Here is a 113,156-nt window from a genome sequence, read left to right on the forward strand (position 1 = left end):
CCCGCGCGGCACGCACCAGGTCACCGTCCGGCTGTACGCGGACGACGGCACGGTGTGGGCCGTCGACGACGACCCCGTCGAGAGCACGGCCGACATCACGGCGTCGGAGGCGGAGGCGACCCCGACACCGGCGCCGGCGTCGACCGCCTCCGCCGCCGCACTGAGCAAGCCAGCCACCCGCTTCCGTACAGGGGGCCGAGGTTCACCGGATCGAGGCGGAAAGGCATCATGAAGACCGTGCCCCACCCAGAAACGCTTCGCCGGGCGCCTGTGCAGCGGCGCAGCGCCGAACGGCTCACCAGGATCCTGGACGCCTGCGCCGACCTCCTCGACGAGGTCGGTTACGACGACCTGAGCACTCGGGCCGTCGCCCAGCGCGCCGGCGTCCCCATCGGCTCGGTCTACCGGTTCTTCGGCAACAAACGCCAGATGGCCGACGCCCTGGCCCAGCGCAACCTGGAGCGCTACGCCGCCCGTGTCACCGAGCGCCTCAAGGAGGCCGGCGACGGGGGCTGGCGTGCGGCGATGGACGCCGTGCTCGACGAGTACATCGCCATGAAGCGCACCGCACCCGGCTTCTCCCTCGTCGACTTCGGCAACCAGATCCCCGTCGGCACCCGCGGCGAGCCCAACCACCGCGTCGCCGACGCCCTCACCGACCTGCTCGCCGGCTACCTCGGCCGCGAACCCGACGAGGACCTCCGTCGTACCTTCCTCATCGCCGTCGAGACCGCCGACACCCTGGTCCACCTCGCGTTCCGGGTGGCCCCGGAGGGCGACGAACGGATCATCGAGGAGGCGCGCGCGATGCTGCGGGCGTATCTGGCGCGGGTGCTGGACTGACGGCTCTGCCTGGGTGCCGTGCCGATGGCTCTGCCTGGGTGCCGTGCTGACGGCTCTGCCGGGGCGCCGCGCTGATGGCTCTGCCTGGGTGCCGTGCCGATGGCCCTGCCCGGGTGCCGCGCTGATGGCTCTGCCTGGGTGCCGTGCTGACGGCCCTGCCCGCGCGCCGCGCTGACGGCCCTGTCCGGGCGCCGCACTCACGGCCCTGTCGGGTGCGGGACCGATGCCCCGGCGGGCTGACGCGGCTGCCGGACCGAGGCGCCCGGCCGTCCGGCGGGCCGACGGCACGCGAATTTCCGACCTCACCCCGGCGAGGACTCCCCTCCGTGCATACCGGTCGGTATGCTCGGTCTCACCCGCGCGCCACCGCCGTCGCCACCTCGGGAGGACCCGTGTCCCGCACCGCACTGCGCATCTGCCCCCTCTGTGAGGCCACCTGCGGCCTGACGCTCACCATCGAGGGGACCGCGGTCACCGGTGCCCGCGGTGACCGTGACGACGTGTTCAGCCAGGGGTTCATCTGCCCCAAGGGCGCCTCCTTCGGGGCCGTCGACGGTGACCCCGACCGGCTGCGCACCCCACTCGTCCGCAAGGACGGCGAACTGCGCGAGGCCACCTGGGAGGAGGCCTTCGACGCGGTCGCCGCCGGCGTCCGGGCGGTCGTCGAGCGGTACGGGCCCAACTCGGTGGGTGTCGTGCTCGGCAACCCCAACGTGCACACGGTGGCGGGCGCGCTCTACCCGCCGGTCCTGCTCGCCGGCCTGCGCACCCGCAGCATCTTCACCGCCTCCACGGTCGACCAGATGCCCAAGCACGTCTCCAGCGGCCTGCTCTACGGCGACGCCCTGGCGATCCCCGTACCGGATCTGGACCACACCGACCATCTGCTGCTCATCGGCGCCAACCCCCTCGAGTCCAACGGCAGCCTGTGCACCGCCCCCGACTTCCCGGGCAAGCTCAAGGCGCTGAAGGCCCGCGGCGGCACCCTCACCGTCATCGACCCGCGCCGCACCCGCACCGCCAAGCTCGCCGACCGGCACATCGCGATCCGGCCCGGCACCGACGCGCTGCTCCTCGCGGCCATGGCGTCCGTCCTCTTCGAGGAAGGGCTCGTGACTCCCGGTGAGCTGGCACCGCACCTCCAAGGGCTCGACGAACTCCCGGACGCCGTACGGGGCTTCAGTCCCGAAGCCGTGGCGGACGCCTGTGACGTGGACGCCGGCACCATCCGCGCCCTCGCCCGCGAACTGGCCGCCGCCCCCACCGCCGCCGTCTACGGCCGCATCGGCAGCTGCACCGTGCCGCACGGCACCCTGGCCAGCTGGCTCGTCGACGTCCTCAACATCCTCACCGGCAACCTCGACCGCCCCGGCGGCGCTCTCTTCCCGCAGGCGGCCACCGACAAGACGCCGCGCCCCGCCGGGCCCGGCCACGGCTTCGCGCTCGGGCGCTGGAAGTCGCGGGTGAGCGGGCATCCCGAGGCCAAGGGCGAGTTGCCGCTGTCCGCGCTCGCCGAGGAGATCGACACCGCCACCGAGGAGGGCGAGCCGATCCGGGCGCTCATCGCGGTCGCCGCCAACCCGGTCCTGTCGTCCCCCGACGGCGACCGCCTCGACAAGGCCCTCGACTCGCTCGACTTCATGGTCAGCGTCGATCCGTACCTCAACGAGACCTCGCGCCACGCCCACGTCGTGCTGCCGCCGCCCCCGCCCTCGCAGAGCCCGCACCACGACTTCGCCTTCAACACCCTCGCCGTGCGCAACCAGGTCCGCTACACCCGCCCCGCCGTCCCGCTGGAACCGGGCCGGATGGCCGAGTCCGAGATCCTGGCCCGGCTGATCCTGGCGGCCACCGGCATGCACGGCGCCGACCCGGCCGCGGTCGACGCGCTGGTCATCGACCAGACCCTCGGCAAGGCGGTCAAGGAGCCGCACTCACCGGTCCACGGCCGCGATCCGAAGGAACTCGCCGCGCAACTCACCGGTGTGAACGGGCCCGAGCGGCGCCTCGACCTGATGCTGCGCCTCGGCCCGTACGGCGACGGCTTCGGCGTACGACCGGACGGGCTCAGCCTGGAGAAACTGCTCGCGCATCCGCACGGCATCGACCTCGGGCCGCTGAAGTCCCGGCTGCCGCAGCCGCTGAAGACCGTGAGCGGCAAGGTGGAGCTGCTGCCGCGGCCCATCGCCGACGACCTGCCCCGCCTGCGGGCGGCCCTGCGCGAGCGCACCGACGGGCTCGTCCTGGTCGGCCGCCGACATCTGCGCTCCAACAACAGCTGGATGCACAACGTGCCCGCCCTCACCGGCGGCACCAACCGCTGCACCCTGCACATCCACCCCGAGGACGCCGAGCGGCTGGGACTGCGGGACGGTGCGCCCGTGCGCGTGAAGGGTGCCGGCGGGGAAGTGGTCACGGAGGCCGAGGTCACCGACGCGGTCCGCCCCGGTGTCGTCAGCCTGCCGCACGGCTGGGGCCACAACCGCCCCGGCACCCGTCTGAACCATGCGCTGAAGGACCCCGGCGTCAACGTCAACCAGCTCCTCGACGGCAGCCTGCTCGACCCGCTCTCGGGCAACGCGGTCCTCAACGGCGTACCCGTGCTGCTTGTCCCGGGGACGACCCCCGGACCCCCAGCAGAAAGGCAGTCGACGGGGTGACCGGCGCGGACATCGGCGAAGCAGACCTGAGTAAAACAGGCCACCGTGGCAGCGCTGTGAGCAGTGCAAAGCTGTGACCAGCAGTTTTGCGCTTATTGCTCGCATGTCAACGTCTTGTTAACGCCGCTCGACGGGACCTAACGTCAACGCACCGCCGGCCCTGGTGGGTCGTTCAAGGGCGAACGTTAGGTATCCACTCATGCTGACCATCCTTGGCTTCGCCATGATCGCGACCTTCCTGGTCCTGATCATGATGAAGAAGATGTCGCCGATCGCGGCGCTCGTGCTGATTCCGGCACTGTTCTGCGTCTTCGTCGGAAAGGGCGCCAAGCTCGGTGACTACGTCCTCGACGGCGTCACCGACCTCGCCCCCACCGCGGCGATGCTCATGTTCGCGATCGTCTACTTCGGTGTGATGATCGATGTCGGCCTCTTCGACCCGATCGTTCGGGGAATCCTGAAGTTCTGCAAGGCCGACCCGATGCGGATCGTGGTCGGCACGGCGATCCTCGCCGCGATCGTCTCGCTCGACGGCGACGGCTCGACCACCTTCATGATCACCGTCTCGGCGATGTACCCGCTGTACAAGCGCCTGAAGATGAGCCTGGTCGTGATGACCGGTGTCGCCGCGATGGCCAACGGCGTGATGAACACGCTTCCGTGGGGCGGCCCGACCGCCCGCGCCGCCACCGCGCTCAAGCTGGACGCCAGCGACATCTTCGTCCCGATGATCCCGGCGCTCGCCGTCGGTCTCGTGGCCGTCTTCGTCCTCTCGTACTTCCTCGGCCTGCGCGAGCGCAAGCGCCTGGGTGTGCTCACGCTGGACCAGGTCCTGGTCGAGGAGAAGGCCGAGGAGAAGGAGGCCGAGACAGTTCTCGTCGGCGCCGGTTCCGGTTCCGGTGTTTCCGGCACCGGCAAAGCCACCGGCGGCGCCGGCAAGGCCACCGGCGGCGCCGGTTCCGGCACGGACGCCGAGGGTGACGACGAGGACGGCGACGCGGAGCGCTTCCAGGTCCTCGACCCGAACCGGCCCACGCTGCGTCCCAAGCTGTACTGGTTCAACGCGCTGCTCACGGGCGCCCTGCTCACCGCCATGATCATGGAGTGGCTGCCGATCCCGGTGCTGTTCCTGCTCGGCGCCGCGCTCGTCCTGACGGTCAACTTCCCGCACATCCCCGACCAGAAGGCCCGTCTCGCCGCCCACGCCGACAACGTCCTCAACGTCTCCGGCATGGTCTTCGCCGCCGCGGTCTTCACCGGCGTCCTCCAGGGCACCGGCATGGTGGACCACATGGCCAGGTGGATGGTGGACGTGATCCCGGAGGGCATGGGCCCGCACATGGCCCTGGTCACCGGCGTCCTGAGCCTCCCGCTCACCTACTTCATGTCGAACGACGGCTTCTACTTCGGCGTCCTGCCGGTCCTCGCCGAGGCCGGCGCGGCGCACGGCGTCACCCCGCTGGAGATGGCCCGCGCCTCCCTGGTCGGCCAGCCGCTGCACATGTCGAGCCCGCTCGTCCCGGCCGTGTACGTCCTGGTCGGCATGGCCAAGGTGGAGTTCGGCGACCACACCAAGTTCGTGGTGAAGTGGGCGGCGCTCACCTGCCTCGTCATCCTCGCGGCGGGAATCCTCTTCGGAATCATCTGACCCCGCGAGCCGGCACCTTCAAGTCTGGGAGGAACACGATCATGGCGCCCGGTGGGAACCGCGGCTGGCTGCTCCGCCTCGTCATCGCCTTCAGCTTCGCGCAGGGGGCGGTGTCGATGGCCCGGCCCGCCGTCTCCTACCGGGCCCTCGCGCTGGGCGCCGACGAGCGGGCAATCGGCGTGATCGCGGGGGTGTACGCCCTGCTCCCGCTGTTCGTCGCCGTCCCGCTGGGCCGCCGCACCGACCACGGCCGCTGTGCGCCGCTGCTGCCCGTCGGCGTGGTCCTGATATCCGGCGGCTGCGCCATGAGCGGCCTCGCGGACTCCCTGTGGGCGATGGCGATCTGGAGCGGGGTCATGGGCCTCGGTCACCTCTGCTTCGTCATCGGCGCCCAGTCGCTCGTGGCCCGCCAGTCCGCCCCGCACGAACAGGACCGCAACTTCGGCCACTTCACGATCGGCGCCTCGCTCGGCCAGCTGGTCGGCCCGATCGCCGCGGGCGCGCTGATCGGCGGCCGGGACATGGCGGGGACCAGCGCTCTCGCCCTGCTGGCGGCGGGCGCGGGCGGCGCGGTCGCGCTGACCTCGCTGTGGCGCATAGAGAGCCGTACGACGGCCAAGTCCGGCAAGGACACGGGCGAGCGCGTCCCTGTCCGGCGCATCCTGCGCGCCAGGGGTGTGCCCGCCGGCATCTTCATCAGCCTCGCCGTGCTGTCCGCGACCGACATCCTCACCGCCTATCTCCCGGTGGTCGGCGAGCACCGGGGCGTCGCCCCGTCCGTGATCGGCCTCCTGCTCAGCCTGCGCGCCGCGGCCACCATCGCCTGCCGCCTGGTTCTGACCCCCCTGCTGCGGCTCCTCGGCCGGACCTTGCTGCTGACCGTGACCTGCCTGCTGGCTGCCCTGCTGTGCGCCGGGATCGCGCTGCCGGTGCCGGTGTGGGCACTCGCCCTGATCCTGGCGGTGCTCGGCTTCTGCCTCGGCGTGGGGCAGCCGCTGTCCATGACGACGGTCGTCCAGGCGGCCCCCGACGGCGCCCGCTCCACGGCCCTCGCCCTGCGCCTGACCGGCAACCGCCTCGGGCAGGTCGCCGCGCCCGCGTCGGCGGGCCTGATCGCGGGCCTCGCGGGCGTGGCGGCGCCGTTCGTGATGCTGGGGGCTCTGTTGCTGCTGTCGGCGGGAGTCGCGCTGCGGGCACCGGCGAGGCCGGCGGAGGAGTCGGGGGAGGAGGGTGAGGCGGACGACGGCGGTGAGCGGGACAGACCCAGACCGGCGTTGCGGCGAAAGAGTGGTATCTGACGGGTCGTAGGGCGATGCTCCCCCGATTCGTCGCGCGCATGTGAAAGAGAGTCAGGCAAAGCGCGATTTGTACGACAATCGTCTGACTCGGAGGACTCGCATGCCCACCACGTCTCTTCCACGCCGCGCCGGACTGCGTATCGCCGCCGTCACGGCGCTCACTGCCGCGCTCACACCGCTCTCCGGGGTGCCGACGGCGGGCGCACAGGAGAATGCCACCATCAAGATCCACACGGCGCCGTGGGACGGGGTCGCGCGCACGCCGTACGGAGACGCGATCGACGAGCCGCGGGTCTGCCGGTTCTACCTCGACGCCGTCAACTTCGAAGAGGTGACGACCGCCACCTACCGCATCGCTGCCGAACCCCCGGCCGGCGGAGCTGCCGGGCTCACCGGGACCATCAACCTCGCGAACGGCGCCGGCCACTCCGCGGACCTGACGCTGCCCGACGGGCAGTACCGGCTCTACTGGACGTACCCGGGAGCCACGGCCCCCGAGCGGGAGAAGAGCTTCACTGTCGACTGCCGGTCCTCGATGTCGACGCCCTCGCCCGGCCCGCAGGGCGGTCCGCCCGCCGGGGGTGGCGGCATCGCTCGCGACGAAGCGTTCACCACGGTCGCCGGCGCCGGCGTCGTCGGCCTGGCCGCGGTGGGCGGGGTGATGTGGTTCCGGCTCCGTCGTCGTACGCATGGCGCGTAGGAGGCGACGCAGGCCCTGGTACCGGCGGCGCGCCTACCGTCTGACGAGGACGGCCGTACTGGCCGCCGCGCTGGTGGTGGTCGGCGTCCGGTGCGACCACGAGCGGCCCGGAGTGGATACGGCCGCTCCGGGCTCCCCCGAGGCCTCCGAGGTCCAGTCCGCCGGCACCGGATCAGGTGCCGGCGGGGCGGGCGCCGACTCCCGCCCCGGCCCCACCGACCCGGGCGCCGCCGCGCGCGAGGCGTCGCCCCGGCAGCCCACTCCCTCCGGAACTGAGGCCCCGACCGAAAGCGCGGCCGGCAGTCCCTCCCCGCCACCCCCGAGCCCCGCCGACAAGGAGAAGGCGGCCAAGCGCCCGGCCGCGCCCCGCCCCCTGCCCCGCTCCCGTGCGACCCGCCTCGTCATCCCCTACATCGGCGTCGACGCCACCCTCATCGACCTGCGTCTCGACAGCGAGCGGCGACTGCCCGCACCTCCCGAGGACGAGCCCGAGGTGGCCGGCTGGTACGCCGACGGGCCGTCACCCGGCGAGCAGGGCACCGCCATTGCCGTCGGCCATCTCGACACCAACACCGGCCCCGCCGTCTTCGGCGGACTCGGCGAGCTGAAGCGCGGCAAACGCGTCGAGGTCCGGCGAGCCGACGGGCGGACCGCCGTCTACAAGGTGGACGCCATCAAGTCGTACGAGAAGGACAAGTTCCCCAACCGGGAGGTGTACGGCGTCCGGAGCCGCCCGGAGCTGCGGCTGATCACCTGCGGCGGCAATTACGACCGCCGGACCGGCTATTCGGGCAACGTAGTGGTCTTCGCCCATCTCGCCGCGACCCGTGAGCCGCGGGCGGTGGCCGACAAGCGCTGAATCTGGGCGTCCGCTTTCTCATTTGCCGGACCGCGACGCCCGATTCCGCCCAGTCCCTTCCCCCAGCCGCACACATTCCGTTAACTTCCGTGACTCATACGCCCCGTACGACCCGCACGAGGCGTTCGACCGCGGAGCAAATGAGCCCCCGGGGGCAGCCGTCATGACACGCGCCATATCCCTGCACCACGTGAGCAAGTCGTACACGCGAGGCGTCCGGGTCGTGGACCGGCTCTCGCTGGACATCGAGCCCGGTGAATTCCTCGTCCTCCTCGGGCCCTCCGGCTGCGGCAAGTCCACCGTGCTGCGGATGATCGCCGGGCTGGAGGAGATCGACGACGGCGAGCTGCTGCTGGACGGCGAGTGGTCCAACGACCTGCTGCCCGCCGGCCGGCACATGGCGATGGTCTTCCAGAACTTCGCCCTCTACCCGAGCATGACCGGCCGCGACAACATCGGATTCCCGCTGCGCATCGAGTCGCCCGGCGAGGATCCCCGCGCACGTGTCGATGCCACCGCACGCATGCTGGGCATCGAGGACCTCCTCGAGCGCTTCCCCGCCCAGCTCTCCGGCGGCGAACGCCAGCGCGTCGCCATGGGCAGGGCCATCGCCCGCCACCCCACCGCCTTTCTGATGGACGAGCCGCTGTCCAACCTCGACGCCAAGCTGCGCAATCACCTGCGCGCCGAAATCTCCGCCCTCACCCGGAAGTTGGGCGTCACCACGGTGTACGTCACCCACGACCAGGCGGAGGCGATGTCGCTCGGCGACCGGGTGGCCGTCCTGCGCGGTGGGGTCCTGCAGCAGGTCGGCACCCCGCGTTCGGTGTACGCCCTGCCGCGCAATGTCTTCGTCGCCGCTTTCATCGGCACCCCGCGCATCAACCTGCTGCGCGGCCTCGTACGGGCCCCGCTGGACGGCGCGATGACCATCAGCCTCGGCAAGCAGTACCTCCGGCTGCCCGAACCCCTCTCCCTGGACCACCAGTTGCTCCGTGTCCAGCAGGGCCGCGAGGTGATCGTGGGCCTGCGCTCGGAGGCGGTGCGGATCGCCTCGCCCGCCACCGCCCGCCCCGGCGAGGTGCACATCACCGGCCTGGTCGAGCACGTGGAGTTCCAGGGCCATGAGGTCCTCGTGCACTTCAACACCGGCTCCCAGCCGGCCGTCGTACCGGACCTGGAGGCGCCGCGTCCCGTCGCGCCGGTCCGGCGCCGCCGCCGTGACGCCGGCACAGTGCTGGAGCGGCTCCGCAGCCGTGCGGGCGCGTTGCGTGCCGGGCCGGTGGTGACACTGGAGCATCCGGCCGACGCCACCCCCGACCTGGCGCCGCCCGAGGGCCGTCTCCCCGGCGACCTCATCGTGCGCACCACGCCCGACATCGACCTGCGGCACGGCATGCAGGTCCCGCTCCTCGTCGACATCGCCCACCTGTTCGTGTTCGACCAGCACGGCGACCGCATCTGCCCGGCCCCGGCGCGACTGCCGGATTTGGACGAATGAGACGCCGCGGGCATAGGTAGTCATGGGTGCATGAACGTGCAATTCACCCGAACCAGGACCGCCTTGGCGGTGTCCGGTCTGCTGCTGGCCGTCGGCGCGCCCACCGCGTACGCCACCCTCGACGGCGGAAACGCCGCGGCGCCGTCGCGGGGAGCGCCGTATGTCGAGACGCAACTCTTCTTCGGCACCGCGCGCCCTGACGGGGGCCCGGCCGTCACCGACCGGCAGTTCATGGCGTTCGTCGACCGGGAGGTCACGCCGGACTTCCCGGACGGCCTGACCGTGCAGAGCGGGCACGGGCAGTGGCGGGACGCGGGCGGCGCGATCGAGAAGGAGCGGTCGTACGAACTGATCCTGCTGTATCCGGTGGACCGGGCGACCGTGAACGACGGGAAGATCGAGGAGATCCGCCGGGCCTACGCGAAACAGTTCGGCCAGGAGGCCGTGGCTAGGGTGGACGACAGGGCCAGGGCGGACTTCTGAAGCCGGGGGATGCCTGGCGCCCATAAACTATCGCCGCTAGTTTATGAGTCGCACGACGACACGCCCAGCCCGGGAGGACGCACCATGAAGGCGCACGACGGCATGTACATCGACGGCGAGTGGCGCCCTGCCACGGGCCCGGACACCATCGACGTCGTGAACCCGGCCGACGAGCAGGTCATCGGCCGGGTGCCAGCCGGAACGGCCGCCGACGTCGACACCGCCGTACGGGCCGCCCGTGCCGCCCTCCCGGCCTGGGCCGCCACTGCGCCCGCGGAACGGGCCGCCCGGCTGACCGCTCTCCGGGACGCCCTGGAGGCCCGCAAGGACGAGATCGCCGAGACGGTCACCGCGGAGCTCGGCTCGCCTCTGAAGCTCTCGCAGTCAGTGCACGCGGGCCTGCCGATCGCGGTCGCGGGCGGCTACGCCGAGCTCGCGGCGACGTACGCCTTCGAGGAGAAGGTCGGCAACTCCACCGTCCACCACGAGCCCATCGGCGTGGTCGGTGCGATCACGCCCTGGAACTACCCGCTCCACCAGATCGTCGCCAAGGTCGCCCCGGCGCTGGCCGCCGGCTGCACGGTCGTGCTGAAGCCCGCCGAGGACACCCCGCTGGTCGCCCAGCTCTTCGCCGAGGCGGTGCACGAGGCCGGCGTCCCCGCGGGCGTCTTCAACCTGGTCACCGGCCTCGGTCCGGTCGCGGGCCAGGCGCTCGCCGAGCACCCGGGCGTCGACCTGGTCTCCTTCACCGGCTCCACGGCCGTCGGCCGGCAGATCGCCGCGGTCGCCGGCGCGGCGATCAAGAAGGTCGCCCTGGAGCTCGGCGGCAAGTCCGCCAACGTCATCCTGCCGAGCGCCGACCTGGCCAAGGCGGTCAACGTCGGCGTCGCCAACGTCATGTCCAACTCCGGGCAGACGTGCAGCGCCTGGACGCGGATGCTGGTGCACCGGGACCAGTACGACGAGGCCGTCGAGCTGGCCACGGCCGCCGCCGCGAAGTACGGCGAGCGGATCGGCCCGGTGGTGAACGCCAAGCAGCAGGAGCGGGTGCGCGGCTACATCGAGAAGGGTGTGGCGGAGGGTGCGCGGCTGGTTGCCGGAGGCCCCGAATCCCCGCGTGAACAGGGCTACTTCGTCTCCCCGACCGTCTTCGCCGACGTGACCCCGCAGATGACGATCGCCCAGGAGGAGATCTTCGGCCCGGTCCTGTCCGTCCTTCGCTACGAGGACGAGGAGGACGCCCTGCGCATCGCCAACGGCACGGTCTACGGCCTGGCCGGGGCGGTCTGGGCGGGCGACGAGGCCGAGGCGGTCGCCTTCGCCCGCCGTATGGACACCGGGCAGGTCGACATCAACGGCGGCCGCTTCAACCCCCTCGCCCCCTTCGGCGGCTACAAGCAGTCCGGCGTCGGCCGCGAGCTCGGCTCGCACGGCCTCGCCGAGTACCTTCAGACCAAGTCCCTGCAGTTCTGAGGAGCGTTCACGTGGTACGCGCAGCCGTCCTGCCCGAAGTGGGCGCCCCGCTCGAGATCACGGACATCGAGCTTCCCGAGCCCGGCCCCGGCCAGGTCCGCGTCCGTCTCGCCGCCGCCGGGGTGTGCCACTCCGACCTCTCCCTGTCCAACGGCACCATGCGGGTGCCGGTCCCCGCCGTCCTCGGCCACGAGGGCGCCGGCACGGTCGTCGCCGTCGGCGAGGGCGTCACCCATGTCGCGCCCGGCGCCGAGGTCGTCCTCAACTGGGCTCCGTCCTGCGGCAGTTGCCACGCCTGCTCGCTCGGCGAGGTCTGGCTGTGCGCCAACGCCCTCAACGGCGCCGCCGACGTGTACGCCCGCACCGCGGACGGCACCGACCTCCACCCCGGTCTGAACGTCGCCGCGTTCGCGCAGGAGACGGTCGTCTCGGCGGGCTGCGTCCTGCCGCTCCCGGCCGGCATCCCCCTCACCGACGCCGCCCTCCTCGGCTGCGCGGTCCTCACCGGCTACGGCGCCGTCCACCACTCGGCGCGGGTCCAGCCCGGCGAGACGGTGGCGGTGTACGGAGTCGGGGGAGTGGGGCTTGCGGCACTGCAGGCGGCCCGCATCGCGGGTGCCGGGCGCATCGTCGCGGTCGACGTCTCCCCGGCGAAGGAGGAACTGGCGCGCGCGGCCGGAGCCACCGACTACGTGGTCGCCTCCGAGAACACCGCCCGCGAGATCCGGGGGCTGACGGACAAGCAGGGCGTGGACGTGGCCGTCGAGTGCGTGGGCCGCGCGGCCACGATCCGCACGGCCTGGGACTCCACCCGCCGCGGCGGCCGCACCACGGTCGTCGGCATCGGCGGCAAGGACCAGCAGGTCACCTTCAACGCCCTGGAGATCTTCCACTGGGGCCGCACCCTGTCCGGCTGCGTCTACGGCAACTCCGACCCGGCGCGGGACGTGCCGGTGCTCGCCGAGCACGTGCGCGCGGGCCGCCTGGACCTGGGCGCGCTCGTCACGGAACGGATCGGCCTGGAAGGCATCCCGGCGGCCTTCGAGAACATGCTCGCGGGGAAGGGCGGCAGGGCACTGGTGATGTTCTAGCCCTGCTTTCCGCACGCCCCGGTCTTCGTGCGAGGCCGGGGCCGCAGGCGTGCCCGGAGGCCGCTCTGTGTGCCATGTGCAGGTAAAAACTCCTGCTGTACGACCGTTGACGTACATACCGTCCGGTCAGTACGTTCCCCGGAACCTGAGCCACCCCCCGTTCCGTCCCCAGCACCCATCGGAGTGTGCACGCATGGACACGGCACCTTCCGCCCAGCCGCTCACCCCTACCGCGCCCGCCGTCGGCAACCGCCGCCGCGTCGCCACCGCTGCCGCTCTCGCGTCAGCCGTGGAGTGGTACGACTACTTCGTCTTCGGCATCGCCGCCGCTCTCGTTCTCGGCGATCTGTACTTCCCGGCCGGCAACGCCACCGCCGGAGTGCTCGCGTCCTTCGCGACCTTCGCCGTCGGCTTCCTGGCCCGGCCCATCGGCGGCATCGTCGCGGGCCAGCTGGGCGACAAGCGCGGCCGCAAGCCGATGCTGGTCCTCGCGCTCACCCTGATGGGCCTCGCCACCACCGGCATCGGCCTGCTCCCCACCTACGACACGATCGGCGTCGCCGCCCCGATCCTGCTGGTCCTCTTCCGCGTGCTGCAGGGCATCGCCGTCGGCGCCCAGTGGGGCGGCGCGATGCTGATGGCCACCGAGTACGCCCCCGAGGGCAAGCGCGGCATCTACGGCAGCTTCGTCCAGCTCGGCGTCCCCATCGGCGTCGTGACCGCCAACACGGTGTTCCTGCTGGCCGGAGCGTTCACCACCGACGCGGAGTTCGCGGCCTGGGCCTGGCGGGTGCCGTTCCTCGTCGGCCTGTTCGTCCTCGTGCTCGCCTGGTACATCCACACGCGCGTCGAGGAGACCCCCGAATTCCGGGACGCGGAGAAGAAGCTGGCCGAGAAGGAGAAGGGCGAGCAGTCCTCTCCGTTGCGTACGATCCTGCGCGACCACCTCGGTACGGTGCTCCTCGCCGGAGGCTCCTTCGCCGTGAACACGGCGACCTTCTACATCATCATCACCGGCGTGCTCGACTACACGACCCGCGAACTCGGTATGAAGAAGAGCGCCGTCCTCACCGTCTCGCTCTGCATCAGCCTCACCCAGCTGGTGCTGATCCCGGCCGCCGCCGCGCTCTCCGACAAGTTCGGCCGCATCCGTATCTACGCGATCGGCGCGGCCGGTATCGCGCTGTGGGCCATACCGCTGTTCCTGCTGATCGACACCGGCTCACTGCTGTGGCTGGCCGTCGGCACGTTCGTCGCCAGCTGTTTCCTCAGCATCATGTACGGCCCCCAGGCGGCCCTGTTCGCCGAGCTGTTCACGCCCGAGATGCGCTACACGGGCGCCTCCCTCGGCTACCAGATCGCAGCCGTGCTCGGCGGCGGGCTCGCGCCCTTCATCATGGTGCTGCTGCTGGAGGCCACGGGCACCTCGATGGCGGTCTCGGGTTACATCATCTTCCTCTCGGTGATCGCTTTGGTGTCCATCAAGGTCCTTGCGGACAGGGCGCGTTCACGCTGACTCCCGGGTCTGCTCGGGTCGCGGCGATGCTGCCACGACCCGAGCGGCCCGCTTGCGGGACCGGGACACCGCGACACCCGCCAGGCACAGCACCCCGCCCGCCAGCGTGAGCAGACCCGGCACCTCGCCCAGCGTCAGCCAGGACATCAGCACGACCAGCGCGGGCACGGCGTACGTGGTCGCGCCCATGCGGCTGGCGGTCGTACGGGCCAGGGCGTACGCCCATGTCGTGAAGGCGAGCGCCAGCGAGAAGACGCCCAGGTACACCATGTTGAGCGTCGCCGACAGGGAGGCATCGGCCGCGTCGGCGACGAGCTGCCCGCTGAAGGGCAGGCACAGGACCGCGCCGACCAGGCACCCGAACGTCGTCACCTGGAGCGCGCTCGCATGGCCGAGCGCCGGCTTCTGCGCCACGGCTCCGCCCGCGTACCCGAGCGCGGCGAGCAGGCACAGCACCACGCCGAGCACCGAGGAACCGCCTCCGCCCGACATCGACAGCCCCACGGTCACCGCACCGGCGAACGACACCGCCATCCCGGCCAGCAGCCGCGGCGGCATGGGATCACCGAGCAGCCGCGCGCCGAGCAGGGCGATCAGGATGGGCCCCACATTCACGACGAGAGCGGCCGTACCGGCGTCCACCTGCTGCTCGCCCCAGTTCAGGGCGACGCTGTAGAAGCCGAACCAGAGCAGCCCCGATATCGCGATCCCGGGCCAGGCCGCCCGAGGGGGCAGCCCCTCGCGCCGGACGAGACAGACGACCCCGAGCACCAGGGCACCGACGAGCAGCCGCCCCAGCGCCAGCGCGCCCGGCGAGTACTCCTCACCCGCGCTGCGGATGGAGACGAAGGCCGAGGCCCACAGCACGACGGTCACGGTGGCCGCACCGGCAGCGAGGAGCTCGGGACGGCGGACGGGGCGGGCGGAGGAGGTGCTCATCATGCTCCCGAGGCTAGGAGGAAGGGAGGGCGAGGGCTCGCGGATTTCGGACGTGGCGATGGGGGGCGGGGGCGGCGTGGGGGCGGCGCCCGGCAATCCGGCGTCCGCTCAACCCACCAAGGGGCGCGGGGAACTGCGCGACCAGCCCCCACGCGCCCGCACCCGGCACACGACGCAGCACACCACCCCGCGGCGCCCGCCTCACCGCAACGCCCCCGCATCCACACCGAGCAGCTCCCCCAACGCCCGCTCACCCGACGGAGTCACCTTCACGGCCCGCTCCGACCCGATCCGCACACACCACCCCACCTCCAGCGCGTGCCGGCACAGAGCGGCGCCGGCGACCCCGGCCAGATGAGGGCGGCGTTCGGTCCAGTCGAGGCAGGCGCGGGCCAGCGGGCGGCGGCCGGTGCGCTCGAGGCGGATGCCGGCCGAGTCGAACCAGCCGAGGCCGGCGTCGGTCAGCGCGAACCCGGTGTCCTGCCGCAGCAGCCCGCGCGAGGTCAGCGCGTCGGTGACGGCGATGCCGAGCCGCCCCGCGAGATGGTCGTAGCAGGTGCGGCCGCGGGCCATGGCCGAGCCCGCGCTGGACTCCCGCAGGTTCCGGGGCCGACGGTCCGTCCCCGGTCCGACCTGCGCGGCCAGGTCCTCCACCAGCTGGGCGACCCGCGCGTCGGCCAGCCGCACGTACCGGTGCCGCCCCTGCCGTTCCTCGGCCAGCAGTCCGCCCGCGACGAGCTTGCCCAGATGCTCGCTCAGTGTCGACGCGGCGACCCCGGCGTGCCGGGCCAGCTCACCGGCGGTCCACGCCCGCCCGTCGAGCAGCGCCAGCAGACAGGCTGCCCGCGTCTCGTCGGCGATGAGTCCGGCGAGGCGGGCCAGCTGCGGTGCCTGGGGGTCCCTGGTGGTCATGGGTCCCAGCATGCGACATGGACACTTCGGCGGGCACCGAAGTATGAGCAGGGGTGCCTATGTGGCCCGTCCGACCTGCTCGTACTGCCGCGCGAGGCCGTCCAGCAGCGCGGTCAGGCCGGTGTCGAAGGCGCGCTCGTCGATCTTCTCCTGCAGCTCGGCGAGGAGATGGGCCTGCCCGAGGTGGGGGTAGTCGGCGGGGTCGTAGGCGCTCGCGTCGTCCACGAAACCCCCGGCGAACGAGCCGAGCGCCGAGCCCATGATGAAGTACCGCATCAGCGCACCGATGGACGTGGCCTGCGCCGGAGGCCAGCCCGCGTCGACCATCGCGCCGTAGACGGCGTCGGCGAGCCGCAGCGCGGCCGGGCGGCGTCCGGGGCCGCGGGCGAGGACCGGGACGATGTTCGGGTGGTCGCGCAGGGCGGCCCGGTAGGAGACGGCCCAGTCGTGCAGCGCGGTGCGCCAGTCCCGGCCGTCCTCGAACATCGACAGATCGACCAGTGCGCTGACCGAGTCGGCGACCGCCTCGAGGATCTCGTCCTTCGTACGGAAGTGGTTGTAGAGCGACGGCCCGCTGACGCCCAGCTCGGCCGCGAGCCGACGCGTGGAGACGGCCGCGAGGCCCTCCGCGTCCACGAGTTCGCGAGCCGTCGCGACGATCCGGTCGTAGCTGAGGAGGGGCTTGCGCGGTCGGGCCATGGCGCACATAGTAGGGCTGCCAGACAGAAACTAGCAGTGCTAATTTAAATGTACGGCTTTCAATGTACGGCCGTCGAAGTCCGTTCTCTGTGGGGTGACTCGGCATGAATCTGGAGCTCAGCGACGAGCAGACCGCCGTCCGGCAACTCGCCCGCGACTTCGTGGACCGCGAAATCGCCCCGCACGTCATCGCGTGGGACCGGGCCGAGGAGGTGGACCGCGCAGTCGTCAAGAAGCTCGGCGAGGTCGGCTTCCTGGGCCTGACGATCGACGAGGAGTACGGCGGCTCGGGCGGCGACCACCTGGCGTACTGCCTGGTCACGGAGGAACTGGGCCGGGGCGACTCCTCGGTGCGCGGGATCGTGTCGGTCTCCCTCGGCCTGGTCGCCAAGACCATCGCCGCATGGGGGAGCGAGGAGCACAAGCGCCGCTGGCTGCCCGGGCTCACCTCCGGTGAGCAGGTCGGCTGCTTCGGTCTCACCGAGCCGGGTACCGGCTCCGACGCCGGCAACCTCGCGACGCGGGCGGTCCGCGACGGCGACGACTACGTCATCAACGGCACCAAGATGTTCATCACGAACGGTACTTGGGCCGACGTCGTCCTGCTCTTCGCACGCTCCACGGACGCACCCGGCCACAAGGGCGTCTCCGCCTTCCTGGTCCCCACCGACACGCCCGGCCTGACCCGCCGCACCATCCACGGCAAGCTCGGCCTGCGCGGTCAGGCCACCGCCGAGCTGGTCCTCGAGGACGTACGGGTGCCCGCGGCGGCCATGCTGGGGGAGGAGGGCAAGGGCTTCTCGGTCGCGATGTCGGCGCTGGCCAAGGGGCGGATGTCGGTCGCGGCGGGGTGCGTGGGCATAGCCCAGGCCGCCCTGGACGCGGCGGTCCGGTACGCCGGGGAGCGCGAGCAGTTCGGCAAGTCCATCGCCCAGCACCAACTGGTCCAGGAGCTGATCAGCGACATCGCCGTCGACGTGGACGCGGCGCGGCTGCTGACCTGGCGGGTCGCCGACCTTGTCGACCGCGGGCTGCCCTTCGCCGTCGAGTCCTCCAAGGCCAAGCTGTTCGCGTCGGAGGCCGCCGTCCGCGCCGCCAACAACGCCCTCCAGGTCTTCGGCGGCTACGGCTACGTCGACGAGTACCCGGCGGGCAAGCTGCTGCGCGACGCCCGCGTGATGACCCTGTACGAGGGCACGAGTCAGATCCAGAAGCTGGTCATCGGGCGGGCGCTGACCGGGGTTTCGGCGTTCTGAGTACGCGGCTGAGTAGTTCAGCGGATGTGGCGCGGCGCGCGTTCGCCGACCCTTGGCCCATGAGTGACACACCGGTCAAGCAGCAGAGTACGGCCGCCTTCTACGGTCAGGCCGTCGCGTCCTTCGCGGTCGCCATGGCCGCCACCGGCATCGGCATCTACCAGCTGAGCGCCGACGCCTGGGTGCGTGGATTCCTCGCGATCGCGGTTCTGTACCTGGTGACCTCGGCGTTCACGCTCGCCAAGGTCATCCGGGACCGTCAGGAGGCCGGGCAGATCGTCAGCAGGGTCGACCAGGCCCGGCTGGAGAAGCTGCTCGCCGATCACGACCCCTTCGAGAAGATCTGAGCCACGATTGCGGGACCGGCTGGTGTCCGGCTCGGTGCGGCTCGGGTCCGGCTCGTTCAGGCCCCTCACGGCCGACTCGCTAAGCGCTCGCTCAGTATCGGCGGTATGGTGGTGGCTCTGTCAGCGAGAGGGGCGAGTGAGCGATGAGTACGGCGGAGGACACGGCCGACGGCGAGACGTCGGCGTGGGGTGAGGTCACGCCCGACGCGGCCCGGCGGCTGCTGATCGCCGCCGTGGAGGCCTTCGCCGAGCGCGGCTACCACGCCACCACGACCCGTGACATCGCGAGCCGTGCCGGCATGAGCCCGGCCGCGCTCTACATCCACTACAAGACCAAGGAAGAGCTGCTCCACCGCATCAGCAGGATCGGCCACGAGAAGGCGCTGGAGATCCTGCAGACGGCGGCCCGCCGGGATGGCACGCCGAACGAGCGGCTCGCCGACGCGGTCAGCTCCTTCGTCCGCTGGCACGCCGGGGGACGTACGACCGCGCGGGTCGTGCAGTACGAGCTGGACTCGCTCGGCCCGGACGCCCGCGACGAGATCCTCGCGCTGCGCCGGCAGTGCGACGCCGAGGTCCGCGGGATCATCGAGGACGGCGTGGCCGCCGGTGCCTTCGACGTGCTGGACGTGAAGGGCACGACCCTCGCCGTCCTCTCGCTGTGCATCGACGTGGCCCGCTGGTTCAACGTCGACGGCCCGTGGACGCCCGACGAGGTCGGCGCGCTGTACGCCGACCTCGTGCTGCGGATGGTGGGCGCGAAGTAGCCCGCGCTCAGCTGTGCGCGCGGCTCAGAAGTAGTAGCGGGAGACGGACTCGGCGACGCACACCGGCTTGTCCCCGCCCTCGCGCTCCACGGTGAACGCGACGGTCACCTGGACACCGCCGGTGACGTCGTCGACGCCGGTGATGGTGGCGGTGGCGCGCAGCCGGGAGCCGACCGGCACCGGGGCGGGGAAGCGGACCTTGTTCGTCCCGTAGTTGACGCCCATCTTCACGCCCTCGACCGCGATGAGCTGAGGTCCGAAAAGCGGGAGCAGGGACAGGGTGAGGTACCCGTGGGCGATGGTGGTCCCGAAGGGCCCCGCGGCGGCCTTCTCCGGATCGACATGGATCCACTGGTGGTCGCCGGTCGCCTCCGCGAACAGGTCGATCCGCTTCTGGTCGACCTCAGCCCAGTCGGTGTAGCCCAGCTGCTCACCCACTGCCGCCTTCAGGTCGTCGGCGCCCGTGAAGATCCTCGGCTCTGCCATGTCCCGGCCTCTCGTCGCGTGTCTCAAGTCCATGCCTAAGCAACTGCTTAGCATGCTAGCCCGTGAAGCCCCTGTCAACGGACCGGGGCCGTGCCGCGGTAGGTAGGTTTGAGGCGTGCCCCAGATCCCCGAGAAGATCCACGAGCTCACGGTCGGCCAGCTCGCCGCCCGTAGCGGCGCCGCCGTCTCCGCCCTGCACTTCTACGAGTCCAAGGGCTTGATCAGCAGCCGCCGCACCTCCGGCAACCAGCGCCGCTACACCCGTGACACCCTCCGCCGGGTCGCCTTCGTCCGCGCCGCCCAACGCGTGGGCATCCCCCTGGCCACGATCCGCGACGCCCTCGCCGAACTCCCCGAGGAACGCACCCCCACCCACGAGGACTGGGCACGCCTGTCGGAGGCCTGGCGCTCGGAACTGGACGAACGCATCAAGCAACTGAACCGCCTCCGCGACCACTTGACCGACTGCATCGGCTGCGGCTGCCTCTCCCTGGACACCTGCATCCTCTCCAACCCGAACGACGCCTTCGGCGAACGGCGGGCAGGGTCGCGCCTGATGGTGGAGCAGGGCGGAGGCCGGGGGAACGGGAGGAACGGGGGGTCGTCCGGAAGGTAGGGGCAGGGGGCAGGGGCGGATTCGGCGGTAGGCGGCCGGGGCCGCTGACGCCCGGCGACTGCCGAAGGGAGCGGCATCCCGCCGGTGCGGGTCAGTGGCCCGGCCCGGGCTCAGCCCAACGCCGGGCACCCGCAAACCGGCGGAGCCCGAATCACTCGTACTCGGTCCCACCCTTTCGCGTCAGATACGCCGGGCTGACCGCCTTCGCGATGGCCCGCCCGCCGGTCACCGCGCTGCACCGCTCGGCAACCGGACGTATCACCACGCCCTCCCGCAGATGCAGCTCCCGCCCGGAGACGGTCTCCCGGCCGCTGGCGACCTCCAGCACCCGCTCGATGTCGAACGGACCCTCGAACAGTCGTGGCACCAAGGGCAGTTCGCCCTTCAGTACTTCGGCCGCGTCCAGCCACCGCACCCGGCCGTCGATCTCCGCGGACACGTCGAACACGGCGTATCCCAAGGTCTCGCGACGGCCGTCGGCGCCGTACGTCAGGTCCTGCACCCCCGCGCCGTACACCTCACCGAAGACACCCACCCGCCGCGCGCCCAACCGCTCGGCCACGCGCGCCGCCACCTCGGCGACGCCGTGCGCCCGTACCGCTCGCCAGTACAGGTTCCGAGGGTCCTCCTTCAGCGCCAGCGACTTCGACCCGAAGCCCTTGGAGGACACGTACACCCGCTCCTCGTCGGCGACATACGTCAGCAGGCACGCCGTACCGTGCAGTTTCTCGGTCAGCGCGACCGGCTCACCCGGTTCGAAGATGTCCGGATACCGCTGGATGTTCTCGATGTCGACCCACGGCAGCAGATCCGGCGCCGGCTCCACTTCGCCGGACATCGTGGGCGGGATGGGCGGTACCCACTTGGTGATCCCGAGCCGCTCGGCGAAGTCGACACCCTCCGCAGCCGCCCGCGCCAGGTCGACGCCGGCCAGCGCCCTCGGCCGGCACACGATCCCCTGCGACAGCTCACCGCGCAGCCGCACCGCCTTGACCCGGTCGGCCTTGCTCCCCGCCAGCCGCCCGGTCAGCCCCAGCTCCTCGATCAGCCCGGCCGGCAGCACGGACTGCTCCGGGATGTACACGGCGGCATCACCCGTGCGGTACGCGCCCTTGGCGACGACGGCACGGTACAGACCCACCTGGGCCAGCTCCAGCGCATCGGCGTTGGGATGTTCGTGGACGGTCAGCACTTCGGCGGTGACGCGCAGCGTCGACATGAGGGGCTCCTCGGTGTTCCTCAGATGTGTTTCATCACTCCCGACTGTCCGGACGGGAAAGGGATGGAGCGATCGGATTACCGCCTGCTATCGTCGCGATCTTCGGCCGGCGGCCCGCTGCCGCGCACGGAGTCCTGACGGGACGACTCCCCATGTCCTCACACCCTGTCTCCCTCGATGCCGCCCTCGCCGACATCGACACGGTCTTCAACGGTTTCGCCAGCCCCGGTGAGACCGGCTGTGAGCGGTGCTTTCGTCCGGAGGAGACGGCGTATCTGCGCACGCCGTACACACGCGTGCCCGCGGAGCTGGTCGGCAGGTTCTTCTTCAAGGTCCCCGATCACTTCGAGGACCACGCGGCCGTGATGCGCCGTCTCCTGCCGCAGGCCGCGCATGCGACGGCCGAGGGCACTCTGGACGGCATCGGCCGGGGAAACCCCGGGCTGAGCCGGGTCGACTGGCGCGCCTGGCCCGCCCAGCAGGCCGCTGCCGTCGAGGCGTTCGTGCACGCCTGGTGGCAGCACGTCCTCACAACGCCCGAGCCGCCGTACCCCGTCCACGACGTGTTCGAGACGTGCGCCATGATCCTCGGAGCCATGGCTCCGCTGCTCGACGAGTGGGACGTGCACCCCATCGCCGACGCCCACCTCGTGCGCTGCGCCGACACCTGGCTGTACGACCTGATCACCGACCACTCACCGTTCCACTGGTGGTACCACGACGACGCCGAGCCCGTCATCGCCGAGATCCAGTCCTGGCTTGCCCGCAACGCCCCCTCCCGCCTCCGCGCCGCGAACGAGCCCGACCTCGCGACCCGCGCCGAACTCCTCGCCCTGCCCTACGACGAGCGCTGGGCCCACCCGTACTGGACCAGCCCCTCGGCCACCAACTGAGCGTTGGAAGCCGCCCGTTCCCCGTCCGGCAGGACGAGCGTGTCCTCCAGGCCGATGCGCGTCGCCAGCCCCAGCCGCCCCGCCAGCCGGAGCACCGGCCACGCCCCACCGTCCTCCCCGTGCAGCAGCACCGGGCGCTCGAACGCGGGGCCCAGGTCGGTCAGCAGTGCACGCGCAGTCTCCTCGGCCGTATCGACGGACGTGTCCGTCACCTCCGCCAGCACCCGCAGCACCCTGGGCCCCAGCGGCGAAGCCGCGAACCGGGCCGCCCCGTCCGTGCCGGACCAGATGCCGGCCTCGACGCCCACGCCTCGCTCGATCAGCACCGCGGCGATCTCCTCGGCGCCCTCCTCATGCCAGTTGACCGAGGCGTGGTCCGGCAGCACCGTCCAGCTGCGTACGCGCTTCAGCCGGGCCTCGGGGTCCGGTTCCGCCCACGCACCTGTGGTCACCCCGACCGGCACCCGCACCCGGGCCCGTATCGCCTCCAGCGTCGGCGCGAGCACGCGAGGCGACAGACTGTCCTGTCCGCAGGGGGTCTTGGGGTGGACATGGATGTCCGTGGCCCCGGCCGCAACGGCATGGGTCGCGGCATCGGCCAACGCCTCCGGCGAGAGCGGCACCACCGCACCGTCGCCAGCCCGTCGGGACCCGTTCAGACACACCTGGATCATGTCTCGATGGTGCCAGGCACCACCGGCAATAGGGGGTGCGGCATCCCCGGCGCACCCCCGTCGTACTAGGCGGACACCAGCAGCCGCCGCTCGCGCCGCGACGCCGCCAGCGCTTCGGCCGTGAGAACCGGACGCGGCACCACGATTCCGCAGTCCGTGCAGACCGGGCCCGACGACGGTTCATGGGCCAGGTCGTACTGCCAGATCAGTCGCTCCCCGCCGCACACCGGGCACTCGCAGCCCGGATCACGCTCCAGCGCGGAGATCAGTCGGCGCAGCACCTCGGCCAGCGGTTCACCGGGGTGGACCCGGGGGTTGTCGCACCAGGCGACTCCGAAACCGCCCCAGGTCAGCCGGTGCCAGTCGTCCACGCTGCCCGGCCTGCGCAGTCCGTCGTGCTTTTCCTTCCGGCGTCGCTCGGCGAACTCGACCTCGTAGGCCAGCCAGACCGAACGCGCTTCCTCCAGCTCGTCCAACGCGGCCACGAGCCGCGCCGGATCGGGGGACCGGTCCTCCGGACCGAACCCTGCCCGGGAGCACAAGTGGTCCCAGGTCGCCCTGTGCCCGTAAGGGGCGAACCGCTCAAGGCACTTACGCAGCGAGTAGCGCCGAAGCGCCAGATCGCACCGCGGGTCGCGCACCTGTCTCGCCAGACTCCGGAAACCGGCCATCGCCCTGCACCTCCGTCACACCTGCACCTGTACTTCGGTCACTTCGGCGTCGTCGCACGGACTTCGTGCGACGTTGACGAATAGACGTATCGACAAGCGATTCGGCTCCATCCCCGCTCCATCCGATTTCCGACGGCCTCCATGACGCTCCCTCGTGTGGCCTCCATCGCGCTTCCTGGTGACTCCCGAACGTGACGCATGTTCATCTTCAATCCCGGGGATACCGCCGGTAACATCCCGGCTCACCCTCGTCGGTAGGAGCGGCCATGCCACGGCGTACCCCACGCAACGCCCTAGTCGGACTGAGAACTCCCGGCAGATTCCACGGGTTCCTGAAGACCGCATCCGTATGCGCTCTGATCGCCGGTCTTTTATCGCCACTTTCCCCGGCGGTCGCCGCGCCCGAGGCGGCGGCCGAGGCGACGGCGGTTGCCGACCACTGCGGGAACCAGTGTTCCGACATCCTGCCGCCGGGCCAGAACGGCAACGCGACCCTCGCCCAGATCCTGCTCAACCAGGCCTTCGGCACGATGCCCGAACACGCCTCCGACCAGCTGGGTCCCTATGCCGGCCTGGCCAAGGGCCATTCCGGCCTCACCAATGCGACGATCAACAACTTCTTCAACGACGCCTCGTTCGGCGTCCCCTCCGACCAAGTCGCCTCCACCGTGAATCCCGCCGGGCGCGGCGACGTGACGATCGTCCGTGACAAGAAGACGGGTGTGCCGCACATCACCGGTACCACCAGATACGGCACGGAGTTCGGCGCCGGCTATGCGGCCGCCCAGGACAGGCTGTGGCTGATGGACGTCTTCCGGCACGTCGGACGCGGGCAGCTGACCTCCTTCGCGGGCGGCGCGCCCTCCAACCAGGGTCTGGAGCAGCAGTTCTGGCGGCACGCGCCGTACACCGAGGCCGATCTCCAGGCGCAGATCGACAGCGCCGTCGCCTCGAACGGCGAACGCGGGCAGCTGGCCCTCGCCGACGCCAAGGCCTACCTCGACGGCATCAACGCCTACATCGACGCCTCCGACAGCGGCCGGTACTTCCCCGGCGAGTACGTCCTGACCGGTCACAAGGACTCCGTCACCAACGCCGGCACGATCGAGCACTTCAAGCTGACCGACATGGTCGCGCTCGGCTCCGTCATCGGTGCCCTCTTCGGCTCCGGGGGCGGCGGCGAGGTCAACAACGCGATCTCCCTGCTGGCCGCCCAGGAGAAGTACGGCGTGGCCGACGGCACCGAGCTCTGGGAGTCGTTCCGCGAGCGCAACGACCCCGAGGCCGTCGTCACCGTCCACGACAAGAGCTTCCCGTACGCCACCAAGCCCGAGACCCCACAGGGCGAGGCCCTGCCCGACGCCGGCTCGGTCGCGGAGGAACAGCTCGTGTACGACCGTACCGGCAGCGCGGCCGGCTCCGCCGCGACCGGCGCTTCCGCCACGGCCGCCGAGACCGCCATGACCTCGGCGAAGCGGGGCATGTCCAACGCCCTCGTGGTGAGCGGCGAGCACACCGCGAGCGGCCACCCGGTCGCCGTCTTCGGACCTCAGACCGGCTACTTCGCACCCCAGCTCCTCCTGCTCCAGGAGATCCAGGGCCCCGGCATCAGCGCCCGCGGCGCCTCCTTCGCGGGCCTGAGCATGTACGTCGAGCTCGGCCGCGGTCAGGACTACTCGTGGAGCGCCACGACCTCCGGCCAGGACATCATCGACACCTACGCCGTCGAGCTGTGCCAGGACGACCACCACTACCTGTACCGCGGCACCTGCACGGCGATGGAGAAGATCGAGCAGAAGAACGCCTGGAAGCCGACGACCGCCGACAGCACCCCCGCGGGCTCGTACACGATGCGGGTCTGGCGGACGAAGTACGGTCCCGTCACGCACCGCGCGACCGTCGGCGGCAAGAAGGTCGCCTACACCACACTTCGCTCGTCCTACCTGCACGAGGCCGACTCGATCATCGGCTTCCAGATGCTGAACGACCCCGGCTACGTCAAGGGCCCGGAGGACTTCCAGAAGGCGGTGCAGCACATCAACTACACCTTCAACTGGTTCTACGCCGACTCCGAGCACACCGCCTACTACAACAGCGGCGACAACCCGGTGCGGGCGACCGGCGTCGACGCGGAGTTCCCGGTGTGGGCGCAGCCCGCGTACGAGTGGCGCAACTGGGACCCGGCCGCGAACACGGCGCAGTACACCCCGCCCTCGGCACACCCCAACTCCATCGACCAGGACTACTACGTCTCCTGGAACAACAAGCAGGCCAAGGACTACACCACCGCACCCTGGGGCGACGGCTCGGTCCACCGCGGCAACCTGCTTCAGGACCGGGTGCGGGGGCTCGTCGACGCGGGCGGTGTGACCCGGGCCGCGCTGGTGAAGGCGATGGCCGACGCGGGCCTTGCCGACCTGCGGGCCGAGGACGTACTCCCGGACCTGCTCAAGGTCGTCACCGGTTCCCCGGTGACCGACCCGACGGCCGCGGCGGCGGTGAGCAAGCTGCAGACCTGGCTGGCGGCGGGCGGCAAGCGCACCGAGACGTCGGCCGGTTCGAAGAAGTACGCCGACACCGACGCGATCCGCATCCTGGACGCATGGTGGCCGCTGCTGGTGAAGGCCCAGTTCGAACCGGGCCTCGGCAGCGAGCTGTATGCCGCGATGACGAACAACCTGCCCGTCGACGAGTCCCCGTCGTCCGCCCACGGTCCGACCGGCGCGCACGCCGGAAGCTCCTTCCAGTACGGCTGGTGGTCCTACGTCGACAAGGACCTGCGCGCCGTGCTCGGTGAGTCGGTGCAGGGCCCGCTCGATCGCAAGTACTGCGGGGCCGGCAGCCTCAGCGCCTGCCGTGACCTCCTGATCGGCACCCTGAAGGAGGCGGCCGGCAAGACCGCGGCCCAGGTCTACCCCGGCGACGACCAGTGCGCGGCGGGCGACCAGTGGTGTGCCGACTCGATCGTCCAGCGCACCCTGGGCGGCATCAAGCACGGCAGGATCAGCTGGCAGAACCGGCCGACGTATCAGCAGGTGGTGGAGTTCACTTCACACCGGTGACGGGAAGGTGGCGGCGGGTCACTTGATGCGGCCCGCCGCCAGCACCACCTGCGCCAGCTCCCGGTGCACGATGTCGCTGTGCGCCCCCGCCGGCGGCCCGCCGCGCCTGACGACCGCCGCCGCGTCGATGTTCACGCACCCCGAGGCGGGCAGCTTCGCCTGCAGCGCGTCGGCCAGCCCGAACGACCGTGTCCCCGGCACCGCCTGCACTCCGCCGTGGCCCATCGCACCCCACTTGGCGCCCAGCATCCGGCCGACGCCGAGCGCCGCGACCCCTCGTGCGTCGCCCGCCATGCGGGAGGCCAGCGGATACATCGTCGACAGGGCCGAGTCGTGCCGCGAGTGGCAGCACACCAGCGGTCCGTCGATACGGTTGTGCTGGCCCTCCAGCACTCCGCCCGCGCGCGCGTCGTGCGGCAGCCGGGACGCGAACGCGTAGTGCGAGAAGGCGCCTTGGAGCAGCGTCACCGACTTCACCGTGCGCACGCCCTTCGGCAGCCCGCGCAGCGCGAACGACACCAGCCGCGCTCCGAAACTGTGCCCGACCAGATGCACCCGCACCTGCGGCGCCCGCGCCGCCAGCTGCCCCACGACCCGGCCGAGCCCACGCTCACCGACCGTCCCGGCGCGCCGCTTCATGGCGTAGTACGTGGCCTGCCGCAGCAGCTCGTGCGCACCATCCCAGGGGTTCGGCAGCGAGAAGGAGGCCGCACCGCCGGGCGTTCCGTCCGGCGCGCCTTCCGGAGTTCTGTCCGGCGCCTCGAGATGCGCCAGCGCCTGCGCGAACTCCTCGCACACCGCCGCCACCGACCCCGAGAGCATGTCCGGCGAGTTCTGCGGCACGCCCTCCGCCAGCGTGTCCGCCGCGAACAGCACCTGCGGCCCCGGCGGAACGACGTCCACCAGCATCCGCACCAGCCGCCCGAACTCCTCCAACTCGGCCTCCTCGCGCGGCTGCTGGTCCAGCAGCCGCGCGATCTGGTCGATCACGGTCGCCCGGCCGGGAAAGGTCTCCAGCAGCGCGTGCCGTGTGTCCTTGTCCAGCGCCGGCCGCGGCGCGAGCTCGGCCGCCACCGCACGCGGGAAGTCCGGGATCGGCTCGTCCGAGAACCTCATCGAAGGCCAGACCACACCCACGTACCCGATCTTCGCTGCGGGGGCGAGCTGCGGGATCGGTGCGAAGAAGCGGTCGTAGAGCCGGGTCGCCGTCGAGCGGTCGTTGTTCCAGCCGTGTGCGAAGACGATCAGATCACGGACGTCCTGCCGCGCCACCCCGGCCAGCAGCCGGTCCCGCTTCCCGGAGTCCGGATCACCGTCCGCGTCGAAGGTCAGCTCCCAGTAAGGAGTCACGCTCACTGCCGGTTTTGCCATGACGGGCCCCTCGTCCCCCGAAGTGGTGCGATACGGGCGCATCGTCCTGCTACCGGGCGGGATTGGCCATACGTCGTCACTCATCCGTGTAACTCCGCCGCGGGGCGCTCACTTGTACAGGAGGTACTCCCGCCGTACTCGCCGGAACGCAGTCAGCTCCCCCTGCCAGCCCGCCACCACCTCGTCGGCGCTCGCGCCCGCGTCGATCATCGTGCGGACCTGTGTGGAGCCGGTGAGCTTGTCGATCCAGTTGTCCGGACGCCAGCTGAAGCCGCCCCAGGCCTGCTTGGCGGTCACCAGCAGCGCGATGCCGGTGCGCACGGGGTCGAACGCGGCGCGGTCGTGCACGTGGATCTGTACGCCTCCGACGGTCTTGCCCTGGAACTTGGAGAACGTGGGCGCGAAGTAGGCCTCTCTGAAGCGCACGCCAGGGAGCCGGAGTTCGTTCGCGGCCGCCGCCCAGCGGCCGTCGATGCCCTCCGCGCCCAGCAGTTCGAAGGGGCGGGTGGTGCCGCGGCCCTCCGAGAGGTTCGTGCCCTCGAAGAGACACGTGCCCGAGTAGACGAGGGCGGTGTCCGGCGTCGGCATGTTCGGGCTCGGCGGCACCCACGGCAGGCCCCAGGCGTCGTAGAACTCCGACCGCTTCCAGCCCGTCATCCGTACGGTCTCCAGCGGCACCGGGGTGGTGAGGAACTCCCCGTTGAACAGCCGCGCCAGCTCGGCGACCGTCATGCCGTGCGCCTGGGAGATGGGGCGGCGGCCCACGAAGGTGGCGAACTCCATGTGCAGGACGGGGCCTTGGGCCGCCCGCCCGGTCACCGGGTTCGGCCGGTCCAGTACGACGAAGCGCTTGCCGGCCAGCTGGGCCGCCTCCATGCAGTCGTAGAGCGTCCAGATGTAGGTGTAGAAGCGGGCGCCCGCGTCCTGGATGTCGAAGACCACCGTGTCCACGCCGGACGCGGTGAAGATGTCGGCGAGGGGCCGGCCGCTCTTCAGATACGTGTCGTAGACCGGGAGGCCGGTCGCCGGGTCGTCGTAGCGGCCCTCGGAGCCGCCTGCCTGGGCGGTGCCGCGAAAGCCGTGCTCGGGGCCGAAGACGGCCGTCAGGTTCACCCTTTCGTCGGCGTGCATCACGTCTACGATGTGGCGGACGTCGCGGGTCACGCCGGTGGGGTTCGTGACGATTCCGACCTTCTGGCCCTTCAGGACCGAGTAACCGTCGGCTGTGAGCCGCTCGAATCCGGTTCGCAAGGGGCTGTGGCGCTCGGCCGCGGCCGCTGCCGAAGGTAGGGATGCTGCTGCCGTTGTCGCTGCGAGGAGTGCTCGTCTGGATAGGCGCATGGGGGCAAGGTATGCGCTCCGGCATGTTGTGGGGAGAGTGCGGGTTGTTTGTGGCTGGTCGCGCCCACGCGCGGAGCCGCTCATCGATGCAGCCCCGCGCCCCAGAGGGTGTGGCGGTGCCCCTTTCTTGGAACATACCGACCGGTTAGTCTGACCGTCATAGCAGAGCCGCAGCCGAAGGAGACCGATGGTGGAAGCCGTTCAGGGTGCCGGAGTCGTCGTTACCGGGGCTGGGGGTGGCATCGGGGCTGCGCTGGCCCGGCGCTTCGCCGCCGAGGGGGCTCGTGTCGTCGTCAACGATCTGGATGCGGGGAAGGCCGAGGCGGTCGCCGACGAGATCGGTGGCATCGCGGTAGCCGGTGACGCGTCCGCCGTCGTCGCCGATGCCCGGGACGCGCTCGGCGGCGCGGTCGACGTCTACTGCGCCAACGCCGGGGTCGCCTTCGGAGGTGACGACCCCGGACAGCCGCTCGACGAGAAGGCCTGGTCGACGTCCTGGGACGTCAACGTGATGGCCCACGTGCGCGCCGCCAACGCACTGCTCCCCGCCTGGCTGGAGCGCGGCAGCGGACGCTTCGTCTCCACCGTGTCCGCGGCCGGACTGCTCACCATGATCGGCGCCGCGCCCTACGCCGTCACCAAGCACGGGGCCTACGCCTTCGCCGAGTACCTGTCGCTGACGTACCGCCACCGCGGCGTCAAGGTGCACGCCATCTGCCCGCAGGGCGTGCGCACCGACATGCTGGACGCCACCGGCAGCGCGGGGGACCTGGTGCTCAGGCCCACCGCCATCGCGCCCGACGATGTGGCGGACGCCCTGTTCAAGGGCATGGCGGAGGACCGGTTCCTGATCCTGCCGCACCCCGAGGTCGCCGGGTACTACCAGGCGCGGGCCGCCGAGCCGGACCGCTGGCTGAGCAACATGAACCACCTCCAGCAGAAGTGGGAGGAGGCCCGATGACCGACTCCCTGTACGCGGCCAAGCCCTGGGTGGCCCTGCTCTCCGACGTCCAGCGCGCCCCGATAGCGCCGGCCGACTCGCTCGTGCACGCCCTGCGCCGGGCCGTCGCCGAGACCCCGGAACGTGTCTTCCTCGCCTACTTCGACGGCCGCCTGACCTACCGCGAGGTCGACGAGCTCAGCGACTCCGTTGCCGGGCACCTCGCCGCCCGTGGCCTGGAGCGCGGCGACCGGGTGGCGATCCTGTTGCAGAACTCCCCGCACTTCGTGATCGCCCTGCTCGGCGCCTGGAAGGCGGGGGCGGTCGTGGTGCCGGTCAACCCCATGTACAAGTCGGGGGAGGTCGGGCATGTCCTGCGGGACGGGGAAGTGGCCGCGCTGATCTGCTCGGACCGGGCCTGGGAGTCGTACCTGCGGCAGACGGCGGCCGACTCGCCGGTGCGGATCGTGCTCACCGCCTGTGAGCTGGACTTCCAGACACGGGGCGACGCGCGCGTGCTGACCTTCGAACGACTGCCGCAGGCAGGGGACGCCGACGACCTGACGGCCGTCGCCCGCGCCGGGCACAAGGCGCCGCAGGGGCGAGACCTCGGGCCGTCCGACATCGCGCTGATCAGCTACACCTCGGGGACGAGCGGGGCCCCCAAGGGCGCCACCAACACGCACGGCAACGTCATGTACAACGCCGAGCGGCAGCGGACGGGACTCGGCCTGCCGGACGCGCCCGTGTACTACGCGCTGGCGCCGCTGTTCCACATCACCGGCATGGTCTGCCAGCTCGGCGCGAGCCTCAACAGCGCGGGCACGCTCGTGCTGACGTACCGCTTCGACGCGGGCGTCGTGCTGGAGGCGTTCGCCGAGCACCGGCCGCACTACACGGTCGGCCCGTCGACGGCCTTCATGGCGCTGGCCGCCCACCCGGCCGTCACCCGCGAGCACTTCTCCTCCTTCGTGAACATCTCGTCGGGCGGCGCCCCCGTGCCGCCCGCCCTGGTGGAGAAGTTCCGGGCCGGGTTCGGTCCGTACATCCGCAACGGCTACGGCCTCACCGAGTGCACCGCCCCGTGCGCCTCCGTCCCGCCCGGCCTGGAGGCCCCCGTCGACCCGGCCTCGGGGACGCTGGCCGTCGGCCTGCCGGGCCCGGAGACGGTCGTTCGGATCGTCGACGAGCAGGGCCAGGAGGTGCCGTTCGGCGAGCAGGGCGAGATCGTGGTGCGCGGGCCACAGGTCGTGCCCGGCTACTGGCGGCGCCCCGACGCCACCGCCGAGACCTTCCCCGACGGCGAACTGCGCACCGGCGACATCGGCTTCATGGACGCCGAGGGCTGGCTGTACGTCGTCGACCGCAAGAAGGACATGATCAACGCGTCCGGCTTCAAGGTGTGGCCGCGCGAGGTCGAGGACGTGCTCTACACCCACCCGGCGGTGCGCGAGGCGGCCGTCGTGGGGGTGCCCGACGGGTACCGCGGGGAGACTGTAAAGGCGTACATCAGCCTCCGTCCGGGTGCGGAAACGGACCCCGACACACTCGCCGCCTACTGCAAGGAGAGACTGGCCGCCTACAAATATCCGCGGCAGGTGGAGATCCTGCCCGACTTGCCCAAGACGGCAAGTGGGAAGATCCTCCGTCGGGAACTTCGTTCCCGGGCGAACGACGGCTAGACGCAAGCAGGAAAATCTCGGAAGGGCAGGTGGCGGCACAGTGGCCAGGACGACGGACGGTGACGGTACGCCCGTCCCGCAGCGGCTGCTCGCCGCCGCCACCCGGCTCTTCGCGGAGCAGGGCTACGACCGCACCTCGGTGCAGGAGATCGTCGAGGCGGCCGGCGTCACCAAGGGGGCGCTGTACCACTACTTCGGTTCCAAGGACGACCTCCTGCACGAGGTGTACGCGCGCGTGCTGCGCGTTCAGCAGGAGCGGCTGGATGCCTTCGCGGGGGCCGACGAGCCCATCGAGAAGCGGCTGCGGAGGGCGGCGGCGGACGTCGTGGTGACGACCATCGAGAACCTCGACGACGCGATGATCTTCTTCCGGTCGATGCATCATCTGAGCCCGGAGAAGAACAAGCAGGTGCGCGCCGAGCGGCGGCTCTACCACGAGCGCTTCCGTGCGCTCGTCGAGGAGGGTCAGGAGGCGGGCGTCTTCTCCACTGCGACTCCGGCGGACCTCGTCGTGGACTACCACTTCGGCTCCGTCCACCATCTGTCGACGTGGTACCGCCCCGACGGCCCGATGAGCCCCCAGGAGGTCGCGGACCACTTGGCGGACCTGCTGCTGCGGGCACTTCGGCCCTGAACGGGCCTCGCAGCACAACGCCGGAGGGGCTGGATTCCAGCCCCTCCGGCGTTTGAGACTCCCTACGGAGTCAGACGTACTTCTTCAACTCCCGGCGAGCCAGCGACCGCTGATGCACCTCGTCCGGCCCGTCGGCGATCATCAGGGTCCGCGCGCCGGCGTACAGCTCCGCCAGCGGGAAGTCCTGGCTGACACCAGCCGCACCGTGCAACTGGATCGCCCGGTCGAGGATGTCGACGACCGCCCGCGGGGTGGCGATCTTGATGGACTGGATCTCCGTGTGGGCACCCCTGTTGCCGACGGTGTCCATCAGCCAGGCGGTCTTCAGGACCAGCAGACGCAGCTGCTCGACCGTCACCCGCGCGTCGGCGATCCAGTTGTGGACCACGCCCTGCTGGGCCAGCGCCTTGCCGAAGGCGTCACGGGACACCGCCCGTCGGCACATCAGCTCGATCGCCCGCTCGGCCATGCCGATCAGCCGCATGCAGTGGTGGATACGGCCCGGACCGAGCCGCGCCTGGGCGATGGCGAAGCCGCCGCCCTCCTCGCCGATGAGGTTGGACACCGGCACGCGCGCGTGGTCGAAGACCACCTCGGCGTGGCCGCCGTGGGAGTGGTCCTCGTAGCCGAAGACCTGCATGGCGCGCTTGATCGTGACGCCCGGGGTGTCACTGGGGACCAGGACCATGGACTGCTGACGGCGGATGTCCTCGCCTTCCGGGTCCGTCTTGCCCATCACGATGAGGATCTTGCAGTCCGGGTTCATCGCCCCGGAGATGTACCACTTGCGGCCCGTGATGACGTACTCGTCACCGTCCCGCTCTATGAGCGTGGTGATGTTCGTGGCGTCCGAGGAGGCCACATCGGGTTCGGTCATCGCGAACGCCGAGCGGATCTCACCGGCCAGCAGCGGCTCCAGCCACTGCTTCTTCTGCTGCTCGTCGCCGAACTGGGACAGCACCTCCATGTTCCCGGTGTCGGGCGCCGCGCAGTTCGTGGCTGTCGGTGCCAGGTGCGGGGAGCGGCCGGTGATTTCGGCGAGCGGGGCGTACTGGAGGTTGGTGAGCCCGGCCCCGTACTCCTGATCCGGCAGGAAGAGGTTCCACAGGCCCTGCCTGCGAGCCTCGGCCTTGAGCTCCTCCACCACGGCAGGTGTGTCCCACGGGGAGGCCAGCTCGGCCCGCTGCTCCTCGGCCACCGCCTCGGCGGGATAGACGTACTCGTCCATGAAGGCGAGCAGCTTGGCGCGCAGCTCCTCGGTGCGTGCGTCGAACGCGAAGTCCATATCCCGTCAGCCTTCCTGGATGCCGTCTTGAAGAGTGGTCAGGCCGTGCTCGATGAAGACCGGAACCAGGTCGCCGATGCGGTCGAAGCCGCGGCCGACCGTCTGGCCCAGCGTGTAGCGGTAGTGGATGCCCTCCAGGATCACGGCGAGCTTGAACCAGGCGAACGCCGTGTACCAGGAGACCGCGGAGACGTCGCGCCCCGAGCGCGCGGCGTACCGCTCGATCAGTTCGGCCGGCGTCGGATGGCCGGGCGCCTCGGCGGTCGTGGAGACCGGGGAGTCCGCCATGCCCAGCGGCATGCTGTACATCACCAGCAGGCCGAGGTCGGTGAGCGGGTCGCCGAGCGTCGACATCTCCCAGTCGAGGATCGCCTTGATCTTGTCGTCGTCACCGATGAGGACGTTGTCCAGCCGGTAGTCGCCGTGGACCACCGTCGCCGTGGGAGAGGCCGGCAGCCGGCGGCCGAGCGTCGCATGCAGCTCGTCGATGCCGGCCAGCTCGCGGTTGCGGGAGGCGTCCAACTGCTTGCCCCAGCGGCGCAGTTGGCGGTCCAGGAAGCCCTCGGGCCGGCCGAAGTCCTCAAGACCCACCGACGCCGGCTCCACCGCGTGCAGCTCGACGAGGGTGTCCACCAGCGACAGCACCGCGCCCCGGGTGCGCTCCGCGCCGAGCGGGGCGAGCTGGTCGGCGGTGCGGTACGGGGTGCCCTCGACGAACTCCATGACGTAGAACGGCGATCCGAGCACCTCCTCGTCCTCGCACAGCAGCACCGGCCGCGGCACCGGCACGTCCGTGGGGTACAGCGCGCTGATGACCCGGTGCTCGCGCTTCATGTCGTGCGCCGTGGCGAGGACGTGGCCGAGCGGCGGCCGTCGTACGACCCACCGCGAGGTGCCGTCGGAGACCGCGTACGTGAGGTTCGACCGTCCGCCCTCGATCAGCCGGCCGGTCAGCGGACCGTGCGCCAGACCGGGCCGCTCGCGCTCGAGCAGGCCGCGCAGCCGTTCGAGATCGAGTCCGGGTGGATGGTCGGGGCTCATACGGGGCTCCTAAGGCAGGTTAACGGGACCTGACTCATGATGCCGACCAGTCGGTATGTCGTCCAGTGGGGGAGCCGAACGTGATCGGGGCCACGATAGGCCGACAGCTCCCCGCGCGGTGCGTCGGGGAGCTGTCGGGAGTGCGTTCTCGGCCAGTGCGGGGCGGGTCGGACACAGCCGCCCGTGGGCTCAGTGGTCGTCCCAGTGACCCGCGTGGGCGGCGTGCCGGTGGCCGTCGTGCAGGTAGTCGACGTGGTCGCCGTGCAGGACGCTCTCGTGCCCGCAGTCGGCGCCGTGCTGATGGGCGTGGCCCTCGTGCGCGACATGCCCGTCCGTCTCGCACTCGTCCCAGTGGCCGCTGTGCTCGCGGTGCAGGTGACCGTCGTGCGCGTAGTCGGTGTGGTCGCCGTGCGGCACCGCGGTGTGCCCGCAGTCCGGACCGTGGGAGTGCGTGTGGGAGGGGTGTTCCACGTGCATGGTGGTCATGGTGCTCACCTTCGAAGGTGCGGGTTGGTGACGTCGGACAGGCTGCCACGCGAACGGCTCATATCGGGTTATTCGGGCTTGCGTGGCGCCCTCCCACCCCGGAGGGTCGAACCCATGAAGGGCATCAGCTACACACGCTACGGCGGGGCCGACGAGCTCGCATACGGGGATGTGCGCGATCCGCGCGTCGGCCCCGACTCCGTGCTGGTGAAGGTGCGGGCGGCCGCGGTCAACCCGGTCGACTGGAAATGCCGCGAGGGCTACATGGACCGGATGCTCGAGCCGGTCTTCCCGGTCGTCCCCGGCTGGGACGTCTCCGGTGTCGTCGTCCAGCCGGGTGTCTCCGTCACGGAGTTCGGCGTCGGCGACGAGGTCATCGGCTACGTACGCGAGGACGTCCTCTCGCGCGGCACCTTCGCCGAGTACGTCGCCGCGCCCGTGCGCACCCTCGCGCGCAAGCCGCGGAACCTCACCTGGGAGGAGGCGGCCGGTCTGCCGCTGGTGGGGCTGACGGCGTTCCAGGTGCTGACCAAGGTCCTCCAGGTCAAGCGCGACGAGACGGTCCTCGTGCACGCGGCGGCCGGCGGTGTCGGCTCGATCGCCGTCCAGCTCGCCCGCCATCTGGGCGCCCGGGTGATCGGTACGGCGAGCGCGCACAACCACGACTTCGTACGCGGTCTCGGCGGTGAGCCGGTCGAGTACGGCGACGGCCTGACCGAGCGGGTGCGGGGGCTTGCGCCCGAGGGCGTGGACGCGGCGTTCGACACGGTCGGCGGTGACGCGCTGAAGGCCTCGGCCAACCTGCTGGCCCCCGAGGGCCGCCTGGTGTCGATCGCGGACCCGGACGTCTTCGACTACGGGGGTCGCTACTACTTCGTCCGCCCCGACGCGGCGGACCTGCTGCGGCTGTGCGAGCTGGCGGAGGAGGGGGTGGTGTCCGTGCACGTCTCGCAGACGTTCCCGCTGGAGCGGGCGGCGGACGCGCACCGGCTCAACCAGGAGGGCCGTACCCGGGGCAAGATCGTGGTGACGGTGGACTGGGAGACGGAGGAGGAGCCGGTGGCGCCGGAGGGGCTCTGGCAGGGGGCGGAGTGAGCGGGCCGTAGCCGAAGGCGGGGTCTCAGAGGACCAGGGCGGCGCCGCACAGGGCCAGGGCCACGGTGAACAGGACCATGCCCGTGGCGTGCCGCGGGGCGAGGGCCGCCGGTTCGACGGACGAGGCGAGGACGCTGATACGGCGGTGGGCGAGCGCCAGGAAGCCCAGCCACAGCCCGATGCACAGGGCGCAGACGACGAGGCCGACCACGGAGACGCCGCCGTGCAGCGCGGTCTTCACGGCGAGTACGGCGGCCACGGTGCCGGACAGTGTCGTACGGCGCCACGCGAGGCGCGTCCGCTCGGGCTGCAGTCCCGGATCCCTGACGGGCTCGGCGACCGCCCCCGGGTTCACCCTTCCCACCCCACGAGCACGACGACGACCATCGCGATGGCCACGACCGCGACCACCAGGCTCAGCACCGCCGGGAACCGCGACACCGGCAGGTCCTCGCCCCGCCGCATCGCCCGCTCGCAGCGCACCCAGTGATTGACGGCGCGCAACGAACACAGCACGCCGGCCGCGAGCAGCGCGAGCGCCAGCCCGACGCGCCAGCCCCAGCGCAGATCCGGCAGGAACTGGTCCACCGCGAAGCCACCGCCGACGAGCGCGAGCGCGGTACGCAGCCAGGCCAGAAAGGTGCGCTCGTTGGCCAGCGAGAACCGGTAGTCGGGCGTCCCGCCCTCCTGCCGGATCTCCTGCGGCGCGAACCACAGCCGGACGTTCCGTACGAACTCGATCACATGCACGACCCTATCCGGGCGACGGTCAGGGGTGCTGTCCGTGCCACGGGCCGTCCCCGGGCGGATCAGCAGGCCGCCGCCCGGTAGGCCCTGAGCCGCTCGTACGCCGCCAGCCCGTCCGGTACCCACGCCCACTCCGCCAGCCGTCGCTCCACCTCGGCATCCGGCAGGAAGTCGTGCCAGGCGACCTCCTCCACCTGCGGACTCACCGGCAGCTCGCAGCGCACCTCGTACACCGCCGACCACCAGGTCTGCCCGGCGCCGTCGTCGTAGAGGAACTTGAAGAGGTACGTGGGGCGGGGGAGGCCGCTCACGCCGAGTTCCTCCTCGGCCTCGCGCAGGGCGGCGTCGTCGTACGACTCGCCCGCGCCCACCACGCCGCCTACGAACATGTCGTACCGCGAGGGAAAGACCAGCTTCGTGGGCGTGCGGCGATGCACGAACAGGCGGCCCTGCGAGTCCCGGGCCTCGATGAAGACGCAGCGATGGCGCAGCCGCTTGGCGTAGGCCTCGCCGCGGCGGGACCGTCCGACGACCCGGTCGTGCTCGTCGACGATGTCGAGGATCTCATCAGCAGCGCTCATGGCGCCATCCAAGCAGGACGGCCGCTCGGGCGGTCAGTGTGCCGGGAGCGTCGCCGCGGCAGTGTGCTGTGGTTGTTTCCGCTCGGGCGGTCAGTGTGCCGGGAGCGTCGCCGCGGCAGTGTGCTGTGGTTGTTCCTGCTCGGGCGGTCAGGGTGCCGGGGGCGCCGCCACGGCCATCCGTCGTGGCTGTTCCCGGTCGCGCGGTCAGCGTGCCGGGACCGCCGCCACCGCAACCTGCCGCGGCTGCTTCACGCCGCTCGGCATCGCCGAATGCGTGCCGAGCATGATGATGCCCACCACGATCGCGGCGAGCCCCGCCGCCTCCCACGCCAGCGCGCCCGTGTCGGCGCGCAGCCGGTCGCCGAGGAAGCCGACGCCGCAGAGGATGCCGGCCAGCGGCTGGGCCGCGGTCAGGGCCGGCAGGGACATGCGCAGGGACGCCGTCTCGAAGGCGCTCTGGACGAGGATCAGCCCGGTGAGGCCGAGCGCCACGACGGCGTACGGCTGCCAGCTGGTCAGGATCTCCGCCATGCCGCCCTCGGCGAACCGCTGCCCGGTCACGCGTGTGAGGGCGTCCTGCACGCCGTACAGCAGACCGGCCGCCGTGGCCAGCAGCGCAGGGCCCGCGTTGAGCCGCGAGCGCTTGGCGTACGCCGTGAGCAGTAGGGCCGCCCCCACCATGACGCCGATGATCAGCCACTGCCTGAAGTCACCACTGGGCGCCGTCCCGCCGTGTGGCTGTCCGGCGATGATGAAGGCCGTCACACCGCCCGCGAGCAGTGCGAGTCCCGTCCAGCCCTGGCGGCCCAGCGGCTGCTTGGTCTGGCGGCGGGAGAGCGCTAGCGCGAAGAGCAGATTCGTCGCCAGCAGCGGTTCCACGAGGGAGATCTCGCCCTGGCCCAGCGCCATCGCGCCGAGCGCCATGCCGACCACCATCAGCCCGATGCCGCCCAGCCAGCGGGGCACCTTCATCAGGTCGAGGAGGATCCGGGGGGAGAGGAAGTCACTCAGCGGCGCCTTCTGGGCCGCGTTCTGCTGCAGTACGAAGCCGAAGCCCAGGCAGCAGGCGGCACTCACGGCGAGTATCAGGATCAGAAGCGACACGCTGCGTACCTCGATCATCCTGCCGGGGTAGGGGACGGGGTGCGTAAGGGCCGACTGTAGCGGCCCAGGCCCGGCATGCGCGTCCTGCCATCGTGCGGTGCCTGGTCCTGCTACGCCATGACGTACGCCACACACTCTGAACAATTCCGACATTTAAGGCAAGCTGCATGGGTGTTGAACGCATCAAGTGCCTCACCAGTCACAGCAGTTGACGCGTGTAACGCCCCGGCGGCCCTTGACGCGAACCATTGGCTGCGGGTTTGCTGTGCGTGATCGCCCGATGACAGGCCACATTCTTCCGTCCCCGACAGAACCCAGAACGGTGTCCCCACCCCCGCCACCCCTCGGCCGCGGCCGCAAGCGCGCATCCCACACCTTCGACGCGGCCCTGGACGACGCCGAGCTCGCCGCCGCCCGCACCGCGCTCGCCCAAGGCAGATGGCAGACGGCCCGCGCGCTGCTCGCCCGGACCGGCGACGACTGGGACCGCAGAGGGCACCGCGTCACCGTCCTCGCCCAGGAGCCGTACTGCGCCCCCTGGACCCGTGACTGGCTGCTCGCCGAGCCCGACTCCGCCGACGCCGCCGTCCTGCTCGCCCTCGCCCAGGTCCAGCGCGCTCTGCGCGGCAAGGAGAAGCCGGTCCGCGCCCGCGAGTCCTGCCACTCCGCCGCCACGCTCGCGCCCGCCGACCCCACCCCCTGGCTCGGCCTGCTCATGCTGGAGAGCGCCCTCGGTGCCGAGGAGGCGGTGCGGCAGCTGTTCGCGGAGGTCGGCGCCCGGTACGCGGACCACCACCACGCCCATCACCTGATGGTCGCCCGGCTCGCCGAACGCCACACCGGTGCCGGTCCCGACCCGCTGCACGAGGTCTACGACTTCGCCAACGCGGCCGCCGAGCGGGCCCCCGCCGACTCCCCGCTCGCCGTCCTCCCGGTCATCGCCCACGCCGAGCGCTACCGCGTCCTCGCAGGTGCGGGGCGCGAGCAGCCCGACGCGGCCACCTCCGGGCACTGGGCCGGCCGCCGGGCCCGGCAGGTGATGCGGGCCGCCTTCGACTGGTGGCTGGAGTGGGAGCAGGAGGGGCACCCGCGCCGTCTGGTCGACCTGAACTACCTCGCCCACGCCAAGGTCTGCGAAGGCCGCGGCGCCGAGGCCGCCGCCTTGTTCCACCGCATCGGCGAGCACGCCACCCCGTCGCCGTGGTCGTACCCGGACCGCGAGCCGTATCCCGCCTTCCGAGCCGCACGTGACACCGCGCTCGGCACGGCGTAACGCCCCCAACCGCAGTCGACCCAAGGACGGTCCCCGATGACCACGGGCAGTTCCAGCACGAGCAGAGCCACCGCCGGCGGTGGCGGAATCAGTACGTTCAAGGGGCAGGACCGGGCCCTGCGCGCCGACCGGCTGGGCACGACGGGCCTGCTGTTGTCCGTGCTCGCCGCGACGGCACCCCTCATGGTGGTAGCGGGTGTCATGCCCACGACCTTCGGGGTGATGGGCGTCGTCGGGCAGCCGCTGCTCTTCGTGGTCCTCGGCCTCGTCCTCGCGCTCTTCAGCGTCGGATACGCCGAGATGAGCCGGCACGTCCACAACGCCGGCGCCTTCTACGCCTATATCTCCCGCGGCCTCGGCGGCACCGCGGGCGCCGGCGCCGCGATGGTCGCTCTCGTCGCCTACAACGCCCTCCAGGTCGGCATCTACGGCATCTTCGGCTTCGAGGTCTCCGGGCTGTTCGCCACCTACCTGGACACGGAGGTCGCCTGGTGGATACCGGCGCTGGCGGCCGTCCTCCTGGTGGGCGGGCTCGGCTGGCTGAAGATCGACCTCAACGCGCGCGTGCTCGGCGTCCTGCTGATCATCGAGGTCGTCCTCGTGGTCGTCTTCGACGTCGCCGCGATCGCCGACCCCGGCAAGGAGGGCCTGTCGCTGCACGCCTTCAACCCGGACACCCTCACCGGCGCCGGCATCGGCACCGCCCTGTGCTTCTGCGTCGCCGCCTTCCTCGGCTTCGAGCAGGCGCCCGTCTACGCCGAGGAGACCAGCCGCCCGCACGTCCTCGTGCCCCGCGTGATGTTCCTCGCCATCGGCGGCATCGCCGTCTTCTACACGATCAGCTGCTGGGCGTACACAGTCGCCGCCGGGCCCTCCGCCATCGTCGGCACCGCGCAGGAGCAGAGCGCCGGGACGCTCTTCTTCCTCACCGAGGACCTCCTGGGCCCCGGCTTCACCGACGTCCTGCACGTGCTGTTCGTGACCGGCATGTTCGCGGCGATGCTCAGCTTCCACAACGTAGTGGCCCGCTACGCCTTCGCCATGGGCCGCGAGGGCCTGCTGCCGTCCGCCTTCGGCCGCACCAGCGGCGCGAGCGGCGCCCCCGGCACGGGTTCGCTGCTGCAGACCGTGATCTCCCTCGTGGTCGTCGCCGCTTTCGCGCTCACCGACGACAAGCCGACCGGCGACCCGACCGCACCGGTGCTGCACCTGTTCACCTGGATGGGCAACCTCGGCGCGCTGGGCGTCGCCGCGCTGATGGCCGCCGCGTCGGTCTCCGTCATCGCCTTCTTCGTGCGCCGCGGCGCCGTCGCTGCCCAGTTCTGGCGGCTGGCCGCCTCCGGGCTCTCCGTCGTCGGGCTGCTGTTCATCGTCGTCTACACCGTCAAGGACTTCGACGTCCTGATCGGCGCGGGCCCGGACTCGGCCCTGAACTGGGCGTTGCCCGCCGTCATCGTCCTCGCGCTGGCCGTGGGTGTGCTCCAGGGCCTGCTCCTGCGCTCCCGCGCGCCCGAGCGGCACGCCCGCATCGGGCTCGGCAACGAGGCGTTCCAGCTGGAGAAGGCGGCGGGGGAGACGCCGTAGCCGCAGTCTGCGCGCGAGCGCCGCGTAAGAAGTGCTTACGGAACCCTGACGAGCACCCGCGATCCCTGGTCCGGCCGGGGTCGCGGGTGTTCGAATGAGTACGTGAACCCCGAACAGCCCGAGAACGAGGGCGGAGAACAGGACGAAGAGCACAGCGGGCAGAGGGGCAAGCCGATCGGCCGCCGCGTCCTGCTCGGCACCCTCGGCCTGGGCGCTCTCGGCGTGGTCACCGCGCCCGCCCTGCAGCGCGGGATGGAGTCCTTCCTCGCGAGCGCCTCCGACAAGGACCCCACCGGCCTGACCGACCTGCTGCCCAACGGCGGCGGCTTCCGCTACTACTCGGTGACCTCTTCCGTCCCCCGCAAGAACGCCACCACCTACCGCCTCACCGTCGACGGCCTGGTCGACCACCCCATGACCTACACGCTGGCCGACCTGCGCGCCCTGCCGCAGACCCGGCTGGTGCGCGACGTCCAGTGCGTCACCGGCTGGCGGGTTCCCGACACCCCCTTCGAGGGCGTGCGCCTGTCCCGGCTCCTCGACGCCGCGGGAGTGCGCAAGGGGGCCGGCGCGGTGCGCTTCACCTGCTTCGACGGCGCCTACAGCGAGAGCCTCACCCTCGACCAGGCCCGCCGCGCCGACGTCATGGTGGCCCTGCGCATGCAGGACAAAAACCTGAACCACGCCCACGGCGGTCCGGTCCGCCTCTATGTGGCGCCCATGTACTTCTACAAGTCCGCCAAGTGGCTCTCCGGCATCACCGTCACCGAGGACGTGAAACCGGGCTACTGGGAGGAACGGGGCTACGACGTCGACGCCTGGGTCGGCCGCTCGAACGGACGCGACGATGAGCCTACGACTTGACGCCCCCGGCCGGTCCACGGGCGTGCGGCGCTTCGGCCCTGCCACCCGCTGGGTGCACCGCACGACGGCCGCGCTGATGGGCGTGTGCGTGGTGACGGCGGCCTGTCTGTACATCCCGCAGCTCGCCGAACTCGTCGGCCGCCGCGAGCTGGTGGTCCGTATCCACGAGTGGGCCGGCCTCGCCCTGCCCGTGCCGGTACTGGCAGGCCTCGCCTCCCGCTACTTCCGCGCCGACCTCGGCTTCCTCAACCGCTTCGGCCCGCACGACCGCGTCTGGCTGCGCGCCGCCCTGCACCGCGACAAGCGGCCGGCGTCCCGTCCGGCGGGCAAGTTCAACGCCGGGCAGAAGATCTACGCCGCGTGGATCGCCGGCGCCACGCTGGTGATGGTCGGCACCGGCCTCATCATGTGGTTCACCCACCTCACTCCCCTCGAGTGGCGCACCAGCGCGACCTTCGTCCACGACTGGCTGGCCCTCACCATCGGCATCGTCCTCGCCGGCCACATCGGCATGGCCCTGGGCGACCCGGAGGCCCGCCGGGGCATGCGGACGGGCTCGGTCAGCCGGGAGTGGGCGGAGCGAGAGCACTCACGGTGGCGGCCATGACGGGCTGCACCGCGACAGGCTGACGCACCTCGGGGGTCGCGAGAGCCGCGATCGGCCGGCTGCCTATGCGCCAGCACCGGCAGACGCGGCGGCGCCGGGCGATGACGTCGGTTGGCCTGGGTCCGGCACCTCGGCGCCGAGCGGGAACAGCCGTTCGCCGGGGTCTGGCATGTCTGCGGTGTGCGGGGACAGTCGTCCGTCGGGGTTGGGGAGCTTGGCGCCGGGTGCTGACGTCGGTTGGTCGGGGTACGGCACTTCGGCGTCTAGCGGGGACCGTCGTTGGCCCGGGTTGGGCAGGTCCGCGGGGGGTGGTGCCCCGGATCGGTCAGCGTCCGGCAGGTCTGCGCCGGGCGGTGGCTCCGATTCGCCGGGGTGCGGCACTTCGGCGTCGAGCGGGGACAGCCGTTGGCCGGGGTTGGGCAGGTCCGCGCCTGGCGGTGCCCCGGATCCGTCAGCGTCCGGCAGGTCTGCGCCGGGCGGTGGCCCCGATTCGCCGGGGTGCGGCACTTCGGCGTCGGGCGGGGACAGTCGTTGGCTGGGGTTGGGCAGGTTCGCGCGGGGCGGTGGCCCGGATCGGTCAGCGTCCGGCACTTCGGCGTCGGGCGGGGACAGTCGTTGGTCGGGGTTGGGCAGGTCCGTGCCTGGCGGTGGCCCGGATCGGTCAGCGTCCGGCAGGTCCCCGCCGGGCGGTGACCCCGATCCGCCGAGATCCCGCACCTCCGCGCCGAGCGAGGACAGCCGTCCGCCGAGATTCGGTGCCGCCGCCCCGGTCGGCGTCCCCGGTTCATCGGGCGCCGGTGTGCCCGGCTGCTCCACCGTGTCCGGGCCGGTGACCGTGAAGGCGGCCGGCAGCCGGACCTCGGTGCCCGCGTGCTGGACCGTGACCTCGGCCGGGCCCGGCTCCAGGGCCGGTACGGCGACGGACAGCACCAGACGGTCACCCGACTCGGACTTCAGGACGGGCACACCCGGGACCACCAGACCGCCGACGCTCACGCTCGCGTCCCGCAACAGCTCGGCATGGTCGAAGTAGGTGCCGGTCAGCTCGATGCCGATCGTGTCGCCGGGCCGTGCCTCGCCGTCGCCGCCCGTGTCGACGCCGGCGATCCGGTAGCCGCACGCCGGCGTGCCGACCGGTGTGGCCGCGAGCCGGACGGTGCCGCCCGGGTGCCGCCGGTGGAAGTCGAGCAGCCCGCCGAGGACGGCGTACGCGGCGCGCCCCTTGCAGGTGTCGACGCGCCCGGCGAGTTCGGCATGGGCCCCGGCCGCCGCGTCCCAGTCGCCACCCCGGCCCTGCACGGCCAGACAGGCCGCGGACAGCCCGCGCAGCAGCTGCCACTCCGCGTCCGCCGACCCCTGCGGGATCCTCCCGAGGGCGGACTCACAGTGCTCCGGCGCGCGGAGCAGGTCGTAAATGCTCGCCGGATCCGGCGTGTTGTCCGAGTCGGGCGAACTCGGGCCGGGCGGGAGCCATGGCGGCGCCTGGAGGACCACGGCGCCCCTGCCGCTCGGAGACGAGGTCGGCGAAGGGGTGGGACTCGCGCTCACCACCCCGCCCGGCACCCCGCCGGGGACGGCTGTCGGCCCGGACGCCTTCTCGCCCGCCCGGCCGTTGGGCGACTGCTGGGCCACCGGAGCGGAGCGATCCGCCGGTTCCGTCGGCCCTCGGCCGCCCTGGGACGGTCCGGCGGTCACGATGGTGCCCCCGCCGCCCCTGCCGTCCGAAGTGCCGCCCCCGTCACTCGTGAAGGCCGCGGCGGCCACCGCCACCGCCCCGACCACGAGCAGCCCCGAGATACGCATCCCGAGGGAAACCGCCATGACGCCCCCCGATGTTCACGCCCCCGACGGCTGCGGCAGCCTTCAGAGGTCACCTCATCATCGGGCCGAAAACGCTCTCGGGGAAGTCGCTTCATGTGATCGTCAGGGCGAGTTCAGGTATCCGCGAGCCGTGGTCCCGGAAACGGAAGCCCGGCCGGGGCCATCGGCCGCTCAAGCCGCTCAAGCCGCTCAAGCCGCTCAAGTCGTTCAAGTGGTTCAAGCCGCTCAGGCCGCCCAAGCCGCTCGGTCCGCACGGTCCCGTTCAGTCCCCGAAGTCCAACAGCACCTTGCACGAGCTGCTCCGGTCCGCCGCGAGCCTGAACGCCGCCTCGGCCTCCCGCACCGGCACCACCGCGCTGACCAGCCCGTCGAACGCCACCTCGGCCGCGAGCAGTTCCAGCGCCCCGTCGAACTCCGTGTCGAAGCGGAACGCGCCCCGAAGCTCGATCTCCCGGCTCACGACGAGGTTCCCCGCGAACGGACTGCGTCCCGCCGGCAGCATCCCCAGCTGCACCACGACGCCACCGCGCCGCACCAGCCGCAGACAGGTGTCCAGCCCCGCGGCAACCCCCGACGCCTCGATCGCCACGTCCACCTCGGAGGGCCACCCGGCCCCGTACGGATCATCCGCCCGTACGAGGGTGTCGGCGCCGGCGATCCGCGCGTACTCAAGTGCCGTCGGCAGCAGGTCCGTCGCCGTGACCCGCCCCGCCCCGGCCGCCTTCGCCGCCGCGACCACCAGACAGCCGATGGGCCCGGCACCGGTCACGAGGACATGCCTCCCCGCCAGGTCACCGGCCCGCCGCACCGCGTGCAGCGCGACGGACAGCGGCTCGGCGAGCGCCGCACGCCGCAGGCCGAGGCCGACCGGGAGCGGCCTCAACTGGTCGGCCGGTACGACCACTTGTGCGGCGAACCCGCCCTGCACGTGCGGAAAGCGCGCCGCGCTGCCCAGGTAGCGGGTGTCCCGGCAGACGTTGCGCCGCCCGTCCGCGCACTCCGGGCAGACCTGGCAGGGCGTGGCCGGGTGCACGGCGACGGCCGTACCGGCAGCCGGACCCGAGGGGGTCGGGGAGCCGTACGACACGACCGTCCCGACCACCTCGTGCCCGAGCACCATCGGCTCCCTGAGCCGGAAGTCCCCGACTCCGCCGTGGAGCCAGTAATGCAGGTCGGAGCCGCAGACCCCGCCGTAGCGCACGGCCACCAGCGCCTGTCCGGGCCCGGGGACCGGCACCGGCAGCTCCTCGACCCGCAGATCGCCCTGACCGTGGATCACACAACCGAGCATCCCGGAGGCCTCCTTCACAGCACGCTCGTCATGCCGCCGTCGACGTACAGCACCTGTCCGCCGACGAAGTCCGCGGCCGGTGAGGCGAGGAACAGCACCCCGCCCACCAGGTCCTCGGTACGGCCCCAGCGTCCGGCCGGGGTCCGCCGCCGTACCCACGCGCTGAACTCCTCGTCCGCGACGAGGGGCTCGGTCAGCTCGGTCTCGATGTAGCCGGGACCGAGGCCGTTGACCTGGACGCCGTAGGGGCCCCAGTCGGCGCACATGCCCTTGGTGAGCATCTTCAGGGCGCCCTTGGTGGCGGCGTACGGCGCGATGCCGGGGCGGACCACCTCGCTCTGCAGCGAGCAGATGTTGATGATCTTTCCGTGGCCGCGCTCCGTCATCCGCCGGGCTGCCTCCCGGCCCACCAGGAACGCGCTGGTGAGGTTGGTGTCCAGGATGCGGTGCCAGTCCGTGTCCGTGAACTCCAGCAGGGGCGCGCGCAGTTGCATGCCCGCGTTGTTGACCAGGATGTCCAGCGGGCCGACCCGCTCCTCGACGTCCGCGATCCCGGCGGCCACGGACGCGCCGTCGGTCACGTCGAACGCGGCCGTGTGGATCCGGTCGCCGGGCGGGCCGGCGGCCAGTTCGGCGGCCGCCTCGCTGAGGCGTGCTCCGTTGCGTCCGTTGAGGACCACCGTGCAGCCGGCCTCCGCGAGCCCGCGGGCGAGCGCGAGGCCGATGCCCCGGCTGGAGCCCGTGACCAGGGCGGTGCGGCCGCTGATGTCGAAGAGCGGGTGGCTCATGCCCGTACCCCTAGATGATCAGTGAGAGCAGCAGGACCAGTCCGCCGGCGACCACCGAGATGATCGTCTCCATGACGGACCAGGTCTTGATGGTCTGGCCGACGTTCAGGCCGAAGTACTCCTTGACCATCCAGAACCCGGCGTCGTTGACATGGCTGAAGAACAGCGAGCCGGCGCCGATGGCCAGGACGAGCAGGGCCGTGTGGGTCGTCGACATGTCGGCCGCGAGCGGGGCGACCAGACCGGCCGCCGAGACCGTGGCCACCGTCGCCGAGCCCGTCGCCAGCCGTATCGCCACCGCGATCAGCCAGGCCAGCAACAGCGCGGGGATCGACCAGTCCTTGGAGATGTCCAGGACCATCTGGCCCACGCCGGTGTCGATCAGCGTCTGCTTGAAGCCGCCGCCGGCGCCCACGATCAGCAGGATGCCCGCGATCGGCGCGAGGCTCTTCTCGACGAGCGGCGACACCCGCTCCTTGCCGAACCCGGCGGGCTTGAGCAGGGTGAAGATGCCCACGAGCACGGAGGCGAGGAGCGCGATCATCGGGGAGCCGACGACGTCGAACACCCGCTGGACGGTGTTCTCGGGGTCGTCGATCACGATGTCGACCAGCGCCTTGGAGAGCATCAGGACGACGGGCAGGAGGATGGTGGCCAGCGTGGCCCCGAAGCCGGGCCGCTTCTCGAGGTCCTCGGAGACCCGCTGGGGGATCATCCGGTCAGGTGCCGGGACGTCGACCCAGCGGGCCGCGTACCGCGAGAACAGCGGGCCGGCGATGATCACGGTCGGGATGGCGACCAGGACGCCGAGCGCCAGCGTCACACCCAGGTTGGCGCCGACCGCGTCGATCGCGACCAGTGGGCCGGGGTGCGGCGGAACCAGGCCGTGCATCACGGAGAGACCGGCGAGGGCCGGGATGCCGATGCGCATCAGCGAGTAGTTGCCGCGCTTGGCGACCATCAGCACGACCGGGATCAGCAGGACGACGCCGACCTCGAAGAACAGCGGCAGGCCGATCACCGAGGCGATCAGCACCATCGCCCACGGCATCGAACGGCCCTTTGCCCTGGCGAGGATGGTGTCGACGATCTGGTCGGCGCCGCCTGAGTCGGCGAGCATCTTGCCGAGGATCGCACCGAGGGCGATCAGCACGCCCACGCCGGCGACGGTGGTGCCGAGCCCGGCGGAGAAGCTGGTGATGACCTTGTCGAGCGGCGCGCCGGCGATCGCGCCGAGCACCAGTGACCCGAGGGTCAGCGACAGGAAGGCGTGGAGCTTGAACTGGGTGATGAGCAGCACGATGACGGCGATGCCCGCCAGGACGGCGATGCCCAGCTGAGCGTGGCCGGCCGAGGTGATGGGCTCGACGGTGTCCGCTGCCAGCATCTCGACGCTGAGTCTGGTCACGGGGTTCCCTTACAGGTACGGGGGCTTGGGGAAGGGGGAGAAGCGTTACGCGGTCGGCTCGGGAAGCGCCGTCAGGGCCGAGGCAGCCCGTCCGGTGATCTCCTCGGGGCTGCCCGACACGTCCACGACGACTCCCGCCTCGTCCTCCTGGAGCGGCTGGAGCGTGGCGAACTGGGAGTCGAGCAGTGCCGTGGGCATGAAGTGCCCCTGCCGGTGCGACATCCGGTCCTCGATGAGGGTGCGGTCGCCCGCCAGGTGCACGAAGACCAGGTCCGGTGCGGCGGCCCGCAGCCGGTCCCGGTACGACCGCTTCAGCGCCGAGCAGCTGACCACCCCGCCGAGCCCCGCCCGCTCGTGCGCCCAGGTGCCGATGGCGTCGAGCCACGGCCACCTGTCGTCGTCGTCGAGCGGGGTGCCGGCCGACATCTTGGCGATGTTGGCCGGCGGGTGGAAGTCGTCGCCCTCGGCATAGGGGACGCCGAGCCGGGCCGCGAGCAGGGGACCGATGGTGGTCTTCCCGGTGCCCGCAACGCCCATGACCACGACGACATGGGGGGTACTCATCGCTGCCTCACTGTCTGCTGTCCTCGTCGACACGTGATGTCGACGCAACTGAAACTCATTAGGTACGACGAATTCAAGAGTGTGTGACATATAAGTCTGACTTTTTGATCGCGTGACTTGCCCCGTACGCTGAGTGCATGAGCACAACGGGCCGGGGGCTGCACGGCCGAGTACTGGAAACCCTCGGCCCCGCGATCACCGCGGGCGAGTACCCGCCGGGCAGTGTTCTGCGCACGGACGAACTGGCGCAGCGCTTCGACGTGTCCCGCTCGGTGATGCGCGAGGCGGTCCGCGTCCTGGAGTCCATGTACCTGGTGGAGTCCCGCCGCCGCGTGGGCGTGACGGTCCGTCCGAAGTCCGAGTGGAACGTCTACGACCCCCAGGTCATCCGCTGGCGCCTGGCCGGCGCCGACCGCCCCCAGCAGCTGCGCTCCCTCACGGTCCTGCGCTCGGCCGTCGAACCGGTGGCGGCAGGACTGGCCGCCAAGTACGCCACAGCCGACCAGTGCGCCGAACTCACCGAGTGCGCCCTCGGCATGGTCGCCCACTCACGCGGCCACCAGCTGGAGGGCTATCTCGTCCACGACGTCGCCTTCCACCGCGTCATCCTCAACGCCTCCGGCAACGAGATGTTCGCCCGCCTCGGCGACGTCGTGGCCGAGGTCCTCGCCGGCCGCACCCACCACGAGGTCATGTTCGAGGACCCCGACCCGTCCGCGGTCACCCTGCACGTCCAGGTCGCGGAGGCGGTCCGCGCCGGCGACGCGGTCCGGGCGGAACACCTGACCCGTGAGATCACCATGGGCGCCCTCCAGGAGCTGGACATCCTGGCCCCGTAGGCGCCCTGCCGACAGGGCTCAGCTCAGGAACTCCCCGTCGACGTACACCCACGCCCCGTCGACCCGCTCGAACCGGCTCCGCTCATGCAGCGACCCACCCCGGTACGACGCCCGGAAGGTCACCGTCCCCGTGGCGTGGAACGCCGAACCGTCCGCCGTCTGAAGGATCTCCAGCCCGGTCCACCGCATCCCCGGATCCAGGTCCAGCCGCGCGGGCCGCGTCCGCGGATGCCAGGTCCGCACCAGATACGCCGTATCTGCCTTGACGAACGCGCTGTACCGCGACCGCATGAGCGCCTCGGCAGTCGGCGCGGCAGCCGCACCGGAGTGGAAGCGGCCGCAGCAGTCGTCGTACGCCTTGGGCAGCCCGCAGGGGCAGGAACGCGAGGTCATGCCCGCCATTGTGCTAGCCCGCCGCCCGCGCCTCGGCCCCGGGCAACGGCGGCAGCGCAGCCCCGTGCACCCACGCCTCGAACAACTCCTCCACCGGCTCGGTCGCGAACCGGGCCACGTACGAGGTGAAGGCCTGGGTCGTCACCGTGCCGTGGCGGTGCAGCTGGCCCCAGCCGCGCAGCATGCGGAAGAAGGCGATGTCCCCGAGCGCGCAGCGCACGGCGTGCAGGGCCAGCCCGCCGCGCTCGTACAGCCGGTCGTCGAACATCGACTTGCGCCCCGGATCCGCCAGCCGCAGATCCTGCGGCATCGACGACAGCAACCGGTGTGCGGCGGCGGCGAGTTGCTGCGCCGTACGCCCGCCCGACCGCTCCGACCAGAGCCACTCCGCGTACTTCGCGAACCCCTCGTTCAGCCAGATGTGCCGCCAGTCGGCGATGGACACGCTGTTGCCGAACCACTGGTGCGCCAGCTCGTGCGCCACCAGCCGTTCCGACCCCCTGGCCCCGTCCACGTGGTTGGCGCCGAACAGCGACAACCCCTGGGCCTCGACGGGCACATCGAGTTCCTCCTCGGTCACTACGACCGCGTACTCGTCGAAGGGGTACGGCCCGAACAGCTCCTGGAACAGTTCCATCATCTGCGGCTGGCGCGCGAAGTCGCGCGAGAACTCCGGCAGCAGATGCGCCGGGATGTGCCCGTGCTGCGGAATCCCGCCCAGCCCCGGGTCGCCCAGCAGCACCGTCTGGTACTTGCCGATCGACAGCCCGACCAGATAGCTGGACGTCGGCGCCGACTGCTCGTACACCCAGGTGGTCGTGGACGCCTTCGTCGTACGGGTCAGCAGCCGCCCGCCCGCGACCACCGCGTACGCCGACGGCGTGGTGATCGAGATCTGGTACGACGCCTTGTCGGCGGGCCGGTCGTTGCACGGGTACCAGGACGGCGCCCCGATCGGCTGGCTCGCCACCAGCGCCCCGTCCTCCAGCTCCTCCCAACCGAGGCCGCCCCAGGGGCTGTTCACCGGCTTGGGGTTGCCCGACCAGTGCACCTCGACCGTGAAGGCCGCCCCGGCCCGGATCGGCTTGGCGGGGCGGACGCGCAGCCGCCCCCCGCGGTGGGAGTAGTGCGGCTGTCGTCCGTCGACCCGGACCCGGCCGATCTTGAAGTCGGCCAGGTTCAGCACGAACTCGGTCAGCGGCGCCCGTCCCGCTATGGCGTTGATCCGGGCCGCCCCGGAGAGCCGGTTCGGCCCCGGGCGGTAGTCCAGCGCCAACTCGTACCGGTGCACCCGGTACCGGGGATCGCCGTGCTCCGGGAAGTACGGGTCCGCGCCTGCCGTCTGCTGAACTGCCACTGCTGTCTGTGCTCCCTGCGCCGTACTGCTGCCACTCCGTGCCGGCCCACCGCCCACTGGCCCCGAGTGGGCCGAGCTCAGGGACGCCATGCTTCGATCGGATTACCGAGCCAACGGGTGTCGTCGGGGACGGACTCCGCCGCCATGACGAGCGACGCGGGACCCAGTGTCGTACGGGCCCCGATCGCGCTGCCCGGAAGGACGATCCCGCCAGGACCCAGCGTCGCGCCCTCACGGAGGACCACAGTATCCGTCCGCAAGATCCGGTCGTGGAAGAGGTGTGTCTGGAGCACACAGCCCCGGTTCACGGTGGCGGCGTCCTCAAGGGTCACCAGATCGGTCTCCGGCAGCCAGTAGCTGTCCACCCACACGCCCTTGCCGATGCGCGCGCCGAGCCCGCGCAGCCAGGCCGTCATCACGGGCGTACCCGGCACCGAACCCGCCAGCCACGGCACCGCGAGCACCTCGACGAACGTGTCCGCCAGCTCGTTGCGCCACACGAAGGCGGACCACAGCGGATGCTCCCCGCTGCGGTGCCGGCCCACCAGCAGCCACTTGGCCAGCACGGACACGAGCCCGGCCACGGCACCCGCCCCGAGCAGCACCAGCCCCGCCAGCAGCGGCGCCCAGACGCCCAGCGCACACAGCGCGGCGATCGTCAGCACCGCCAGCCCCGCCGAGCAGAACACCGGCACGATCCGGCACAGCTCCACCAGCCCACGCGCCCACAGCAGCCGGGCCGGGGGATCGTACGTCAGGCTCTGGTCGCTGTCGGCCGCACTGCGCGGCAGCTTCACCGGCGGCAGCCCCAGATACGACGTGCCCTTCTTCGCCTTCTTCGGCGTCGCCGACAGCACGCCGACCAGGCCGCCCTCCGGCACGGTCCGCCCGGGCGCCGTCATCCCCGAATTCCCGAGGAAGGCCCGCCGCCCGATCTCCGCCCGCCCGATCCGCATCCAGCCGCCACCGAGCTCGTACGGCGCGGTCAGCGTGTCGTCGGCCAGGAACGCGCCCTCGCCGACCGTGGTCAGACTGGGCAGCGCCAGGACCGTCGACACCTCCGCACCCCGCCCGATCCGCATCCCGAGCAGCCGCAGCCACACCGGCGTGACCAGCCCGGCGTACAGCGGGAAGAGGGTCTCGCGCGAGCGGTCCATCAGCTGCGTGACCGTCCAGGCCTGCCAGCCGATCCGGCTGTGCGTGGGATGCGTTCCCTCACGCAGACCGAGGCTCAGCAGCCGCACGCCGATCAGGATCAGCACGGCGTACGCCAGCCCGAAGGCCAGCGTCGCCGGTACGAGGGCCAGCGCGGCGCCCGTCAGGGGCGCGTCCGGCGTGAAGAACACCCGGCCCACCAGGAACGCCGCCACGCCCGCCAGAACGGGCAGCGCGCTGAGCGCGAAGCCGGTGATGCCGTACATGACACGCCAGTACGTCCCGCGCCGCGGCCGTTCCTTCGGCCAGTTGCGCTTGGCCTTGCCCAGCTTGACCGCCGGGGCGCCCGCCCACCGCTGACCGGTGGGAATCTGCCCGGTGACCGCGGAACCCGGCGCCACCTCGGCCCGCTTGCCGACCCGGGCGCCGGGGAAGAGCATGCTGCGCGTGCCGACGACGGCATGCGCGCCCACCTTGACCGTGCCGACCTCCAGCCGGTCCCCGTCCAGCCAGTACCCGGACAGATCCACCTCGGACTCGACGGCCGCGCCGCGCCCGAGCTTGAGCAGCCCGGTGACCGGCGGCAGCGAGTGCAGGTCGACGTCCGGCCCGACCTTGGCGCCCAGCGCCCGGGCGTACCGCTCCAGCCAGGCCCCGGTCAGCGAGGTCGCCCCGCTGAACTCGGCCAGCCGCTCGGCCGCCCACAACCGCAGATGCAGGCTGCCACCGCGCGCGTACCGTCCGGGCTTCACGCCTCTGAGCAGCAGCCGCGCACCCCCGGCGGCCAGCGCGAGCCGCCCCGGCGGGCTGTACAGCACGGCCGCGCCGGCGGCGACGAGCCACCAGGGGGCCGTCGGCAGCCACCCGTAGGCGGGCAGCAGATTCCCGAGCGCGGCCAGCGCGACCGTCCAGCGCAGGCCGAGCAGCGTGAACAGCGGAACGAGAAGGAGGAGCTGGATCACCTGCGCGCGCCGCGGCACCGGGGCGATCGTGCGGCGGGCCCCGTCGTCCTGCGCGGACTTCTCCAGGTGCCGCGCCAGCTTCCGCAGCACCGGCTGCTGGTAGATGTCCAGCACGGCCGCGCTCGGATAGCGGGTCCGCAGCCGCGTCGTCAGCTGCGCGGCGGCCAGACTGCTGCCGCCGATCGCGAAGAAGTCGTCAAGGGCGCGGGACACGGGGATGCCGAGCACCTCGGCCCACTGCTCGGCGAGCCAGGCCTCGGTGCCGTAGAGCTGCTCCGCCGGACCGCCGGTCTCCAGGCCCTCGAGCGGCCAGGGCAGCGCGTTGCGGTCCACCTTGCCCGAGGTACGGGTCGGCAACTCCTCGACCGGCGCCAGCAGCGGCACGAGCGCGGCGGGCAGCGCGGCGCGCAGCTTCTCGACGGCGACGGCGTGATCCCAGCCGTCCTGCGTGACGACGTACCCGACCAGCAGCTGATTGCCGCTTCGAGCGGTCCGCACGGCGGCGGCCGCACCGGCCACACCGGGCAGCGCCTGCAATGCGGCATCCACCTCACCGAGCTCGATCCGCCGACCGCCGAGCTTGATCTGCTCGTCGGCCCGCCCGAGGAAGACCAGCCCCTCCGGCTCCGCCTTCACGAGGTCACCGCTGCGGTACGCCCGCTCCCAGCCCAGCGACTCGAGCGGCGCGTACTTCTCCGCGTCCTTCTCGGCGTCGAGATACCGGGCCAGCCCGACCCCGCCGATCACCAGCTGCCCGCTGCCGCCCATCGGCACGGGCTCACCGGCCTCGTCGACGACGGCCAGCTCCCAGCCGTCCAGCGGCAGCCCGATCCGGATCGGCTCCTCGCCGCTCATCAGCGACGCACAGGCGACCACGGTCGCCTCCGTCGGGCCGTACGTGTTCCAGACCTCGCGCCCCTCGGTCACCAGCCGCTGCGTCAGCTCGGGCGGACAGGCCTCGCCACCGAAGATCAGCAGGCGTACGTCGTTGAGAGTCTCGGGCTCCCAGAGCGCGGCGAGCGTGGGCACGGTCGACACGACCGTGATCTCCTGCTCGACCAGCCAGGGCCCGAGATCGGCACCGCTCCTGACCTGTGCCCGCGGCACCGGCACCAGACAGGCGCCGTACCGCCACGCCAGCCACATCTCCTCGCAGGACGCGTCGAACGCGACCGACAGCCCCGCCATGACCCGGTCCCCGGGCCCGATCGGCTCCTCGGTGAGGAACAGCGCGGCCTCGGCGTCCACGAACGCGGCGGCACTGCGGTGCGAGACGGCGACGCCCTTGGGCTTCCCGGTGGACCCGGAGGTGAAGATGATCCACGCGTCGTGCTCGACGCCGGGACGAGCGGCGGGGGACTCGGACGTGCCGTGCACGGTGATCTCGCGCCCGGCGCCGACGACGGCCGCTACATCCGCCTCCCCGAACACGAGCTCCGCCCGCTCGTCCGGGTCCTCGGCGTCGACGGGGACGTAGGCGGCACCGGCCGCGAGCACGGCGAGGATCGCCACGTACAGGTCATTGGTGCCGGACGGCACCCGCACGCCGACCCGGTCGCCGAGCCCGACCCCGGCCGCGCCGAGCCCGCGGCGCAGCCGGTCCACCTCGACGGCCAGCGCGCGGTAGGTCAGGCTGGTCGTGCCGTCGTCCAGCGCCGGCTCGTCCGGGTACGACCGCACGGACGCCTCGAAGATGTCGACGAGCGTGCGCGGGGAGGCCGCCGGGCCTGAGGAGAAACGTGCCGTGTCGCCGAACCGCTGGTGGATCTCTGCGCCGAGCTCTTCGTCGAGCAGGCCGAGAGCATTGCTCTCCTGTATGGCTGCCATCCGGTCCTCGCGTCTCGATCCCGGAAGCCTCCGGGGCGCTGGCGGGCCCGCAGGTCTGCCTGGGGTTGTCCGGCGCCAGCTCCGTAACAAGCCGGAAATTTTAGTACGAAGCTAGGTTCGGGCCCTTCGATACGCCACTTGGAGCAGCCGTTCGGGGCGGCGCGGGCACGAGGAAGCGGGCGCTGACCTGGTGATCTTCGTGGAACGAGACTTCCCCCACACAACGAGTGAGGGCCGTGACCCCGTGGTCACGGCCCTCAGTGTTTCGCGTGTCCGAGGGGGGACTTGAACCCCCACGCCCGATAAAGGGCACTAGCACCTCAAGCTAGCGCGTCTGCCATTCCGCCACCCGGACAAGGTGTCTGTCGCGCGGGTTTCCCTCGCGGCGACAGAGAAAACATTACCAGGCTTCGAGGGGTGCCCGATCACCCCCCGTCGCGGCGTGAACGGTGTGTGACGGGCCGCGGCCGGTCTTGGGCGGGGGCGGTGGGAGAGGGAGGATGAGGGGGAACCACCAGCAGCGACAGCGCGGGAGGAAGCAGCGTGAGCGAGTCGGACACGGCCAGGGGCGTCACCGGCGAGGACGAGGTCGTGGACCTCTGCCGCGAGCTGATCCAGATCGACACCAGCAACTACGGCGACCACTCGGGTCCCGGTGAGCGCAAGGCGGCGGAGTACGTCGCCGAGAAGCTCGCCGAGGTGGGCCTCGAGCCGAAGATCTTCGAGTCGCACCCGGGACGCGCCTCCACCGTGGCACGGATCGCGGGGGAGGACCCCTCCCGGCCCGCGCTGCTCATCCACGGCCACACCGACGTCGTACCGGCCAATGCGGACGACTGGACGCACCACCCCTTCTCGGGCGAGGTCGCGGACGGGTGCGTCTGGGGGCGCGGGGCCGTCGACATGAAGGACATGGACGCGATGACGCTGGCGGTCGTACGCGACCGGCTGCGCAGTGGCCGCAGGCCGCCGCGGGACATCGTGCTCGCGTTCCTCGCCGACGAGGAGGCCGGCGGCAAGTTCGGCGCCCGGTTCCTCGTCGACAAGCACCCGGACCTCTTCGAGGGCGTCACCGAGGCGATCAGTGAGGTGGGCGGGTTCTCGTTCACCGTGAGCGAGGAGCGGCGGCTCTACCTGATCCAGACGGCCGAGAAGGGCATGCACTGGATGAAGCTGACCGTGGCCGGCACGGCGGGGCACGGGTCGATGATCCACCGGGACAACGCGATCACCGAGCTGTCGGAGGCGGTGGCCCGGCTGGGGCGGCACAAGTTCCCGGTGCGGGTCACCAAGACCACCCGGGCCTTCCTCGACGAACTCGGCGACGCCCTCGGCACCGAGCTCGACCCGGAGAACATGGAGGGCACCCTCGCCAAGCTCGGCGGCATCGCCAAGCTGATCGGCGCGACCCTCAGCAACACGGCCAACCCGACGCAGCTCGGCGCCGGCTACAAGGTCAACGTCATCCCGGGCGAGGCCACCGCGCACGTCGACGGCCGCTTCCTGCCGGGGTTCGAGGAGGAGTTCCTCGCCGACCTCGACAAGATCCTCGGACCGAACGTGCGGCGCGAGGACGTGCACGCCGACAAGGCCGTGGAGACCGGCTTCGACGGGGCGCTCGTGGCCGCGATGCAGTCCGCGCTGGTGGCCGAGGACCCGGCGGCGAAGGCGATCCCCTACATGCTCTCCGGCGGGACGGACGCCAAGTCCTTCGACGACCTGGGCATCCGCGGCTTCGGCTTCGCACCGCTGAAGCTGCCGCCGGAGCTGGACTTCGCGGGCATGTTCCACGGCGTCGACGAGCGGGTGCCGGTGGACGGCCTGCAATTCGGGGTCAGGGTGCTCGACAGGTTCATCGATGCGTCCTGAATTCGCCCGCTGAAAGCACACTTCAGAATTCGACCAGACGTACTGGCTGTGACCGGGGAGGGTGAAGACGCTCATCAGGTCGTAGCCCTATTAGTTCCTCCTCGTTACAGGTGATGCGATCAGCTACTTGTGATCGCATTGCCAACAAGGAGGAATAATGATCAAGAAGGTCGTCGCCGCTGCGGCTGCCACTGGTGGGCTGGTTCTCGCGGGCGCGGGCCTCGCCGTCGCCGACTCCGGTGCCCAGGGTGCTGCCGTGCACTCCCCGGGTGTCCTGTCGGGCAACGTCGTTCAGGCTCCGATTCACGTCCCCGTGAACGTCTGCGGCAACACGATCTCGGTGATCGGGCTGCTGAACCCCGCCTTCGGCAACACCTGCATCAACAAGTGACGTTGTGCCTCGCCCCGTGAAAGGGGCTGAGCCCGTCGGCCCCGGAGCGCGTGCCATGCGCTCCGGGGCCGACCGGCCTTTTCTACAGCGCCGGTCCATTTCCGGCGTCGTATTTCCGGAACAAGGTCGAAGGCAGGTAACAAGCGAATGCGACAGGTCACCCGCAAGGGCCTGATGACCGTGGCGGCCGCGACCGGCATCGTCGCCGCCGCGGGCGGCGCCGCCCACGCGACCGGCTCGGGTGCGCACGGCTCCAGCGTGAACTCGCCCGGCGTGCTGTCGGGCAACACGGTGCAGGCGCCGGTGCACGTGCCGGTCAACGTCTGCGGCAACACCGTCGATGTCGTCGGGGTGCTCAACCCGGCGAGCGGCAACAGCTGTGGCAACCAGGGCGGCGGTTCGTCCGGCGGCCACGGCGGCTCGGGGGCGTCGGCCGGCGGACACGCCACCGACTCGCCCGGCGTCGGCTCCGGCAACCACGTCCAGGCGCCGATCCATGTGCCGGTCAACGTGTGCGGCAACACCGTCGACATCATCGGCATCGGCAACTCCGCCGAGGACAACGACTGCGCCAACAACGGCGGCGGGAGTCACACCCCGCCGGGCGGCGGCCACGAGAACCCGCCCGGGGCGCCGGAACAGCCGGGCAACCCGGGCAATCCGGGCAACCCCGGAAACCCTGGCAACCCTGAGCAGCCGGGCAACCCTGGGAACCCCGGCAACCCGGGGAACCCCGGCAACCCCGGCAACCCCGGCAACCCCGAGCAGCCTGGGAACCCCGGTAACCCCGGCGAGCCGGGCAACCCCGGTTCCCCGAGCACGCCGCCCGGTACGGGCGGCCTGACTCCGGGCGGCTCCTCCCAGGGCAACCACCCGGGCGCCCACTTCGTCACCCAGCCCCGGGGCGACGCCGAGCTCGCCCAGACCGGCGTCGACCTGCCGATGGGCCTCGCCCTGCCGGTCGGTGCGGGGGCGCTGCTCGCGGGCGCGGTGCTGTACCGCAAGGCGCGGCCCTCGGCGTAGGGCGTAATCGCCCGGCACGCAACGGAGCGGGCCCCGCCTCGGCGGGGCCCGCTCCGTGTGTTTCTCTTCTGCTGTCCTGCGTCCGTCCTGCGGTCCCCGTCTCGCTGTGTGACCTCTCAGCTCACCATGTGGCCCGCACCTGGCGGATGATCCGGCGCCGCAGCCGCACCCTGCGGCTGCCGTCGCGCAGCAGGCTCAGGCGGTCCAACTCCCAGTGTCCGTACTCGGCATGGTCCGTCAGCAGGCGTGTGGCGTCCTTGCGGGAGACCCCGCGCGGTACGTACACGTCGACAAATTCGTATTCCGGCATCGCATCTATTGTGCGGGCTGGGGCCCGGTACGGATAGCGTCTGCACTATGTCTGATGCTGTGCAGCCCACCGCTGCCGAGGTACGCGCCGCCGCCGAGGCGGTCAAGACCGCGCTCGACCGCCACCTGGCCGCGGTCGAACGTCGGTCGGGTGAGGACGACCCGGCCGTCTACGAGGCGTTCAACCAGCTGGCCGCAGCCGCCGAGGTCTACGACGAGCTGCTCTACGACCGCTACGACGAGGTCACGCCCTTCGAGATCCCCGGTACGGAGGACGCGCTGCCGCCGTACACGGGACCCGAGGAACCGAACGCTGTGAGCGTGCTGATCCGCCGTGACTACATCGTGGCGGAGCCGCAGCGACTGCTGGCGCATGCCGAGCGGATCGAGGCGGCGGACTACGACGACGGGTCGGACGCGGATGCCTCCGGCACGGTGCACGGCGCGTTGGGCATCCTGTTCGGCGAGTTCGAGCCGGACGAGATCGGCTCACGGCACAAGGAATTCGGCCTGGAGGAGGGCGACTCCACGCTCTGGGTGACCGCGTCGGACGAGCAGCCCGAGCCAGGGGAATGGCTGGAGGCGCCCTTCGAGGGGGTCGATCCGCAGCGGGTGGTCTGCCGCTTCGACGTCAGCACGGTGTTCGACGAGGACCTGGACGACCTCGACGAGGCGGAGGACGGTGACGAGGACGCCGAGGACGGCGACGACGACAGCGACGACGACCTCGAGGACGAGCTCGACCGGGATCTGGACGAGGAAGATGATCTGGAGCCACTGGACGCGGATCGCTGACGCGGGTCGCTGAAGTAGCTCGCGGAGGCGACTGCCGACGCGGGCGCGGTTGTTCGACGACGACGGCGGCGGCGGTCACGGTATTCATCCGTGACCGCCGCCGCCGTCGTGTGCGCCCGCCCCGCGCCTGCGGGTCGCCTGCGGTCAGGTCAGCCCGCCGCCGGCACCTGGGTGCTGAGCAGGAGAGGGAGGCGGGTCGTGCGCGGCTTCGCCGGGACCTCGGCGACGGCTCGCGGCAGGGCCTGCTCCACGCCGTGGACCACGGAGAGGTGACGGTCGGCTCGGCTGAAGGCCGTGTAGACCCAGGGGCGGCTGAGGGCCTGGGCCGCGTCGCCGGGCAGGACCACGACCACGGCAGGCCAGCGGGCGCCCGCCGCCTGGTGTGCGGTCAGGGCCCAGCCGTGCCGTACGGACTGCTCCACCCGTTCCTTCGGTACGACGACGGCCTCGCCCTCGCAGGCCAGATGCAGTCCCTCGGCGTCGGCCTTCACCACCTGACCCGGCACCGTACGCCCCGGAGCGTGGGAGTAGGCCACGCGGTCACCGGGGTCGAAGCCACCGAAGCGGCCGGGGCCGGGGTTGAGCCGCTCCTTGAGGGCGGCGTTGAGCGCGCGCGTGCCGGCCGCGCCGCCGTGGCCCGGCGTGATCACCCGGGTCTCCTCGGCGGGGACGCCGAACGCGCGCGGCACCGAGTCCGCGACGAGCTGCACGGTGCGGTGCACGGCCTCGCCCGCGTCGCGCACCGGCACGATCACGACCTCCTTGCCGGGGGCCTCGACCTGGTTGAGCTCGCCGATGCCGATCCCGGACACCAACTCGCCCAGCGGGCCGGGATCCGGCTGCCGCGAGGCGATCTGCGGACAACTGCGCGCCGCCAGCAGGTCGGCGAACACCCGCCCGGGCCCCGCCGACCACAGCACCGCCGGATCTCCGGCCAGCACCAGCCGGGCCCCGTCCGGCAACGACTCCGTGAGCAGGGCGGCCGTCTCGACATCCACCTGCGGTGCGTCCAGCACGACGAGCAGATCGAGGTCGAACGCACCGTCAGCGTCCCGGCCGGGCCCTTCGGCACCGGAGAGCAGACCGGCCACGGTGGCGACGCCGGGTGCGCCGGTCCCGCTCAGCCGCGCGGCGAAGCGACTCCGTCCGATCGGGCTGTGGGCGGCCGCCCAGGCCCGCAGCCCGAGCTTCCGCGCCGCGTGCAGCAGCGCCGCCGGTTCGGCCAGGGACGCCTCCCCGCCGGTGTGGAGGACCAGGCCATGGGTCGCCACCGCGCGGACCAGGTCGGCGGCCGAGCCCGCGTCGGCCGCGGCCCGCTCCCAGTCCTCGGCCGAACCGTCCTGCTTCGGCGCCGAGTTGATCAGACGCGCGAGTCCGTCGGCGAGGCTCTCCTCCGCGAGGGCGTACCGCTCCAGGCCGACGAGGACACGGACCGGCCGCTCCTCGCCCCCCTCTTCCTCCTCGGCCGCGTCGTCCCGCCGCGCGGGCGTGCCGGGCGCGTCCAGGGCGTCCTGGAAGGCCAGGGCCTCGCCTTCGGCCAGGGTGTTCTGCACGGCCGCGTCGGCGTCGGGCACGCCCCGCTGGTTCAGCGCGGCGATGAGCGTCGCCAGCTCCAGGGCCGTGTGCCCGGCCAGGGCCGCCTGTTCCAGCAGCCAGACGGTGACCGCACGGCCGCGCCGCTCGTCGTCGGGTCCGCACTCCGCGCCGAGCAGCGCACGCGCGAACCCGTCGGCCTGCTCCGGCCGTACACCGTCGATCCGCAGCAACTGCCAGGGGTCCGACCGCAGTTGGTCACCCGCACCCTCGCCGAGGACCGCGGCGGCCTGCGGGGCGAGGCTCTCCGGAGCGCCGCCGTCGGCCAGCACTTGCCGCACCGACTCGACGGCCTCCGGCGCCGGAGCCGCAGCCGCGTCGGCCGCCACGGGCCGCGGCGGGCGTACCGGCTGAGGGGCGGGGCGGCGCGGCGGCTCCGGCTCGCTGAAGACGGTGGCCGGCGGCTTCGCACCGCTCTCCACGGCCCGTACGGCGGCCAGCAGATCGGCGGCCTTCCCGCTGAGCTTGGCCCCGCTCTCCAAGGGCTCCTGCCGCTCGGCCTTGCGCCGCTCGATCCGCTCCCGCTCGATCCGCTGAGCGGCAATCTCGGCCTCGGCCTCCGACAGTTGCGCACCCTCGCCCCCGTCGCCGTCCTTGGCTGCGGAGTCCTGGACGGCAGCTTCCCCCTCGCCGCCGTCCGCCCCGACGGCCGGGCCCACGCCCACGTCTGCGCCTTCGCCTTCCGAGGCCTGGCGGTCCCCGGACGCCGCTTCGCCCCCGGCAGGCCGCTCCTCGGCACCTCCGGCGCTCGCCCCCGGCGTGGCCTCCGTCGGCCCCGGCTCGGTGTTCCCCGTGGTCTCGGGCGGCTCCGTGCTCACAGCGTGCTCCAGTCGTGATCGGGATAGCGGTGCACGGGCGCCGACACATCGTCGAGCGCCCGGCAGATCTCGTCAGGAAGACTAAGGGCCTCCACTGACAATGCCGCCGTGAGCTGCTGCGCGTTGCGAGGGCCGATGACGGGCGCGGCCACCCCGGGCCGGTCGCGGACCCAGGCGAGGGCGACCTGCAGCGGGGTCACGGCCAGCCCGTCGGCGGCCGTCTGCACGGCGTCCACGATGCGGCTCGCCGTGTCGTCGAGGTACGGCTCGACGAAGGGCGCCAGATGCTCCGAGGCGCCGCGTGAGTCGGGCGGCGTGGAGGTGCGGTACTTGCCGGTCAGCACGCCCCGGCCGAGTGGGGAGGAGGGGAGCATGCCGATGCCCAGGTCCAGCGCGGCCGGCAACACCTCGCGCTCCACGCCCCGCTGGAGCAGGGAGTACTCCAGCTGGGTGCTCGCCAGTCGGGTGCGTATGCCCGGCGCCGCGAGCTGCCATGTCCCCGCCTTGGCGAGCTGCCAGCCGCAGAAGTTGGAGACACCGGCATAGCGGGCGCGCCCGCTGCTGACGGCCAGGTCGAGGGCCTGGAGGGTCTCCTCCAGCGGCGTGTACGGGTCGAAGGCGTGGATGTGCCAGACGTCGACGTACTCCGTGCCGAGCCGGGCCAGTGAGGCGTCCAGCGCGCAGAGCAGATGGCCGCGCGAGCCGTCGAAGCGGCGGTCCGGGTCGGGAACGCTGCCCGCCTTCGTCGAGATCACCAGGTCCCGGCGCGGGACGAGCCCTTCCATGAGCCGGCCGAGCAGGTATTCGGCCTCCCCGTCGCCGTACACGTCGGCCGTGTCGACGAGGGTGCCGCCCGCCTCCCAGAAGGTTTTCAAGAGGTCGGCCGCATCGTGCTCGTCGGTGTCCCGGCCCCAGGTGAGGGTGCCGAGCCCGATCCGGGACACGCGCAGGCCGGTGCGGCCGAGATGCCTCTGCTCCATGAACGCCGAGATTACTGGCCAGAACCTGCCATGTGGGGGGCCTGTGGATAACCAGTTTTCCGGACGGTGACCGGGGAAACCGACCGCCGTGCCGCCGCCTGCGGGGCGACGCCCGCCACACCGGCCTCCCCGCGGGACGTGCCCCGCGCTATGGTCGGGCCCACAAAAGACGTTACTGATCGGTAAGGGGATCGGCCATGCAGCTCGGGATCAACCTCGGCTACTGGGGTGCCGGAATGGACGCGGACAACCTCGCCGTCGCGCAGGAGGCCGACCGGCTGGGGTACGCCGTGTGCTGGGCCGCCGAGGCGTACGGCTCGGACGCGGCCACCGTGCTGAGCTGGGTCGCCGCCCAGACCGAGCGCATCGACGTCGGCTCCGCCATCTTCCAGATCCCGGCCCGCCAGCCGGCGATGACGGCCATGACGGCCGCGACCCTGGACTCGCTCTCCGGCGGCCGCTTCCGCCTCGGCCTCGGCGTCTCCGGACCGCAGGTCTCCGAGGGCTGGTACGGCGTCAAGTTCGACAAGCCGCTGGCACGCACGCGTGAGTACGTCGAGATCGTCCGCAAGGCCATGACGCGCGAACGCCTCTCGTACGAAGGTCAGCACTGGACGCTGCCGCTCCCCGGCGGCCCCGGCAAGCCGATCAAGCTGACCGTGCACCCCCAGCGCGAGCACATCCCGCTGTACATCGCCGCCATCGGCCCGAAGAACCTCGAGCAGACCGGTGAGATCGCCGACGGCGCCCTGCTGATCTTCCCCTCCGCCGAACACCTGGAGGACACGACGATCAAGTACCTGCGCGCCGGGCGCGAGAAGGCCGGCAAGACCCTCGACGGGTTCGACGTCTGCCCGACCCTGCCGCTCGCCGTGGGCGACGACAAGGACGTGGCCACGCTGGCCGACACCTTCCGCCCCTACACCGCGCTGTACGTCGGCGGAATGGGCAGCCCCAAGCAGAACTTCTACAACCAGCTCGCCCAGCGCATGGGGTACGAGAAGGAAGCCGCCGAGATCCAGACCAAGTACCTCTCCGGCGACAAGCAGGGCGCCGCGGCCGCCGTACCGCACGACCTGATCGACAAGACCACGCTGCTCGGCTCCGTCGACCGCATCGCGGACCGGATGAAGGCCTATGCGGCGGCCGGGGTCACGACCCTGTCGCTGGCTCCCGCGGGCTTCACGCTCGACGAGCGGCTCGCCTCGCTCCGCGCCGGCACCGAGGCCCTGGAGCGCGCCGGGCTCGCGTGACGCCCGGCGTCACCGGCAGACCGCAGGACCTGCCAAGTTTCAGCGGCCGTGGTGGGGGCTCGGGGGTCTTCCCCGCCACGGCCGTCATGCAGAACAACGCGCGCGTGTCCACGCGGTTACGCCCGCGTCGTGACCCCGATCGTCATTCTTTTGGCGGAGTTGTCCGACACAGCTGTTGCAGCACCTCTCTTACCGCATTTGACTCGTTCTTTGCGGAATCCTGCGGCGTCCTGCAGAGAGGTGCCCCACGATGCTTTCGGCCAAGAGTCTGTTCCAGGAGATCATCGACAACGACGAGTCCTTCCGCCTGTTCTGCTCCATCGCGGCCAGCGGCGAGACCCAGGGCGGCTGGGAGAACGCGCGGATCGCCGCGCTCGTCCCGGAGAGCCAGCGCCCGCTCGCACCCAAGATCACCCGGCACGGGGCGGACGAGGACAAGCACGGGCGGATCTTCAACGCCCTGATGAAGAAGCGCGGCCTCGAACCCGTCCCCGTCCCGCCCGAGACCGACTACACGATGCTGCTGGAGCAGCACGGCATCGGTCTCGCCCACGAGAAGCTCAAGTCCGAGCAACCGCTCACGGTCGAGGACATCATCGTCTACCTGTCCCACAGCCGGGTCACCGAGCAGCGGGCCGCCGACCAGATGGTGATGCTCAGAAAGTACTTCGCTGACCACCCGGACGTCGGCAAGGCCGTGCGGATGATCTCCAACGACGAGGACAACCACCTCGCGTACACCCATGAGGAACTGCTGCGCTTCGCGGCAGCAGGGCGCGGCAGGCTGATCCAGCGGACGCTGCGCGAGTGCGCGCTCGCCGAGATCCGGGTCTACCGGGACGTCAGCCTCGCGGTCATGGACCACATGGGGCGCATCCTCGGCTGGTCCCGCCCCAAGGCGGCCGTGCTCGGCGCGGGCATCCACGCCATGTACGTCTGGGAGCGGCTCGCGGGCTGGCGGCGCATGGTGTCCCTGAAGATGCCGGAACGACGCGACGCCCTCGGCGGACCCGCCACGTCCGCGCCCGAGTTCGCCTGACGGCATCCGGTCCCTACAGCCAGCCCCGGCGTTTGAACAGCCGGTACAGCAGCACCTCGAGGGCGGCCATGCACGCGATCAGCGCCGGATACGACCACAGCCAGGTCAGCTCCGGCATATGCTCGAAGTTCATGCCGTAGATCCCCGCGATCATCGTGGGGACCGCGGCCATGGCCGCCCACGCGGAGATCTTCCGCATGTCGTCGTTCTGCCGGACGCTGGTCTGCGCGAGGTGCGCCGACAGGACGTCGGAGACGAGGCGGTCGAGGCCCTCGACCGCCTCGTTCACGCGCGTGAGGTGGTCGCTGACGTCGCGGAAGAAGGGCTGCGCCTTGTCGTGCACGAAGGGCACGGGCGAGCTGAGCAGACCCGTGTCGGCGAGCCGTTCCAGGGGCTGTGCGAGCGGGCCGGTGGCCCTGCGGAACTCCAGGACCTGCCGCTTGAAGGCGTAGATCCGGGACGCCGTGTGCCGTGAGCCGCCGCGGGCCGGCGAGAACACCTCCGCCTCCAGTTCGTCCAGGTCCGTGCCCAACTCGTCCGCCACGTCGACGTAGTGGTCGACCACGGCGTCGGCGATCGTGTACAGCACCGCCGTGGGACCGTGCCGGAGCATCTCAGGCTCGTGCTCCAGACGGCTTCGTACCGCCGCCAGCGGGGCCTCCTCACCGTGCCGGACGGTCACCACGAACGAGTCGCCGATGAAGACCATCACCTCGCCAGAGGTGACGACGTCGCTGTCCGGGTCGTACCCGACCGGCTTGAGGACCATGAACAGCGAGTCGTCGTACACCTCCAGCTTGGGACGCTGATGAGCGTTCAGCGCATCGTCCACGGCCAGCGGATGCAGCCCGAACTCCTCGGTGACCTTGTCGAACTCCTTCTCCGTGGGTTCGTACAGGCCGATCCAGACGAACGCGTCGTCCTGGGGGCGGCACAGATCCAGGGCGTCGGAGATGTCCCCCGGCCCCTGTATCCGGCGCCCGTCCCGGTAGATGGCGCAGTCGACGATCACGGAGCGTATTCTCCCGCCCTCCGGCCCCGAACGCACCCCGTCGTGCGCCTACCCTGGGCGGCATGCCCACGCTGATCCTGGTCCGGCACGGACGTTCCACCGCCAACACCGAGGGACTGCTCGCCGGGTGGACGCCCGGCGTCGCCCTCGACGAGCGCGGGGCCGAGCAGGCCGCCGCACTGCCCGCACGGCTCGCCGCGTTGCCGCTGTCCGAGGTCGTCACGAGCCCGCTGCAGCGCTGTGAGGAGACGATGCGGCCGCTCCTCGAAGCCCGGCCCGGGCTTACCGCGCACACCGACGAGCGGATCGGGGAGTGCCACTACGGCGACTGGTCCGGCCGCAAGCTCGCCGAGCTCAAGGACGAGCCGCTGATGGAGGTCGTCCAGGCGCACCCGTCGGCGGCCGCGTTCCCCGGCGGCGAGTCGATGCGGGCGATGCAGACCCGGGCCGCCGAGGCCGTACGCGAGTGGAACGCGCGCGTGGAGCGCGATCACGGTGCCGACGCCGTGTATCTGATGTGCTCGCACGGCGACATCATCAAGTCCCTCGTCGCGGACGCACTCGGTCTTCATCTCGACCTCTTCCAGAGGATTTCCGTAGAACCGTGTTCCATCACCGCGATCCGCTACACACGCCTGAGGCCGTTTCTCGTACGCCTCGGGGACACAGGCGATTTCGCCTCCCTCGCCCCGCGCGAGGAGCCGCCGGCCGGTGACGCGACGGTCGGGGGCGGCGCGGGCGCACCGTGATCGTCCGGCGCAGTAGGGTGAAGCGGTCGAAGCAGCCCCGCACTCACGATTTCGCCGCCCCACGATTCGCCGCACTCACGATTCCAATGGAGACAGGACGTGTCCCGTCAGGTGTTCCTCTACGACCCCCCGGACCGCTTCGTGGCCGGTACGGTCGGACTGCCCGGGCGCCGTACGTTCTTCCTCCAGGCCACCGCAGGCTCCCGGGTGACCAGCGTGGCCCTGGAGAAGACCCAGGTCGCCGCCCTCGCCGAGCGCATGGACGAGCTGCTCGACGAGGTCGTACGGCGTAGTGGCGGCAGCGCCTCAGTCCCCGCCATGGCGCCCTCCGAGATCGCCGACACCGAGCCGCTGGGCACTCCCATCGAGGAGGAGTTCCGCGTCGGCACCATGGCCCTCGCCTGGGACGGCGAGGAGCAGCGGATGATCGTCGAGGCGCAGGCCCTCGTGGAGCTCGACGCCGACTCCGAGGAGGACCTCGCCGAGGCCGAGGAGCGGCTGCTTCAGGACGAGGAGAACGGGCCCCCGATGCTGCGGGTCCGGCTCACCGGCGCGCAGGCGCGAGCCTTCGCCAAGCGTGCCCTGGACGTCGTCAACGCGGGGCGGCCGCCGTGTCCCCTGTGCAGCCTCCCGCTCGACCCGGAAGGACACGTATGTCCGCGCCAGAACGGATACCGCCGCGGAGCGTGACCTCGGTGGAGCTGCTCACCGAGGGTGAGCTGACCGTCCGCGGCCGCATTCGCGAGGCGTCCAACGCCGCGCTGTTCTGCACGGTCGCGTACGACGGGCACGAGGCGTCCTGCATCTACAAGCCGGTCGCCGGTGAGCAGCCGCTGTGGGACTTCCCCGACGGGACGCTCGCGCAGCGCGAGGTCGCGGCGTACGAGATCTCCGAGGCGACCGGCTGGGGGCTCGTGCCGCCCACGGTGCTGCGGGACGGGCTGTACGGCGAGGGCATGGTCCAGCTGTGGATCGAGGTGGCGCCCGGGTCGGAGCTGCTGGCCCTGGTCGACGGCGAGGAGCCCGAGCCCGGCTGGAAGGCCATCGGCTTCGCCGAGGTCGGCGAGGGGAAGACCGCGCTGCTGGTGCACGCCGACGACGAGCGGTTGCGGCGCCTGGCTGTCCTGGATGCCGTGATCAACAACGCCGACCGCAAGGGCGGGCATCTGCTGCCCACCGAGGGCTCCCGGCTGTACGGCATCGACCACGGCGTCACGTTCAACGTCGACAACAAGCTGCGGACCCTGCTGTGGGGCTGGGCGGGGGAGCCGCTGACCGGGGAGGCCGTCAAGGTGCTCGGCTCCCTGCGCAAGGGGCTGGAGGCGGGCGGCGAGCTTGCCGTACGCCTCACCGGGCTGATCACGGCCGCCGAGGTGGAAGCCACACGCGCGCGGGTCGAGGCGCTGCTGACGTCCGGGAAGCATCCGGAGCCGAGCGGACAGTGGCCGGCCATTCCCTGGCCGCCCGTGTAGGAGCACACTCTCCGTATCGCGCGCAGCACAGCGGCCGGTATCGCGCAAGAACGCCTCACCGGCCATCCGGCCTGGTCCGGTTCGTGTACGGAACATCCGTCCGGTTAGGCTCATGACATGTATGCCTGGCCCGCTTCTGAGGTCCCCGCCCTGCCCGGTCAGGGCCGCGACCTGAGGATCCACGACACCGCGACCGGGGGCCTGGTCAGCCTCGACCCCGGTCCCGTCGCCCGTATCTACGTCTGCGGCATCACGCCGTACGACGCCACTCACCTGGGGCACGCGGCGACCTACAACGCGTTCGACCTCGTGCAGCGCGTGTGGCTCGACACCAAGCGGCAGGTTCACTACGTCCAGAACGTCACCGACATCGACGATCCGCTCCTGGAGCGGGCCGAGCGTGACGACATCGACTGGGCCGCCCTCGCCGAGAAGGAGACGGCCCTCTTCCGCGAGGACATGACCGCCCTGCGCATGCTGCCCCCGCAGCACTACATCGGCGCGGTCGAGGCGATACCCGGCATCGTGCCGCTCGTGGAGCGCCTGCGGGACGCGGGTGCCGCGTACGAACTTGACGGCGACATCTACTTCTCCGTCGAGTCCGACCCGAACTTCGGCAAGGTGTCGGGCCTCGACGCCGCCGCCATGAGGCTGCTGTCCGCCGAGCGCGGCGGCGACCCGGAGCGGCCGGGCAAGAAGAACCCGCTCGACCCGATGCTGTGGATGGCCGCCCGCCCGGGCGAGCCCAACTGGGACGGCGGTTCGCTCGGACGCGGCCGGCCCGGCTGGCACATCGAGTGCGTCGCCATCGCCCTCGACCACCTCGGCATGGGCTTCGACGTCCAGGGCGGCGGCTCCGACCTCGCCTTCCCGCACCACGAGATGGGCGCCTCGCACGCCCAGGTGCTCACCGGCGAGTTCCCCATGGCCAAGGCCTACGTCCACGCCGGCATGGTCGCGCTGCACGGCGAGAAGATGTCGAAGTCCAAGGGCAATCTCGTCTTCGTCTCCCAGCTGCGCCGCGACGGCGTCGATCCCGCCGCCATCCGGCTCGCCCTCCTCGCCCACCACTACCGGGCCGACTGGGAGTGGACCGACCGGGTGCTGGAGGACGCCGTGGCCCGTCTCGGCCGCTGGCGTGCCGCCGTGTCCCGGCCCGACGGACCGCCCGCCGAGGCGCTCGTCGAGGAGATCCGCGAGGCCCTGGCCAACGACCTGGACGCCCCGGCCGCGCTCGCCGCGGTCGACCGCTGGGCCGCCGCACAGGAGGGGAGCGGCGGCACGGACCCGGGCGCCCCCGGCGTCGTATCGCGGGCTGTGGACGCGCTGTTGGGCGTAGCTCTCTAGGCGCCCCCGACCACCCCGGACACGACAGGGGCGCTTCCTCCCCACGGGTGGAAGCGCCCCGACGCGTTTGTTCAGGTGCTCGTCAGAGTCGCTGGATGCGGACGCTGCGCAGCACGCTCGGCGACTGGGTGTCCCAGATGCCGATCACCTGGTGCCCGAACGCGAAGGCCTGCTGGACCTGCTGGTGGATCTGCGGGTTCGGGTTGTTCAGGACCCGGAACTGGTTGTTGATGCGCAGGAAGATCTGATGCGGCTGCCCTTGCAGCGGGTGGACGATGTCGATGAAGCCGTTCGCCACGCCGGAGGCCAGTGCCTGCGCCTGGACCTGCTGGACGACCTGCTGCACCGCCGCCAGCGCGACCTGCTGCAACTGCTGCTGCATCTGCTGCTCGGCCTGCTGCGCCTGCTGGTCCTGCTGGTTCTGCTGCGGGTTCTGCTGCTGGCCGGCGAACTGCTGCTGGCCCAGCTGCTGCTGGGGCTGCTGTTGGCCGAACTGCTGCCCGAGCTGCTGGAGCAGCTGCTGGTAGGGCTGCTGCTGGCCGAGCTGCTGGAGCTGCTCCAGCGAACCGCTCATGCCCATGCCGTACGGCTGCTGCTGGCCGTAGCCCTGCTGCTGCCCGGACGGCTGCTGCTGGTACGGCGACGTGCTCGGGAACTGCTGGCCCTGCTGTTGTCCCATGTGACTCATCTGCGGGGTGGTGCTCATTCGGGTGTCACCTTCCCTTGATGTGATGGGCTGCGTCAGCCGGTGATCACCAGGCCGACGATCTCCTCGTCCGAGAACCACACTCGGACATCGGGCCGTCCCCCCGCGAAGGCGGTGTGGACCGCCTGGCGGATCTCCGGGGACGGGTGGTTGAGGTTGCGCCACTCGCCGGCCACGAACAGCCGGAGCCGGGGCGGAAGTTCACGCGGATACGGCAGCAGCTCGTCCCAGTACCGCTCGGCCCGGCCGGAGCCGACCGCCTGCGGCACCAGATGGGTGACGGCCGCCTTGATGTCGGGCCGGTTGCCGATCCGCTGGGAGGCGGGCCGGCCCGGGGCGTCCTGCTGCGGGGAACCCGTCGCCCGCAGTACGGCACATGCGCGCTCGGGGGACATCGGCGGCTGGCCCGCCGCCTTGAGCATGCCCTGGAGCGCGGCCAGCGCGCCGACCACCACCGGGGAGGCGGACGACGTCCCCGAGAACGTGTCGGTGTACCAGGCGATCTCCTCGGGCCCGCCCTGCAGATCGCCGGGCCTGTCCCAGGAGCCGCCGGTCGTCGTCACCTCGCGGCCCCAGCCCTGCGCGTCCACCCGGGCGCCGTAGTTGGAGAACGCCAGCCGTGAGCGGTCGGGTCCGTGGTCGCGGCCGTGGGTGCCGGGCGGCGGGGCGCCCGCGCCGACCAGCACGGACCCGGAGGACGGGTTGGAGGGGTTGAAGGGGTTGCGCCACGACTCGGGGAAGCCGTCCGGGCGGCGCTCGTAGACGGCGTCGTCGAGCGACTCGGCGCCGTTGCCCGCGGCGGCGACCACGAGGACGCCCTTGGCGGTGGCGTGGCGGACGGCGGCGAAGTCGTCCGGCCACCATTCGAGAGCGACGTAGCCGCGCTGGTCGTCGCGTTCGGCGTACTCGAACCGGGGCCCCGGGCGGTGCAGTTCGATCAGCACGATGTCGCCGGGGCTCAGCCGGTCGGCCGCCGCCTGGATCGCGGCCGCCGTGCCGAGGCCCTGGAAGGACGCGGCCGCGGTCACCGTGTCCGGCACGATGCCGGTCACGCCGTGCTCGCCCCGGTCGCCGCCGATCACGCCGATCACGGCGGTGCCGTGGTTGCGCCAGGCGAGGTCGGTCAGCGGGGTGCCGACGACGACGCCGGCCAGTTTGGCGGCCAGGTCCTCGTGGCCGAGCTGCCAGGAGCCCTCCACGTCGATCACGGTCACGCCCTGACCGGTGCCGCCGGGCCGCTGCCAGGCCCAGTGCGCGTCGACGCCCTCGGGCGCGGGCCGCAGATATCCCTGTCGGCCGCTGTAGTCGGGCGTGAGGGGCGTGCCCTCCTTCAGCCGCCCGCCGTCCTCCCCGATCCGCCCGAAGGAGGCGGGCACCGCACCCGGCTTCACGTACGCCGTGTCGATCCCCGGCAGCGCGGCGATACGGGCCCGCAGTTCCTCGGCGCGGCTCTCCCCGCCGCGCACCCGGTAGAACAGCGCGAGGTCGGGCACGTCCTGCGCGCCGGTGGCCTGCTGGAGGCGTTCCTCGCTGCCGAACAGGGGCTCCAGTGACAGCTGTTCGTCGGTGAGGAACATGTTGAGAGCCGAGACGTCGGCGCCCGCCGCGGACCGCACGCCCTCGGCCCGGGCACGCAGCCGGGCCTCCGGTCGGGCGACGACGATCAGTTCCTGCTCGGCTCCTCGATAGGTGAATCCCGCTCCGTCGGGCCCCGGCCCGGACGCTCCCGGGCCCTGAGCCGGCTGTGCCTGGTCGGTCATCGTCTGCCGCTCCCTTCGGTCCTGCGGGTGGCAAGTGCGGGTGGTGCGGCGCGCCTTCGGGGGACAACCAAGCACTCGCGGACCGTTCCGTCCAGACCGCTTTCGCCAACTCGGTTTGGAAACAAGTTGAATTGGGCAACGTGTGCAATCCGGCTGGAAACAGATGTCACGCGGAAATCGGGTCAGATGTGTCCAGTCGCTGTCGAGAGGCTGTCCACGGCTGCGGGGGCGGCCGGCTTGTGGTGGGGTGGAGGAGTCAGTTGACCGTTGGACCAGCCGACGGCCGGTCCTGTCCGCGGAAGGACGCACCGTGGCCCCCGAGCACCGCTCCTTCGCACCTCATCCCACCCGCCGCGCACTCCTGACGGCCGGCGCCGCCACCGCCGGTGCCGTACTCGTCGCGGCCGCCGGCACTCCCGCCACGGCGGCCGGAAATCCACCCCGGCCCACCGTGATCCACCTCCCGAACGGCTTCCGCCCGGAGGGCATCACCATCGGCGGCGGACCGTACGCCTACCTCGGCTCCCTCGGCGACGGCTCGATCTACCGCGCCGACCTGCGCACCGGCGAGGGTTCCGTCATCTCGGCCGGGCCGGGCACGCCCTCCGTCGGGCTCAAACTCGATCACCGGGGGCGCCTGTTCGTCGCCGGACGCGGCCAGGGCGCCCGCGTCGTGGACGTCCGCAGCGGCAGGATCCTCGCCTCGTACGTCCTGACCACGGCGACCCCGACCTTCGCCAACGACGTGTTCCTGACCGCGCGCACGGCCTGGTTCACCGACTCCTACCAACCCGCGCTCTACGCCCTGCCGCTCGGGCGGCGCGGCGAACTGCCGGACGCGGACGAGGTCGTGACGCTCACCCTGAGCGGCGCCTGGAGCCAGGTCCCCGGCGAGGTCGTCAACGCCAACGGCATCACCGGCACCCCCGACGGATCCGCCCTGCTGGTGGTGCAGTCCGGGGTCGGCGGCCTGCACCGCGTGAACTCGCGCACGGGCGTCACCGAGCTGGTGGACCTCGGCGACGCGGCCCCGCTGACCAACGGCGACGGGCTGTTGCTGACCGGGCGGACGCTGTACGTCGTCCAGAACCGGCAGAACGCCATCGACGTGTTCACTCTCGCCGCCGACGGCCGCAGCGGCGTCTTCCAGCGCCGGATCACCGACCCGCTGTTCGACGTACCGACCACGGCGGCCGCGTACCAGGGCCGCCTCTACCTGCCCAACGCGCGCTTCACCACGACGCCGGCACCGGAGACGACGTACGACGTGATCTCCGTGCCGGTGTGAGCTCCGTGCCGGCGTGATCTCCGTGCCGGTGTGAACTCCGGGACGGCGCAAACCCCGGGACGGCGTGAGCTCCGGGACGGCGCGAACCCCGAACGGCCTGACGAGTTCCGTCCCGTCCCCGTGAGGCGAGCGAGGGCGGTGCGCCCGGCGCACCGCCCTCGTCCTCACTCCTCCGACGACTCGTCGTCGTCCGTGCCGCTCGGCCTCGGCGGCTTGGGCGGCTTCGTCCGGCCGCCCGGGTTGTCCTTCAGGAACGGGCCGGCCTCCCCGCCGTCCGCCGTGGCGTGCCCGCCCGCCGACGGGTCCCGTCTGCGCAGATACCGCTCGAACTCGCGGGCGATCGCCTCGCCCGACGCCTCCGGCAGCTCCGCCGTGTCCCGGGCCTCCTCCAGCGACTGCACGTACTCCGCGACCTCGCTGTCCTCGGCGGCCAGCTGGTCCACGCCGACCTGCCAGGCGCGCGCGTCCTCGGGCAGCTCGCCCAGCGGGATGCGTACGTCGATCAGGTCCTCGAGCCGGTTGAGCAGGGCCAGCGTCGCCTTCGGGTTGGGCGGCTGCGAGACGTAGTGCGGTACGGCGGCCCACAGCGACACGGCCGGTACGCCCGCGTGGGTGCACGCTTCCTGGAGGACGCCGACGATGCCCGTCGGGCCCTCGTACTTGGTCTCCTCCAGATCCATGCGGCGGGCCAGGTCCGAGTCGGACGTGGTCCCGCTGATCGGGACCGGACGCGTGTGCGGGGTGTCGCCGAGCAGGGCGCCCAGGATGACCACCAGCTCCACGCCCAGCTCGTGCGCGAAGCCGAGGAGCTCGTTGCAGAACGAGCGCCAGCGCATGGATGGCTCGATACCTCGGACTAGGACGAGATCACGCGGCTTCTCACCGCTGATGCGGACCACCGACAACCTTGTCGTGGGCCACGTGATCTTGCGCACTCCGTCGTCCATCCACACCGTGGGGCGGTTCACCTGGAAGTCGTAGTAGTCCTCGGCGTCCAGCGCCGCGAACACTTCGCCCTTCCACTCCCTGTCCAGATGCGCGACCGCGGTGGAGGCGGCGTCGCCGGCATCGTTCCAGCCCTCGAACGCGGCCACCATGACCGGGTCGATCAGCTCGGGAACCCCCTCGAGCTCGATCACCCAGTGCCTCCTTCCGACGTGCCCTCGCCTGACTACCCAACCTTACGGCGTGCGACGCGGGCGCCCGCAGCCCCCTTGCATGGGGTGGTGAACGGATCACTGCCCCGTTCACCACCCCGGAACACCCCGCAGTCATCCGAGCTGTGTCCGGCCGACGGGCGCGGTTGACGGATTCCGTCACCCACTCGTGTGGCATCGGCCGAAGCCGCCCCCTGACGTGGCCGACCTGCGGAACTCTTCGCCGGTTGAGCGGAGTTGCCTCAAGGGCACGTCTGCGGAGCGCCGGGATCGTGGGCAACCTGGGGGCGCTGCTGGTCGCCCGTGCGTGTCGAGGACCTGGCGGCCGGGGGCGCGGCGCTGCTGCCGCGCTGGGCCGTGACGGGTCCCCGCGGCCGTCGCCGCACTGCGGCAGTGGGAGGCGGAGGTGCCGGCACGGCGGCCGGCGGCCCGCACCCGCCGCTGGTGTCCTGGCGGGGCGCCTGTACCGGCCGGGGGTCGGGATGACGGAAGGGCCGACGGGCAGGGAAGGGGTGGATCGGCGCGGTCTTCGACGGCCGGCGTGTCCCCGATCGGCGGCTGCTGGTTCTGGGGCGCACCCTTCGGCGTCGCCCCCGACGGCCGGCTCTCGTGCCCCCGCCCCGCGTCACAGAGTGGACCGCAGCCACTGCTCCACGCTCGCGATGTGCACCGTCGCCCACGACCGGGCCGCCTCCGCGTCGCGGTCCCGCAACGCCTCCAGGATCGCCCGGTGTTCGTGCAGGGTCCGGCTGACCGCGTCCTCCTGGGTGAGCCCACGCCAGATGCGCGCTCGCGTGGTGGGCCCGGACAGGCCGTCCAGCAGCGAGCAGAGCACCGAGTTCCCCGAGCTCTGCACGATGCCCCGGTGGAATTCCAGGTCGCAGGCGACCAGCTCCTCCACGGACGGGTCGTTGCCGAGCTTGTCCAACTGGTTCGTCAGCGCGTTCAGTTGCTGTTCGCTGATCCTCGACGCCGCCATCGCCGTGGCCGCCGGTTCCAGGATGCGGCGCACGGCGAGGAACTCCAGCACCGTGTCGTCGCGGTGGAAGTCGACGACGAAGCTCAGCGCCTCCAGCAGCAGTTGCGGGTCCAGGCTCGTGACGTACGTGCCGTCGCCCTGCCGTACGTCCAGGATCCGGATCAGCGACAGGGCGCGCACGGCCTCCCGCAGGGAGTTGCGGGACAGTCCGAGTTCGGCAGCCAGTTCGCTCTCCTTGGGGAGCCGGTCGCCGGGGCGGAGCGCGCCGGAGACGATCATGCCCTTGATCTTCTCGATCGCCTCGTCGGTGACTGCCATGACCGGCCTCCCTGCCGTTCAGGATGCCGTGCAAGACATCCGATGTCTGACGCCATTATGCGGGGTCGATCGAGTGGGCGACCTATACTCCGGACTCATGGCCGACGCAGCGAGCTCACCGGATCCCGACCTGGTCAGCGCCCTGCGGGCGTTGTCGAATCCGGTACGCCTGCAGTTGCTGCTGTGGCTGCGTGAGCCCGAGCGGCACTTCCCCATGGACCGGGCCATCGCGGATCCCGGCGAGGTCGGGGTGTGCGTGAGCCACATCCAGGCCAAGGCCGGGCTGGCGCAGTCGACGGTGTCGGCGTATCTGGCGGAGCTGCAGCGTGCGGGGCTGGTGCGGGCGACGCGGGTGGGGAAGTGGACCCACTACCGGCGCGACGAGGACCGCATCGCCGGGCTGGTCGCCCAACTCGGACAGACCCTCTAGCAGTTGGCGTGTCTCGCGTCGGGAATGGCGTGTCTGTTGCGCCTCATATCGAGAATCTGCGATATTCCGATCCATGATGAACCTGGGAACGTTCGGCATCTACACCTTCGACTTCGAGCACCAGTCGGCCACAGAGGTACGCGACTCGGCCCAGGAGCTGGAGGAACGGGGCTGGCGGGCGTTGTGGGTCCCCGAAGTCGGCGGCCGCGAGGCCCTCACCCACGCCGGCTTCCTGCTCGCCGGCACCGAGCGGTTGCACGTGGTCAACGGCATCGCCCAGATCTGGTCCCGCGAGGCCCGGGCGACGTACGGCGCGAGCGCCCTGCTGGCCGACGCCTACCCGGACCGGCATGTGCTCGGCCTGGGCTTCGGCGGGCTCAAGAGGCCGGGCGTCAAACCGCTGGCGGCGATGGCCGAGTACCTCGACGAACTTGATGCCCTCGCCGAGGAGTCACCCGTCCCGGCGCCACGGATCCCGGTACGGCGCGTCCTGGCCGCGTACGGCCCCAAGATGCTCGCCCTGGCCCGGGACCGCTCCCTCGGCGCGCACACCTACCACGTCAACACCGCCCACACCGCAGCCGCGAGGGAGATCCTGGGTCCGGACGGCTTTCTCGGCGTCGAGCACCCGGTACTCCTCGAGCCTGACCCCGCCCGGGCGCGCGCGACGGCACGTGAGCATCTGCGGCCGTATCTCAGCACCCCGTACAACCTCGCCAAGTTCCGCAGGCTGGGCTACTCGGACGAGGAGATCGAGCACGGCGGCAGCGACCGCCTCGTGGACGACCTGGTGTTCTGGGGAGACGTGGACACGGTGGCCGGCAAGCTCCGGGCCCATGTCGCGGCGGGGGCCGATCATGTCGCCGTCCAGGTGATCGGCATCGAGCCGGGCGCATCCGCGTCGGCGCACTGGAGGCGGCTCGGCGGGGCGCTGCTTCCCTGAGAGGCGAAAGGTTCCTTGGGGCGAAAGGTTCCCTGGGGAGGGCGAAGGTTCTTTGGGGGCGAAAGGTTCGCTGGGGGGGGGAGAGGTTCCCAGGGGGGCGAAGGGTTCCTTGGGGGCGAGAGGTTCCCTTTGAGGGGCGAAGCGTCCCCGAGAGACGGAAGGGGCGGCTCCGTCGGCGTGGAGCCGCCCCCTCCGGTGGTGGCCGGCCCCGGTGCGGAAGGGGCCGCCCTCGTGCGGTCCGGCCTGGTCAGGGGAGTGGCCGGACCTGGCGCCGTGGGAGGCTCATCCGGCGAAACCCTCCCGCGGCGCGTGCGAGGTCACTTCTTGTCGAGCAGGTCCTGGACCTTCGCCCGGACGTCGTCCGTCGCCAGACCCCGGATCGTCAGCGTCGTACGGCGGCGCAGCACGTCGTCCTGCGTCTCGGCCCACTCGTTGTCCCGGGCGTAGACGACCTGGGCCCAGATCTCCGGGGCGTCCGGGTGGACGCGCTCGCCCAGCTCCGGGTTCTCGTTGGCGATGCGGGCGATGTCGAAGGCCAGCGAGCCGTAGTGGGTGGCCAGGTGCCTGGCGGTGTCGGCCGCCATGCGCGGACCCGGCGCCGGGCGGTCGGTGAGCAGACGGTGGGCGACCGCGCGCGGGTTGGCGATGCCCGGCAGCGGCAGCTTCTTCGGCAGCGAGGCGATCGGCTCGAAGTCGTCGCCCAGCGGGTGGCCCGGCAGCGCCTCCAGCTTCTTCATGATCGTGCGGCCGATGTGCCGGAAGGTGGTCCACTTGCCGCCCGCGACGGAGAGCATGCCGCCCCGGCCCTCGGTCACGACCGTCTCGCGCTTGGCCTTTGCCGTGTCACCGGGACCGCCCGGCAGCACGCGCAGACCCGCGAAGGAGTAGGTGATGAGGTCGCGGTCCAGCTGCTGGTCCCGGATGGAGAACGCGGCCTCGTCCAGGATCTGGGCTATGTCCTTCTCGGTGACCGCGACGTCCGCCGGGTCGCCCTCGAACTCCTCGTCCGTGGTGCCCAGCAGGAGCATGTCCTCCCAGGGCAGGGCGAAGGTGATGCGGTACTTGTCGATCGGGGTGGCGAGCGCCGCCTTCCAGGGCGCGGTCCGCTTCAGGACCAGATGCGCGCCCTTCGACAGGCGGATCGACGGCGCGGCATCGGGGTCCTCCATCTTGCGCAGGTGGTCGACCCACGGGCCGGTCGCGTTGAGCACGAGGCGGGCGTTGACGCCGAACTCGTCACCGGTCGTGCGGTCCTTCAGGTCCGCGCCGGTCACCCGGCCCTTGGTGAAGCGCAGGCCGGTGACCTCGGCGTGGTTGAGCACGACCGCGCCCGCCTCGACGGCCCCGCGGACCGTCATCAGCGCCATGCGCGCGTCGTTCATCTGGTCGTCGCCGTACACGGCCACGGCCTTGAGGTTGTCGGTGCGCAGCTCGGGCACGTCCTGCGCCGCCTTGGCGGGGGAGAGGAGGTGTCCGACGCCGTCACCGAAGGCGGAGAGCGCGGAGTAGGCGAACACGCCCGCCCCGAGCTTCGCGGCGCCGTGCGGCCCGCCCTTGTACACGGGGAGGTAGAACGTGAGCGGGTTCGCCAGGTGGGGGGCCACCTGGCGGGAGACCGCACGGCGCTCGAAGTGGTTCTCCGCCACCAGCTTCACCGCGCCGGTCTGCAGGTAGCGCAGACCGCCGTGGAGCAGCTTGGAGGAGGCGGAGGAGGTGGCGCCGGCGAAGTCGCCGGCGTCGACCAGAGCCACCCTGAGGCCGGACTGCGCGGCGTGCCAGGCGGTGGAGATGCCCAGGATGCCGCCGCCGATCACGAGAAGGTCGTACGACGCCTTGGCGAGCTGTTCCCGGGTCTCGGCGCGGCTCGGGTTGGAGCCGGAGGCCGGGTGCGTACCGAGGGCAGGCACGGACTGCAGGGTGGTCTGACTGGTCATTTCGGGTTCTTACTCCTCATCAGAGTTCGAGAGCTGCGGTCAGTTCTCGTCGTCCTCATCGAGCCAGCCCATGGTCCGCTCGACGGCCTTGAGCCAGTTCTTGTACTCACGGTCGCGGGTCTCCGCGTCCATGCGGGGGGTCCACTCGGCGGCCCGGCGCCAGTTGGCACGCAGGTCGTCGGTGCTGTTCCAGAAGCCGACGGCGAGACCGGCGGCGTAGGCGGCGCCGAGGCAGGTGGTCTCGGCGACCATCGGGCGCACCACGGGTGCGTCCAGGACGTCGGAGAGCGTCTGCATCAGCAGGTTGTTGGCGGTCATGCCACCGTCGACCTTGAGGGCCACCAGCTCGTCGCCGGAGTCCTTGACCATGGCGTCGGCGATCTCCCGGGTCTGCCAGGCCGTGGCCTCCAGGACGGCACGCGCCAGGTGCGCCTTGGTGACGTACCGGGTCAGGCCGGCGATCACACCGCGGGCGTCGGAGCGCCAGTGCGGGGCGAACAGGCCGGAGAAGGCCGGCACGAAGTAGGCGCCGCCGTTGTCCTCGACCGACAGCGCGAGCGTCTCGATCTCGGCAGCGGTGGAGATCAGGCCCATCTGGTCGCGCATCCACTGCACCAGGGAGCCGGTGACGGCGATCGAGCCCTCCAGGGCGTAGACCGTCGGCTGGTCGCCGATCTTGTAGCCGACCGTGGTCAGCAGGCCCGCGTAGGAGTTGATGATCTTCTCACCGGTGTTCATCACCATGAAGGTGCCGGTGCCGTACGTCGACTTGACCTCGCCCTCGGAGAAACAGGTCTGGCCGAACAGGGCCGCCTGCTGGTCGCCGAGCGCGGAGGCGACCGGGATGCCGCCGAGCAGGTCGCCCAGCTTGCCGCCGGTGATCTCGCCGTAGACCTCGGCGGAGGAGCGGATCTCGGGGAGGATCTGGGTCGGCACGCCGATCGACTCGGCGATCTTCTCGTCCCACGCCATGGTGTGGAGGTTCATCAGCATGGTGCGGGAGGCGTTGGTGACGTCGGTGACGTGCTTGCCGCCGTTGGCACCGCCGGTCAGGTTCCAGATGACCCAGGTGTCCATGGTGCCGAAGAGGATGTCGCCGGCTTCGGCGCGCTCCTTGAGGCCCTCGACGTTGTCCAGCAGCCAGCGGGCCTTGGGACCGGCGAAGTAGGAAGCGAGGGGGAGGCCGGTCTCGCGGCGGAAGCGGTCCTGGCCGACGTTGCGGCCGAGCTCCCGGCACAGGGCGTCGGTGCGGGTGTCCTGCCAGACGATGGCGTTGTGGACGGGCTCACCGGTGTTCTTGTCCCACAGCACGGTGGTCTCGCGCTGGTTGGTGATACCGATGGCCTTGATGTCGTCGCGGGTGATGCCGGCCTTCTGGATGGCCCCAGCGACGACCTCCTGGACGTTGGTCCAGATCTCGTTGGCGTTGTGCTCGACCCAGCCCGGCTTCGGGAAGATCTGCTCGTGCTCCTTCTGGTCGACGGAGACGATCCGGCCGTCGCGGTCGAAGACGATGCAGCGGGACGAGGTGGTGCCCTGGTCGATGGCGGCGATGAAGGGCCCGGCGGTGTGGGCGTCGGTCACTGTCTGCTCCTGGAAGTTCCGTGGTTATGGGGCTTTACGTACGGCGCGTGCTGAGAGTTTCGGTGCTTCTCACTCGAACGGGTGAAGCTCGTACTCCTAAGCAAAAGCGACGTTGTAGATGCCTGCCGCGATGGCGCCGCCGATCAGCGGACCGACCACCGGGATCCAGGCGTAGCCCCAGTCGGAACCGCCCTTGTTGGGCAGGGGCAGCAGGGCGTGGACGATACGCGGACCGAGGTCACGGGCCGGGTTGATCGCGTAGCCGGTCGGGCCGCCGAGCGACAGACCGATCGAGACGACCACGAGCGCGGTGATCAGGGCGCCCAGCGTGCCGAGGCCCTTGCCGCTGTCGTTCAGGCCCTGTGTGAGGACCGCGAGCACCAGCACGACCGTGCCGATGATCTCCGTGAGGAGGTTCTGCACCGCGTTCCGGATCTCGGGACCGGTGGAGAAGATGCCCAGGACCGGGCCGGCGCCCTTCTCCTGGGCCTCGACGGCCTTGGCCGTCGTGGCCTGCGCACCCGGACCGCCGACGATCTCCTTGTCGGTGAGGTGGGCGTGGAACTGGCCGTAGTAGGCGACCCACACCAGAGCCGCACCGATCATGGCACCGAGCAGCTGTCCGGCGAAGTACGCCGGAACGTTGCTCCAGTCGCTGTCCTTGATCGCGAGCGCGACGGTCACGGCCGGGTTCAGGTGGGCGCCGGACAGGGGCGCCGAGGTGTACACCGCCGTGAGTACTGCGAAGCCCCACCCGAAGGTGATGGCGAGCCAGCCGGCGTTGCGGGCCTTGGAGGCCTTCAGCGTCACAGCGGCGCAGACGCCGCCGCCGAGCAGGATGAGTATGGCGGTACCGATGGTCTCGCCGATGAAGATGTCGGAGCTGGACACCCGCGACTCCTTTGTCCTTCGTCCAGGGGAAGCCGAACCTCCGGGTCCCTCCGGTGGTTCGCGTCGCCCTCGGGTGAGAGCGGCGCCGGCCCTTGGCGTTGTCACACTCTAGCGCGTATTGCCGGTAGGTGTTCGACAATGCCGACCGATGGACGGGAGCTTGCCCCGGCGTCACACATGCGTCAAGAGTCACGTCGTCGAATGTGCGATCGTTGTTGCTTGTGTTGATTTGTCGACACCGGTGACGGCAGTGCGGGGGAACGGCGAAGCGCCGGAACGTCCTACGACGTTCCGGTGTCCGTTTCTCGCCCCGTCCGGCTTCTCAGAACCGCCCGGCGCCCAGGTCCCGTGACACCGCGCGGGCGCAGTCGCGCACCGCCGCCACCAGCTCGGGGCGCAGCTCGCCGTCCCGGCACAGCCGCTCCACGGCACCGGTGATGCCGACCGAGCCGACCGGCATCCGGCGCCGGTCGTGGATGCAGGCGGCGACGGAGGCGACGCCCTCCCAGGTCTCCTCGACGTCGGCCGCGTAGCCACGCGCGCGTGTCACGTCGAGGATGTGCTCGAAGGCGTCCAGCTCGCACACGGTGCGGTCGGTGAAGGCCTTGCGGTCGGCCTCGATCACCTCGCTGTGCGCGACCGGGTCGTACGCCGACAGGACCTTGCCGAGGGCGGTGGAGTGCAGCGGCTGCATGGCCCCGATCTCCAGCACCTGGCGGCTGTCGTCGGGGCGGAAGACGTGGTGGACGATCAGTACGCCCTGCTGGTGCAGCACGCCCAGATACACGCTCTCCCCGCTGGAGCGGGCCAGGTCGTCCGTCCACACCAGGGCGCGGGCCCGCAGCTCGTGTACATCCAGGTAGGTGGTGCCCAGCCGCAGCAGCTCGGCGCCCAGCTGGTAGCGCCCGGAGGCGTCGTCCTGCTCGACGAAGCCCTCCTGCTGGAGGGTGCGCAGGATTCCGTGGGCGGTGCCCTTGGCGAGGCCCAGCGACGAGGCGATGTCGGACAGGCCGAGCCGCCGCTCACCGCCTGCGAGGAGCCGCAGCATCGCGGCCGCCCGTTCGAGCGACTGGATGTTCCGTGCCATCGCCGTACTGCCTCCGTCCCCTTCGAGCGTCGACCGTGCGACGTCGCTGCCGCCGTTCGGCAATGTCGAACACTACCGGTCGATGCCGACCTCCCGCCAATGGTCGGCGGTTATCCGTCCACTGGTGTTGCGTGGCCCGTGGCCGAAGATCGACCCTGCCGTCATCCTCGTCCCGCCTCGTGGACCGCCCGACCGTTCGACGGCGGTCCCGGCTACCCTGGCGGCGTGCGCCCACCGCGGACGGATCCGTAAAGGGCGCAAAGCCGACAGCCGTCGCACTCCAGGGAGCCCTTACATGGCCTCGTTGCCACCGACCCCTTCCGCCGACAGCCGGACCCGTGTGTCCGCGCTCCGCGAGGCGCTCGCCACCCGAGTGGTGGTCGCCGACGGAGCGATGGGCACCATGTTGCAGGCCCAGGAGCCCACACTCGAGGACTTCGAGAACCTCGAGGGCTGCAACGAGATCCTCAACCTGACCCGCCCCGACATCGTCCGCTCCGTGCACGAGGAGTACTTCGGCGCGGGCGTGGACTGCGTCGAGACGAACACGTTCGGCGCAAACCACTCGGCCATGGCCGAGTACGACATCGCCGACCGGGTGTACGAGCTGTCCGAGGCGGGCGCCCGTATCGCCCGCGAGACGGCCGACGCGTTCGGTGCCCGTGACGGCCGCCAGCGGTGGGTGCTCGGCTCGATCGGACCCGGCACGAAGCTGCCGACCCTCGGCCACATCGGCTACGGCACGCTGCGCGACGGCTTCCAGGCGAACGCCGAGGGCCTGCTCGCCGGCGGCGCGGACGCCCTGATCGTGGAGACCACGCAGGACCTCCTGCAGACGAAGTCGTCGATCCTGGGCGCCCGCCGCGCCATGGAGGCGACCGGCACCGAGGTGCCGCTGCTGGTGTCCATGGCCTTCGAGACCACCGGCACGATGCTGCTCGGCTCCGAGATCGGCGCCGCGCTGACCGCGCTGGAGCCCCTCGGCGTCGACATGATCGGCCTGAACTGCTCGACGGGCCCGGCCGAGATGAGCGAGCACCTGCGCTACCTCGCCCGGCACTCGCGCACCCCGCTGCTGTGCATGCCGAACGCAGGCCTGCCGATCCTCACCAAGGACGGCGCCCACTTCCCGCTCGACCCCGAGGGCCTGGCCGACGCCCAGGAGACCTTCGTACGGGACTACGGCCTGAACCTCGTCGGCGGCTGCTGCGGCACCACCCCCGAGCACCTCAGGCAGCTCGTGGACCGGGTCCGGGAGGCCACGCCCGTCGAGCGCACGCCGCAGCCCGAGCCCGGCGCCGCATCTCTCTACCAGACGGTCCCGTTCCGCCAGGACACCTCCTACCTGGCCATCGGCGAGCGCACCAATGCCAACGGCTCGAAGAAGTTCCGCGAGGCCATGCTGGAGGCGCGCTGGGACGACTGTGTGGAGATGGCCCGCGACCAGATCCGCGAGGGCGCCCACATGCTCGACCTGTGCGTCGACTACGTCGGCCGGGACGGCGTCGCCGACATGGAGGAGCTGGCCGGCCGCTTCGCCACCGCCTCCACGCTGCCGATCGTCCTGGACTCGACCGAGGTCGACGTCATCCAGGCCGGCCTGGAGAAGCTCGGCGGGCGCGCGGTCATCAACTCCGTCAACTACGAGGACGGCGACGGCCCCGAGTCCCGCTTCGCGAAGGTCACCAAGCTCGCCCGCGAGCACGGCGCCGCGCTCATCGCGCTGACCATCGACGAGGAGGGCCAGGCCCGCACCCCCGAGAAGAAGGTCGAGATCGCCGAACGGCTGATCGAGGACCTGACCACGAACTGGGGCATCCTCGAGTCCGACATCCTCATCGACACCCTGACCTTCACCATCTGCACCGGTCAGGAGGAGTCCCGTAAGGACGGCATCGCCACCATCGAGGCGATCCGCGAGCTCAAGCGGCTCCACCCGGACGTCCAGACCACCCTCGGCCTGTCGAACATCTCCTTCGGCCTGAACCCGGCCGCCCGCATCCTGCTCAACTCCGTCTTCCTCGACGAGTGCGTCAAGGCGGGCCTGGACTCGGCGATCGTGCACGCGTCGAAGATCCTGCCGATCGCCCGCTTCTCCGAGGAAGAGGTCCAGACCGCCCTCGACCTCATCCACGACCGCCGCGCCGAGGGCTACGACCCGCTGCAGAAGCTCATGGCCCTGTTCGAGGGCGCCACCGCCAAGTCCCTGAAGGCCGGAAAGGCCGAGGAACTCGCCGCCCTGCCGCTGGAGGAGCGCCTCAAGCGCCGCATCATCGACGGCGAGAAGAACGGCCTGGAAGCCGACCTCGACGACGCCCTCCAGGCCCGCTCCGCCCTCGACATCGTCAACGAGACGCTCCTGGACGGCATGAAGGTCGTCGGCGAGCTGTTCGGCTCCGGCCAGATGCAGCTGCCGTTCGTGCTCCAGTCCGCCGAGGTGATGAAGTCCGCCGTCGCCTACCTCGAACCGCACATGGAGAAGACGGACGCCGACGGCAAGGGCACCATCGTGCTGGCCACGGTCCGCGGCGATGTCCACGACATCGGCAAGAACCTGGTGGACATCATCCTGTCCAACAACGGCTACAACGTGGTCAACCTGGGCATCAAGCAGCCCGTCTCCGCGATCCTGGAAGCCGCCGAGGAGCACCGGGCCGACGTCATCGGCATGTCCGGGCTGCTGGTGAAGTCCACGGTGATCATGAAGGAGAACCTGGAGGAGCTCAACCAGCGCGGCCTCGCGGCCGACTACCCGGTCATCCTCGGCGGCGCCGCCCTCACACGCGCGTACGTCGAGCAGGACCTGCACGAGATCTACGAGGGCGAAGTCCGCTACGCCCGCGACGCGTTCGAGGGCCTGCGCCTGATGGACGCCCTCATCGGCGTCAAGCGCGGCGTGCCCGGCGTGCAGCTGCCCGAGCTCAAGCAGCGCCGCGTCAAGAGCGCCGCCGCGACGGCCGTCCTGGACGAGCGCCCCGAGGAAGGGCACGTCCGCTCCGACGTCGCCACCGACAACCCGCTCCCCGAGCCGCCGTTCTGGGGCACCCGTGTCATCAAGGGCATCCAGCTCAAGGAGTACGCGTCCTGGCTCGACGAGGGCGCACTCTTCAAGGGCCAGTGGGGCCTGAAGGAGACCCGCAGCGGCGACGGACCGTCGTACCAGGACCTCGTCGAGACCGAGGGCCGCCCGCGGCTGCGCGGTCTGCTCGACAAGCTCCAGACGGAGAACCTCCTCGAAGCGGCCGTGGTCTACGGCTACTTCCCGTGCGTCTCCAAGGACGACGACCTGATCCTGCTGGACGAGCACGGCAACGAACGCACCCGCTTCAGCTTCCCGCGTCAGCGCCGTGGCCGGCGGCTGTGCCTCGCGGACTTCTTCCGCCCGCAGGAGTCGGGCGAGACGGACGTCGTGGGCCTGCAGGTCGTCACCGTGGGCTCGCGGATCGGTGAGGAGACGGCCCGGATGTTCGAGGCCAACGCCTACCGGGACTACCTCGAACTGCACGGCCTGTCCGTGCAGTTGGCGGAGGCCCTCGCCGAGTACTGGCACGCGCGCGTGCGTTCCGAGCTGGGCTTCGCCGGTGAGGACCCGGCCGGCATCGAGGACATGTTCGCGCTGAAGTACCGGGGCGCCCGCTTCTCCCTCGGCTACGGCGCCTGCCCCAACCTCGAGGACCGGGCCAAGATCGCCGACCTCCTCGAGCCGGAGCGCATCGGCGTCCACCTGTCCGAGGAGTTCCAGCTGCACCCCGAGCAGTCCACGGACGCGATCGTCATCCACCACCCCGAGGCGAAGTACTTCAACGCACGCTGAGGCGCCCCCCGCCCCGATTGCGGGCGGTTAACCGGTGTGCCCCGAGGCACACCGGTCAAACCAGGCGCTTCATCCGCGCAGGTCGTACACTGGACGGTCCACCGCAGGCCGGTTCCCTCCGTGGGAACCGGCCTGGTCGTCCCTTCAAGGAGGTACGTGGATGACCAGCACGGTCCCCGCACCAGTAACCCGTACGGCCGAGGGCTCGGCCCTGCAGGCGGTCCTCCTCGACATGGACGGAACCCTGGTGGACACCGAGGGCTTCTGGTGGGACGTGGAGGTCGAGGTCTTCGCGAGCCTGGGGCACACCCTCGACGACACCTGGCGCCATGTCGTGGTCGGCGGTCCGATGAGCCGCAGTGCCGGGTTCCTGATCGAGGCCACCGGCGCCGACATCGCCCTCGCCGAGCTCACGCTGCTGCTGAACCAGGGCTTCGAGGACCGTATCGACCGCGCCCTGCCGCTGATGCCGGGCGCGGCCCGGCTGCTGGCCGAACTGGCCGCGTACGAGATCCCCACGGCCCTGGTCTCGGCCTCGCACCGGCGCATCATCGACCGTGTGCTCACCTCGCTCGGCCCCCAGCACTTCGCGCTGACCGTCGCCGGTGACGAAGTGGAGCGCACCAAGCCGCACCCGGACCCGTACCTTTTCGCCGCGGCCGGACTGGGCGCGGATCCCGCCCGGTGCGCGGTCGTCGAGGACACCGCGACCGGCGTCGCCGCAGCGGAGGCCGCCGGCTGTCATGTGGTGGCCGTGCCGTCGGTTGCGCCGATCACCCCGGCCGCCCGGCGCACCGTGGTGACCTCACTGGAAGAGGTCGATCTGGCATTTCTGCGCGGTCTGATCACCCTCTGACGGAGACTGACAACGTCCGACAACGGAAATAGGGCCGGTGTTCACCCAGCGTGCAACACCGATAGCGCGGGAATTCCGCAAGGGAATTCGAGTGGCGCCGGATGGCTGAATTCCGGTGCACGCCAGCACCGTTCAGATTGTGACGTTTACCACTGCCCACGGGGTCGACAGGTGACTCGCCGTGTGCAGCACCCCCTGCTTCGAGGGCTTGAGGCGCACCTTTGTGTCCCGATTGATGGATCGGTGCACGAATCCTTCCGGTCCAAGGTTTCCGGTGCGTTCGCGACCGGCTCCACAGCGTGATGGGGGCTCAACTCCGGTCGCGGCGAACCCTCCTGCGGGCGCGGACTAACCTCGTCGCGAGAACATCGAACTTACCCCGTGATCCGCCGCGACACCCCTGCATGCCGGGTACACGGAGTCGACAGCTGGAGAAACCCGAGCATGAACCGCAAGAGTTTGGTGCTGCCGGCCGTCATCGGCCTGCTTGTGCCGGTTCTCGCCGCCTGTGGCGGAACCGACAGCGGCAGCGACAGCGGCGACGCGATCGTCGTCGGCACCACGGACGCGTTCACTGCCTCGAAGGACGCTCCCGCACCCCTCGATCCGGCCTACGCCTACGACGTCGGCACCTGGAACATCCTGCGCCAGACCGTGCAGACCCTGATGATCCAGCCGCGCGGCGAGGGCGAACCGGTACCCGAGGCCGCCCAGACCTGCGGCTTCACCGACAGCGGCAACGAACGCTACGCGTGCACCCTGCGCAAGGACCTGAAGTTCGCGAACGGCGACCCCGTCACCGCGGACGACGTGAAGTACTCCATCGACCGCGCCCGCGCCCTCAAGGCCGACAGCGGCGTCTTCGCCCTGCTGTCCACCATCGACACCGTCGAGACCCAGGGCGACCGCGAGGTCATCTTCCACCTCAAGACCGCCGACGCCACCTTCCCGTTCAAGCTGTCCACCCCGGTCGCGGGCATCGTCGACCCGGACATCTACGCCAAGGACAAGCTGCGCGACGGCTTCGAGCTCGACGGCTCCGGCCCGTACACCCTCCAGGCCGAGGTCAAGAACGACGAGCTGGTCTCCGCCATGTTCACCAAGAACCCCGACTACAAGGGGAGTCTGAAGGTGAACAACGACAAGGTCGAACTGCGCAACTTCGCGGACGCCGACGAGATGGGCGCCGCCCTCGACAAGGGCGACATCGACCTGATGACCCGCACCATGTCGCCCGAGCAGATCCAGAAGCTGTCGGCCGACTCCGACGACACCGTCGACCTCGTCGACATGTCCGGCCTGGAAATCCGCTACCTGGCCTTCAACACCGACGACCCGTCGGTGCGGACCAAGGCCGTCCGCCAGGCCATGGCGCAGGTCATCGACCGCGGCGAACTCGTCTCCAAGGTCTACGGCTCCCAGGCCGAACCGCTGTACTCGCTGGTTCCCGCCAGCATCACGGGCCATTCCAACGCGTTCTTCAACAAGTACGGCGACCCGAGCACCGCCAAGGCCAAGTCCCTGCTGGAGAAAGCCGGCGTCACCACCCCGGTGAAGCTCACGCTGCACTACACGACCGACCACTACGGCTCGGCCACGAAGAAGGAGTTCGAGCTGCTGAAGAAGCAGCTCAACGACAGCGGCCTGTTCGACGTCGACATCAAGGGCGCCCCCTGGGCGACGTTCCGCCCCGCCGAGCAGAAGGGCGAGTACGAGGTCTACGGCATGGGCTGGTTCCCGGACTTCCCGGACGCCGACAACTACCTCGCGCCGTTCCTCGACAAGGACAACTTCCTCGGCTCGCCGTACGCCAACAGCACGATCCGCAACACCCTCATCCCGGAGTCCCGCCGCGTCGCCGACCGGCTGTCGGCGTCCGGCAGCCTGACGGACATTCAGGACATCGTCGCCGAGGACGTGCCTGTGCTGCCGCTGTGGCAGGGCAAGCAGTTCGTCGCCGCCGGCGACGACGTCACGGGCACCGCGTACGTGCTCAACTCCTCCTCGACCCTTCAGCTGTGGGAGCTCAGCCGTGGCGTGAGCGGCTGACCTCACCCGTGACCGGCGGCCATGACCAGGGCGCCGGCACGCCCGGGATCCAGGACGGGTGCCCGGGTACCTCACAACCGACGACAAGGCACTCGTAAGTGAACATGCGCAACCAGTGGCCGGTCCTGCCCGTCGTGGCAGGGCTGGCCTCCGGCCTGCTGACCGGCTGTGGAACGGAGACCGGCGACGCCGGGGGAACCGGTACCTCGGTGGTCATGGGGATGTCGGACGACGTCCTGGCCACCGACCCCGCTTCCGGCTACGACCCCGGCTCCTGGCTGTTGTTCAACAACGTCTTCCAGTCGCTGCTCAGCTTCCCCAAGGGCGCCACCGAACCGCAGCCGGAGGCCGCCGAGCAGTGCGCCTTCTCCGACACGCAGACGACGGTCTACAGGTGCACGCTCAAGGACGGCCTGAAGTTCAGCAACGGTGACGCGCTCACCGCCAAGGACGTCAAGTTCTCCTTCGACCGCATGCTGAAGATCAACGACCCCGACGGTCCCGCGGTCATGTTCCCCACGCTCGACAAGGTCGAGACGCCCGACGACAAGACGGTCGTCTTCCAGCTCAACACCCCCGACGCCACCTTCCCGAGCAAGATAGCCTCCGGCGCCGGCTCCATCGTCGACGAGGAACAGTACGACGCGGGCGCGCTGCGCAAGGACGACCAGGCGGTCGGCTCTGGCCCCTACAAGCTCGACAAGTTCGACGACGACGAGGCCGTCTTCTCCGTCAACGAGAACTACAAGGGCACCGCGAAGGTACAGAACGACGGCGTGACCCTGAAGTTCTTCAACGGCGACCAGGACGCCCTGAAGAAGGCCCTGAGCGCCAACGAGGTCGACATCGCCTACCGCGGCCTCACCGCGGGCGGCATCGCCGACGTCGAGAAGTCCGGCGGCGACTCGGGCGTGGAGGTCGTCGAGGGCAGCAGCGCCGAGGTCCAGCACCTGGTCTTCAACATGGACGACCCGGTCGCCGGCAAGCTCGGCGTCCGCAAGGCCATGGCCTACCTGATCGACCGTGACGCCCTCATCAAGGACGTCTACCAGGGCACGGCCACGCCGCTGTACTCCATCATCCCGGCCGGCATCAGCGGCCACAACACGGCCTTCTTCGACACCTACGGCGCCCGCCCCTCCAAGGCGAAGGCCGCCGCGGCCCTGCGGGACGAGGGCATCGACGGCAAGGTGAAGCTGACCCTGTGGTCCACCCCGTCGCGCTACGGCCCGGCCACCGACCAGGAGTTGGAGACGATCGCTCGGCAGCTCAACGCCAGCGGCCTGTTCGACGCCGATGTGCAGTCCGTCGCGTTCGACCAGTACGAGAAGGACATTGCCGACGGCAAGTATGGCGTGTACGTGAAGGGCTGGATCCCGGACTACCCGGACGCCGACAGCTTCACGGCCCCCTTCTTCGGCAAGGGCAACGTGCTGAGCAACAACTACAGCAACGACGCCATCACCGGCACGCTCATCCCGCGCACAGCCGCCGAGAGCGACCGCGCCGCGACGGACGACGAGTTCAACGAGCTCCAGGACATCGTGGCCCAGGAACTCCCCGTCCTTCCGGTCTGGCAGGCCAAGCAGTACGCGGTCGTCCGCGACAACGTCTACGGCCTGGAGTACTGCCTCGACGCCTCCACCGTGTTCCGCTTCTGGGAGCTGAGCAAGGGCTGACGGACGTCGTACGCGACGCACCTGCTCCAAGCAGGAAAACGCGGAGGGCGCCCCTTCCTGGGAAGGGGCGCCCTCCGCGTCGTCGTACGGCGGCGTACAGGCTCCTACTGGGCGCCGGGACGCACCAGCCCGCTCTCGTACGCGTACACCGCGGCCTGCACCCGGTCCCGCAGGCCCAGCTTGGTCAGGACGTGACCCACATGCGTCTTGACGGTGGTCTCGCTGACGAACAGGTCGGCGGCGATCTCGGCGTTGGACAGACCCCGCGCCACCAGCTTCAGCACCTCCACCTCGCGCTCCGTCAGCGTGTGCAGGGTGTCCGGAACCGGCTCGTCACCCGACGGCAGATGCGTGGCGTACTTGTCGAGCAGCCGGCGCGTGATGCTCGGCGCGAGCATCGCCTCACCACCGGCGACCACCCGGATCGCCTGCACCAGCTCATTGGCCGGGGCGTCCTTCAGCAGAAAACCGCTGGCACCCGCCTTGAGCGCCTCCACCACGTACTCGTCGAGATCGAACGTGGTCAGCACCAGCACCTTCGCCGGGCCGTCCCGCCCGGGACCGGTGATCTGCCGCGTCGCCTCGACCCCGTCCATGCGAGGCATGCGGATGTCCATCAGAACCACGTCGGGCTGCAGGGCCCGCACCTGGTCGAGAGCTTGGAGGCCGTCACCGGCCTCGCCCACGACCGCGATGTCCTGCTCCGCCTCCAGAATCATCCGGAAGCCGGTACGCAGCAGGGGCTGGTCGTCGACCAGTAGGACGCGGATGGCCACGTGAGTCTCCTTCGCCTAGTCCGGGCCCATTCTGCCCTGCGCACCGCCGCCGGACTCGCCCGCCCTGACCGGCAGCGGATACGGCGGGGGAGTGCCCCCGAACTCCGGGCAGTGGGCCTGGTGGTCGCACCAGCCGCACAGCTTCGTCTGCCGGGGACGCCAGTCGCCCGTCTCGGTCGCCACCCGGATCGCCTCCCACAGCGCCAGCAGCTTGCGCTCGACCCGCTCCAGGTCGGCGAGGACCGGGTCGTACGTCAGCACGTCACCGCTGCCGAGATAGACGAGCTGGAGCCGGCGAGGGATCACCTTCTTCAGCCGCCACACGACCAAGGCGTAGAACTTCATCTGGAACAGCGCACCCTCGGCGTACTCGGGCCGGGGCGCCTTGCCCGTCTTGTAGTCGACGATCCGCACCTCGCCCGTGGGCGCCACGTCGACGCGGTCGATGATGCCGCGCAGCCGCAGCCCCGAGTCCAGCTCGGCCTCGATGAACAGCTCCCGCTCGGCCGGCTCCAGCCGCGTCGGATCCTCGAGACCGAACCACCGCTCGACGAGCCGCTCCGCCTCACCGAGCCAGGTCGCCAGCCGCTCGCCCTCGGGGTCGTCCGCGAACAGCTCCACGACCTCCGGCCTGCTCTCCCGCAGCCGGTCCCACTGGCCCGGGATGAGGGACTTCGCGCGCGGCGCGGTCCGCTCGGCGGCAGGGGCGTCGAAAAGCCGCTCCAGCACCGCGTGCACCAGCGTGCCCTTCGTCGCCGCCGCGCTCGGCTTCTCGGGCAGCCGGTCGATCACCCGGAACCGGTAGAGCAGCGGGCACTGCATGAAGTCACTGGCACGAGAAGGGGACAGCGAGGCCGGCGCTATCGCCGGGCGCACGGCCGTGCCGCCCGCTGCAGCCGCGCTCTCACCCGCATCGCCCGCAGTCGCCGTACTGTCCGTCCCCACCGGGTACTCGTCCGTCACCGGCTCTGCCACCGGCGCGGCGTCACTGCCGCAGTCCGCCGCGGCACCCTCCGTGCTCGTCTCCATGACCACAGACCTTACGGCCCACCACTGACAGTGACCCAGCCCCGGCCGTCAACGCCGGGGCGGACGGGGAAACAGAGGGGTGCCGGGGCGAAACGCGCCGCGACGGCCGCATACCATCGACCCGAGACCCATCCGCCCGGCAGGGCGGAAGACGCTTCGAACGAGGGGACACCGTGGACGAGAGCGGCGGGAGCGGGCAGCCGCGGTCCGGCACCGACGAGTCGACCGAGCGCCGAGCCGACCGTGAGGCCCCGGCCACCGAACCCACACGCCCCGACCCTGCCCCGTCCGACGAGCAGCCCAAGGACGACACGAACGGCACAGGCGAGCGCGGCGACACCCCACCCCGCCCCGCGACACCGACCTCGTCCGGCTCCCGCGAGGAAGCGCGCCCCGCCCCCGGCGACAGCACCGACCCGCACACCCCTGACCGGCACGACGCCGACCACCCGTTCACACAGGCCGCCCACAGCGACCGGCACCCGCACCCCGACACCCACCCCGACCGCCCCCTCGCCCACTCCGGCACCACCAAGGGCCGTCCGCCGCAGCGCCCCAAGGCCCCCCGCGGCGGGCTCCTCATGGGCCGGCCGTTCGGAGTTCCCGTCTACGTCGCCCCCAGCTGGTTCCTGGTGGCCGCCCTCATCACCTGGGTGTTCGGCGGACAGCTCGACCGTGTGCTGCCCGAGCTCGGCGCCGCCCGCTACCTCGTCTCCCTCTTCTTCGCGGTCGCCTTCTACGCCTCCGTCCTCGTCCACGAGCTCGCCCACACCGTCGCCGCGCTCCGCTTCAAACTGCCCGTGCGCCGTATCCAGCTCCAGTTCTTCGGCGGGGTCTCCGAAATCGAGAAGGAGGCCGAGACACCGGGACGCGAGTTCGTGCTGGCCTTCGTCGGACCACTGCTCTCCCTCGTCCTCGCCGGCATCTTCTACGGCGCCCTGCAGGCCGTCGAACCCGGCACCGTCCCCGGCGTCCTGCTGGCCGGCCTGATGATCTCCAACCTGATCGTGGCCGCCTTCAACCTGCTCCCCGGCCTGCCCCTCGACGGCGGCCGCATGCTCCGCGCGGTCGTCTGGAAGATCACCGGCAGGCCGATGACCGGCACCGTCGCCGCCGCCTGGGTCGGCCGCGCACTCGCCGTCTCCGTCCTCATCGGGCTCCCATGGCTCACCCAGTCCGGCGCACTCGGCTCCGACGCCGTGGACAACGTCGGCATGGACACCGTCATGGACGCCCTGCTGGCCGCCATCCTCGCCGCCATCATCTGGACCGGCGCCGGCAACAGCCTGCGCATGGCCCGCCTGCGCGAGCACCTCCCCGACCTGCGCGCCCGGACCCTCACCCGCCGAGCCGTCCCCGTCGAGACGGGCACCCCCCTGTCCGAGGCCCTGCGCCGCGCCAACGACGCCGGCGCCCGCGCTCTCGTCGTCGTCGACGCCGACGGCAACCCCCTCTCCCTGGTCCGCGAGGCCGCCATCGTCGGCGTACCCGAACACCGCCGCCCCTGGGTCGCCGTCAGCGGCCTCGCCCAGGACCTGACCGACGGAATGCGCGTCTCCGCCGAACTGGCCGGCGAGGAACTCCTCGACGCCCTCCGGGCGACCCCCGCCACCGAGTACCTGGTCGTCGAGGAGACCGGCGAAATCTACGGCGTCCTGTCGGCAGCGGATGTCGAGCGCGCCTTCGTGAAGGCCATGGCCCGCCCGAACTGAGCACCGCTCCGCGAAGCAGCGCCCGCCCATTCCCGGTGGTCGGCGGCCCCCCGAAACGCCGGTAGGCTGTTCACATGTCCGAACCGACCGGTGCCGCCCGCAGGCGCGGGCCCTTCAAGGTCGGGGACCAGGTTCAGCTGACCGACCCCAAGGGCCGCCACTACACGTTCACGCTCGAGGCCGGGAAGAACTTCCACACCCACAAGGGTTCCTTCCCGCACGACGAACTGATCGGCGCTCCCGAGGGCAGCGTTGTCCGCACCACCGGGAACGTCGCCTACCTCGCGCTGCGCCCCCTGCTCCCCGACTACGTCCTGTCCATGCCCCGCGGCGCCGCCGTGGTCTACCCCAAGGACGCGGGGCAGATCCTCGCCTTCGCCGACATCTTCCCCGGCGCACGCGTCGTCGAGGCCGGCGTCGGCTCCGGCTCGCTCAGCAGCTTCCTGCTGCGCGCCATCGGCGACCAGGGCATGCTGCACTCCTACGAGCGCCGCGAGGACTTCGCCGAGATCGCGCAGGCGAACGTGGAGCGCTACTTCGGCGGCCCGCACCCCGCCTGGCAGCTGACCGTCGGCGACCTCCAGGACAACCTGTCCGACACCGACGTCGACCGCGTCATCCTCGACATGCTCGCCCCCTGGGAGTGCCTGGAGGCCGTCTCCAAGGCGCTCGTCCCCGGCGGCATCCTGTGCTGCTACGTCGCCACCACCACCCAGCTCGCCCGGACCGTCGAGTCCATCCGCGAGATCGGCTGCTTCAACGAGCCGACCTCCTGGGAGACGATGATCCGCAACTGGCACGTCGAGGGCCTGGCCGTCCGCCCCGACCACCGGATGATCGGCCACACCGGCTTCCTGCTCACCGCCCGCCGCCTCGCCGACGGAGTCGAACCGCCCATGCGCCGCCGCCGCCCCGCCAAGGGCGCCTACGGCGAGGACTACGAAGGCCCCAACGCCGACGGAGGCAACCGCCGCTGACGCGGCCCCGTACCGCGATCAACGTACAAGCGCTGTGGTCGAGTTCCCGGAATACCGCCGGAACTCGACCACAGCGCCTTTCTGTTGGCCCAAAAGCCCACAAAACCACAAGCCAACAAATCCACGAGACGACAACCCGCTGGTCGGAACGCCGCACGACACCCGCACGCCCCCCAAACACCCCCAACCACCACACCGGCACGGGAACTCCACACCCCGCCGTTCCCCCGCACTGTGACGTGTGGCACCATGCTGGCCACCCCCACCGGCACAGCCCTCACAGGAGACGCTCCTAGTGCAGCAATCCGCCGTCCCGGAACTGGCACACACGCACACCCGCCCGATCCACTGGCTCGCCACCGCCACAGCGGTCGCCGGTGTCGTCGCCCTCTCCTCGGTCCTGCAGCCCAACTCGGCGACAGCGGCACAGACAGCCGGCCCGGACGTGAAGAACGCCCCCGCGGCCGTCGCACCCCCCGACCCCGCGAGCGTCGAGTTCCCCCTGGAATGCGGCCCCGTGAAGGCGGTCGTGGTCAAGAAGGCCAGCGGAGACCTCGACGGCGACGGCAGCCCCGAAACCGTGGCCGTCGTGCACTGCGACGCCCCCATGGGCACCCCACCCGACGGCGTCTACGTCCTCACCCGCGGCACCGGGACGGCCGCCCCCCGCGTCGTCGCGACCCTCGTGAACCCGAAGGACAGCACCACCGTCAGCGACCTCGCCGTCCGTGACGAAGCCGTCATCGCCGAACTGCTCACCTACTCGTCCGACGACGTACCGCGGTGCTGCCCCGACGTGAAGGACAGCGCGAAGTGGCAGTGGCAGAACGGCTCGTTCGTCCGCTCGACACCCGCCGGTGCCCACAGCGTCTGACCCATGCCACCGGCACATGTGAGAAATCAGACAGTCGTAACACCCTGTACACGCAAGGTCACTCGGCGTCCGGACCGAACACTTCGACCTTGTCCGAAACGCGCCGCACATGGATGCAGTCGCCCGGACACTCCTTCGCCGAGTCCACGACATCCGTGAGAAGCGGCAGCGGCACGGGCGTTGTGGCCCCCTCGGCCTGCAACAGCTCGTCGTCCAGGCCCTTCACATAGGCCAGACCATCGATGTCCAGCTCGAACACCTCAGGCGCATACTGGGCACAGATGCCGTCACCGGTACAGAGATCCTGGTCGATCCAGACCTCCAGTGCCTGACCCTCGACCCCGGCCGCCTGCTCCACGCTCATCTCTCCTACCGTTCCGTGCGCCGAGCCGGACGGGAATCCGGCCAGCTCTGAAGGGTGTTGAACGCTTCGAGCCTACCTGCGGCGGCTTTCCAATCATGTTCGGTGGGTATTCCCCTGGCGTGAGGGAGAGCGCAAGGGTGAAGATCGGACACACCCCGACAGTCTTTGTGATCTAGGGGTTTCAATCGACACCCACCCAGGTAGGGTCTGGAAGCGTCCAGCTCCCCTTGGAGGAGGTGAGGACCGTGGCAGCCCACGACGACGACATGAACCGCGGCATCCGCCCGGGACGGGGGTCCGACGACCCGGCCGGGCAGATTGCCTACCTTGAGCAGGAGATCGCCGTCCTGCGACGCAAGCTCGCCGACTCTCCGCGGCACACGAGGATTCTCGAAGAGCGGATCGTCGAGCTGCAGACCAATCTGGCCGGCGTGTCCGCACAGAACGAGCGACTCGCCAACACGCTCCGTGAAGCCCGCGACCAGATCGTGGCCCTCAAGGAGGAAGTCGACCGGCTCGCACAGCCACCGGCCGGCTTCGGTGTCTTCCTGACGGCGAACGAGGACGGCACGGCCGACATCTTCACCGGAGGCCGCAAACTCCGCGTGAACGTCAGCCCGAGCGTCGAACTCGACGACCTCAGGCGCGGCCAGGAAGTAATGCTCAACGAAGCGCTCAACGTGGTCGAGGCCATGGAGTACGAGAGCGTCGGCGACATCGTCACCCTCAAGGAAATCCTCGAGGACGGCGAGCGCGCCCTCGTAGTGGGGCACACCGACGAGGAACGGGTGGTACGGCTCGCCGAGCCGCTGCTGGACGTCACCATCCGACCCGGCGACGCCCTGCTGCTCGAACCCCGCTCCGGCTACGTCTACGAAGTCGTCCCCAAGAGCGAAGTCGAGGAACTCGTCCTCGAAGAAGTACCCGACATCGGCTACGAGCAGATCGGCGGCCTGGGCAACCAGATCGAAATGATCCGCGACGCGGTCGAGCTCCCGTACCTCTACCCCGACCTGTTCAGGGAGCACGAACTGCGGCCGCCCAAGGGCGTCCTCCTGTACGGGCCCCCCGGATGCGGCAAGACACTCATCGCCAAGGCCGTCGCCAACTCGCTGGCCAAAAAGGTCGCCGAAGTCACCGGCCAAGCCCAGGGCAAGAGCTTCTTCCTCAACATCAAGGGTCCCGAGCTGCTCAACAAGTACGTCGGTGAGACCGAGCGGCAGATCCGCCTCGTCTTCCAGCGTGCACGCGAGAAGGCCAGCGAGGGCACACCCGTCATCGTCTTCTTCGACGAGATGGAATCCCTCTTCCGCACCCGCGGCTCCGGTGTCAGCTCGGACGTGGAGAACACCATCGTCCCCCAGCTGCTCGCCGAGATCGACGGTGTCGAAGGCCTGCAGAACGTGGTCGTGATCGGCGCCTCCAACCGCGAGGACATGATCGACCCCGCCATCCTGCGCCCCGGCCGCCTGGACGTGAAGATCAAGATCGAGCGCCCGGACGCCGAGGCCGCCAAGGACATCTTCGGCAAGTACCTCACCCAGCGCCTCCCGCTCCACCCCGAGGACGTCGGTGAGCACAGCGGCGACAAGGCCATGACGGTCCAGAGCATGATCCAGACGGCCGTCGAGCAGATGTACGCCGAATCCGAGGAGAACCGCTTCCTGGAAGTCACCTACGCCAACGGCGACAAGGAAGTCCTCTACTTCAAGGACTTCAACTCCGGAGCCATGATCGAGAACATCGTGGGCCGCGCCAAGAAGATGGCGATCAAGGACTTCCTGGAGCACAACCAAAAGGGCCTGCGCGTCTCCCACCTCCTCCAAGCATGCGTGGACGAGTTCAAGGAGAACGAGGACCTGCCCAACACCACCAACCCCGACGACTGGGCCCGGATCTCCGGAAAGAAGGGCGAGCGGATCGTATACATCCGCACCCTCATCACCGGAAAGCAGGGCGCAGACACCGGACGCTCCATCGACACGGTGGCAAACACCGGTCAGTACCTGTAAAAGACAGGGCGGCTGCGGGTGCCCCCACCGGGTACCCGCAGCCGACTGTTTTTCCGGCCACCGCCGGAACAAAGGCGAGCAACGCAATGACGCAAATGATCTCCCCACCAGCGCAAAGGCGTTCTAGGCTCTTCGGTACCGCCGAGTCGCGCAGTGCGGGGACGGGCACCGCACACGCACCGGAGCGCCAGCGGTACTTGAGCGGCGCCCCCGACCGAGGGCGCCGCCGGGCAAGGAGGGCCGCATGACTGTACGGCGAGTAATGGGCATCGAGACGGAGTACGGGATCTCCGTCCCCGGCCACCCCAACGCCAATGCCATGCTCACCTCATCCCAGATCGTCAACGCCTACGCGGCGGCGATGCACCGGGCCCGCCGGGCCCGCTGGGACTTCGAGGAGGAGAACCCGCTGCGGGACGCGCGAGGCTTCGACCTCGCCCGCGAGGCCGCCGACTCCAGCCAGCTCACCGACGAGGACATCGGCCTCGCCAACGTCATCCTCACCAACGGGGCACGGCTCTACGTCGACCACGCACACCCCGAATACAGCGCCCCCGAGGTCACCAACCCCCGCGACGCCGTCCTCTGGGACAAAGCAGGCGAGCGGATCATGGCCGAGGCCGCCGAGCGGGCCGCCCAGCTGCCCGGCGCCCAACCCATCCACCTCTACAAGAACAACACCGACAACAAGGGCGCCTCCTACGGCACGCACGAGAACTACCTGATGAAGCGGGAAACCCCCTTCTCCGACATCGTGCGCCACCTGACGCCCTTCTTCGTCTCCCGCCAGGTCTTCGCCGGCGCCGGCCGCGTCGGCATCGGCCAGGACGGCCACGAACACGGCTTCCAGCTCAGCCAGCGAGCCGACTACTTCGAGGTCGAGGTGGGCCTCGAGACCACCCTCAAACGCCCGATCATCAACACACGCGACGAGCCGCACGCGGACGCCGAGAAATACCGCCGCCTCCACGTGATCATCGGCGACGCGAACCTGTCGGAGATCTCGACGTACCTGAAACTGGGCACCACCGCCCTGGTCCTGTCGATGATCGAGGACAGCTTCATCGCGGTCGACCTCGCCGTGGACCAGCCCGTGCGCACACTGCACCAGGTGTCGCACGACCCGTCACTCAAACGCCTGATCACGCTCCGCAGCGGCCGCACACTGACCGCTGTACAGCTCCAGATGGAGTACTACGAGCTCTCACGCAAATACGTCGAGGAACGCTTCGGCGCCGACGCCGACGAACAGACCAAGGACGTCCTCACCCGCTGGGAGGACACCCTCAACCGCCTGGAACGCGACCCCATGAGCCTCGCCGGCGAGCTGGACTGGGTCGCCAAGCGAGAACTCATGGAGGGCTACCGGCGCCGCGACGACCTCGACTGGGACGCCGCGCGCCTCCACCTCGTCGACCTCCAGTACGCCGACGTACGCCCCGAGAAGGGCCTCTACAACCGCCTCGCGGCCCGCGGACGCATGAAGCGCCTCTTGGACGACAACGAGGTCGAGAGGGCCCGCACGAAGCCGCCGGAGGACACGCGCGCGTACTTCCGCGGGCGCTGCCTGGAGCAGTACGCCGACGACGTCGCCGCGGCCTCCTGGGACTCGGTGATCTTCGACCTGCCCGGCCGGGACTCCCTCCAGCGCGTCCCAACCCTCGAACCGCTTCGCGGAACGCGAAATCACGTCAAGGAGCTCCTGGACCGCTGCCGCACGGCGGAAGACCTGGTCAGGGTCCTCTCGGGCAACTGAGGGGTACTCGGGCGGTATCAGCTGGACGTCGGCCGAGCAGGGTGGAAAACCCGGCGTCCGGGAATCATCGAGATGGCCCCCGTACGTTGGAGAAACTGCGGGGCCGATGTCAGACCCGGCTTGTAGGGTCTGATCATCACCGATCGGCAGGAAAGCCGACCTGTCGACCATGTCGGGCGAACTGAGCGGGGTGAGGGATATGGCAACCAAGGACACCGGCGGCGGACAGCAGAAGGCCACACGTTCCACCGAGGAAGTCGAGGAGCAGACCGCGGAGACGCAGGCTTCCGAGGACCTCAAGGAGCGGCAGGAGAAGCTGAGCGACGACGTCGACTCGGTTCTGGACGAGATTGACGACGTACTCGAGGAAAATGCCGAGGATTTCGTGCGCTCATTCGTGCAAAAAGGCGGCGAGTGACGGGTATCGAGCCGCTTTGGCCTTCGAAGTGAAGGTGGCGGGGGATGAGGGTGGCTGGGGATCCGAGCGCGAAACAATGCACGGGCTGCAAGCGAGACTTGCCCTCCGAAGCATTCGCACGGGACAAGAACCGGTGTGATGGACTTCAGGTGCGGTGCCGGGAGTGCGTGGCGGAGTACAGCGCAGCGCACTACCGGCGCCGTCGGGAAGCCATGGGGAAGCCGGTACGCGAGAAGGTGGATGTTCCGGCCGGGCACAAGCTCTGCCGGACGTGCGGTGAGGTCAAGCCGCACAAAGAGTGGCATCGCAACGCCACTGCATCCGACGGTCTGTCGACACGGTGCAAGGCGTGCCGGGCCATCCAGGGGCGGCAGGGCCATCTGAAGCGCCAGTACGGCATCACAGAAGCCGAGCGCGACGGGTTGGTGGCCTCTCAAGGCGGCGTCTGCTGCATATGTTTGGCGGCTCTGCCGGAGCATGTGGATCACTGCCACGAGACGGGTAGGGTCCGTGGCGTACTGTGCTTCAGCTGCAACGCTGCACTGGGGCAGTTCAAGGATCGGCCCGACGTCATAAGGCGGGCTGCTGCATACGTGGAAGGAATCGCGTGGAAGCCAACACTCGTAGCACCGGGCGTCTACCAGCTGCCTTCCTGACGCCTGGGTCGTCCTCCTTCATGGACTTTCTCTCCGAGCACCAGCCCGAGATGCTGCCCGGGAACCGTCAACTGCCGCCCACGCAGGGCGTGATCGAGGCGCCGCACGGCACGACCATCGTGTCCGTGACGTTCCCGGGGGGCGTCGTGCTGGCGGGTGACCGGCGGGCGACCATGGGGAATGTGATCGCCCAGCGCGACATCGAGAAGGTTTTTCCGGCCGACGAGTACTCGGCCGTCGGTATCGCCGGCACCGCCGGCCTGGCCGTGGAGATGGTGAAGCTCTTCCAGCTGGAGCTGGAGCACTTCGAGAAGGTCGAGGGCGCGCAGCTGTCGCTGGAGGGCAAGGCGAACCGGCTGTCGACGATGATTCGGTCCAACCTGGGCATGGCCATGCAGGGGCTGGCTGTCGTGCCGCTCTTCGCGGGGTATGACGTCGACCGGGAGAGGGGGCGGATCTTCTCCTACGACGTGACCGGTGGTCGTTCCGAGGAGCATGGGTACGCCGCCACCGGCTCCGGTTCGATCTTCGCGCGTGGCGCCATGAAGAAGCTCTTCCGTGAGGACCTGAGCGAGGCCGAGGCCACGACGCTTGTGGTGCAGGCTCTGTACGACGCGGCTGACGACGACTCGGCGACCGGTGGTCCCGATGTGGCCCGCCGGATCTACCCGATCGTCACCGTGATCACCGAGGACGGTTTCCGTCGACTGGGCGATGATGAGTCGTCCGAGATCGCCCGTTCCATCCTGGCGCGGCGTCTGGAGCAGCCCGACGGCCCGCGGGCTGCGCTGCTGTAGCGGCGGTTCGGTCTTATCAAGGTGGTCCTGTGACTTCGACAGAAAGGGACGGATAACCGGTGTCGACGCCGTTCTATGTCTCACCCCAGCAGGCCATGGCCGACCGGGCGGAGTACGCCCGCAAGGGCATCGCCCGTGGCCGCAGCCTGGTCGTGCTGCAGTATGCCGATGGCATCGTGTTCGTCGGCGAGAACCCGTCCCGTGCGCTGCACAAGTTCAGCGAGATCTATGACCGGATCGGTTTTGCGGCCGCCGGTAAGTACAACGAGTACGAGAATCTGCGGATCGGCGGGGTGCGGTATGCCGATCTGCGTGGTTATACCTATGACCGTGATGATGTGACGGCGCGTGGTCTGGCCAATGTCTACGCCCAGACGCTGGGCACGATCTTCTCTTCCGCGGCGGAGAAGCCGTACGAGGTGGAGCTGGTCGTCGCCGAGGTCGGTGAGACGCCTGAGGGTGACCAGATCTACCGGTTGCCGCATGACGGCTCGATCGTGGACGAGCACGGTTCGGTCGCGGTCGGCGGTAATGCCGAGTTGATCAGCAATTATCTGGATCAGCGTCATCAGGACGGTGTGAGTCTCGCCGAGGCGCTGAAGCTGGCTGTCCAGGCGCTGTCGCGTGAGTCGAACGGCACGCAGCGGGAGATCCCCGCGGAGCGGCTCGAGGTCGCGGTGCTGGACCGTACGCGTCCGCAGTCGCGGAAGTTCAAGCGCATTGTGGGCCGTCAGCTGGCCCGGTTGCTGGCGGCCGAGGGTGCGGCCACCGAGGCCGAGAGTGCCGACAACGGGGAGGACTCCGATGCGGAGGACTCCGGCAGTTCCGAGGAGTAGCCCGACCACCGACCTCACCGAGGGGCAGTCCCGACCTCGTTCTTCGCCCGTACTGTGCCCCGGCCGCCCGCTCGGCCGGGGCACAGGCGTTCACGGGGGCCTTCAGGGGGCGCTGGGTGGCGCTGTGGAGCCCCGTACGACGAGCTCGACCGGAATGTCGCCCTCCTCGGGTTCGCGGCCTTCCAGGACCGCCAGGAGGGCCTGCATGCCGCGTTCCCCGAACAGTTCGGCGTCCAGGCGGACGGTGGTCAGCTCGGGGTCGATGGCGGTGGCGAGGGCGAGGTCGTCGAGGCCGGTCACGGAGATGTCGTCGGGGATGCGCAGGCCGAGTCGGCGTACGGCCTTGTAGGCGCCGGCGGCGAGTTTGTCGTCGTCGCAGATGATGGCTGTGGGGCGGGGGCCCTTGGCCGAGAGGGCCGTCTCGGCGGCGGTGCGGGCGCCGTCGATGGAGATGGGTGCGCGGACGGTGAGCAGCGATGTGCCGGGCACCTCGCCGATGCGTGTGGCGAGCTCACGTGCCCGTACGTCGAAGGTCCAGGAGGGCACGTCGGCTGCGAGGTGCAGGAAGCGGCGGTGGCGGAGGCGGAGCAGGTGATCGGCGACCTGCCGGACGCCGTCTGTGATGTCGAGGTTCACCGTCGCGGCCCCGAGGCTGCCGTCCGGGTCGCTGTCGAGCATGACCAGGGGGAGCTGGTCGCCGCGGATGGCGGTGAGGGCGTCGGCGGCCATGGAGGAGGCGATGACGCCGTCGAGGGCTGCTTGGGCGGAGGCGAAGGGGTCGCGGGCGGGGCCGATGCCTTCGGGGGAGGGGTAGAGGACGACGCCGAATCCGTGGTGGGCGGCGACGCGGGCGGCGCCGGTGTAGACGCCGGCGAAGAACTCGGTGGTGAGGGCGGGGACGACGAGGAGGACGGTGCGGGTGTGGCCGAGGCGTAGGTTGCGGGCGGCGAGGTTGGGCCGGTAGCCGAGTTCGCGGGCGGCCTCGCGGACGCGTTCGGCGGTGGCCTCGGAGACCCGGCCGCGCCATTTGTCGCCGAGGACGAGGGAGACCGCGGCCTGCGAGACGCCCGCCGCCTGGGCGACGTCCCGGCTGGTGGGGCGGGTGCTGCCGTGTGCCACCGTCGGTCTGCTCCCTTGCTTCCGGTCGTTCGCCTCCGGGCGTTGCTGCCCTGCGGCGCGCTTCGCTGTCTGGACTGGTGAACAGCGCACATGGTACGTATGACGAAGGACGTTATACGTAAAACTTATCCGGAGGGGCGGCGCTGCCGATGACCGGCGCATACCTGGAGGTCCTCAGGGCGAGGCATGCCGCCCGGCTGCTCGTCGGCACGCTCATAGGCCGGCTGCCGAACGCCGTGGCCGCGCTCGCCATCGTGCTGTTCGTGCGCGCGGAGGGCGGCTCGTACAGCATGGCCGGTGGCCTTGCGGCGGTGTACGGGGTGGCCAATGCCGTGGGGCAGCCGCTGCTCGGGCGGCTGGTGGACCTGTACGGGCAGCCGCGGGTGCAGTTGCCCGCCGCCGTCGCGTCGGCGCTCGCGATGGGTGTGTTCGCCTTTGTGGGCCTCGGTCCGCTGCCGCTCGCGTATGCGGCCGTGGCCGCCTCCGGACTGTTCACGCCGCCCCTGGAGGGCGGTCTGCGGGCGCTGTGGTCGTCCGTCCTCCACAAGGAGGGCCAGGTGCACACGGCGTATGCGATGGACGCGGTGGCCCAGGAAGTCATGTTCACCATCGGTCCGTTGCTGCTCACGCTGTGCGCCTCGCTGTGGTCGGCGCAGGCGGCGCTGCTGATCCTGAACGTGATCGGGGTGCTGGGAGCCCTGTCGGTGGTCGTGTCGCAGCCCTCGCGTGCGTGGCGGTCGGCGCCGCGTGAGGCGCACTGGCTGGGTGCGCTGCGCTCGGCCGGGCTGCTGGCGCTCCTCGCGGCGTTCCTGTTCGTCGGCGTGGCGATGGGGTCGATCGCGGTCGCGGCCGTGTCGTACGCGGACGACCACGGCGGTGACGTGGTGTACGGCTGGCTGATGGCGGGTCTGGGGCTGGGTGCGCTCGTCGGGGGCATGGTGTACGGGGCGCGGCAGTGGGGCGGTGAGCCGGCGCGGCGACTGCGGTGGCTGGTGGCGCTTCTGGCGGTGTGTTACCTGCCGCTGACGCTGATGCCGGGTGTGGTCGGGATGACGCTGCTGGCCGTGCTCGCGGGGGTGTTCCTCGCGCCGTGCATCGCATGTGCGTTCGTGCTGGTGGACCGGCACGCGCCGCGTGGGACGGTCACCGAGGCGTTCTCCTGGCTTGTGACGACGTTCACCGTGGGTGCGTCGGTCGGAACGGGCCTGGCGGGGCCGGTCGTCGAGGCGGGCGGGGCGCTGTGGGGGTTCGCCGTGCCGGGGGCCGCGGGAGCCGTGTCGTTGCTGGTCCTGTTGGCCACGGGGAGGGTCCTTGCAGCTCCCGCCAGGGGTGCGGTTGTTGCGGCTTCATCGGAAAATGATCCAAACCGTGCTGTCGAACCCCGTTTCAGCTCAGGGGATCGGGCGTAATGTTCAGTCATGGACCGCCGCATTTTCGGGCTGGAGAACGAGTACGGCGTCACGTGCACGTTCAGGGGACAGCGCCGCCTGTCGCCTGACGAGGTGGCGCGGTACCTCTTCCGCCGTGTCGTGTCATGGGGCCGTAGCAGCAATGTCTTTCTGCGAAACGGCGCCCGCCTCTATCTCGACGTGGGCTCACATCCGGAATACGCGACACCCGAATGTGACAACGTGACCGAACTGGTCACCCACGACAAGGCCGGCGAACGCATTCTGGAAGGACTCCTGGTAGACGCGGAACGACGCCTGCACGAGGAGGGAATCGCGGGCGACGTCTACCTCTTCAAGAACAACACCGACTCGGCGGGCAACTCCTATGGCTGTCACGAGAACTATCTCGTCGCACGGCACGGGGAGTTCTCCCGGCTTGCGGACATTCTGATCCCGTTCCTGGTCACCAGGCAGCTTCTGTGCGGTGCCGGCAAGGTGCTGCAGACCCCGCGGGGCGCGGTGTACTGCGTCAGTCAGCGGGCCGAGCACATCTGGGAGGGTGTCTCCTCGGCGACGACCCGCTCCCGGCCCATCATCAACACCCGCGACGAGCCGCACGCGGACGCCGAGCGCTACCGGCGCCTGCATGTCATCGTGGGCGACTCGAACATGTCCGAGACGACCATGCTGCTCAAGGTCGGCGCGACCGATCTGGTGCTGCGCATGATCGAGGCGGGCACGGTGATGCGTGATCTGACCCTGGAGAACCCGATCCGGGCGATCCGCGAGGTCAGCCATGACATCACCGGGCGGCGCAAGGTGCGCCTGGCCAGTGGCCGGGAGGCATCGGCGTTGGAGGTGCAGCGCGAGTACTACGAGAAGGCCGTGGACTTCTGCGAGCGCCGCGGCATCCGTACGGGCACGGTCGAGCAGGTCCTGGAGCTGTGGGGCCGCACGCTGGACGCGATCGAGGCCGAGGACCTCGACCGGATCGGTACCGAGATCGACTGGGTCATGAAGTACAAGCTCATCGAGCGGTACCGGGCCAAGCACAACATGACCATGTCGCATCCGCGGGTCGCGCAGATAGACCTCGCCTACCACGACATCCACCGCCGTCGTGGGCTGTACTACCTGCTGGAGAAGAAGGGTCAAGCAGCCCGTATCTGCAACGACTTGAAGATCTTCGAGGGCAAGTCCGTGCCGCCGCAGACCACGCGGGCCCGGCTGCGCGGCGACTTCATCCGCAGGGCCCAGGAACAGCGCCGTGACTTCACGGTCGACTGGGTCCACCTCAAGCTCAACGACCAGGCGCAGCGCACGGTGTTGTGCAAGGACCCGTTCCGTTCGGTGGACGATCGGGTGGAGAAACTGATCGCCGGTATGTGAGCGGGCCGTGGCCGTCTCGGCTGCGTCCCGTCCAGAACGCCCGGTGCCCGCAGGTGGCGACGCCTGCGGGCACCGGGCGTTTCCTCTGCGGGGAGGGCGGGCGGCGTGTCGGGCGACGACCGGTGCCGAGCGCATGTTCGTCGTAGAGTGGCGGCCATTGCCCGCCACCCCCGAGCCCAGTGGGACTGATGAACTACAACACGAAACGCCGCGTCGCGGCGCTGCTGGCCGTTCCCGCCCTGTTGTTCACCGCCGCGTGCGGATCGGACGGCGACAGCAGCGACGGGGGAGAGTCGGCAGGGGTCGCCCAGGTCGACGGCAAGGTCGGGGAGAAGCCCAAGATCTCCGTGCCGAAGGAGGGCGACCCGTCCGGGAAGACCGTGGTCGAGACGGTCTCGGAGGGCAGCGGAACCGCGATCAAGGCGTCCGACTTCGTCCGCCTGGACTGGACCGTCGAGAAGTGGGGCGAGGACCAGGAACTGGGGGGCACCTGGGCGGCCACGGCGACCGGTGCGAGCACGCCGCGCAGGCAGTCCGTCGAGCAGATCGGCAAGCCGAGTCAGCAGCTGCCGGAGAAGGTCCTCGACGCGGTCAAGGGGAAGAAGCCGGGCAGCCGGGTCCTCGTGCAGGGCACCGCGGGTGATCTGATCGGCGAGTCGCTGAACCCGTCCTCCGGCATCAACCAGAAGGACGTACTGATCTGGGTGGTCGACGTGGCCGGTGCCGGCACCGTCGACGCCAAGGGTGAGGCCAAGGGCGAGCAGGCGGCCACGGAGGCCGGCCTGCCCGAGGTGAAGGCCCCGTCGCAGAAGGCGGCGACCATCACCATCCCCAAGAACACCAAGGCCCCCAAGGACCTCAAGGAACAGGTGCTGATCAAGGGCGACGGCAAGAAGGTCGAGGCCGGCCAGGGGCTTGTGGCCCAGTACACCGGGGTCAAGTGGGAGGACGGCAAGAAGTTCGACTCCTCCTGGGACCACGGCGGCGCGACCGCCTTCCAGATCGGCACCGGCTCCGTCGTGCCAGGCTGGGACAAGGGCCTCGTCGGCAAGAACGTGGGCGACCGGGTGCTGCTGGTGATCCCGCCCTCCCTCGGCTACGGCTCCAGCCCCAACAGCGAGCTGTCCAAGAACACACTGGTCTTCGTGGTGGATATCCTCGACGTCGTCTGACCGAGGTGTCCGTGAGGTCGTTTCGCGACCCAGGTCACGCAACAAGGAGTGATGAAGTGAGCATCGACAAGCCCGAGATCGACTTCCCGGGCGGCGAGCCCCCGGCGGACCTCGAGATCAAGGACATCTGGGAGGGCGACGGCCCCGTCGCGCAGGCGGGTCAGACCGTCACCGTGCACTACGTGGGTGTCGCCTTCAGCACGGGCGAGGAGTTCGACGCCAGCTGGAACCGCGGTACGCCGTTCCGCTTCCCGCTGGGTGGCGGCCGCGTCATCAAGGGCTGGGACCAGGGTGTGCAGGGCATGAAGGTCGGTGGCCGCCGCCAGCTGACCATCCCGGCCCACCTCGCCTACGGCAACCAGAGCCCGACCCCGGCGATCCAGCCCGGCGAGACCCTGATCTTCGTCGTCGACCTGCTCGGCGTCTGATCGTCGCGTCCGGCCGGCGTCCGGCTCGTCGCGTCTGATCGGAGTGCGACCGGACCCGACTACCTGGGGCCCATGCCTGTCCGGGCATGGGCCCTCGGCTTTTGCCGGGCCACCGTGGGGCGGTAGGTTCATCGGTCGTAAGCACCATAGGGAGGCGAAGGGCGTCGATGGCCATTGCCAAGGCCGAGCGGCTCATGAATTTGGCGCTGTGTCTGCTCGGGACGCGGCGGCCGCTGAGCAAGCGCGAGCTGCGTGAGTCCATCGAGGCGTACCTGGAAGCCGGGTCCGACGACTCCTTCAACCGGATGTTCGAGCGCGACAAGGACGACCTGCGCGAGCTCGGCCTGGTCATCGAGACCGTCGAGAATCTCGACGGCGAGGTCGGCTATCTCGCCCGCCGCGACAGCAACCGCCTGCCGCCCATCACCCTCGACGCCGAGGAGGCCGCCGCTCTGGGCCTGGCCGCCAAGGTGTGGCAGCAGGTCCGCCTCGCGGGCGCGGCCAGCGGCGCTCTGCAGAAGCTGCGCGCGGCCGGCCTGCCGGAGGACGTCGATCCGTACGAGGCGCACGGCGCCCTGGAGCCCCGTATTCCGGTGCACGAGGCGGCTTTCGAGCCGCTGATGCTGGCGTGCCGCGACCGGCGCCCGGTCGTCTTCGACTACCGCAAGGCCACCGCCGCCCGCCCCGAGCCCAGGCATGTCGAGCCGTGGGCGCTGGAGTGCTGGCGCGGCCACTGGTATCTCGCGGGCTGGGACCGGGACCGCGGCGCCGAGCGCGTCTTCCGGCTGTCCCGCATCACGGGCAAGGTGCGCTCGCGCGGCTCGCGGTTCACCGCGCCGGTCCCCGACGTCGTCACCGTCCGGGAGACCGTCATGAGCTGGGCGGGGGAGACCGCCGACCGCTCCGCGCGGATCCGGCTGCGCACGGACGCCGGTTACCCCCTTCGGGCGAAGGCCACCTCGGTCCGGGAACTCGGGGACGGCTGGGACGAGTTGGAGATTCCGTACGGCCACGGGCTGGATGCCTGGCTGGTGGAGTTCGGGCCGGATGTGGTGGTCCTGGAGCCCGCGGAGCTGCGGGCCGACGTGGTGGACCGGCTGCGTGCCGTGGCCAAGGGCTGAGGGGGAGCGGAGCGACACAGTGGCAGGCAAACCGGTCAGGCCCGTCAACGCCATCGACCAGACCCGGAGGATGCTCTCCCTGGTGACGTATCTCCGGGAGCGTCCCGGCGCCCGCGTCGAGGACGTCGCGCGTGCCTTCGGTATCTCCGAGGACGAGCTGGTCTCGGACCTGGACGTGCTGCCCATGTGCGGCACCAGCTTCCGTGGCGGTGATCTGCTCGACATCGACACCGACGGCGAACGCATCTGGTGGCACAACCCCGCCGCCTTGGCGGCAGAAGCGGCCGAGCCGCTGCGGCTCGCCGCCGACGAGGCGACCGCGCTGCTGGTGGCGGCCCGCGCGGTTTCCACGTTGCCCGGACTGCGCGAGAGCGACCGGCAGGCGCTCCTGCGGGCGACCGCCAAGGTGGAGGCCGCGGCCGGGGAGGCGGCCGGCGCCAGCTCCCGGCTGTCGGTGACCTTCGAGTCCGAGGGCGGTGTCTTCGCCGACGTCGACCGTGCGATCTCCGAACGTCGCCGGCTGTGGATCCGCTACTACTCACCGGCCCGCGACGAGGTCACCGAGCGCGAGATCGACCCGATCCGCCTGGTCAGCGTCGGCCACACCTACGTCGAGGCCTGGTGCCGGCGCTCCGAGGCGCGCCGCACCTTCCGGCTCGACCGGGTCGCCGAGATCAAGATCCTGGACGAGCCGTCCGCGCCGCCCGAGATCGAGCTGCGGGACCTGTCCGAGGGGCTCGTGCAGCCTGCCGCGGAGGACCCGGAGGTCGTGGTCGAGGTCGGCCCGGGCGGGCGCTGGGTCGCCGAGTACTACCCGCACGACAGCGCCGATGAGCTGGCCGACGGCGGGCTGCGTATCACCCTGCGCACCCCCGATCCCACGTCGCTGCGGCGCCTCGCACTGCGGCTCGGGCGCGACGGCCGGATCGTCTCACCGCAGGCGCTGGCCGACAGCGCCCGGCAGGCGGCCCGCGAGGCGCTCGCGGCGTACGACGGGGCCGAGGTGCAGGACGAGCACGGGACGCACCGGGTTCACGACGGCCAGTAGGACAGCGCCCCCGAAGGCGAGCGACCACGAAGAAGGGGAGCAAGGGCTTTGAGCGAGTCGGCGACGTCCGGTGCGGTGGGAATGACGGCGGCGTCCGCGTTCGCCGGGATGAGAAGCGTGACCCCGGTGAAGTTCAAGGCGGGCTGCCCGGACTGCCGGGGCCGCTTCGAGCTCGCCGCGAGCGCGCTGCGCCTCGCCATCGGCGCGAGCAGCCGTACGACGTTCTACTCGTTCACCTGCCCCGAGTGCGGCGCGTCCGTCCGCAAGCCGGCCGGGGAGCGGATCGTCGAGCTGCTGACCGGCGGCGGGGTGAGCACCCTGCGGCTGCACTCCACGCTGTAGGACGGTCTAGGCTCGGCGTCATGTTCTGGCCGATGTTCGCGGTAGCTGTGGGGTTTCTGGGTCTCGCCGTTCTCGGTGTGCTCGCCGTTCGGGTCTTCCTGGAGGCGCAGCGCCTCGGCCGGCAGGTGACGGACTCCGCGCGGCGCATCAGCAGGGCGGCAGAGGACCTGGAGCGGGCGAGCGTGAGCGCCGCTCGGGCCGTGGACACGCTCTGACCCCGCCAAGGATTGGGTGTGAGTCCCTCCCCGCATGCGTTTTGGGCCACTTCGCCCTGTCAACTTGACGTCCGGGACAGGTACGCTGCTGGTCGCGGCCCGGAGAACGAGGCCCGGTCCGCGGACAGGGAGTACGCACGGGGATTGCCTGACGTTTACCCCTGAGCGTTACGATCGCTGTCAACGCGATCGTTCGGACACATGTCCGACCGATCGGACAGCACCCCACCCCAGTAGCCTCGGTGAGAAGGTAAAGACTTATGTTCGGAAGGCTCGGAGCCCCCGAGATCATTCTCATCCTCGTCGTCATCATCCTGCTGTTCGGCGCGAAGAAGCTTCCGGACATGGCGCGCTCGCTCGGCAAGTCCGCGCGCATCCTGAAGAGCGAGGCGAAGGCGATGAAGGACGACGGCAGCAAGTCCGCCGCCCCGGCCGACCCGCCGAACAACACCAGCGACGACCAGCAGCCCCCGGCTCAGCGTGTGATCCAGGCCTCTCCCGGCGACGTGACGAGCTCGCGCCCGGTCAACGAGCCCACGGACACGACCAAGCGCTGACGCAGGGCCGGTGACCTCCGGCCCGCCGCACGAGATGGGAACGTGGGTTGCTGAAGTCTGCCCGCAAAGAGGAGAAGGATCCCGAGGGGCGGATGCCCCTCGCGGAGCACCTTCGTGAGCTCCGCAACCGGCTCGCGAAAGCGCTGCTCGCGATCGTCGTCATCACGGTCGTCGCTGCCTTCTTCTATCAGGACATCATCAACTTCTTCACCAAGCCGGTCCTCGAGTCGGTCGGCTGCCCGAAGTCGTTCGAGGAACTGGCCAAGACGTCACGCGACCAGAACCCGTGCGCGCAGATCACGATCAACGGTCTGCTCGCGCCGTTCACGCTGGCCCTGAAGGTGTCCCTGATGGCCGGTGTCGTGCTCGCCGCACCGGTCTGGTTGTAC

General features: G+C 70.7%; 103 protein-coding genes and 1 tRNA gene (2 of these 104 cut by a window edge). 63 read left to right on the forward strand and 41 right to left on the reverse strand.

Going from position 1 to position 113,156, the window contains the following annotated elements:
• From ACFY5C_RS28120 to ACFY5C_RS28175, 12 genes are all read left to right on the forward strand, one after another.
• Positions 1 to 232, forward strand: the 3' end of a protein-coding gene (locus ACFY5C_RS28120; protein WP_389448872.1) for a hypothetical protein. It extends 398 nt beyond the left edge of the window; the window shows 232 of its 630 coding nt (coding positions 399-630); its start codon lies beyond the left edge, outside the window; it ends in the stop codon at positions 230 to 232.
• Positions 229 to 843 carry a TetR family transcriptional regulator gene (locus ACFY5C_RS28125; protein ID WP_389448875.1) on the forward strand — a complete coding sequence of 205 codons (615 nt, stop codon included), beginning with the start codon at positions 229 to 231 and terminating at the stop codon, positions 841 to 843. Before ACFY5C_RS28120 ends, ACFY5C_RS28125 begins: the two co-directional genes overlap by 4 nt.
• Before the next feature lie 392 nt (positions 844 to 1,235).
• Positions 1,236 to 3,503, forward strand: a complete 2,268-nt coding sequence (locus ACFY5C_RS28130) for a molybdopterin oxidoreductase family protein (protein ID WP_389448878.1) — start codon at positions 1,236 to 1,238, stop codon at positions 3,501 to 3,503.
• A 199-nt stretch (positions 3,504 to 3,702) separates the two neighbouring features.
• Positions 3,703 to 5,151 (forward strand): CitMHS family transporter, encoded by a 1,449-nt coding sequence (locus ACFY5C_RS28135; RefSeq protein ID WP_389448881.1) that lies wholly within the window; start codon positions 3,703 to 3,705, stop codon positions 5,149 to 5,151.
• 41 nt (positions 5,152 to 5,192) lie between these two features.
• Entirely contained in the window at positions 5,193 to 6,449 is a 1,257-nt protein-coding gene (locus ACFY5C_RS28140; RefSeq protein ID WP_389448885.1) for an MFS transporter, read from the forward strand.
• 100 nt (positions 6,450 to 6,549) lie between these two features.
• Positions 6,550 to 7,149 (forward strand): hypothetical protein, encoded by a 600-nt coding sequence (locus tag ACFY5C_RS28145; RefSeq protein WP_389448888.1) that lies wholly within the window; start codon positions 6,550 to 6,552, stop codon positions 7,147 to 7,149.
• Positions 7,139 to 8,008, forward strand: coding sequence for a class F sortase (locus ACFY5C_RS28150; protein WP_389448890.1), 870 nt, complete (start codon positions 7,139 to 7,141; stop codon positions 8,006 to 8,008). Before ACFY5C_RS28145 ends, ACFY5C_RS28150 begins: the two co-directional genes overlap by 11 nt.
• Positions 8,009 to 8,171: 163 nt before the next feature.
• Complete coding sequence (locus ACFY5C_RS28155; RefSeq protein ID WP_389448893.1) at positions 8,172 to 9,509, forward strand: ABC transporter ATP-binding protein; 1,338 nt, start codon at positions 8,172 to 8,174, stop codon at positions 9,507 to 9,509.
• Between the two features lie 30 nt (positions 9,510 to 9,539).
• Positions 9,540 to 9,992 carry a DUF3574 domain-containing protein gene (locus tag ACFY5C_RS28160; protein ID WP_389448896.1) on the forward strand — a complete coding sequence of 151 codons (453 nt, stop codon included), beginning with the start codon at positions 9,540 to 9,542 and terminating at the stop codon, positions 9,990 to 9,992.
• Positions 9,993 to 10,076: 84 nt separating this feature from the next.
• Entirely contained in the window at positions 10,077 to 11,465 is a 1,389-nt protein-coding gene (locus ACFY5C_RS28165) for an aldehyde dehydrogenase family protein (RefSeq protein WP_389448899.1), read from the forward strand.
• Positions 11,466 to 11,476: 11 nt separating this feature from the next.
• A complete protein-coding gene (locus ACFY5C_RS28170; RefSeq protein WP_389448901.1) occupies positions 11,477 to 12,556 on the forward strand; it encodes a Zn-dependent alcohol dehydrogenase in 1,080 nt (359 codons plus the stop codon).
• A 193-nt stretch (positions 12,557 to 12,749) separates the two neighbouring features.
• Positions 12,750 to 14,072, forward strand: coding sequence for an MFS transporter (locus ACFY5C_RS28175; protein ID WP_389448904.1), 1,323 nt, complete (start codon positions 12,750 to 12,752; stop codon positions 14,070 to 14,072).
• Here the strand turns inward: ACFY5C_RS28175 and ACFY5C_RS28180 are convergent.
• The 3 genes from ACFY5C_RS28180 to ACFY5C_RS28190 form a co-directional block, all read right to left on the reverse strand.
• Positions 14,064 to 15,014 carry a DMT family transporter gene (locus ACFY5C_RS28180; protein WP_389448907.1) on the reverse strand — a complete coding sequence of 317 codons (951 nt, stop codon included), beginning with the start codon at positions 15,012 to 15,014 and terminating at the stop codon, positions 14,064 to 14,066. The two genes, ACFY5C_RS28175 and ACFY5C_RS28180, sit on opposite strands and share 9 nt — an antisense overlap.
• A 198-nt stretch (positions 15,015 to 15,212) precedes the next feature.
• Complete coding sequence (locus ACFY5C_RS28185) at positions 15,213 to 15,923, reverse strand: ArsR/SmtB family transcription factor (protein ID WP_389448910.1); 711 nt, start codon at positions 15,921 to 15,923, stop codon at positions 15,213 to 15,215.
• Positions 15,924 to 15,980: 57 nt separating this feature from the next.
• Complete coding sequence (locus tag ACFY5C_RS28190; RefSeq protein ID WP_389448913.1) at positions 15,981 to 16,622, reverse strand: TetR/AcrR family transcriptional regulator; 642 nt, start codon at positions 16,620 to 16,622, stop codon at positions 15,981 to 15,983.
• A gap of 104 nt (positions 16,623 to 16,726) precedes the next feature.
• Between ACFY5C_RS28190 and ACFY5C_RS28195 the strand changes: the two genes are divergently transcribed.
• The 3 genes from ACFY5C_RS28195 to ACFY5C_RS28205 all read left to right on the forward strand — a co-directional run bounded on the left by ACFY5C_RS28195 (position 16,727) and on the right by ACFY5C_RS28205 (position 18,992).
• Positions 16,727 to 17,878 (forward strand): acyl-CoA dehydrogenase family protein, encoded by a 1,152-nt coding sequence (locus ACFY5C_RS28195; RefSeq protein ID WP_389448916.1) that lies wholly within the window; start codon positions 16,727 to 16,729, stop codon positions 17,876 to 17,878.
• 59 nt (positions 17,879 to 17,937) lie between these two features.
• Positions 17,938 to 18,225, forward strand: a complete 288-nt coding sequence (locus tag ACFY5C_RS28200) for a YiaA/YiaB family inner membrane protein (protein ID WP_389448919.1) — start codon at positions 17,938 to 17,940, stop codon at positions 18,223 to 18,225.
• A gap of 143 nt (positions 18,226 to 18,368) precedes the next feature.
• Entirely contained in the window at positions 18,369 to 18,992 is a 624-nt protein-coding gene (locus ACFY5C_RS28205) for a TetR/AcrR family transcriptional regulator (protein WP_389448922.1), read from the forward strand.
• Between the two features lie 24 nt (positions 18,993 to 19,016).
• Here the strand turns inward: ACFY5C_RS28205 and ACFY5C_RS28210 are convergent, their stop codons facing one another.
• Positions 19,017 to 19,478: a MaoC family dehydratase gene (locus tag ACFY5C_RS28210; protein WP_389448924.1), complete on the reverse strand. Its 462-nt coding sequence runs from the start codon at positions 19,476 to 19,478 to the stop codon at positions 19,017 to 19,019.
• A 115-nt stretch (positions 19,479 to 19,593) separates the two neighbouring features.
• On the opposite strand from ACFY5C_RS28210, the gene soxR reads away from it, so the two are divergent.
• Positions 19,594 to 20,094: a redox-sensitive transcriptional activator SoxR gene (gene soxR, locus ACFY5C_RS28215; RefSeq protein ID WP_389448926.1), complete on the forward strand. Its 501-nt coding sequence runs from the start codon at positions 19,594 to 19,596 to the stop codon at positions 20,092 to 20,094.
• 151 nt (positions 20,095 to 20,245) lie between these two features.
• Here soxR and ACFY5C_RS28220 read toward each other — a convergent pair whose 3' ends face one another.
• On the reverse strand, positions 20,246 to 21,313 hold the full coding sequence (locus ACFY5C_RS28220) for an RNA ligase (ATP) (protein WP_389448929.1): 1,068 nt from the start codon (positions 21,311 to 21,313) through the stop codon (positions 20,246 to 20,248).
• Between the two features lie 152 nt (positions 21,314 to 21,465).
• Between ACFY5C_RS28220 and ACFY5C_RS28225 the strand changes: the two genes are divergently transcribed.
• Complete coding sequence (locus ACFY5C_RS28225; protein ID WP_389448932.1) at positions 21,466 to 22,206, forward strand: hypothetical protein; 741 nt, start codon at positions 21,466 to 21,468, stop codon at positions 22,204 to 22,206.
• On the opposite strand, the gene ACFY5C_RS28230 is transcribed toward ACFY5C_RS28225, so the two are convergent.
• Both ACFY5C_RS28230 and ACFY5C_RS28235 read right to left on the reverse strand, forming a co-directional pair.
• On the reverse strand, positions 22,152 to 22,880 hold the full coding sequence (locus ACFY5C_RS28230; RefSeq protein WP_389448935.1) for a 3-keto-5-aminohexanoate cleavage protein: 729 nt from the start codon (positions 22,878 to 22,880) through the stop codon (positions 22,152 to 22,154). The genes ACFY5C_RS28225 and ACFY5C_RS28230 overlap by 55 nt on opposite strands.
• Before the next feature lie 65 nt (positions 22,881 to 22,945).
• The gene (locus tag ACFY5C_RS28235; RefSeq protein ID WP_389448938.1) at positions 22,946 to 23,551 is read right to left on the reverse strand and encodes a hypothetical protein; all 606 of its coding nucleotides are present in this window, start codon (positions 23,549 to 23,551) and stop codon (positions 22,946 to 22,948) included.
• A gap of 266 nt (positions 23,552 to 23,817) precedes the next feature.
• On the opposite strand from ACFY5C_RS28235, the gene ACFY5C_RS28240 reads away from it, so the two are divergent.
• Entirely contained in the window at positions 23,818 to 26,613 is a 2,796-nt protein-coding gene (locus ACFY5C_RS28240; protein WP_389448942.1) for a penicillin acylase family protein, read from the forward strand.
• Positions 26,614 to 26,631: 18 nt separating this feature from the next.
• Here the strand turns inward: ACFY5C_RS28240 and ACFY5C_RS28245 are convergent, their stop codons facing one another.
• Together ACFY5C_RS28245 and ACFY5C_RS28250 are read right to left on the reverse strand one after the other, a co-directional pair.
• The gene (locus ACFY5C_RS28245) at positions 26,632 to 27,984 is read right to left on the reverse strand and encodes a serine-threonine protein kinase (protein ID WP_389448945.1); all 1,353 of its coding nucleotides are present in this window, start codon (positions 27,982 to 27,984) and stop codon (positions 26,632 to 26,634) included.
• A 108-nt stretch (positions 27,985 to 28,092) separates the two neighbouring features.
• Positions 28,093 to 29,325, reverse strand: coding sequence for an exo-beta-N-acetylmuramidase NamZ domain-containing protein (locus ACFY5C_RS28250; RefSeq protein ID WP_389448948.1), 1,233 nt, complete (start codon positions 29,323 to 29,325; stop codon positions 28,093 to 28,095).
• Between the two features lie 187 nt (positions 29,326 to 29,512).
• Between ACFY5C_RS28250 and ACFY5C_RS28255 the strand changes: the two genes are divergently transcribed.
• The 3 genes from ACFY5C_RS28255 to ACFY5C_RS28265 are packed head-to-tail and all read left to right on the forward strand — an operon-like array spanning position 29,513 to position 32,581.
• Positions 29,513 to 30,286: an SDR family oxidoreductase gene (locus ACFY5C_RS28255; protein ID WP_389448951.1), complete on the forward strand. Its 774-nt coding sequence runs from the start codon at positions 29,513 to 29,515 to the stop codon at positions 30,284 to 30,286.
• The gene (locus ACFY5C_RS28260) at positions 30,283 to 31,947 is read left to right on the forward strand and encodes a class I adenylate-forming enzyme family protein (RefSeq protein WP_389448954.1); all 1,665 of its coding nucleotides are present in this window, start codon (positions 30,283 to 30,285) and stop codon (positions 31,945 to 31,947) included. The genes ACFY5C_RS28255 and ACFY5C_RS28260 overlap by 4 nt, the downstream gene beginning before the upstream one ends.
• 40 nt (positions 31,948 to 31,987) lie before the next feature.
• On the forward strand, positions 31,988 to 32,581 hold the full coding sequence (locus tag ACFY5C_RS28265) for a TetR/AcrR family transcriptional regulator (RefSeq protein WP_389448957.1): 594 nt from the start codon (positions 31,988 to 31,990) through the stop codon (positions 32,579 to 32,581).
• Between the two features lie 70 nt (positions 32,582 to 32,651).
• On the opposite strand, the gene ACFY5C_RS28270 is transcribed toward ACFY5C_RS28265, so the two are convergent.
• The 3 genes from ACFY5C_RS28270 to ACFY5C_RS28280 all read right to left on the reverse strand — a co-directional run bounded on the left by ACFY5C_RS28270 (position 32,652) and on the right by ACFY5C_RS28280 (position 35,393).
• Positions 32,652 to 33,866: an acyl-CoA dehydrogenase gene (locus tag ACFY5C_RS28270; protein ID WP_389448960.1), complete on the reverse strand. Its 1,215-nt coding sequence runs from the start codon at positions 33,864 to 33,866 to the stop codon at positions 32,652 to 32,654.
• A 6-nt stretch (positions 33,867 to 33,872) separates the two neighbouring features.
• On the reverse strand, positions 33,873 to 34,907 hold the full coding sequence (locus ACFY5C_RS28275) for a phosphotransferase family protein (protein ID WP_389448962.1): 1,035 nt from the start codon (positions 34,905 to 34,907) through the stop codon (positions 33,873 to 33,875).
• 189 nt (positions 34,908 to 35,096) lie between these two features.
• Positions 35,097 to 35,393: a hypothetical protein gene (locus tag ACFY5C_RS28280; protein ID WP_389448965.1), complete on the reverse strand. Its 297-nt coding sequence runs from the start codon at positions 35,391 to 35,393 to the stop codon at positions 35,097 to 35,099.
• A gap of 114 nt (positions 35,394 to 35,507) precedes the next feature.
• Here ACFY5C_RS28280 and ACFY5C_RS28285 point away from each other — a divergent pair, with 114 nt between their 5' ends.
• Positions 35,508 to 36,488, forward strand: coding sequence for an NADP-dependent oxidoreductase (locus tag ACFY5C_RS28285; protein ID WP_389448968.1), 981 nt, complete (start codon positions 35,508 to 35,510; stop codon positions 36,486 to 36,488).
• A gap of 25 nt (positions 36,489 to 36,513) precedes the next feature.
• Here ACFY5C_RS28285 and ACFY5C_RS28290 read toward each other — a convergent pair whose 3' ends face one another.
• From ACFY5C_RS28290 to ACFY5C_RS28305, 4 genes are all read right to left on the reverse strand, one after another.
• Positions 36,514 to 36,843 (reverse strand): DUF202 domain-containing protein, encoded by a 330-nt coding sequence (locus ACFY5C_RS28290; RefSeq protein WP_389448971.1) that lies wholly within the window; start codon positions 36,841 to 36,843, stop codon positions 36,514 to 36,516.
• Positions 36,840 to 37,232 carry a DUF202 domain-containing protein gene (locus tag ACFY5C_RS28295; RefSeq protein ID WP_328882705.1) on the reverse strand — a complete coding sequence of 131 codons (393 nt, stop codon included), beginning with the start codon at positions 37,230 to 37,232 and terminating at the stop codon, positions 36,840 to 36,842. Before ACFY5C_RS28295 ends, ACFY5C_RS28290 begins: the two co-directional genes overlap by 4 nt.
• 65 nt (positions 37,233 to 37,297) lie before the next feature.
• Positions 37,298 to 37,816, reverse strand: coding sequence for an NUDIX hydrolase (locus ACFY5C_RS28300; RefSeq protein WP_389448974.1), 519 nt, complete (start codon positions 37,814 to 37,816; stop codon positions 37,298 to 37,300).
• Positions 37,817 to 38,020: 204 nt separating this feature from the next.
• Positions 38,021 to 38,920 (reverse strand): DMT family transporter, encoded by a 900-nt coding sequence (locus ACFY5C_RS28305; protein WP_389448977.1) that lies wholly within the window; start codon positions 38,918 to 38,920, stop codon positions 38,021 to 38,023.
• 322 nt (positions 38,921 to 39,242) lie between these two features.
• Between ACFY5C_RS28305 and ACFY5C_RS28310 the strand changes: the two genes are divergently transcribed.
• The 4 genes from ACFY5C_RS28310 (at position 39,243) to ACFY5C_RS28325 (ending at position 43,248) form a co-directional block, all read left to right on the forward strand.
• Positions 39,243 to 40,193 carry a hypothetical protein gene (locus ACFY5C_RS28310; RefSeq protein ID WP_389448980.1) on the forward strand — a complete coding sequence of 317 codons (951 nt, stop codon included), beginning with the start codon at positions 39,243 to 39,245 and terminating at the stop codon, positions 40,191 to 40,193.
• A 36-nt stretch (positions 40,194 to 40,229) separates the two neighbouring features.
• Positions 40,230 to 41,777, forward strand: a complete 1,548-nt coding sequence (locus ACFY5C_RS28315) for an APC family permease (RefSeq protein ID WP_389448983.1) — start codon at positions 40,230 to 40,232, stop codon at positions 41,775 to 41,777.
• 102 nt (positions 41,778 to 41,879) lie between these two features.
• Positions 41,880 to 42,641 (forward strand): molybdopterin-dependent oxidoreductase, encoded by a 762-nt coding sequence (locus ACFY5C_RS28320; protein WP_389448986.1) that lies wholly within the window; start codon positions 41,880 to 41,882, stop codon positions 42,639 to 42,641.
• Positions 42,625 to 43,248 carry a cytochrome b/b6 domain-containing protein gene (locus ACFY5C_RS28325; RefSeq protein ID WP_389448989.1) on the forward strand — a complete coding sequence of 208 codons (624 nt, stop codon included), beginning with the start codon at positions 42,625 to 42,627 and terminating at the stop codon, positions 43,246 to 43,248. Before ACFY5C_RS28320 ends, ACFY5C_RS28325 begins: the two co-directional genes overlap by 17 nt.
• 63 nt (positions 43,249 to 43,311) lie before the next feature.
• Here ACFY5C_RS28325 and ACFY5C_RS28330 read toward each other — a convergent pair whose 3' ends face one another.
• From ACFY5C_RS28330 to ACFY5C_RS28350, 5 genes are all read right to left on the reverse strand, one after another.
• Positions 43,312 to 45,069 (reverse strand): hypothetical protein, encoded by a 1,758-nt coding sequence (locus tag ACFY5C_RS28330; protein WP_389448992.1) that lies wholly within the window; start codon positions 45,067 to 45,069, stop codon positions 43,312 to 43,314.
• Positions 45,070 to 45,331: 262 nt separating this feature from the next.
• A complete protein-coding gene (locus ACFY5C_RS28335; RefSeq protein WP_389448995.1) occupies positions 45,332 to 46,360 on the reverse strand; it encodes an L-idonate 5-dehydrogenase in 1,029 nt (342 codons plus the stop codon).
• A 14-nt stretch (positions 46,361 to 46,374) separates the two neighbouring features.
• Entirely contained in the window at positions 46,375 to 47,148 is a 774-nt protein-coding gene (locus tag ACFY5C_RS28340; RefSeq protein WP_389448997.1) for an SDR family oxidoreductase, read from the reverse strand.
• A gap of 10 nt (positions 47,149 to 47,158) precedes the next feature.
• Entirely contained in the window at positions 47,159 to 48,556 is a 1,398-nt protein-coding gene (locus ACFY5C_RS28345; protein ID WP_389449000.1) for a GntP family permease, read from the reverse strand.
• Between the two features lie 45 nt (positions 48,557 to 48,601).
• A complete protein-coding gene (locus ACFY5C_RS28350) occupies positions 48,602 to 49,120 on the reverse strand; it encodes a gluconokinase (protein WP_389449003.1) in 519 nt (172 codons plus the stop codon).
• Between the two features lie 137 nt (positions 49,121 to 49,257).
• On the opposite strand from ACFY5C_RS28350, the gene ACFY5C_RS28355 reads away from it, so the two are divergent.
• On the forward strand, positions 49,258 to 49,959 hold the full coding sequence (locus tag ACFY5C_RS28355; protein ID WP_389449006.1) for a FadR/GntR family transcriptional regulator: 702 nt from the start codon (positions 49,258 to 49,260) through the stop codon (positions 49,957 to 49,959).
• A gap of 18 nt (positions 49,960 to 49,977) precedes the next feature.
• On the opposite strand, the gene ACFY5C_RS28360 is transcribed toward ACFY5C_RS28355, so the two are convergent.
• The 4 genes from ACFY5C_RS28360 to ACFY5C_RS28375 all read right to left on the reverse strand — a co-directional run bounded on the left by ACFY5C_RS28360 (position 49,978) and on the right by ACFY5C_RS28375 (position 56,008).
• Entirely contained in the window at positions 49,978 to 50,352 is a 375-nt protein-coding gene (locus ACFY5C_RS28360; RefSeq protein WP_389449009.1) for a YchJ family protein, read from the reverse strand.
• A 13-nt stretch (positions 50,353 to 50,365) separates the two neighbouring features.
• The gene (locus tag ACFY5C_RS28365; protein WP_389449012.1) at positions 50,366 to 51,709 is read right to left on the reverse strand and encodes a M1 family metallopeptidase; all 1,344 of its coding nucleotides are present in this window, start codon (positions 51,707 to 51,709) and stop codon (positions 50,366 to 50,368) included.
• Between the two features lie 77 nt (positions 51,710 to 51,786).
• Complete coding sequence (locus ACFY5C_RS28370) at positions 51,787 to 55,653, reverse strand: Pls/PosA family non-ribosomal peptide synthetase (protein WP_389449015.1); 3,867 nt, start codon at positions 55,651 to 55,653, stop codon at positions 51,787 to 51,789.
• A gap of 270 nt (positions 55,654 to 55,923) precedes the next feature.
• A tRNA-Leu gene (locus tag ACFY5C_RS28375) sits at positions 55,924 to 56,008 on the reverse strand.
• Between the two features lie 188 nt (positions 56,009 to 56,196).
• On the opposite strand from ACFY5C_RS28375, the gene ACFY5C_RS28380 reads away from it, so the two are divergent.
• The 3 genes from ACFY5C_RS28380 to ACFY5C_RS28390 all read left to right on the forward strand — a co-directional run bounded on the left by ACFY5C_RS28380 (position 56,197) and on the right by ACFY5C_RS28390 (position 58,936).
• Entirely contained in the window at positions 56,197 to 57,522 is a 1,326-nt protein-coding gene (locus ACFY5C_RS28380) for a M20/M25/M40 family metallo-hydrolase (RefSeq protein WP_389449018.1), read from the forward strand.
• 157 nt (positions 57,523 to 57,679) lie between these two features.
• Positions 57,680 to 57,913, forward strand: a complete 234-nt coding sequence (gene chpH / locus ACFY5C_RS28385) for a chaplin ChpH (protein ID WP_048584573.1) — start codon at positions 57,680 to 57,682, stop codon at positions 57,911 to 57,913.
• Between the two features lie 147 nt (positions 57,914 to 58,060).
• On the forward strand, positions 58,061 to 58,936 hold the full coding sequence (locus ACFY5C_RS28390) for a chaplin (protein ID WP_389449020.1): 876 nt from the start codon (positions 58,061 to 58,063) through the stop codon (positions 58,934 to 58,936).
• A 121-nt stretch (positions 58,937 to 59,057) separates the two neighbouring features.
• Here ACFY5C_RS28390 and ACFY5C_RS28395 read toward each other — a convergent pair whose 3' ends face one another.
• A complete protein-coding gene (locus ACFY5C_RS28395; protein ID WP_005485166.1) occupies positions 59,058 to 59,246 on the reverse strand; it encodes a DUF5703 family protein in 189 nt (62 codons plus the stop codon).
• Between the two features lie 47 nt (positions 59,247 to 59,293).
• Between ACFY5C_RS28395 and ACFY5C_RS28400 the strand changes: the two genes are divergently transcribed.
• Positions 59,294 to 60,040 (forward strand): hypothetical protein, encoded by a 747-nt coding sequence (locus ACFY5C_RS28400; protein WP_389449023.1) that lies wholly within the window; start codon positions 59,294 to 59,296, stop codon positions 60,038 to 60,040.
• Positions 60,041 to 60,189: 149 nt separating this feature from the next.
• On the opposite strand, the gene ACFY5C_RS28405 is transcribed toward ACFY5C_RS28400, so the two are convergent.
• Positions 60,190 to 62,451, reverse strand: a complete 2,262-nt coding sequence (locus ACFY5C_RS28405) for a helix-hairpin-helix domain-containing protein (RefSeq protein ID WP_389449026.1) — start codon at positions 62,449 to 62,451, stop codon at positions 60,190 to 60,192.
• Positions 62,448 to 63,431 carry an aldo/keto reductase gene (locus ACFY5C_RS28410; RefSeq protein ID WP_389449028.1) on the reverse strand — a complete coding sequence of 328 codons (984 nt, stop codon included), beginning with the start codon at positions 63,429 to 63,431 and terminating at the stop codon, positions 62,448 to 62,450. The genes ACFY5C_RS28405 and ACFY5C_RS28410 overlap by 4 nt, the downstream gene beginning before the upstream one ends.
• A gap of 197 nt (positions 63,432 to 63,628) precedes the next feature.
• Here ACFY5C_RS28410 and ACFY5C_RS28415 point away from each other — a divergent pair, with 197 nt between their 5' ends.
• Positions 63,629 to 64,684 carry an LLM class F420-dependent oxidoreductase gene (locus ACFY5C_RS28415; RefSeq protein ID WP_389449031.1) on the forward strand — a complete coding sequence of 352 codons (1,056 nt, stop codon included), beginning with the start codon at positions 63,629 to 63,631 and terminating at the stop codon, positions 64,682 to 64,684.
• A 250-nt stretch (positions 64,685 to 64,934) separates the two neighbouring features.
• A complete protein-coding gene (locus ACFY5C_RS28420; RefSeq protein WP_389449034.1) occupies positions 64,935 to 65,723 on the forward strand; it encodes a ferritin-like domain-containing protein in 789 nt (262 codons plus the stop codon).
• Positions 65,724 to 65,736: 13 nt separating this feature from the next.
• Here the strand turns inward: ACFY5C_RS28420 and corA are convergent, their stop codons facing one another.
• A complete protein-coding gene (gene corA / locus ACFY5C_RS28425; RefSeq protein WP_389449037.1) occupies positions 65,737 to 66,735 on the reverse strand; it encodes a magnesium/cobalt transporter CorA in 999 nt (332 codons plus the stop codon).
• A 62-nt stretch (positions 66,736 to 66,797) separates the two neighbouring features.
• Here corA and ACFY5C_RS28430 point away from each other — a divergent pair, with 62 nt between their 5' ends.
• The 4 genes from ACFY5C_RS28430 to mshC all read left to right on the forward strand — a co-directional run bounded on the left by ACFY5C_RS28430 (position 66,798) and on the right by mshC (position 70,303).
• Complete coding sequence (locus tag ACFY5C_RS28430) at positions 66,798 to 67,484, forward strand: histidine phosphatase family protein (protein ID WP_389449040.1); 687 nt, start codon at positions 66,798 to 66,800, stop codon at positions 67,482 to 67,484.
• Between the two features lie 99 nt (positions 67,485 to 67,583).
• Positions 67,584 to 68,174, forward strand: coding sequence for a DUF3090 domain-containing protein (locus ACFY5C_RS28435; RefSeq protein WP_362381002.1), 591 nt, complete (start codon positions 67,584 to 67,586; stop codon positions 68,172 to 68,174).
• Positions 68,138 to 68,956 carry an SCO1664 family protein gene (locus ACFY5C_RS28440; RefSeq protein ID WP_389449043.1) on the forward strand — a complete coding sequence of 273 codons (819 nt, stop codon included), beginning with the start codon at positions 68,138 to 68,140 and terminating at the stop codon, positions 68,954 to 68,956. The genes ACFY5C_RS28435 and ACFY5C_RS28440 overlap by 37 nt, the downstream gene beginning before the upstream one ends.
• 117 nt (positions 68,957 to 69,073) lie before the next feature.
• The gene (gene mshC / locus ACFY5C_RS28445; RefSeq protein WP_389449046.1) at positions 69,074 to 70,303 is read left to right on the forward strand and encodes a cysteine--1-D-myo-inosityl 2-amino-2-deoxy-alpha-D-glucopyranoside ligase; all 1,230 of its coding nucleotides are present in this window, start codon (positions 69,074 to 69,076) and stop codon (positions 70,301 to 70,303) included.
• Between the two features lie 82 nt (positions 70,304 to 70,385).
• Here the strand turns inward: mshC and ACFY5C_RS28450 are convergent, their stop codons facing one another.
• Together ACFY5C_RS28450 and ACFY5C_RS28455 are read right to left on the reverse strand one after the other, a co-directional pair.
• Positions 70,386 to 71,009, reverse strand: a complete 624-nt coding sequence (locus ACFY5C_RS28450; RefSeq protein WP_389449049.1) for a hypothetical protein — start codon at positions 71,007 to 71,009, stop codon at positions 70,386 to 70,388.
• 35 nt (positions 71,010 to 71,044) lie between these two features.
• On the reverse strand, positions 71,045 to 72,769 hold the full coding sequence (locus ACFY5C_RS28455) for a S8 family peptidase (protein WP_389449052.1): 1,725 nt from the start codon (positions 72,767 to 72,769) through the stop codon (positions 71,045 to 71,047).
• 310 nt (positions 72,770 to 73,079) lie between these two features.
• On the opposite strand from ACFY5C_RS28455, the gene ACFY5C_RS28460 reads away from it, so the two are divergent.
• Entirely contained in the window at positions 73,080 to 74,057 is a 978-nt protein-coding gene (locus ACFY5C_RS28460; protein ID WP_389449055.1) for an SMP-30/gluconolactonase/LRE family protein, read from the forward strand.
• Between the two features lie 164 nt (positions 74,058 to 74,221).
• Here the strand turns inward: ACFY5C_RS28460 and ACFY5C_RS28465 are convergent, their stop codons facing one another.
• Positions 74,222 to 75,196 carry a PAC2 family protein gene (locus ACFY5C_RS28465; RefSeq protein ID WP_389449058.1) on the reverse strand — a complete coding sequence of 325 codons (975 nt, stop codon included), beginning with the start codon at positions 75,194 to 75,196 and terminating at the stop codon, positions 74,222 to 74,224.
• Positions 75,197 to 75,839: 643 nt separating this feature from the next.
• Complete coding sequence (locus ACFY5C_RS28470; RefSeq protein WP_389449061.1) at positions 75,840 to 76,511, reverse strand: FadR/GntR family transcriptional regulator; 672 nt, start codon at positions 76,509 to 76,511, stop codon at positions 75,840 to 75,842.
• Between the two features lie 97 nt (positions 76,512 to 76,608).
• Between ACFY5C_RS28470 and ACFY5C_RS28475 the strand changes: the two genes are divergently transcribed.
• Together ACFY5C_RS28475 and ACFY5C_RS28480 are read left to right on the forward strand one after the other, a co-directional pair.
• Entirely contained in the window at positions 76,609 to 76,941 is a 333-nt protein-coding gene (locus ACFY5C_RS28475) for an ArsR/SmtB family transcription factor (RefSeq protein WP_389449064.1), read from the forward strand.
• A 73-nt stretch (positions 76,942 to 77,014) separates the two neighbouring features.
• Positions 77,015 to 77,884: a TIGR03620 family F420-dependent LLM class oxidoreductase gene (locus tag ACFY5C_RS28480; RefSeq protein WP_389449067.1), complete on the forward strand. Its 870-nt coding sequence runs from the start codon at positions 77,015 to 77,017 to the stop codon at positions 77,882 to 77,884.
• Positions 77,885 to 78,201: 317 nt separating this feature from the next.
• Here the strand turns inward: ACFY5C_RS28480 and ACFY5C_RS28485 are convergent, their stop codons facing one another.
• The 4 genes from ACFY5C_RS28485 to ACFY5C_RS28500 all read right to left on the reverse strand — a co-directional run bounded on the left by ACFY5C_RS28485 (position 78,202) and on the right by ACFY5C_RS28500 (position 83,380).
• Entirely contained in the window at positions 78,202 to 79,818 is a 1,617-nt protein-coding gene (locus ACFY5C_RS28485; RefSeq protein ID WP_389449070.1) for an FAD-dependent oxidoreductase, read from the reverse strand.
• A 39-nt stretch (positions 79,819 to 79,857) separates the two neighbouring features.
• Entirely contained in the window at positions 79,858 to 81,402 is a 1,545-nt protein-coding gene (gene glpK, locus ACFY5C_RS28490) for a glycerol kinase GlpK (protein WP_389449073.1), read from the reverse strand.
• Between the two features lie 96 nt (positions 81,403 to 81,498).
• The gene (locus ACFY5C_RS28495) at positions 81,499 to 82,293 is read right to left on the reverse strand and encodes an MIP/aquaporin family protein (RefSeq protein ID WP_389449076.1); all 795 of its coding nucleotides are present in this window, start codon (positions 82,291 to 82,293) and stop codon (positions 81,499 to 81,501) included.
• 322 nt (positions 82,294 to 82,615) lie between these two features.
• Complete coding sequence (locus tag ACFY5C_RS28500; protein ID WP_328428845.1) at positions 82,616 to 83,380, reverse strand: IclR family transcriptional regulator; 765 nt, start codon at positions 83,378 to 83,380, stop codon at positions 82,616 to 82,618.
• Between the two features lie 295 nt (positions 83,381 to 83,675).
• Between ACFY5C_RS28500 and metH the strand changes: the two genes are divergently transcribed.
• The 4 genes from metH (at position 83,676) to ACFY5C_RS28520 (ending at position 91,778) form a co-directional block, all read left to right on the forward strand.
• Positions 83,676 to 87,194 (forward strand): methionine synthase, encoded by a 3,519-nt coding sequence (gene metH, locus ACFY5C_RS28505; protein ID WP_389449079.1) that lies wholly within the window; start codon positions 83,676 to 83,678, stop codon positions 87,192 to 87,194.
• Positions 87,195 to 87,354: 160 nt separating this feature from the next.
• On the forward strand, positions 87,355 to 88,050 hold the full coding sequence (locus ACFY5C_RS28510) for an HAD family hydrolase (protein WP_389449082.1): 696 nt from the start codon (positions 87,355 to 87,357) through the stop codon (positions 88,048 to 88,050).
• A 444-nt stretch (positions 88,051 to 88,494) separates the two neighbouring features.
• Positions 88,495 to 90,099, forward strand: coding sequence for an ABC transporter substrate-binding protein (locus ACFY5C_RS28515; RefSeq protein WP_389449085.1), 1,605 nt, complete (start codon positions 88,495 to 88,497; stop codon positions 90,097 to 90,099).
• Positions 90,100 to 90,197: 98 nt separating this feature from the next.
• Positions 90,198 to 91,778 (forward strand): ABC transporter substrate-binding protein, encoded by a 1,581-nt coding sequence (locus tag ACFY5C_RS28520; RefSeq protein WP_389449088.1) that lies wholly within the window; start codon positions 90,198 to 90,200, stop codon positions 91,776 to 91,778.
• Between the two features lie 104 nt (positions 91,779 to 91,882).
• On the opposite strand, the gene ACFY5C_RS28525 is transcribed toward ACFY5C_RS28520, so the two are convergent.
• A complete protein-coding gene (locus ACFY5C_RS28525) occupies positions 91,883 to 92,554 on the reverse strand; it encodes a response regulator transcription factor (protein ID WP_030053339.1) in 672 nt (223 codons plus the stop codon).
• 15 nt (positions 92,555 to 92,569) lie between these two features.
• Positions 92,570 to 93,583 carry a RecB family exonuclease gene (locus tag ACFY5C_RS28530; RefSeq protein ID WP_389449091.1) on the reverse strand — a complete coding sequence of 338 codons (1,014 nt, stop codon included), beginning with the start codon at positions 93,581 to 93,583 and terminating at the stop codon, positions 92,570 to 92,572.
• A 173-nt stretch (positions 93,584 to 93,756) separates the two neighbouring features.
• On the opposite strand from ACFY5C_RS28530, the gene ACFY5C_RS28535 reads away from it, so the two are divergent.
• The 3 genes from ACFY5C_RS28535 (at position 93,757) to ACFY5C_RS28545 (ending at position 97,146) form a co-directional block, all read left to right on the forward strand.
• On the forward strand, positions 93,757 to 95,295 hold the full coding sequence (locus ACFY5C_RS28535) for a site-2 protease family protein (RefSeq protein WP_389449094.1): 1,539 nt from the start codon (positions 93,757 to 93,759) through the stop codon (positions 95,293 to 95,295).
• Between the two features lie 74 nt (positions 95,296 to 95,369).
• Positions 95,370 to 96,272, forward strand: a complete 903-nt coding sequence (locus ACFY5C_RS28540; RefSeq protein WP_328882750.1) for a tRNA (adenine-N1)-methyltransferase — start codon at positions 95,370 to 95,372, stop codon at positions 96,270 to 96,272.
• A 295-nt stretch (positions 96,273 to 96,567) separates the two neighbouring features.
• Positions 96,568 to 97,146 (forward strand): hypothetical protein, encoded by a 579-nt coding sequence (locus tag ACFY5C_RS28545; protein ID WP_389449096.1) that lies wholly within the window; start codon positions 96,568 to 96,570, stop codon positions 97,144 to 97,146.
• 58 nt (positions 97,147 to 97,204) lie between these two features.
• Here the strand turns inward: ACFY5C_RS28545 and ACFY5C_RS28550 are convergent, their stop codons facing one another.
• On the reverse strand, positions 97,205 to 97,510 hold the full coding sequence (locus tag ACFY5C_RS28550; protein WP_389449099.1) for a ferredoxin: 306 nt from the start codon (positions 97,508 to 97,510) through the stop codon (positions 97,205 to 97,207).
• Positions 97,511 to 97,755: 245 nt separating this feature from the next.
• On the opposite strand from ACFY5C_RS28550, the gene arc reads away from it, so the two are divergent.
• The 6 genes from arc to prcA all read left to right on the forward strand — a co-directional run bounded on the left by arc (position 97,756) and on the right by prcA (position 103,985).
• Positions 97,756 to 99,522 carry a proteasome ATPase gene (arc, locus tag ACFY5C_RS28555; protein ID WP_389449102.1) on the forward strand — a complete coding sequence of 589 codons (1,767 nt, stop codon included), beginning with the start codon at positions 97,756 to 97,758 and terminating at the stop codon, positions 99,520 to 99,522.
• A 244-nt stretch (positions 99,523 to 99,766) separates the two neighbouring features.
• A complete protein-coding gene (gene dop, locus ACFY5C_RS28560; protein ID WP_389449105.1) occupies positions 99,767 to 101,278 on the forward strand; it encodes a depupylase/deamidase Dop in 1,512 nt (503 codons plus the stop codon).
• A gap of 199 nt (positions 101,279 to 101,477) precedes the next feature.
• Entirely contained in the window at positions 101,478 to 101,696 is a 219-nt protein-coding gene (locus ACFY5C_RS28565) for a ubiquitin-like protein Pup (protein WP_389449108.1), read from the forward strand.
• 44 nt (positions 101,697 to 101,740) lie between these two features.
• Entirely contained in the window at positions 101,741 to 102,352 is a 612-nt protein-coding gene (locus ACFY5C_RS28570; RefSeq protein ID WP_389449112.1) for an endonuclease VII domain-containing protein, read from the forward strand.
• Positions 102,304 to 103,149: a proteasome subunit beta gene (gene prcB / locus ACFY5C_RS28575; protein WP_389449114.1), complete on the forward strand. Its 846-nt coding sequence runs from the start codon at positions 102,304 to 102,306 to the stop codon at positions 103,147 to 103,149. Before ACFY5C_RS28570 ends, prcB begins: the two co-directional genes overlap by 49 nt.
• Positions 103,150 to 103,208: 59 nt before the next feature.
• Positions 103,209 to 103,985: a proteasome subunit alpha gene (gene prcA / locus ACFY5C_RS28580; protein WP_328428858.1), complete on the forward strand. Its 777-nt coding sequence runs from the start codon at positions 103,209 to 103,211 to the stop codon at positions 103,983 to 103,985.
• 102 nt (positions 103,986 to 104,087) lie between these two features.
• Here the strand turns inward: prcA and ACFY5C_RS28585 are convergent, their stop codons facing one another.
• The gene (locus ACFY5C_RS28585; protein ID WP_389449117.1) at positions 104,088 to 105,104 is read right to left on the reverse strand and encodes a LacI family DNA-binding transcriptional regulator; all 1,017 of its coding nucleotides are present in this window, start codon (positions 105,102 to 105,104) and stop codon (positions 104,088 to 104,090) included.
• A 149-nt stretch (positions 105,105 to 105,253) separates the two neighbouring features.
• Between ACFY5C_RS28585 and ACFY5C_RS28590 the strand changes: the two genes are divergently transcribed.
• The 10 genes from ACFY5C_RS28590 to tatC form a co-directional block, all read left to right on the forward strand.
• Positions 105,254 to 106,513, forward strand: a complete 1,260-nt coding sequence (locus ACFY5C_RS28590) for an MFS transporter (protein WP_389449119.1) — start codon at positions 105,254 to 105,256, stop codon at positions 106,511 to 106,513.
• Positions 106,514 to 106,522: 9 nt separating this feature from the next.
• The gene (gene pafA / locus ACFY5C_RS28595) at positions 106,523 to 107,884 is read left to right on the forward strand and encodes a Pup--protein ligase (protein WP_028801611.1); all 1,362 of its coding nucleotides are present in this window, start codon (positions 106,523 to 106,525) and stop codon (positions 107,882 to 107,884) included.
• Between the two features lie 188 nt (positions 107,885 to 108,072).
• Complete coding sequence (locus ACFY5C_RS28600; RefSeq protein ID WP_389449121.1) at positions 108,073 to 109,056, forward strand: FKBP-type peptidyl-prolyl cis-trans isomerase; 984 nt, start codon at positions 108,073 to 108,075, stop codon at positions 109,054 to 109,056.
• A gap of 56 nt (positions 109,057 to 109,112) precedes the next feature.
• The gene (locus tag ACFY5C_RS28605; RefSeq protein WP_351019895.1) at positions 109,113 to 109,484 is read left to right on the forward strand and encodes an FKBP-type peptidyl-prolyl cis-trans isomerase; all 372 of its coding nucleotides are present in this window, start codon (positions 109,113 to 109,115) and stop codon (positions 109,482 to 109,484) included.
• A 167-nt stretch (positions 109,485 to 109,651) separates the two neighbouring features.
• Positions 109,652 to 110,605, forward strand: a complete 954-nt coding sequence (locus ACFY5C_RS28610; protein WP_328882758.1) for a WYL domain-containing protein — start codon at positions 109,652 to 109,654, stop codon at positions 110,603 to 110,605.
• Between the two features lie 19 nt (positions 110,606 to 110,624).
• Positions 110,625 to 111,653: a helix-turn-helix transcriptional regulator gene (locus ACFY5C_RS28615; protein WP_389449124.1), complete on the forward strand. Its 1,029-nt coding sequence runs from the start codon at positions 110,625 to 110,627 to the stop codon at positions 111,651 to 111,653.
• A 48-nt stretch (positions 111,654 to 111,701) separates the two neighbouring features.
• Positions 111,702 to 111,995: a hypothetical protein gene (locus ACFY5C_RS28620; RefSeq protein WP_389449127.1), complete on the forward strand. Its 294-nt coding sequence runs from the start codon at positions 111,702 to 111,704 to the stop codon at positions 111,993 to 111,995.
• Positions 111,996 to 112,015: 20 nt separating this feature from the next.
• On the forward strand, positions 112,016 to 112,210 hold the full coding sequence (locus ACFY5C_RS28625; protein ID WP_389449130.1) for a hypothetical protein: 195 nt from the start codon (positions 112,016 to 112,018) through the stop codon (positions 112,208 to 112,210).
• 260 nt (positions 112,211 to 112,470) lie between these two features.
• The gene (gene tatA, locus ACFY5C_RS28630) at positions 112,471 to 112,767 is read left to right on the forward strand and encodes a Sec-independent protein translocase subunit TatA (protein ID WP_328882761.1); all 297 of its coding nucleotides are present in this window, start codon (positions 112,471 to 112,473) and stop codon (positions 112,765 to 112,767) included.
• A gap of 47 nt (positions 112,768 to 112,814) precedes the next feature.
• A protein-coding gene (tatC, locus tag ACFY5C_RS28635) for a twin-arginine translocase subunit TatC (protein ID WP_389449133.1) crosses the window boundary here: on the forward strand, positions 112,815 to 113,156 show its start. Its footprint extends 609 nt past the window's final position; 342 of the gene's 951 nt are visible here — the first part of the coding sequence; the start codon lies at positions 112,815 to 112,817; its stop codon lies beyond the right edge, outside the window.

The sequence above is a fragment of the Streptomyces sp. NPDC012935 genome, assembly GCF_042900345.1.
Lineage (GTDB): Bacteria > Actinomycetota > Actinomycetes > Streptomycetales > Streptomycetaceae > Streptomyces.

What these genes read in the sequence shown, in the direction of transcription:
- ACFY5C_RS28125 (WP_389448875.1), top strand. Translation starts at nt 229, where the DNA reads ATGAAGACCGTGCCCCACCCAGAAACGCTTCGCCGGGCGCCTGTGCAG.
- ACFY5C_RS28135 (WP_389448881.1), top strand. Translation starts at nt 3,703, where the DNA reads ATGCTGACCATCCTTGGCTTCGCCATGATCGCGACCTTCCTGGTCCTG.
- ACFY5C_RS28140 (WP_389448885.1), top strand. Translation starts at nt 5,193, where the DNA reads ATGGCGCCCGGTGGGAACCGCGGCTGGCTGCTCCGCCTCGTCATCGCC.
- ACFY5C_RS28145 (WP_389448888.1), top strand. Translation starts at nt 6,550, where the DNA reads ATGCCCACCACGTCTCTTCCACGCCGCGCCGGACTGCGTATCGCCGCC.
- ACFY5C_RS28150 (WP_389448890.1), top strand. Translation starts at nt 7,139, where the DNA reads ATGGCGCGTAGGAGGCGACGCAGGCCCTGGTACCGGCGGCGCGCCTAC.
- ACFY5C_RS28155 (WP_389448893.1), top strand. Translation starts at nt 8,172, where the DNA reads ATGACACGCGCCATATCCCTGCACCACGTGAGCAAGTCGTACACGCGA.
- ACFY5C_RS28160 (WP_389448896.1), top strand. Translation starts at nt 9,540, where the DNA reads ATGAACGTGCAATTCACCCGAACCAGGACCGCCTTGGCGGTGTCCGGT.
- ACFY5C_RS28165 (WP_389448899.1), top strand. Translation starts at nt 10,077, where the DNA reads ATGAAGGCGCACGACGGCATGTACATCGACGGCGAGTGGCGCCCTGCC.
- ACFY5C_RS28175 (WP_389448904.1), top strand. Translation starts at nt 12,750, where the DNA reads ATGGACACGGCACCTTCCGCCCAGCCGCTCACCCCTACCGCGCCCGCC.
- ACFY5C_RS28180 (WP_389448907.1), bottom strand. Translation starts at nt 15,014, where the DNA reads ATGATGAGCACCTCCTCCGCCCGCCCCGTCCGCCGTCCCGAGCTCCTC.
- ACFY5C_RS28185 (WP_389448910.1), bottom strand. Translation starts at nt 15,923, where the DNA reads ATGACCACCAGGGACCCCCAGGCACCGCAGCTGGCCCGCCTCGCCGGA.
- ACFY5C_RS28190 (WP_389448913.1), bottom strand. Translation starts at nt 16,622, where the DNA reads ATGGCCCGACCGCGCAAGCCCCTCCTCAGCTACGACCGGATCGTCGCG.
- ACFY5C_RS28195 (WP_389448916.1), top strand. Translation starts at nt 16,727, where the DNA reads ATGAATCTGGAGCTCAGCGACGAGCAGACCGCCGTCCGGCAACTCGCC.
- ACFY5C_RS28200 (WP_389448919.1), top strand. Translation starts at nt 17,938, where the DNA reads ATGAGTGACACACCGGTCAAGCAGCAGAGTACGGCCGCCTTCTACGGT.
- ACFY5C_RS28205 (WP_389448922.1), top strand. Translation starts at nt 18,369, where the DNA reads ATGAGTACGGCGGAGGACACGGCCGACGGCGAGACGTCGGCGTGGGGT.
- ACFY5C_RS28210 (WP_389448924.1), bottom strand. Translation starts at nt 19,478, where the DNA reads ATGGCAGAGCCGAGGATCTTCACGGGCGCCGACGACCTGAAGGCGGCA.
- ACFY5C_RS28220 (WP_389448929.1), bottom strand. Translation starts at nt 21,313, where the DNA reads ATGTCGACGCTGCGCGTCACCGCCGAAGTGCTGACCGTCCACGAACAT.
- ACFY5C_RS28225 (WP_389448932.1), top strand. Translation starts at nt 21,466, where the DNA reads ATGTCCTCACACCCTGTCTCCCTCGATGCCGCCCTCGCCGACATCGAC.
- ACFY5C_RS28230 (WP_389448935.1), bottom strand. Translation starts at nt 22,880, where the DNA reads ATGATCCAGGTGTGTCTGAACGGGTCCCGACGGGCTGGCGACGGTGCG.
- ACFY5C_RS28235 (WP_389448938.1), bottom strand. Translation starts at nt 23,551, where the DNA reads ATGGCCGGTTTCCGGAGTCTGGCGAGACAGGTGCGCGACCCGCGGTGC.
- ACFY5C_RS28240 (WP_389448942.1), top strand. Translation starts at nt 23,818, where the DNA reads ATGCCACGGCGTACCCCACGCAACGCCCTAGTCGGACTGAGAACTCCC.
- ACFY5C_RS28245 (WP_389448945.1), bottom strand. Translation starts at nt 27,984, where the DNA reads ATGGCAAAACCGGCAGTGAGCGTGACTCCTTACTGGGAGCTGACCTTC.
- ACFY5C_RS28250 (WP_389448948.1), bottom strand. Translation starts at nt 29,325, where the DNA reads ATGCGCCTATCCAGACGAGCACTCCTCGCAGCGACAACGGCAGCAGCA.
- ACFY5C_RS28255 (WP_389448951.1), top strand. Translation starts at nt 29,513, where the DNA reads ATGGTGGAAGCCGTTCAGGGTGCCGGAGTCGTCGTTACCGGGGCTGGG.
- ACFY5C_RS28260 (WP_389448954.1), top strand. Translation starts at nt 30,283, where the DNA reads ATGACCGACTCCCTGTACGCGGCCAAGCCCTGGGTGGCCCTGCTCTCC.
- ACFY5C_RS28270 (WP_389448960.1), bottom strand. Translation starts at nt 33,866, where the DNA reads ATGGACTTCGCGTTCGACGCACGCACCGAGGAGCTGCGCGCCAAGCTG.
- ACFY5C_RS28275 (WP_389448962.1), bottom strand. Translation starts at nt 34,907, where the DNA reads ATGAGCCCCGACCATCCACCCGGACTCGATCTCGAACGGCTGCGCGGC.
- ACFY5C_RS28280 (WP_389448965.1), bottom strand. Translation starts at nt 35,393, where the DNA reads ATGACCACCATGCACGTGGAACACCCCTCCCACACGCACTCCCACGGT.
- ACFY5C_RS28285 (WP_389448968.1), top strand. Translation starts at nt 35,508, where the DNA reads ATGAAGGGCATCAGCTACACACGCTACGGCGGGGCCGACGAGCTCGCA.
- ACFY5C_RS28300 (WP_389448974.1), bottom strand. Translation starts at nt 37,816, where the DNA reads ATGAGCGCTGCTGATGAGATCCTCGACATCGTCGACGAGCACGACCGG.
- ACFY5C_RS28315 (WP_389448983.1), top strand. Translation starts at nt 40,230, where the DNA reads ATGACCACGGGCAGTTCCAGCACGAGCAGAGCCACCGCCGGCGGTGGC.
- ACFY5C_RS28325 (WP_389448989.1), top strand. Translation starts at nt 42,625, where the DNA reads ATGAGCCTACGACTTGACGCCCCCGGCCGGTCCACGGGCGTGCGGCGC.
- ACFY5C_RS28330 (WP_389448992.1), bottom strand. Translation starts at nt 45,069, where the DNA reads ATGGCGGTTTCCCTCGGGATGCGTATCTCGGGGCTGCTCGTGGTCGGG.
- ACFY5C_RS28335 (WP_389448995.1), bottom strand. Translation starts at nt 46,360, where the DNA reads ATGCTCGGTTGTGTGATCCACGGTCAGGGCGATCTGCGGGTCGAGGAG.
- ACFY5C_RS28340 (WP_389448997.1), bottom strand. Translation starts at nt 47,148, where the DNA reads ATGAGCCACCCGCTCTTCGACATCAGCGGCCGCACCGCCCTGGTCACG.
- ACFY5C_RS28350 (WP_389449003.1), bottom strand. Translation starts at nt 49,120, where the DNA reads ATGAGTACCCCCCATGTCGTCGTGGTCATGGGCGTTGCGGGCACCGGG.
- ACFY5C_RS28355 (WP_389449006.1), top strand. Translation starts at nt 49,258, where the DNA reads ATGAGCACAACGGGCCGGGGGCTGCACGGCCGAGTACTGGAAACCCTC.
- ACFY5C_RS28360 (WP_389449009.1), bottom strand. Translation starts at nt 50,352, where the DNA reads ATGACCTCGCGTTCCTGCCCCTGCGGGCTGCCCAAGGCGTACGACGAC.
- ACFY5C_RS28370 (WP_389449015.1), bottom strand. Translation starts at nt 55,653, where the DNA reads ATGGCAGCCATACAGGAGAGCAATGCTCTCGGCCTGCTCGACGAAGAG.
- chpH (WP_048584573.1), top strand. Translation starts at nt 57,680, where the DNA reads ATGATCAAGAAGGTCGTCGCCGCTGCGGCTGCCACTGGTGGGCTGGTT.
- ACFY5C_RS28390 (WP_389449020.1), top strand. Translation starts at nt 58,061, where the DNA reads ATGCGACAGGTCACCCGCAAGGGCCTGATGACCGTGGCGGCCGCGACC.
- ACFY5C_RS28395 (WP_005485166.1), bottom strand. Translation starts at nt 59,246, where the DNA reads ATGCCGGAATACGAATTTGTCGACGTGTACGTACCGCGCGGGGTCTCC.
- ACFY5C_RS28400 (WP_389449023.1), top strand. Translation starts at nt 59,294, where the DNA reads ATGTCTGATGCTGTGCAGCCCACCGCTGCCGAGGTACGCGCCGCCGCC.
- ACFY5C_RS28410 (WP_389449028.1), bottom strand. Translation starts at nt 63,431, where the DNA reads ATGGAGCAGAGGCATCTCGGCCGCACCGGCCTGCGCGTGTCCCGGATC.
- ACFY5C_RS28415 (WP_389449031.1), top strand. Translation starts at nt 63,629, where the DNA reads ATGCAGCTCGGGATCAACCTCGGCTACTGGGGTGCCGGAATGGACGCG.
- ACFY5C_RS28420 (WP_389449034.1), top strand. Translation starts at nt 64,935, where the DNA reads ATGCTTTCGGCCAAGAGTCTGTTCCAGGAGATCATCGACAACGACGAG.
- ACFY5C_RS28430 (WP_389449040.1), top strand. Translation starts at nt 66,798, where the DNA reads ATGCCCACGCTGATCCTGGTCCGGCACGGACGTTCCACCGCCAACACC.
- ACFY5C_RS28440 (WP_389449043.1), top strand. Translation starts at nt 68,138, where the DNA reads ATGTCCGCGCCAGAACGGATACCGCCGCGGAGCGTGACCTCGGTGGAG.
- mshC (WP_389449046.1), top strand. Translation starts at nt 69,074, where the DNA reads ATGTATGCCTGGCCCGCTTCTGAGGTCCCCGCCCTGCCCGGTCAGGGC.
- ACFY5C_RS28450 (WP_389449049.1), bottom strand. Translation starts at nt 71,009, where the DNA reads ATGAGCACCACCCCGCAGATGAGTCACATGGGACAACAGCAGGGCCAG.
- ACFY5C_RS28455 (WP_389449052.1), bottom strand. Translation starts at nt 72,769, where the DNA reads ATGACCGACCAGGCACAGCCGGCTCAGGGCCCGGGAGCGTCCGGGCCG.
- ACFY5C_RS28470 (WP_389449061.1), bottom strand. Translation starts at nt 76,511, where the DNA reads ATGGCAGTCACCGACGAGGCGATCGAGAAGATCAAGGGCATGATCGTC.
- ACFY5C_RS28475 (WP_389449064.1), top strand. Translation starts at nt 76,609, where the DNA reads ATGGCCGACGCAGCGAGCTCACCGGATCCCGACCTGGTCAGCGCCCTG.
- ACFY5C_RS28480 (WP_389449067.1), top strand. Translation starts at nt 77,015, where the DNA reads ATGATGAACCTGGGAACGTTCGGCATCTACACCTTCGACTTCGAGCAC.
- ACFY5C_RS28485 (WP_389449070.1), bottom strand. Translation starts at nt 79,818, where the DNA reads ATGACCAGTCAGACCACCCTGCAGTCCGTGCCTGCCCTCGGTACGCAC.
- ACFY5C_RS28500 (WP_328428845.1), bottom strand. Translation starts at nt 83,380, where the DNA reads ATGGCACGGAACATCCAGTCGCTCGAACGGGCGGCCGCGATGCTGCGG.
- metH (WP_389449079.1), top strand. Translation starts at nt 83,676, where the DNA reads ATGGCCTCGTTGCCACCGACCCCTTCCGCCGACAGCCGGACCCGTGTG.
- ACFY5C_RS28510 (WP_389449082.1), top strand. Translation starts at nt 87,355, where the DNA reads ATGACCAGCACGGTCCCCGCACCAGTAACCCGTACGGCCGAGGGCTCG.
- ACFY5C_RS28515 (WP_389449085.1), top strand. Translation starts at nt 88,495, where the DNA reads ATGAACCGCAAGAGTTTGGTGCTGCCGGCCGTCATCGGCCTGCTTGTG.
- ACFY5C_RS28530 (WP_389449091.1), bottom strand. Translation starts at nt 93,583, where the DNA reads ATGGAGACGAGCACGGAGGGTGCCGCGGCGGACTGCGGCAGTGACGCC.
- ACFY5C_RS28540 (WP_328882750.1), top strand. Translation starts at nt 95,370, where the DNA reads ATGTCCGAACCGACCGGTGCCGCCCGCAGGCGCGGGCCCTTCAAGGTC.
- ACFY5C_RS28550 (WP_389449099.1), bottom strand. Translation starts at nt 97,510, where the DNA reads ATGAGCGTGGAGCAGGCGGCCGGGGTCGAGGGTCAGGCACTGGAGGTC.
- dop (WP_389449105.1), top strand. Translation starts at nt 99,767, where the DNA reads ATGACTGTACGGCGAGTAATGGGCATCGAGACGGAGTACGGGATCTCC.
- ACFY5C_RS28565 (WP_389449108.1), top strand. Translation starts at nt 101,478, where the DNA reads ATGGCAACCAAGGACACCGGCGGCGGACAGCAGAAGGCCACACGTTCC.
- ACFY5C_RS28570 (WP_389449112.1), top strand. Translation starts at nt 101,741, where the DNA reads ATGAGGGTGGCTGGGGATCCGAGCGCGAAACAATGCACGGGCTGCAAG.
- ACFY5C_RS28590 (WP_389449119.1), top strand. Translation starts at nt 105,254, where the DNA reads ATGACCGGCGCATACCTGGAGGTCCTCAGGGCGAGGCATGCCGCCCGG.
- pafA (WP_028801611.1), top strand. Translation starts at nt 106,523, where the DNA reads ATGGACCGCCGCATTTTCGGGCTGGAGAACGAGTACGGCGTCACGTGC.
- ACFY5C_RS28600 (WP_389449121.1), top strand. Translation starts at nt 108,073, where the DNA reads ATGAACTACAACACGAAACGCCGCGTCGCGGCGCTGCTGGCCGTTCCC.
- ACFY5C_RS28610 (WP_328882758.1), top strand. Translation starts at nt 109,652, where the DNA reads ATGGCCATTGCCAAGGCCGAGCGGCTCATGAATTTGGCGCTGTGTCTG.
- ACFY5C_RS28625 (WP_389449130.1), top strand. Translation starts at nt 112,016, where the DNA reads ATGTTCTGGCCGATGTTCGCGGTAGCTGTGGGGTTTCTGGGTCTCGCC.
- tatA (WP_328882761.1), top strand. Translation starts at nt 112,471, where the DNA reads ATGTTCGGAAGGCTCGGAGCCCCCGAGATCATTCTCATCCTCGTCGTC.